Genomic DNA, 114,944 nt, shown 5'->3' on the forward strand with positions numbered 1-114,944 from the left:
GTTATATGGTGGAAAACAACGTGCTCCAGCTGGCGCTCTGGCAGGCGCTGGAGACGCATCCGAAGGTGACGCTGCGTTTTCCGGCCTCGATTAAGGCACTGCATCCTCACGAGAGCGGCTATCTACTGACGCTCGACAGCGGCGATGAACTGGCCGTGAAGCTGGTCGTTGGGGCGGACGGCGCTAACTCGCAGGTCAGACAGATGGCGGGTATCGGGGTTCATGCCTGGCAGTATGAGCAGTCCTGCATGCTGATTACCGTCGAGTGCGAGAATGCGCCGGGAGAGAGCACCTGGCAGCACTTTACGCCGAACGGCCCGCACGCCTTTTTACCGCTGTTTGATAACTGGGCGTCGCTGGTGTGGTACGACAAACCGGCGCGTATTCGCCAGCTGCAGGGGCTTTCAATGGAACAATTGCAGCGGGAAATCCGCCTGCACTTCCCGAGCCGCTTGGGCAACGTTACGCCCGTCGCCGCCGGGGCGTTCCCGCTCACGCGCCGTCACGCTTTGCAGTATGCCCGTGAAGGGCTGGCGCTGGTGGGCGATGCGGCACACACCATTCATCCGCTGGCCGGGCAGGGCGTGAACCTGGGGTATCGAGATGTCGATGCGTTACTGGATGTGCTGGGCAGCGCCCGCGGACACGCGGAAAACTGGGCCAGCCATCAGGTGCTAAAGCGTTACCAGACGCGGCGCATGGCGGACAATTTCATCATGCAGTCGGGGATGGATCTGTTCTATGCCGGGTTCAGCAATGACTTAGCCCCGGTGCGCATTCTGCGTAATATTGGCCTGATGGCAGCGGAACGCGCCGGTGGTCTTAAGCGTCAGGCCCTGAAGTACGCCCTCGGACTCTAAACTTTTTTCCCTCTCCCCGTGGGAGAGGGCCAGGGTGAGGGCATCAGGCCGCACAATTCTGTACAAAAACAAAAAAGCCCGCAGAGCGGGCTTTTTTGTTACTAAGTGGCTGGGGTGCAGGGATTCGAACCCCGGAATGCTGGTATCAGAAACCAGAGCCTTACCGCTTGGCGACACCCCAATTGCGTTAAACAAACTGCTTAACGACTTTTTAAATTGGCTGGGGTACGAGGATTCGAACCTCGGAATGCCGGAATCAGAATCCGGTGCCTTACCGCTTGGCGATACCCCAACAATTTTTTTTCATTACCGAACAACATCGATAATCTAAATTTGGTGGCTACGACGGGATTCGAACCTGTGACCCCATCATTATGAGTGATGTGCTCTAACCAACTGAGCTACGTAGCCAGTACTGCAATCTTCGATGGCTGGGGTACCTGGATTCGAACCAGGGAATGCCGGTATCAAAAACCGGTGCCTTACCGCTTGGCGATACCCCAATACCGCGGAGAACCGCAAAATCGAAGAAATATGGCTGGGGTACCTGGATTCGAACCAGGGAATGCCGGTATCAAAAACCGGTGCCTTACCGCTTGGCGATACCCCATCCGTGCAACGCTTACCCGGGAATGGTGCGGGAGGCGAGACTTGAACTCGCACACCTTGCGGCGCCAGAACCTAAATCTGGTGCGTCTACCAATTTCGCCACTCCCGCAAAAAAGATGGTGGCTACGACGGGATTCGAACCTGTGACCCCATCATTATGAGTGATGTGCTCTAACCAACTGAGCTACGTAGCCATCTTTTTTCGCGTTACCTTATCGGCGTTGCGGGGCGCATTATGCGTATAGACCCTTGCAGCGTCAACACCTTTTTCAACGAAAATAGCCGGAATGTGACTGTTTGGTTAGGTTGCGAACAGCGTGACCGAATATTCGGCAATTATTGGTTATTAATCGGTTTTAGCTGTGCAAAAGCGGGGCAAAAAAAATCAGGCCCCGCAGGGCCTGATGATGAAATACGCGATTATTTGTAGGCTGACTGGTGAACGCCTACCGCACGTCCTGACGGATCGTTCATGGATTTGAACGATTCATCCCATTCAATCGCTTTGGCAGACGAGCAGGCGACGGACGGGCCACCCGGCACACACTCCGCAGCGCTCGGTACCGGGAACAATTCTTCAAAAATTTCACGGTAGAGATATGCTTCTTTCGAACCCGGCGTGTTGTACGGGAAGCGGAAGCTTGCGGTTTCCAGCTGTTGGTCAGAAACCTGTTTCGCCGCGACCTCTTTCAGGGTGTCGATCCAGCTATAACCTACGCCATCAGAGAACTGCTCTTTCTGACGCCACGCCACGCTCGCCGGCAGGTAGGATTCAAAACATTCACGCAGGATATGTTTTTCCATTTTGCCGTTGCCGCACATCTTGTCCTGCGGGTTGATGCGCATCGCCACGTCGAGGAATTTCTTATCCAGGAACGGCACGCGCGCTTCCACGCCCCAGGCGGACATCGCTTTGTTGGCACGCGCACAGTCGAACATGTGCAGCGCCTGCAGTTTACGCACGGTCTCTTCGTGCAGCTCTTTGGCATTCGGCGCTTTGTGGAAGTACAGGTAGCCGCCAAACACTTCGTCAGAACCTTCACCGGAGAGCACCATCTTGATGCCCATCGCTTTGATCTTACGTGACATCAGGTACATCGGGGTCGAGGCGCGGATGGTGGTCACGTCATAGGTTTCAATGTGATAGATCACATCGCGGATCGCATCCAGACCTTCCTGCACGGTGAAATGAATTTCATGGTGCACGGTCCCCAGGTGGTTTGCCACTTCCTGCGCGGCTTTAAGGTCAGGTGCGCCTTCCAGGCCCACGGCAAAGGAGTGCAGCTGTGGCCACCAGGCTTCTGAGCGCTCCTGATCTTCCACGCGACGGGCCGCGAATTTCTTGGTGATCGCGGAGATCACGGAGGAGTCCAGACCGCCGGAGAGCAGCACGCCGTAAGGCACGTCGGACATCAGGTGGCTTTTCACGGAATCTTCCAGCGCCTGACGTAGCTCGGCTTTGTCCGTGACGTTGTCTTTTACCGCGTCGTAGTCGAACCAGTCACGCTGATAATATTGACGGATCTCGCCGTCTTTGCTCCACAGGTAGCTGCCTGCCGGGAACTCTTTGATGGTGCGGCAGACCGGTACCAGGGCTTTCATTTCAGAAGCAACGTAGAAGTTGCCATGCTCATCGTGGCCCATGTACAGCGGGATAATGCCGATATGGTCGCGGCCAATCAGGTAAGCGTCTTTTTCGCTGTCGTACAGCGCGAAGGCGAACATGCCCTGCAGGTCGTCCAGGAACTCAGGCCCTTTCTCCTGATACAGCGCCAGGATCACTTCACAGTCAGAACCGGTCTGGAACGCGTAGCGGTCGCCGTATTCGGCGCGCAGCGCCTGGTGGTTGTAGATCTCACCGTTGACAGCCAGCGCGTGCGTTTTTTTCTCGTTATACAGCGGCTGTGCACCGGCGTTGACGTCAACAATAGACAGACGTTCGTGAGCCAGAATCGCTTTGTCACTGGCGTAAACGCCTGACCAGTCCGGTCCGCGATGGCGCATCAGGCGGGACAGTTCGAGTGCCTTTTTACGCAGTTCGCCTGCGTCAGTTTTAATATCCAGTACGCCAAAAATTGAACACATAACCTTCTCCGTTAACCCTGTTGCTTTGTAATGTTGCTTGCTTATGAAAATGCCGCAAAGGGGCAGGGCGCGCAAGCGTTTTACGGGTGAAAACGGAAATAGTGCAATGGCGGTTGCCGATCTGTGAAAAATGCGTATGTCATGAGCGCTTTTATTGATGATTATGCAATGAAAGCGCTTTTCCGTTAGATGCAGTTGTGTTTTACAGGCGAGAAAATAAAAAACCACGCCCTGAGGCGTGGTTCGGAATCAGATAATGTCGATTTCGTCGACGGAGGGGTAAATCCAGCTTGGCCGGAACGGCATCGAATCAATGTCATCAAGCTGAGAGACGCCAGAGAGGACCAGAATCGTCTCCAGACCCGCCTGGAAACCGGCCAGAATATCGGTGCGCAGGTTGTCGCCGACAATCACGGTTTCTTCAGAGTGGGCCTGCATTTTGTTCAGTGCGGCACGAATGATCCACGGGCTCGGTTTCCCGACAACGAACGGCTGACGACCAGAGATTTTTTCGATACCGGCACACAGCGCGCCGCAGGCCGGATAAAAACCGCGGCCGTGGGTATCCGGGTTGGTGGCGATAAAGCGCGCACCGCTGGCGACAAAGTATGCAGCTTTATGCATCATCTCCCAGTTAAAGGATCGCGTTTCGCCAACAATCACAAAGTCCGGGTTGACGTCGGTGATGGTAAAGCCCGCTTTGTATAGTTCATGGATCAGCGCACCTTCACCCACCACGTAGGCTTTTTTCCCTTCCTGACGCTTCAGAAAATCCGCCGTGGCCATCGCCGAGGTATAAAACACGCTGTCCGGGACATCTACACCCGCCGTGGCAAAGCGGTTTGCCAGATCCTGACCGGTCTGAGAAGGGTAGTTCGTGAGAAGAACCAGAGGCATTCCTTTGTCGATGATGCGGTGAAGAAACTCCGCAGCACCCGGCACGGCAACGTTGTCGTGCATCAGCACGCCGTCGATATCACAAATTACATTCTTAATGGTCATGGACAGTCCGACATTAAAAAAAAGAAGGCGTTACTATAAGGTCCGATCAACTTTCCAGCAAATGCTGCAGCAGAATTCCGTTGAGCATGGCGCGTTTGACCAGCGCGAACGCGCCAATCGCCGAGCGATGGTCAAGCTTTGAACGAACCACCGGAAGATTCTGGCGGAATGCTTTCAGCGCCTGGGTGTTAATACAGCCTTCAATCGCGGGGAGCAGCACCTTTTCCGCTTCCACAATTTCACCGGCGATCACCACTTTTTGTGGGTTAAACAGGTTAATGGCGATGGCGATAGTTTTCCCCAGATGGCGCCCCACCTGCTCGATCACTTCACAGGCCAGCGCGTCGCCTTTATTAGCGGCTTTGCAGATGGTGCCTATTTTGCAGTCGTCCAGCGTGACGCGGCTTTGGTAACCCTGTTCAAGCAGATGGCGGACGCGCTGCTCGATGGCCGTGTTGGCGGCGATGGTTTCAAGACAGCCGAAATTGCCGCAGTGGCAGCGCTCCCCAAGGGGCTCAACCTGAATGTGGCCAATCTCACCGACGTTACCGTTGCGACCAATAAAAATACGGCCGTTAGAGATAATGCCCGCGCCCGTTCCGCGGTGAACGCGCACCAGAATAGAGTCTTCACAGTCCTGACTCGCACCAAAGTAGTGCTCCGCCAGCGCCAGCGAGCGAATATCGTGGCCCACAAAGCAGGTCACTTTAAAACGCTTTTCCAGCGCATCGACCAGCCCCCAGTTTTCAACCGGAATGTGCGGCATATAGCGGATCACGCCGCTTTCCGGGTCGACCAGGCCGGGCAGAATTACGGAGATAGCGATGAGTTCGCGGATCTTGCGCTGACAGCTTTCAATAAACTGCTCGATGGTATTCAGCAGCGCATGCTCCAGCGTCTCCTGGGTGCGCTCCGGAAGAGGGTAGTGCTCTTCCGCGATGGCTTTACTGCTCAGATCGTATAGCGTGAGCGTGGTGTCATGACGGCCCAGACGGACGCCAATTGCCTGAAAATTACGGGTTTCAGTAATAATGGAGATGGCGCGACGGCCTCCGGTGGAGGCCTGCTGATCGACTTCTTTGATCAGACCGCGCTCAATAAGCTGGCGGGTAATTTTTGTCACGCTGGCGGGTGCAAGCTGGCTTTGTTCGGCTATCTGAATTCGCGAGATGGGGCCGTGTTGGTCAATCAGGCGATATACCGCCGCACTGTTAAGTTGTTTAACGAGATCGACATTACCGATTTGAGCTTGTCCGCCAGGTGTCATACTTTTACTTACTCAGTGACGACCTCGTTACCATTAACGATGGTCTTAATAATTTTATAATCGTGTGTGAATGCCGTCAGGTTTGCAACCATACCTGGTGCAATTCCGCCTAGCTGTTTATCCACGCCCATTGCGCGAGCCGGATAAAGGGTTGCCATACGCAGGACTTCATCAAGCGCAATCCCGCAATGCTCAACCAGGTTACGCACCCCTTCAATCATGGTCAAAGAGGAACCACTCAGCGTACCGTTTTCATCAACACACAGTCCATTGCGGTAGTATATTGTTTTACCGGCAAAAATGAACTGCTCAATATTTGCACCTGCCGGTGCAGTGGCATCCGTCACCAGACAAAGCTTGTCACCTTTCAGCCGCTTAGCATTGCGAATGTTGGTGTAATCAACGTGTAAGCCGTCAGCAATAATACCGCAGTAGACGTCTGGCTCATCCAGAATCGCCCCGACCAGACCCGGTTCACGGCCTGTGATATACGGCATGGCGTTGTAAAGGTGCGTCGCGAAGGTAATGCCCGCGCGGAAACCGGCTTTCGCTTCTTTCAGCGTCGCGTTTGAGTGACCGGCTGAAACGATAATCCCGGCGGCAGCAAGTTTGCTGATGACATCCGTACCCGTCATTTCAGGTGCCAGCGTCACTTTGGTGATCACATCGGCGTTGGCACACATGTAGTCAACCAGCTCCGCATCAGGCTTACGCACGTAATTCGGGTTATGCGTTCCTTTCTTGACCATGTTCAACCATGGCCCTTCAAGGTGCAGACCCAGCGCCTGATTAGGATGTTTGGCCAGATATTCACGCATCACGCGGATACCCTGCTTCATGAGGTCATCACTGCTGGTGATGAGCGTTGGCAGATAGCTGGTGCAGCCCGATTTCTCATTGGCTTTTTGCATGATCTCCAGCGTTTCGACCGTTACCGCTTCGGCGGTATCATTGAATTGCACACCGCCGCAGCCGTTGAGCTGAACGTCGATGAAACCGGGGGAGATTACTGCTCCATTGAGTGAGCGCTGTTCAATCTCCGGCGGCAGTTCTGCCAGCGGGCAAACACGTTCAATCAGGCCATCAGCGATAACAATCGCATGGTCATCCAGAATTTCATGGCCGGTATAAATCCGACCGTGGGTTAAAGCGTACATAACGACCCCCGGTTAAAAAAAGCGGCCGCCTCCTGATGAAGAGGCGGTTATTCAATTACAGACCTTTAATATTCTCGGCTTCTAACTCGTTGAAGTATTTCAGCGTTTTTACCTTCAGCTCCATCGTGGACGGTTCGTCACAGACGATGACGGATTTCGGATGCAGCTGCAGGCAGCTGATGGTCCACATATGGTTAACGTTGCCTTCAACGGCAGCCTGGAGCGCCTGCGCTTTCACGCCGCCCAGCACCAGAATCATCACTTCTTCGGCATCCAGCAGGGTGCCTACGCCTACGGTCAGGGCGTATTTTGGAACCTGGTTAACATCGCCGTCAAAGAAGCGGGAGTTTGCCACGCGCGTGTCATGGGTCAGCGTTTTAATACGGGTGCGGGAAGCCAGAGATGACGCCGGTTCGTTAAACGCGATATGACCATCATTACCTACACCACCCATGAACAGGTGGATCTTACCGTAAGAACGGATTTTTTCTTCATACTGACGGCATTCTGCGTCAATATCCGGCGCGTTTCCATTCAGCAGGTTAATATTTTCAGATGGAATATCAACGTGATCAAAGAAATTGCGGTGCATAAAGCTATGGTAGCTTTCCGGGTGGTCTTTCGGTAAGCCAACGTATTCATCCATATTGAAGGTGACAACATGTTTGAAGCTAACCTGGCCTGCTTTATGCATTTCAACCAGCGCCTTATAGGCTGTCAGCGGCGTGCCGCCTGTTGGAAGTCCAAGAACGAAAGGACGATCGGCAGTCGGCTTGAATGCGTTAATGCGGTTTACGATATGGCGAGCGGCCCATTTACCAACTTGTTCAGCAGTTGCCAGGGGAATCAGTCTCATTGTTCACCTCGAGAGTTAAAGTAGAAGAGTGGGCGGATGGCTATCGGAACCTGATACTTAAGCGTAACCTGGAAACTTTCAGGCCGGATCAATCCGTCTTGATTTTTTGAATGATAAAATAAGTTTTCGCTGTTAGCCAGTATAAGGGAGGGTGAATAACGATATTTGGTGACAAAAATCACAAAAGGTACGCGTTTAATTTGCGATACGAATTAATTTTTCACACACTCACAATGCCAGTGAATCATCAACTGTATCTATAGTTCGTGACACAATAAAAAAACAGAGCTGAGAACATGCCTTAAACGGGGTCTCATAGGGGGAAGAAAGTGAGTATTCTAGGTTATTTACAAAAGGTTGGTCGCGCACTGATGGTGCCGGTCGCCACGCTGCCTGCCGCAGCCATCCTGATGGGTGTCGGCTACTGGATCGACCCCAACGGCTGGGGTAATACCAGCGCGCTGGCGGCGTTCTTTATCAAGTCGGGCTCTGCCATTATCGACAACATGTCCGTGTTGTTTGCTATTGGTGTGGCTTATGGTATGTCCAAAGACAAAGACGGTGCCGCTGCGCTGACCGGTTTTGTCGGTTTCCTTGTGTTAACCACTCTCTGCTCACCGGCAGCGGTGGCCATGATCCAAAAAATCCCGGCGGACCAGGTTCCGGCGGCATTTGGTAAGATCAGTAACCAGTTTGTCGGTATCCTTGTGGGTATCATCTCCGCTGAACTGTATAACCGCTTCAGCAGCGTAGAGCTGCCAAAAGCGCTCTCCTTCTTTAGCGGCCGCCGTCTGGTCCCCATCCTGACCTCGTTTGTGATGATCGTTGTTGCGTTCATCATGATGTACGTCTGGCCGATGATCTTCGACGGTCTGGTGAACTTCGGTGAGCACATCCAGAAACTGGGTTCTGTCGGTGCGGGCGTGTACGCGTTCTTTAACCGTCTGCTGATCCCGGTCGGTCTGCACCACGCGCTGAACTCTGTATTCTGGTTCGATGTTGCCGGTATTAACGATATTCCTAACTTCCTGGGTGGCGCACAGTCCATCGAAGCAGGTAAAGCGGTTGTCGGTATCACCGGTCGTTACCAGGCTGGCTTCTTCCCGATCATGATGTTTGGTCTGCCGGGAGCTGCGCTGGCTATCTACCACTGCGCACGTCCAGAGAACAAAGCGAAAGTGCTGGGTATCATGATGGCGGGGGCGTTCGCGGCCTTCTTCACCGGTATCACCGAGCCGCTGGAGTTCTCCTTCATGTTCGTGGCGCCAGTTCTGTATGTGATCCACGCTGTGCTGACCGGTATCTCCGTGTTCATCGCTGCCAGCATGCACTGGATTGCCGGTTTCGGCTTCAGTGCGGGTCTGGTGGATATGGTGCTTTCTTCCCGTAACCCGCTGGCAACACACTGGTGGATGCTGATTCCACAAGGTCTGGTGTTCTTCGCGATCTACTACATGGTGTTCCGTTTCACTATCACCAAATTCAACCTGATGACCCCGGGTCGTGAGCTGGCCGTGGCCGGTAGCGAAGCGGATGGTCAGGATGTGAACGTGAGCGGTGCTCAGGATCAGGACGTTTCAGGTCTGGCGCGTCAGTACATCGCCGCTGTTGGCGGTTCTGACAACCTGACTGGTATCGACGCCTGTATCACCCGTCTGCGTCTGAACGTGAAAGATTCTTCCCTGGTGAACGAAGCGCTGGCCAAACGTCTGGGTGCTTCCGGTGTTATCCGCCTGAACAAAACCAGCGTGCAGATTATCGTTGGCTTCGTGGCAGAGAAAATTGCTAACGCCATGAAAACCACCGGTCCGGTAGCCGCAGCAGAAGCTTCTGCCGCACCTGCCGCCGCGCCAGCGGCTGCAAAACCGCAGGCAGTACCTAACGCCAAAACGGTAGCCGCGCTGGTTTCACCGGTAACCGGTGAAGTCGTTGCGATTGAGCAAGTGCCTGACGAAGCCTTCGCCAGCAAAGCGGTCGGTGACGGTGTGGCGGTGAAACCAACGGAAAAAACCGTTGTGTCTCCGGCGGCTGGTACCATCGTGAAAATCTTCAACACCAACCACGCGTTCTGCCTCGAAACCGAAAATGGTGCGGAGATCGTTGTCCATATGGGTATCGATACCGTTGCGCTGAACGGTCAGGGCTTTACTCGCCTGGTGGAAGAGGGCGCTGAAGTGGTGGCAGGGCAGCCGATTCTGGAAATGGATCTGGACTTCCTGAACGCCAACGCGCGCTCCATGATAAGCCCGGTGGTTTGCAGCAACATTGACGACTTCAGCGGTCTGGTCATCCAGGCGAAAGGTCAGGTTGTTGCGGGTCAAACACCGCTATATGAGATTAAAGGCAAGTAATCGCTCCTGAGTAGAGTCATGCCTTAAGCGGCGGGGGATATCCTCCGCCGCTTTTTTTTGCAGCAAATGCCCCCATTATTTTCTTCAGAGACGTTTTAAGGGTTGTCACTACGTCCGGCTTATAAGATCATACGCCGTTATACGTTGTTTACGCTTTGAGGAATCCACGATGAGTGAGGCAGAAGCCCGCCCGAGTAACTTTATTCGTCAGATCATCGATGAAGATCTGGCCAGTGGTAAGCACACCACAATCCATACCCGTTTCCCGCCGGAGCCGAACGGCTACCTGCACATCGGGCATGCAAAATCTATCTGCCTGAACTTTGGCATTGCCCAGGACTACCAGGGCCAGTGCAACCTGCGTTTCGATGACACCAACCCAGTAAAAGAAGACATCGAATACGTTGAGTCCATTAAGAACGACGTGCAGTGGCTGGGCTTCAACTGGTCTGGCGACATCTGCTACTCCTCTGACTATTTCGATCAGCTGTACGCCTATGCGGTAGAGCTTATCAACAAAGGTCTGGCGTATGTCGACGAGCTGTCTGCTGACGAAATCCGCGAATACCGCGGTACGCTGACCGCGCCGGGCAAAAACAGCCCGTTCCGCGATCGCAGCGTGGAAGAGAACCTGGCGCTGTTTGAAAAAATGCGTGCCGGCGGCTTCGAAGAAGGCAAAGCGTGCCTGCGTGCCAAAATCGACATGGCGTCTCCGTTCATCGTGATGCGCGATCCGGTGCTGTACCGCATCAAGTTCGCAGAACACCACCAGACCGGTAACAAGTGGTGCATCTACCCGATGTACGACTTTACCCACTGCATCAGCGATGCGCTGGAAGGCATCACTCACTCGCTGTGTACGCTGGAGTTCCAGGATAACCGTCGTCTGTACGACTGGGTGCTGGATAACATCACCATTCCTGTGCACCCGCGCCAGTACGAGTTCTCTCGTCTGAATCTGGAATACACCGTGATGTCCAAGCGTAAGCTGAACCTGCTGGTGACCGACAAGCACGTTGAGGGCTGGGATGACCCGCGTATGCCGACCATCTCCGGTCTGCGCCGTCGTGGTTACACCGCGGCGTCAATCCGTGAATTCTGCAAGCGTATCGGCGTGACCAAGCAGGATAACACCATTGAGATGGCTTCCCTGGAATCCTGCATTCGTGAAGATCTCAACGAAAACGCCCCGCGCGCGATGGCGGTTATCGACCCGGTGAAACTGGTCATCGAAAACTATCCGCAGGGTGAAAGCGAGCTGGTCTCCATGCCTAACCATCCGAACAAACCGGAAATGGGAAGCCGTGACGTGCCGTTCAGCGGCGAGATCTGGATTGACCGCGCTGACTTCCGCGAAGAAGCCAACAAGCAGTACAAGCGTCTGGTGCTGGGTAAAGAAGTGCGTCTGCGTAATGCTTACGTCATCAAAGCCGAGCGCGTTGAAAAAGATGCGGAAGGGAATATCACCACCATCTTCTGTTCTTATGACGCTGAAACGCTGAGCAAAGATCCTGCTGACGGCCGTAAAGTGAAGGGCGTTATCCACTGGGTGAGCGCATCCCACGCGCTGCCGGTAGAAATTCGTCTGTACGATCGTCTGTTCAGCGTGCCTAACCCGGGTGCGGCGGAAGACTTCCTGGCGACCATCAACCCGGAATCGCTGGTGATCAAGCAGGGTTATGCGGAACCTTCTCTGAAAGCCGCTGAAGCGGGCAAAGCGTTCCAGTTCGAACGTGAAGGTTACTTCTGCCTGGACAGTCGTTACAGCACCGCGGAAAAACCAGTATTTAACCGTACTGTAGGTCTGCGTGATACCTGGACGAAGATCGGCGAATAATATTGCTGCTCTGGTCAATGAGAGACAAACGCCGCACTGTGCGGCGTTTTTTTATATAACGATCAGGGTATTAAGCCAGGGCCTAAAGAGGTGTCATGAAAATATCAGGTCAATGAGGTGCTACTTATTTTTTAAAAAAAAGTTTGTGCCATTGCGAAAATCAAAAATGTTACATAAAAGGAAAGAGATACCACGTCTACCCACTGAAATACCTGATAATTCCCCATCATTCCTCGCCTTCCCGTAAATGTTACAAAGCACTACCAATTATGTGCACTTCGTCATAATCCTGACTTTTGTCCGCTAAAAAGCATTGATAATTCGCGTCGCGAAAAATAACCTAAAGACGGTAGTTAATTCGAGGGTATTTAAAACTACCCCTGACCATTTGGTCTTTTTTATTTACGCCGTTTCAGGCGTTTTAATTCGTCAAAGAGGAATAATCTATGCGTACGTTCAGTGGCAAACGTAGTGCGCTGGCGCTGGCTATTGCCGGTGTGACAGCAATGTCGGGACTTGTGATTGCGCCAGAGGCAAAAGCAGCGGGTTTCATCGAAGATTCTACCCTCACGGGCGGTATTTATTACTGGCAGCGTGAGCGTGACCGTAAAGACGTCACTGAAGATAAATACAAAACCAACCTTTCTCACTCCACCTGGAACGCCAACCTGGACTTCCAGTCAGGCTATGCCGCGGATATGTTCGGTCTGGATATTGCTGCGTTTACCGCGATTGAAATGGCGGAAAACGGCGACAGCGGCCACCCGAACGAAATCGCCTTCTCCTCCAGCAACAAAGCCTATGATGAAGACTGGTCCGGGGATAAGAGCGGTATAAGCCTTTACAAAGCCGCGGCGAAATTTAAATACGGTCCGGTATGGGCGCGCGGCGGTTATATTCAGCCAACTGGCCAGACTCTGTTAGCGCCACACTGGAGCTTTATGCCGGGTACCTATCAGGGTGCGGAAGCGGGGGCTAACTTTGACTACGGTGATGCGGGTGCGTTGAGCTTCTCCTATATGTGGACCAACGAGTACAAAGCGCCTTGGCACATCGAGATGGACAAGTTCTACCAGAACGATAAAAAAACCAAAGTCGATTACCTGCACTCGCTGGGCGCGAAATACGACTTCAAAAACGATCTGGTGCTTGAAGCGGCATTTGGTCAGGCACAAGGCTATATCGATCAGTACTTTGCCAAGGCCAGCTATAAGTTTGATGTCGCGGGTAGCCCGCTGAGTACCAGCTACCAGTTCTACGGTACGCGCGATAAAGTCAGTAACGGTGGGGTCAATGACATTTATGACGGCACCGCGTGGCTGCAGGCACTCACCTTCGGCTACAAGGTTGGTCAGGTTGATTTGCGTCTGGAAGGCACATGGGTGAAGGCGGAAGGGCAGCAGGGCTACTTCCTGCAGCGTATGACTCCGACCTACGCCTCCTCCAACGGCCGTCTTGATATCTGGTGGGATAACCGCTCAGACTTCAACGCCGACGGCGAGAAAGCGGTCTTCTTCGGTGCAATGTACGACCTGAAAAACTGGAACCTGCCTGGCTGGGCGGTGGGCGCTTCTTACGCTTACGCCTGGGACGCAAAACCTGCCGATATGGCAACACCGGACGCATACTACGATCCCAACTATCGCCTGAAAGAGTCTTCCTACAGCCTGGATGCAATCTATACCCTGCAGGATGGCCGCGCGAAAGGCACGATGTTCAAACTGCACTTCACCCAGTATGACAACCACTCCGATATCCCGAGCTATGCGGGCGGTTACGGCAACATCTTCCAGGATGAACGTGACGTGAAATTCATGGTTATCGCCCCATTCACCATCTTCTGATAAACGCACTGGCGGGCTGAGTCCCGCCGGTATGGAGACTGTATATGATGAAAAAAATCGTAGTCGTCGCGTTGCTGGCATCAGGGCTGGTGGCGTGTGCGCAGACTCAGGCACCAAAAGAGGACTCCCGCCTGAAGGAGGCATATAGCGCCTGCATTAATACTGCGGAAGGTTCGCCGGAAAAAATTGAAGCCTGTCAGAGCGTGCTAAACGTGCTGAAGAAAGAGAAAGCGCATGAGCAGTTCGCGACGCAGGAAAATGTCCGCGTAATGGATTACCAGGCCTGTATCCAGGCGCGTAAAACCGGTAACGATCAGGAAGTGGCGAAGCGTTGCGACCAGATTTGGAAAGAAATTCGAAGCAATAACAGTAAGTAACTCGCTGTTATCATGCCCGGTGGCGCTGCGCCACCGGGCATTTTTTTAGGCAAAAAAAAGCCAACCTTACGGCTGGCTCAGAGTATGAACACTTGTTTATTTCGCGTCGTGCGCGTGGTCGTCTTCGCGGCAATCGCCTTCAGCACAATGACCGTAAAGGTACAGGCTGTGGTTGGTCAGGCGGATGCCATGACGCGCGGCGATTTCACGCTGGCGTGATTCGATGGAATCATCGCTGAATTCAATGACCTTGCCGCAATCGAGGCAGATCAGGTGATCGTGGTGCTGCTGCTGGGTCAGTTCGAAAACAGATTTACCGCCTTCGAAATTATGACGGGTAACAATGCCCGCGTCATCAAACTGGTTCAGCACGCGATAGACGGTAGCCAGCCCAATCTCTTCACCCATGTCGATAAGACGTTTATAAAGGTCTTCCGCACTGACATGGTGATTGTCTGGACCCTGAAGCACTTCAAGGATTTTTAACCGAGGAAGCGTAACTTTCAGGCCAGCCTTCTTTAATGCGGTATTGTTGTCAGTCATGCGGAATCTGTCCTGTTGCTAAACGATTCACTTCTGTAGGAAGTGACAGAAAATGCACCTGGGATAATGCGTCTCATTATAGAACTGCCATGGCTAAATGAAAACTGCAAGTCTCAGGCAAAATATGCTTATAAAAATGGGGTATCACCAACAAACTTGCTCAATGGAAAACCACATTTTATCAGGGAGACATTGTACAGGTCTGGGCGAAAAAGTTAAAAGATTGTAGCGATTAATTTAATCGGTTTGACCTGGGGCATGGGCGCAACCGCAGTTGCGCCGCGAAATAATCAGGCGTTCAGAATATCGTCCAGGTGCAGTTCTTCACGGATCTGCTTCACCCACTTCTCAACACGCTCGGCGGTCAGTTCTGGCTGACGGTCTTCGTCGATGGCCAGACCCACGAAGTGATCGTCATCGGCCAGGCCTTTAGACGCTTCGAAGTGGTAACCGGCGGTCGGCCAGTGGCCTACAATAACCGCGCCATTCGGCTCAATGATGTCGCGGATGGTGCCCAGCGCGTCACAGAAGTATTCGGCGTAGTCTTCCTGATCGCCACAGCCAAACAGGGCGACCAGCTTACCGTTGAAGTCGACTTCTTCCAGCGTCGGGAAGAAATCATCCCAGTCGCACTGGGCTTCACCGTAGTACCAGGTTGGGATACCCAGCAGCAAAATGTCATAGCCTTCCAGATCTTCTTTGCTGCTCTTGGCGATGTCATGCACATCAGCAACGTCTTTACCGAGCTGTTTTTGAATGTTTTTTGCGATATTTTCGGTATTGCCGGTATCACTGCCAAAGAAAATGCCGATGATTGCCATGAGTAAAATAACCTCTTGAAACTTAATAGTATGGTGGCGCAATTCGGCCACGGATAAGGGCAATAATAGCAGAACTGGCAACCCTGCGGAAACAGCTATCGCGCAGGACTGCACTCTGTGCTACATGAAAAGGGCGATAAAGGGGATTTTCAGACTTATGCCTGGCCGCGTAACGTTTCAAGCTGAGCGATCAACATCTCTTCAATGAGTTCACTGCGGCTGATATTTCGCGCGTCGGCCAGCTCGTTCAGCGCATCGACGGCGTCGGCGTTAAGCTTCAGTTCGACACGCTTAAGCCCACGATTTTTATCGCGTTTAAGCTGGTTGCGTTTATTGATACGCAGCTGTTCATCGCGCGAAAGCGGATTCGTCTTGGGTCGTCCCGGGCGACGCTCATTCGCGAACAGATCTAGTGTCGTACGGTCCGTTTGTTCTTTGGCCATGATTCTGAGACTTCGGGGGAAACACGCCGCCCTGCTAATGCCCGGGCGATAAGCGCGCCATCATACATCACCAAAAACGGCACGCCAACGACTGGACGCCTGCAGCCTTCCAGTCGCTCTCTTTTTAATCAATTTGCAGTATCAGCAAGATAGCGGCGAATGGCGCGCAGCACGGCGTCAGGTTTTTCCGCATGCACCCAGTGCCCGGCACCGGCAATAACGTGGGCGCGAGCCTGCGGGAACTGGGCCAGCAGCGTGTCGCGGTACGCGTCGGTTACGTAAGGTGAGTTTCCGCCGCGAATAAAGAGGGTAGGGTGCGGCCAGGCGGGGACGGTTTTCCAGCCCACGATGTTGTTGTACTGGTCCCAGAGCACCGGCACGTTAAAACGCCATTGCCCGTCAACAAACGACTTCAGCAGGAACTGCACGACGCCTTCTTCATCAAGATGCTCACGCATGACGGCAGCCGCCTGTTGGCGTGTCGCGACACCCGCTTCTGTGACCGCATTAATGGCGGCAAAAATCTCGTCGTGACGACGGACGTCATAATCCACGGGCGCGACGTCAATTACCACCAGGCCGCTAATACGGTCCGGGGCCAGTGCCGTCAGGGCCATCACCGCTTTACCACCCATTGAATGCCCGATCAGCGTTACCTTCTGCAGGCTATGTGCGTCCAGCGTATCCAGCAGATCCTGCGCCATCGCCGCGTAGGTCATCTCGTCGGAACGCCCGGAAAGACCGTGATTGCGCATATCGACCTGTAAAATATCGTGGTCGGTAACCAGATCGCGTGCCAGCACGCCCAGGTTATCCAGGCTGCCAAAAAGCCCGTGAACCAGTACGATGGGAGAATTATTGTTCGGCGATTGTGCAGTTTGCGCTCGGGTATTCAATTTCATGGCAAAGTTCTTTTTTTACGTATGTCAGGTTAGGGTATCATGTTGACCATTCTGCCGCCCGGCTGCAAGGTTCCAGTTTAATCTGACTTTTGCCGCCAACCTGGTTTGACGCTATCCGCTGTTGGGATTTGACCTTATAATCCCAATGACTTGTATTCAGATAAGATATCGCACTGGATTAAGATGAAAACAATCGAAGTTGATGACGAACTCTATCAGTATATTGCCAGCCAGACGCGGCATATCGGGGAGAGCGCGTCCGACATTTTACGGCGCATGCTTAAAATTTCCGCCGCTTCACAGCCTGCTACCCCAGTCACCAAAGATGTCGTGTCTCAGCCGAGCGTTGTTGCACAAGCAAAACCTGCCGTGACGCCGGCAAAAGATAAAGTGCGCGCGATGCGCGAGCTGCTGCTCTCCGATGAATATGCGGAACAGAAAAAGGCGGTTAACCGCTTTATGCTGGTGCTGTCTACACTTTATTCACTGGATAACAAAGCGTTTGCTGAAGCGACCGAGTCGCTGCACGGTCGTACTCGCGTCTATTTCGCGGGCGACGAGCAGACGCTGCTGCAAAATGGCAATCAAACCAAACCCAAACATGTTCCTGGCACCCCGTACTGGGTGATCACCAATACCAATACGGACCGCAAGTGCAGCATGATTGAACACATCATGCAGTCCATGCAGTTCCCGGCGGAATTGATTGAAAAGGTTTGCGGTACAATTTAACCCTTGCATCAGAAGGACCCGGTAATGGCAAATCACAGCCGTGCAGGCCAACCTGCACAACAAAGCGATTTGATTAACGTCGCTCAGCTGACCGCGCAGTATTACGTGCTGAAGCCGGTCGTGGGCAACGCAGAACACGCAGTGAAGTTTGGTACATCTGGTCACCGCGGCAGCGCGGCGCGCCACAGCTTTAACGAACCGCACATTCTGGCCATTGCTCAGGCCATTGCGGAAGAGCGCGCTAAAAACGGCGTTACCGGTCCGTGCTACGTGGGGAAAGATACCCATGCCCTGTCTGAACCGGCGTTCATCTCTGTTGTGGAAGTGCTGGCTGCAAACGGCGTCGATGTCATTGTTCAGGAGAACAATGGCTTCACCCCAACGCCTGCGGTCTCTAACGCTATCCTGGTACACAACAAAAAAGGTGGCGCGCTGGCTGACGGTATCGTTATCACGCCATCCCACAACCCGCCGGAAGACGGTGGCATCAAATACAACCCGCCTAACGGTGGCCCGGCCGACACCAACGTCACCAAAGTGGTGGAAGATCGTGCGAACGCGTTGCTGGCTGACGGCCTGAAAGGCGTGAAGCGCATCTCTCTGGATGCGGCCATGGCGTCCGGCCGCGTGAAAGAGCAGGATCTGGTTCAGCCGTTCGTGGAAGGGCTGGCGGATATCGTCGATATGGCGGCCATTCAGAAAGCTGGCCTGAAGCTGGGCGTGGATCCGTTGGGCGGCTCCGGTATCGAATACTGGAAGCGTATCGCCGAGCATTACAATCTGGATCTGACCATCGTGAACGATCACGTCGATCAGACCTTCCGTTTTATGCACCTGGATAAAGACGGCGCGATCCGTATGGACTGCTCTTCCGAGTGCGCAATGGCGGGCCTGCTGGCGCTGCGTGATAAATTCGATCTGGCGTTTGCTAACGACCCGGATTATGACCGTCACGGTATCGTCACCCCTGCCGGGCTGATGAACCCGAACCACTATCTGGCGGTTGCGATTAACTACCTGTTCCAGCACCGTCCGCAGTGGGGCAAAGAGGTGGCCGTCGGTAAAACGCTGGTTTCCTCGGCGATGATCGACCGCGTGGTCGAGGCGCTGGGCCGCAAGCTGGTGGAAGTGCCGGTGGGCTTCAAATGGTTCGTTGACGGTCTGCACGACGGCAGCTTTGGTTTCGGTGGTGAAGAGAGCGCGGGGGCCTCTTTCCTGCGTTTCGACGGCACGCCATGGTCAACCGATAAAGACGGCATCATCATGTGCCTGCTGGCGGCGGAAATCACCGCGGTCACCGGTAAAAACCCGCAGGAACATTACAATGATCTGGCGGCACGCTTTGGTGCACCAAGCTATAACCGTATTCAGGCTAGCGCGACGTCAGCTCAGAAAGCGGCCCTGTCCAAACTCTCTCCGGAGATGGTCAGCGCAAGCACCCTGGCAGGTGACCCGATCACCGCGCGTCTGACGGCGGCACCGGGCAACGGTGCCTCCATTGGTGGGCTGAAAGTGATGACCGAAAACGGCTGGTTCGCCGCGCGTCCATCCGGTACGGAAGATGCGTATAAAATCTATTGCGAAAGCTTCCTCGGCGCTGAGCACCGTCAGCAGATTGAGAAAGAAGCGGTAGAGATTGTCAGCGAAGTGCTAAAAAACGCGTAAGTGCGGTTTGTGTGCGGGCTGATGCCCTCACCCCGGCCCTCTCCCACAGGGAGAGGGAGAAAACAATAAAAACGGCAACCCTTGGGTTGCCGTTTTGCTTTTACCTAACTGTGCTTGTTCTTCAATTCAAACCGTGGTGACACCAGACCGTACAGCGTCCAGCCCATAAAGGTCACCATCGCGCCATACAGCATCGCTTCCTGGCCGGATGAGTAGAGCGCGTAGAAGCTGTAGATTGCCCCAATCAGCGCCACGATATTCGCCGCACGCGCTTTGCGCGGATCCACCTTCGCGACTTTCTGAATAATCACCAGCGCCGCCATCGACAGAATATACGGAATGATATTTGTCACGACCGCCAGGTTGACCAGCACGTTGAACTGGCTGTTTAGCGACGGGCTAATGGTCATCAGCGACAATCCGCTCTGGAAGATGACAATCGCCAGCATGCCCTGCACCGGCGCATCGGCTTTGGTCACGCGGGAGAAGATTTTTGGGAAGTAACCTTCATCAGCCGAAGATTTAAACACCTGTGCGATGGTGAACTGCCACCCAAGGAGTGAACCGCAGCAGGACATCACCATCAGACCCATGATCACTTTCCCGACTTCCGGAGTGAACATCTGCGCGAAGGCCAGCCCGAACGGCGCCGTGGAGTTGGCCAGATCCATATTCGGTACGATGCCCGCAATGACGTTAGTCGAGACGATATAGATCACCGCCGCGCCCAGCGTTCCGCCAAGGACCGCAATCGGCACGTTCTTTTCAGGATTCTCCACCACTTCCGCGTTCGCGCAGGCGGATTCCAGCCCCAGGAAAGCCCAGAGCGTCATAGCGATAGAAGAGCCCACAGCGGTAAAGAACGGCACATGGTGCGGGTTCCAGGAGTTGGCGTACAGCGTCGGGCTGAACCAGAACCAGCCGATGATGCACAGGCCGACAACCGGGATAATCACGCCCCAGACGGTGATGCTGGAGAGCTGTCCGGTGATACGCGCGCCGCCAAAGTTAGCCACGGTGCAGATCCACAGAACCCCGATGGTCGCCAGCCCAATTTGTACCGGGCTGAGCGTCGCGCCAAACAGCTCCGTACCGTAACCTACGGCGGAGATGGCAATCGCCACGTTGGCGATCAGCAGCGACACGCCGTAGGTGTAGTTGGCCATAAAGTTGCCCGACTTGCCAAAGGCGTATTCGGCATAGCCCCCCATCCCGCCTGACTTACGACTGAACATCCCGCACTTGGCGAACGCCCACGCCAGCGCCATTGAACCGACTGCCGTCACCAGCCAGGAGATGATAGAGATGGTACCCACCTCTGCAAGCTTGGTGGGCAGCATGATAATCCCGGAGCCCATCATGTTCACCATGGTGAGGATGGTCAGCTGCACCACGCCCATCTTATTGGACTTACTCATAATTTCTCTCCTTTCAGCAGCGCGGGCTGAGCGGCGGGTTGTTTGATGACATTGCAGCGAACCTGTTTGCGGCCCTCACACTCCTCGACGTAAACACCCTGCAGCTCCGGCGCGAAGCCCGGCAGAAGGTTGATGCCTTCTTCCAGGGCGGCAAAGTAGCGCAGCACGGAACCGCCCCAGACTTCCCCTGGGACAACACACAGCACCCCCGGCGGATAAGGAAGGGCGCCTTCGGCGGCGATGCGGCCTTCCGCGTCGCGCAGGGAGACCAGCTCAACTTCACCGCGCAGATAGGCGTAGTTCGCGTCCTGCGGGTTCATCATCACGCGTGGGAAGTGAGACTTGCGGAACATCTCTTTCTGCAGCTGTTTCACGTTGTGGCGGGCGTACAGGTCATGCATCTCCTGGCAGATCTGGCGCAGGGTGTAATCCGCGTAACGTTCCGGATGCTGTTTGTAGAGAGAAGGCAGGACCTCTTTCAGCGGAACATCGCTCTCGAGCAGTTTCTCGAAGCGCACCAGCTGGGCAACTAACTGTTGAAGTTTGCCCATATCTTCCGCAGGCGTGAGCAGGAACAGGATCGAGTTGAGATCGCATTTTTCCGGCACGATGCCGTTTTCACGCAGGAAGTTGGCGAGGATAGTGGCGGGCACGCCGAAGTCGTCATACTCCCCGGTGCGGGCGTTAATGCCCGGCGTGGTCAGCAGGAGCTTGCACGGGTCGATAAAATACTGATGCTCTGCGTAGCCTTCAAAAGCGTGCCAGTTTTCACCCGGTACGAAGTGGAAGAAGCGCAGATCGGTTGCAATCTCCGCCGTGTCCCAGCTTTCCCACGGACGGCCATCCACCGTCTCCGGCACGAAGGGACGCAGATACTGGCAGTTCTCCAGGATCAGCTTGCGCGCTTCGATACCGTTCACCACGCAGTCCATCCACATGTTGCGGCCGCTCTGGCCTTCATGCATACGGGCGTTAATGTCCAGCGCGGCAAACAGCGGATAGAACGGGCTGGTGGAGGCGTGCATCATAAAGGCATTATTCAGCCGCTTATGCGGGACATAGCGCTGCTGGCCTTTGATATGGCTGTCTTTCTTGTGAATTTGCGAGGTCTGGGAGAAGCCTGCCTGCTGTTTATGCACGGACTGGGTGACCAGGATCCCCGGATCGTTTTCGTTCAGCTCCAGCAGCAGCGGCGAGCAGTCGGCCATCATCGGAATAAACTGCTCGTAACCCACCCAGGCCGAGTCAAACAGGATGTAATCACACAGGTGCCCAATCTTATCCACCACCTGACGGGCGTTATAGATGGTGCCATCGTAGGTACCCAGCTGGATCACCGCCAGACGGAACGGACGCGCATCGCGTGCACGGCCCGGCGCCACCTCTGCCACCAGCTCTCGTAGATAACTCTCTTCAAAGCAGTGGGCGTCAATGCCACCAATGAAGCCGTACGGGTTACGCGCGGTTTCGAGATAGACCGGCGTTGCGCCTGCCTGGAGGAGGGCACCGTGATGGTTAGATTTGTGGTTGTTACGGTCGAAGAGTACCAGGTCGCCCGGGGTGAGCAGGGCGTTAAGCACCACTTTGTTGGATGACGAGGTGCCGTTCAGCACGAAGTAGGTCTTATCGGCATTAAAGACCTTCGCCGCATGTTGCTGCGCAATGCACGGCGCGCCCTCGTGAATCAGCAGATCGCCCATTGCGACGTCGGCGTTACACAGATCGGAGCGGAAAAGCGTCTCGCCAAAGAAATCAACGAACTGATTACCGGCAGGATGACGGCGGAAGAACTGGCCGCCCTGATGCCCCGGGCAGTCAAACGCACTGTTGCCCTGCTTCACGTAGTCGACCAGTGCGCGGAAAAACGGCGGGCGCAGCTGGGTTTCGTACTTCAGGGCCGCTGCTTCCAGCTGGCGTCCATAAAAGTCGTTGCTGGTGTCTGAATACTCAAATACGCCATGAATGCGCGATAAATAGTCTGCCGGAATGATCTCTTCTTTATGCGTCGCGACAAAAACAGGAATGCCAAAACCGGTGGCTTCTATTTCGTCCAGGATACCGCTGGCAATATCCGTTACCGCCAGAACAATGGCGGCAACATCAATATAATCAGAAGCGCGGACATCCACCAGTTCACGCTGGGTGGTAAAGCAATCCGGACAGGCACGGCTGGCTGCGATTTTTAAACTTTTCATCTTTCTCTCTTTATTTTAGGTAATAAACGTCCCTCGATTTCTTGCAAGAAAGAAATCGATAATTTTCCGGAAAAAAAGCAAAGGGTGGCCGCTGATTTAAATCAGTGAATTGCTTTTTTGATGATTGAAATTCAGTCCGCCCGGTGCGGATGAGTCTGAATCAAGATGAATGAGCGCACGGGTTCACAGGCAAAAGCCTGTAAAATAAGATGTTTCAGGATGACCTGTAAGCGAGTGCGCCAGAAGTCTAAGGACTACCGGGCATTAAAGAGATGAAAGTCAAAGCAGTTTCGGTGGGCAAACATCATGATATGTGTTGTCCGCCTTATATGGGGCATTAAGCGATTGTTGTTTTCCATGATTCATTTTCCTTTCAGTAATTGAAAGCATGGTCATTTTATCCAGGAAAAGGCGATTAACCGTGAGGTAGATCACCTATAATCGATCAAATCAGAAATAAATATTCGTTTTAGATGAATATCGCAGATCAAAATTCTGATTTGTTGATGATGCGTTAATGGGTTGTGTTATCAATGTTTTAAATGAGCAAAAATAACCCGTAAAAATAACGTATGGGTTATTTGTGAAATATTTTCTGAGGGATTGAGTTTTATTTAGAAATAAAATGAATAGTTATTCAAAGCATAAACCGATAACCGATACCGGTTTCAGTTAATAGATGGCGAGGGCGAGCGGGGTCGACTTCGAGTTTCTGACGAAGATGTCCCATATATATGCGTAAATAATGACTATGTTCCACAGCGTTGGGTCCCCACACCTGACTTAACAGCTGGCGTTGGGTGAGAACCTTACCGTGGTTGTTGAGCAGTACGGCGAGCAGGCGAAATTCTATCGGCGTGAGGTGAATCTCCTCATCGCCGCGCACAATGCGCCGCGCGGCCAGGTCAACCCGGATATCCCCAAACGTGTAGGTTGGGTCAGCAGGCGTGGTTGCGCTGTGGCGACGCAGCGCCACGCGAAGGCGGGCCTGTAGTTCGCCGATCCCAAAAGGTTTAATCAGATAGTCATCCGCCCCGGCATCCAGCGCCGCGATTTTATCCGTCTCTTCAGTACGGGCGGAGAGCACGAGGATCGGCATCTGGCTCCACTGACGGACTTCCCGGATAAAATCGATGCCGTCACCGTCCGGTAGGCCAAGATCGAGGATCACCAGGTCCGGCTTGCGGGTAGCGGCTTCAATTAAACCCCGCTGAAGCGTACCCGCATCATGAACGCGCAGACCGTCTCCTTCCAGCGCAGCGCGCAGAAAACGGCTAATGGCGATCTCATCTTCAACAATCAGAACGTTGATCACAAATCCTCTGGTAATTCATTAAGTTCTGGCGGGGTTTCCAGAGGAAGTGTAACACAAAACCGCGCGCCGCCTTCCGGACGATTCTCTGCGGAAATGGTCCCGCCATGGACGTCAATGATCGCCTGGCAAATCGCCAGCCCCAGCCCGACGCCTGGAATGGCCGACTCCTTATTGCCGCGTGCGAATTTTTCGAAAATAGCCAGCTCCTGCCCGGCAGGGATGCCGGGGCCGGTATCCCAGACGTCAAGACGAAGCGTACCATCGTCCACCGTCGCATCCACCCCAATCCGGGCGCTGGAGCCCGCATATTTGCCGGCGTTCTCCAGCAGGTTGATCAGCACCCGCTCAAACAGCGGACCGTCGACGTGAATTAACGTCAGAGGCTCGGGCATGTTCAGCGCGATATGTCTCCCACCCAGGCCGGGTTCGAGCATTTTCAGGGCGCTGCCCACCACCTCTTCCAGCGTGAGCCACTCTTTTTTGAGGTTAAAACCGCCTGACTGGATACGCGCCATATCGAGCAGGTTATTCACCAGGCGCGTGGTATTCAGCACATGCTGGCGGATCTCGCTGGCCTGAAGGGCGTGTTTAGAGCCTTCCGCCGCCAGGTCAAGCGTCAGGATTTCTGACTGACCAAACAGGACGGTGAGCGGGGTCCGCAGATCGTGAGAGAGCGCCGCCAGCAGCGAGTTACGAATGCTTTCACGCTCGCTCGCCAGACGGGCCTGTTCCTCGCTGGCGGTAAGGGCCAGTCGTTCCAGCGCGCTGGCAACCAGCAGCGTAAACGTCTCCAGTAAACGCTGCTGTTCGGGGATCATCAGCTGGCGCAGGTTGGAAGGCTCTACGATGACCAGCCCCTGATTTTTATCGGCACTGCGCAGCGGCAGAATTTGATAGGGCACGCCGGGGAGGGTGTCGGTCCCTGCGCCCGCCGGTAAGCCTTTGTCAAAGCTCCAGCGCGCGATGGCTTCGTCCCAGGGCGTCATGCCGCTGGCCGAGGTCAGCGGGCGCAGCTTACCGTGTTCGTCCGGGAGTAAAATCAGGTTGCTGGCATGAAACGTCGAGCGAATAAACTGCTCGCTGGTCTGCACGATATCCAGCGGCGTACGGCCCACCGCCAGCGATTTCGACATCTCATAGAGATGGCGCGTACGCTGTTCGCGGTAGCGGGCGATGCGCGCCTGGTAGCGCACGCCCGCCGTCAGATTCCCGATCACCAGCCCGACGGTGAGCATCACCGCAAAGGTGAGAATGTATTGTACGTCCGAGACGGCGAGCGTCCCGCGGGGAGCAATAAAGAACAGATCGAAGCTGATGACGTTGACAACCGTCGCCAGTACCGACGGCCAGCGCCCGTAAAAGAGCGCCACCACCACCACGCCAAGAAGGTAGATCATCACCAGGTTGGCGGCATCAAACGCAATCAGCCACTGGCTGGCAATGACGGTAATCAGGGCGCAGAGCACGACGGCGACAAGACAGCCGCGAAGCTGAATGCGCCATTTATCGCTGAAGGTGCGGCTGTCCGGCGCGCGATTCGGTAAGGGGGTAGGTTTGTCATCCAGCGCCACGATCACCAGATCCAGATCCGGCGCACGACGAGCCAGCTTGTCGGCAAAGGATTCGCGGCTAAACCAGCGGCGATGCTGGCGACGGCCAATGACGATTTTCCCCAGGTTGTGCTCGCGCGCGTAGCGCAGAATGGCTTTATCTTCCTGCGGATCGGAAAGGGTGGCGGTTTCGGCACCCAGCTCCTGCGCCAGGCGCAGCGAACTCAGGATCGCGCGGCGCTGGTTTTCGGGCAGCGCGTGCAGCTGCGGCGTTTCGACATACACCGCATGCCAGACGCTGCCAAATTTGGCAGCGAGGCGCGCGGCGGTGCGGACAAGCTTTTCGTTGCCGCTGCCGTGGCCGACGCACAGCAGGATGGCATCCCGCGTGTGCCAGACGCGTTCCTGGCCCTGCAGGTCGCGCCAGGCGCGCATCTGATCGTCCACCCGGTCGGCGGTTCGGCGCAGGGCCAGCTCGCGCAGGGCAATCAGGTTGCCTTTACGGAAGAAATGTTCGATGGCGCGCTCGGCCTGGCCGGCGATGTAGACTTTGCCTTCATGGAGGCGCTGGCGCAAATCATCGGGGGGCAGGTCGACCAGCACCACCTCGTCCGCGGAATCAAAGAAGGGGTCGGGCACCGTCTCGCGCACCTGAATGCCGGTCACGCCGCTGACCACGTCGTTCAGGCTTTCAAGATGCTGAACGTTAACCGTGGTGAACACATCGATGCCGGCTTCAAGTAGTTCTTCAACATCCTGCCAGCGTTTTGGGTGGCGTGAGCCAGGCGCATTGCTGTGCGCCAGCTCGTCCATCAGGATAAGCGCGGGACGGCGGGCGAGGGCGGCATCGAGATCGAATTCGGTGACTAACCGACCGCGATGGCTGATGCGGCGGGGCGGCTGGGTAGCCAGCCCCTTCAGCAGCGATGCCGTCTCTTTACGTCCGTGGGTTTCAACCACGCCGATCAAAATATCGAGCCCCTGCGCCCGAAGCCGCTGGGCTTCCGTCAGCATGGCGAAGGTTTTCCCGACGCCCGCGCAGGCGCCGAAGAAAATTTTCAGTTTGCCACGATGGGCTTCAGCCGTCTGTTCAAGCAGCCTGTCCGGATCCGGGCGCATGGGCTCGTCGGTCATTTAGTTTTTCCTTAGCGCGTCCAGCGCCAGATTCAGCTCAACAATATTTACCACGGGCATGCCGATGAAGCTGACCAGCGGCTTTTGCGTGTGCTCTGCAACCAGCTGGCTCACCTGTTCGACGCTCAGCTGGCGGGCGGCGGCGACGCGCGGGATCTGCCATGCCACGGCTGACGGCGTCAGGCTGTAGTCCAGCCCGCTGGCCGAGGCGGTCACCAGCTCCACGGGAACGTCACGGCTGGCCTGCGGATTCGCGGTGCGCAGGGCTGCCACGCGCTCAGCGACGGCTTTGTCCAGCTCCGGGTTGCTGCCCGCCAGGTTGCTGCCGCCGGATGCCATCGGATTATACGGGCTTTCGGCAGTGGCGGAAGGGCGTCCCTGGAAGTAGCGGGCATCCGTAAAGTTCTGACCAATCAGGCGAGAACCGCGGTTTTCACCGTTTTGCAGTATCAGCGAGCCGTTAGCCTGATCCTTAAACCACCACTGGCCCAGCGCGGTGGTCACCAGCGGGTACAGCCCGCCGGTAATGAGAGACAGCAGAATAAACAGAAGTATAGCGGGGCGTAACATGGTCATTTGATTCACCTTTTAAACCAGGCCGAACAGCGTCAACAGCAGGTCGATAACCTTGATACCGACGAAGGGCACCACTAGCCCGCCCAGGCCGTAAATCCACAGGTTACGGCGCAGCATGGCGGCCGCCGTGAGCGGCTTGTAGCTCACGCCTTTCAGCGCCAGCGGGATCAGGAAGACAATAATCAGGGCGTTAAAGATGACTGCGCTCAGAATGGCCGAGGCCGGAGAGTGCAGGTGCATCACGTTCAGGGCGTTTAACTGCGGATAGGTCGCGGCAAACGCGGCCGGAATGATGGCGAAATACTTCGCCACGTCGTTGGCGATGCTGAACGTGGTCAGCGACCCGCGCGTCATCAGCATCTGCTTGCCGATGTGTACCACTTCGATCAGCTTGGTCGGGTTAGAGTCGAGGTCGACCATATTGCCCGCCTCTTTTGCCGCCTGGGTACCGGAGTTCATTGCCACCGCCACGTCGGCCTGCGCCAGGGCAGGGGCATCGTTGGTACCGTCACCCGTCATCGCCACCAGACGGCCTTCCGCCTGATACTGACGAATCAGTGCCAGCTTGGCTTCCGGTGTGGCTTCGGAAAGGAAATCATCCACGCCCGCTTCGGCGGCAATCGCCGCGGCGGTAAGACGGTTATCCCCGGTGATCATTACCGTTTTGATCCCCATCTTACGCAGCTGGGCAAAGCGCTCCTTGATGCCGCCTTTGACGATATCCTTCAGCGCAATTACCCCCAGCACATGGGCCCCTTCGGCCACCACCAGCGGCGTCGCCCCCTGACGGGCCACGCTTTCGACCAGGCTGTCCACTTCCGGCGGGAAGTGACCGTTGTTAGCCTCGATGTGGCGGCGGATGGCGTCAACCGAGCCTTTACGGATCATGCGATCCTGAATGTTAATGCCGCTCATGCGGGTTTGCGCCGTAAAGGGCACGAACGTGGCGTGCAGGCTCTGAACGTCGCGCTGGCGCAGGTTAAAGCGCTGCTTGGCGAGGATCACGATACTGCGGCCTTCCGGGGTTTCATCGGCAAGCGAAGAGAGCTGTGCGGCATCTGCCAGCGTTTTTTCATCCACGCCCGGGGCGGGTAAGAAATCTGACGCCTGACGGTTACCGAGGGTGATGGTCCCGGTTTTATCCAGCAGCAAGACGTCCACGTCACCGGCGGCTTCCACCGCACGCCCGCTGGTGGCGATAACGTTGGCACCGAGCATACGGCTCATGCCGGCCACGCCGATGGCCGACAGCAGGCCGCCAATGGTGGTTGGGATCAGACAAACCAGCAGCGCCACCAGTACCGTGACGGTGACCGCGGTACCGCCATAGGCAGAGAATGGCCACAGCGTCGCGGTTGCCAGCAGGAAGACGATGGTCAGGGCCACCAGCAGGATGGTCAGGGCAATTTCGTTTGGCGTTTTACGACGCTGGGCGCCTTCTACCATGGCGATCATCCGGTCGAGGAAGGTTTCACCCGGGTTAACGCTGCACTGTATCACCAGCCAGTCGGAAAGAATGCGCGTCCCGCCCGTCACGGAGGCGAAATCGCCGCCGGACTCACGGATCACCGGCGCGGATTCGCCGGTGATGGCGCTTTCATCCACCGATGCTCCCCCTTCAATGACTTCGCCGTCGCAAGGGATGATGTCACCGGCTTCCACCAACACCACATCGCCTTTACGCAGTTCATCCGCCGGAACGTGGTCCATCTGCGCGCCGTATTTCGGTTCACGTAGCTTGCGCGCGAAGGCGGTTTTTTTCACCCCTTTCAGGCTGTTGGCCTGGGCTTTACTCCGGCCTTCCGCCAGCGCTTCCGCAAAATTGGCGAACAGCACGGTAAACCACAGCCACAGGCTGATGGCGCCGGTAAACATCGCATTCCCCGGCATGTGGCCCGTTCCCATGGCAATCGCCAGGCCGGTGGTCAGGACGCTTCCCGCCCAGACAATAAACATCACCGGGTTGTGCCACTGCACGCGCGGGCTCAGCTTTTTCACCGCATCCATGAGCGCCTGACGAACTAATGACGGTTCGAACAGGGCCAGTTGTTTACGACTCATGACAATTTCTCCGCAAAATCAGCGTAAAGAGAGGTATTCCGCGACCGGGCCTAACGCGAGGGCGGGGATAAAGGTCAGGGCGCCGACCAGTAACACGGTGCCCGTCAGCAGGCCGATAAACAGCGCGCCGTGGGTCGGTAACGTCCCGGTGGTGGTCGGTTGGATTTTTTTGTTCACCAGCGATCCGGCAATCGCCATAACCGGCACAATGATCCCGAAGCGACCCACGAACATGCAGAACGCCAGCAGGCAGTTCCAGAACGGTGAGTTGGCGCTTAAGCCTGCAAAGGCGCTGCCGTTGTTGTTGGCGGCAGAGGAGACGGCATACAGCACTTCACTAAAACCGTGAATGCCAGGGTTAAAGATGCCGCTGCGTCCGGCCTCGGTCATCAGCGCCAGCGCGGTGCCGAGCAGCACAAGCGCCGGGGTGACCAGAATCGCCAGCGCGGTTAATTTCATCTCGCGAACGTCGATTTTTTTACCCAAATATTCCGGGGTGCGGCCAATCATCAGACCGGCAATAAACACCGCCAGCAGCACGAACAGCAGCATGCCGTAAAGACCAGAGCCTACGCCGCCAAACACCACCTCGCCAATCTGCATCAGCCACATCGGGATCATGCCACCCAGCGCCGTAAAGGAATCGTGCATGGCGTTGACGGCCCCGCACGAGGCAGCCGTGGTGACCACCGCATACAGGCTGCTGGCGAGAATGCCAAAGCGGCTCTCTTTACCTTCCATGTTGATTGCGCTGTCGGCACCCAGTGAAAGGAAGTGCGGATTACCCTGCCATTCGGCCCACATCACCAGCGCAACACAGACCACGAAGATAAGCGACATGGTCCAGAGCAGGGTGCGCCCCTGACGGCGATCGTTGACCACGTCGCCAAAGGCAAAGCAGAGCGCGGCGGGGATCAGGAAAATCGCCAGCATCTGCACAAAATTGGTCAGGGCGGTAGGGTTTTCAAACGGATGCGAGGAGTTGGCGTTGAAGAAGCCCCCGCCGTTCGTCCCGAGCATTTTGATGGCTTCCTGCGACGCCACTGGCCCCATCGGCAGGAGCTGTTTTGCGCCTTCCAGCGAGGTATAAGGCGTGTAAGGCATCAGGTTTTGCAGGGTGCCCTGCTGAATAAAGAACAGCGCGATCAGCAGCGCAATCGGCAGCAGGATCCACAGCGTAATGCGCGTCAGGTCTACCCATGCGTTACCTAACGTACTCACTTTCTGACGTGCAAACGCACGCGTCAGCGCGAAGATCACCGCAATACCGCTCGCGGCAGAGAGGAAGTTCTGCACGGTTAATCCGACCATCTGGCTGAAGTAGCTGAGCGTGGTTTCACCGGAATAGGACTGCCAGTTGGTGTTGGTGACAAAACTGACTGCCGTGTTCAGCGCAAGATGCCACGACAGGCCCGGTAATTGTTGCGGATTCAGCGGCAGGATACCCTGCAACATCAGCATGGCAAAAAGCGCAATGAGTCCGACAATGTTCAGCAGCAGAATGGCGATCAGATAGTCACGCCAGTTCATCTCCCGATCGTCTACACCCAGTACGCGCCAGATCCCTTTTTCAACGCTTCCCGTGCCGGGCAGGGGAACGTTATTGATCAGCCGTGCCAGCCCCGAGCCCAGTGGCCTTGCCAGGACGAACAACACCACTAAGAAACTGGCAATAAGCAAAAACGCCTGAGCAGCCATCAGAATGCCTCCGCATTAATCAGGGCATAAACCAGATAACCCAATAACAGGAACACCAGCACGATGCCGGCAATAAGACCTGCACTCACAATCCACCTCCGGGTGACTTTTGTTGTTGTGCTAACGGTAGGATTTATGGCGCAAAGATTTCGCAAAAATGAGAAGGGCGGGTGTAAAAAAAGTATAAAAATGGCAAAGTCCACAATTTAACTATTGATAAGTAAATCGTTAACTTTTTTGTAACTTAATTACGGCGTGAATGTAAATTTTGGCTAAACGGACGAAAATAAGTGGTCGGATGAGTAGTAAAATTACAAGCAAAGCGATATTATTTTAGCCAGGTCACAGATTTTGAATTTTCCGGATGACGTTTCCGGCCAACTATAGGGGAGAAAAATATGGATCTTTATAAAGAGTTTCCGGCTCATATTGTGTTCATGCGCCGCGCTTTCGCCGTAGTGGCTGGCGTGCTGGCTCTGCCGGTGATGCTGTTCTGGAAAGATCGTGCACGTTTTTATAGCTATCTGCACCGCGTCTGGGCGAAAACCAGCGAGAAGCCGGTATGGATGGATCAGGCCGAGAAAGCGACCTGCGACTTCTACTAAGACTACACACAGCAATAAAAAAACCGCCAACAGCAATGTGGCGGTTTTTTTGTCCCTCCGGATTCGCGGTCCGTTGGGTGGTTTTCAAGCCCTCGTCAGAGGCTTAAAAGAATATCTCGGGTCCTTAAGTAATCAAACTGCAACTCCCTAAATATATTCTTAAAAACCTTTTCGGTGGATTACGTTTTACGCCAGGGCCAACTACTATGCAGCGTCCCTTTCCGCCATCTCGCACATGGGCACCGGTCCCGGGAAAGGCGTGACCTCAACCGTAAGTCAGGCTCTCGTCAGAGCTTGTGTCCACCGACTTATCACCGGTGGTGAACGGTGGAGCGGTTAGCAGCAGGGACCGCATAATGAAACGCTATTTTTGCATCGCGTTCATTGTCGCCAGCGTACTCGTTGTCAAAAGTGATGAACCGATCGGGTTTGTTGCATTTAGCACGATAGCGCAGGACAAGTAGCGTTAAGGCCGCCTCGGGCGGCCTTTTTTATTTCATCCCGTCTACACTTCATGGCAAAGTAGTTCAATGCATGCTTTTTCCTTTTACGGCATGCCCTTACGGACATAATGGATATTTGCCTGGAGTTTTATGCCCACCCATCTGGTTTGGTTTCGCGCGGACCTGCGCGTACATGACAACATCGCCCTGGCGGCGGCCTGCCGCGCCAAAGACGCTAACGTACTGGCTCTGTTTGTGGCTACGCCCGAGCAGTGGCGGCAGCATGATATGGCGCCACGCCAGGCGGCCTTGCTGCGTGCGTATCTGACCGATCTGCAGCATTCGCTTGCCGGAAAAGGCATACCACTGATTTATAAAGAGGTAAGTGATTTTGCCGCACAGCTGCAGACGGTGCAGGAGACCTGTAAGCAGCACAACGTCACGCATCTTTTTTACAACTATCAGTACGAATTCAACGAGCAGCAGCGCGACCGTCAGCTGGAGAAGATGCTGGAGGATGTGGTCTGTGAAGGATTTGATGACAGCGTGATGCTGGCACCGGGCAGCGTGATGACCGGCAACCGTGAGATGTATAAAGTTTTCACTCCGTTTAAAAATGCCTTTATCAAACGTCTGAAAGAGGCGTTGCCGGAGTGCGTTGCTGCGCCTGCCGCGAGGGGCGAAGCCATAAAGGACCTGCCTGAACTGACGTTCGATTATCCTCAGCAGCCGTTTGATAAAGCGCTGTTCCCCGCCGATGAGAAAGCTGCCATCGCCCAACTGCGCCAGTTCTGCAAACAGGATGCGGCCAACTACGACGCGCGTCGGGATTTTCCCGCCATCGAGGGCACCAGCCGCCTGTCGGCCTGTCTGGCTCTGGGCGCGATCTCTCCTCGCCAGTGTTTACATCGTCTGCTGGCGGAGCAGCCGCAGGCGCTGGAGGGCGGCGCTGGGTCCGTCTGGCTGAATGAACTGATCTGGCGTGAGTTTTATCGCCATCTGATGGCGTATCATCCCGATCTCTGTAAGCATCGTCCGTTCATTCCCTGGACCGACAACGTAAAATGGCAGCACGATGAGGCACTTTTACAGGCCTGGCAAACAGGGCAGACGGGCTATCCGATAGTCGATGCCGCGATGCGTCAGCTCAATGAGACGGGGTGGATGCACAACCGCCTGCGAATGATTACCGCCAGCTTTCTGGTGAAGGATCTGCTTATCGACTGGCGTATCGGAGAGCGCTATTTTATCTCTCAGCTGATCGATGGCGATCTTGCCGCGAATAACGGCGGCTGGCAGTGGGCAGCCTCAACGGGCACCGATGCGGCTCCCTATTTCCGGATTTTTAATCCAACCACTCAGGGACAAAAATTTGATGAGGACGGCGAGTTTATCCGCCGCTGGGTCCCTGAACTTAAAGAGATACCGGCTAAAGCGATCCACGAACCGTGGGCATGGGCGGATAAACAGCGTGTAAAACTGAATTATCCCCGTCCGATTGTCGATCATAAACAGGCGCGTGTCGCCACGCTGGCTGCGTACGAAGCGGCCCGCAAAGCATAAGAGAGTGATGATGAAAAACAGCGAACTGGAACGCCTGATTAACGAAAAACTGAATAGTGCCTCCTTCAGCGATTACGGCCCGAACGGGCTCCAGGTCGAAGGACGTGAAACGGTGCAAAAAATTATCACCGGCGTCACGGCAAGCCAGGCGCTGCTGGACGAGGCGGTCCGTCAGAACGCTGATGCGGTGATTGTCCATCACGGTTACTTCTGGAAAAACGAATCGCCGATTATTCGCGGCATGAAGCGCAACCGCCTGAAAACGCTGCTGGCAAATGACATTAACCTGTACGGTTACCACCTGCCGCTGGATGCGCACCCGGAGCTCGGCAACAACGTCCAGCTGGCGCAGCTACTGGGCATTACCGTGATGGGGGAGATTGAGCCGCTGGTGCCGTGGGGCGAACTGGCGATGCCGGTTCCGGGGCTGGAGCTGGCCTCGTGGATTGAAGCGCGCCTGGGGCGTCGTCCGCTATGGAGCGGTGATACCGGCCCGGATACGGTCAAGCGTGTGGCCTGGTGTACCGGTGGCGGGCAGGGCTTTATCGACAGCGCCGCGCGTTTTGGTGTCGATGCTTTTATCACCGGCGAGGTGTCCGAGCAGACGATTCATTCGGCGCGTGAGCAGGGGCTGCATTTTTACGCGGCAGGCCATCATGCCACCGAGCGCGGCGGCATTCGCGCCCTCAGCGAGTGGCTGACGGAAAACACCGATCTGGATGTGACTTTTATTGATATCCCTAACCCGGCCTGATGAGAGGTGCCTGAGTGCAGCGAGCGCGTTGTTATCTTCTGGGAGAAACGGCAGTGGTTCTGGAGCTCGAGCCGCCGGTGACCCTTGCCACGCAAAAGCGTATCTGGCGGCTAACCCAGCGTCTGGTCGATCTGCCGGAAGTGGTTGAAGCCATTCCGGGGATGAATAACATCACGGTGGTGCTGCGTAGCCCGCATACGCTGGCGCTGGATGCCATCGAACGTTTACAGCGCTGGTGGGAAGAGAGTGAGGCGCTGGAGCCGGAATCGCGTGCCATCGAGATCCCGGTCGTGTATGGCGGCACGGGGGGACCGGATCTCGACGTGGTGGCAGACCACTGTGGTTTAACAGCAAAGCAGGTTGTTGAGTTGCACAGCTCGGTTGACTACGTGGTCTGGTTCCTGGGGTTTCAGCCCGGATTCCCGTATCTGGGCGGATTATCCCCTCAGCTGCATACGCCACGTCGTGCCGAACCGCGCCTGAGCGTACCGGCGGGGACGGTGGCTATCGGCGGCGAGCAGACCGGCGTTTATCCGCTGACATCGCCCGGCGGCTGGCAGCTTATTGGGCATACCGCCACACCGTTATTTGACCCGGGGCTGGAGACGCCAATACTCCTGCGTCCCGGCGATACCCTTCGCTTTATCCCGCAGAAGGAGGGGGTATGTTAACGCTTATTCGCGCCGGGCTTTATACCTCCGTACAGGATGCGGGCCGCTTTGGTATGCGCCAGTCTGGCGTGAGCTATTGTGGCGCGCTGGACAGGCCTGCGCTGGAGATTGCTAACGTGCTGGTGGGCAACCCCGGCAATACGGCCGCGCTCGAAATTACGCTCGGCCAGTGCGTCATTGAGTTTAGTCAGGAGACCTGGTTTGCCTTAACTGGCGCAGGGTGTGACGCGACGCTGGATGGTAAAGCGGTCTGGACCGGCTGGCGGCTGCGGGCGAAAACCGGACAGCGTCTGACCTTAAAGCGTCCTTTGCACGGTGTACGTAGCTATCTCGCGGTGGCTGGCGGCATCGACGTGCCGGAGGTGCTGGGCTCATCCAGTACCGATCAGAAAGCCGGGATCGGCGGTCATGAAGGGCGTTTGCTGCGCGACGGCGATCGGCTGGCAATCAAGCCCTCGGCACGCCATTTCTCGACCGCGCAGGGCGTAAAACAGCTGCTGTGGGGAAACCAGATCCGCGCCTTACCGGGGCCGGAATATCATGAGTTTGACGAGGCTTCCAAAGAGTCCTTCTGGCGCTCACCGTGGAAGCTCAGTCCGCAGAGTAACCGCATGGGCTACCGTCTTCAGGGGCAACCGCTGACCCGCACGACGGACCGGGAACTGCTCTCCCACGGTTTACTGCCTGGGGTTATTCAGGTTCCAGGCAACGGGCAACCGATCGTGTTAATGAACGACGCGCAGACGACCGGCGGTTACCCGCGAATTGCCTGCATCATTGAAGCCGATCGCTACCATCTGGCACAAATTCCTCTCGGGCAGCCGATTCACTTCGTGCAGTGTTCACTGGAAGAGGCGCTGAAGGCGCGGCAGGATCAGCAGCGTTATCTCGAACAGCTGGCGTGGAGGCTTGATGGTAAAGATTGATTTGAATGCCGATCTGGGCGAGGGCAGCAGCGCCGATGCGGTGCTGATGACGCTGGTCACCTCGGTCAACATCGCCTGCGGCTTTCATGCGGGCGATGCGCAAACCATGCTGGAGAGCGTGCGTAATGCCATCAAAAACGGCGTCGCGATTGGCGCTCATCCGAGCTTCCCTGACCGGGAAAACTTTGGCCGCACGGCGATGGATCTGCCGCCGGATACGGTCTACGCTCAGGTGCTCTACCAGATCGGCGCGCTGGAGGCGATGGTACGCGCTGAGAACGGTGTCATGCGCCACGTGAAGCCGCACGGCATGCTCTATAACCAGGCGGCGAAAGATCCGGCGCTGGCGGAGGCGATTGCCCGCGCGGTGCGGGACTGTAATTCGCAGCTGATTCTGGTAGGCCTTGCGGGTAGCGAGCTTATTCGTGCCGGACAGCGGCTGGGCCTGACCACCCGTCAGGAAGTGTTTGCCGACCGGGGATACCTGCCGGACGGCAGCCTGGTTCCACGTACACAGGCCGGGGCGCTGATTACCGACGAAGCTAAAGCGCTGGCGCAGACGCTGGAGATGGTGCGCGCCGGGCGGGTGACCGCCGTGGATGGCACACAGGCAAACGTTCAGGCTGATACGGTATGTTTACACGGCGACGGCGAGCATGCGCTCCAGTTCGCGCGCCGCTTGCGGGCGGCGTTCTCTGAAGAGGGCATTCTGGTCAGCGCAGAATAATCATGAAAGGACAATAACATGCCAGAAGGTCCGGAGATCCGCCGCGCGGCGGATAGCCTGGAGGCGGCGATAAAGGGCAAACCGTTGACGCATGTCTGGTTTGCTTTTCCTCAGCTAAAACCGTTTGAATCACAGCTGGTGGGGCAGACGGTGACCCATATTGAAACGCGCGGCAAAGCGTTGCTCACGCATTTTTCCCATAACCTGACGTTATATAGCCATAACCAGCTTTACGGCGTCTGGCGCGTGGTGGAGGCGGACGAGCAGCCGCAAACCACCCGCGTGCTGCGCGTCAGGCTGCAAACGGCGGATAAAGCGATCCTGCTTTACAGCGCGTCGGATATCGAAATGTTAACGCCGGAGCAGCTGCTGACGCACCCGTTTCTGCAGCGTGTCGGGCCGGACGTGCTGGACATGCGCCTGACGGCGAGCGATGTGAAGGCCCGGCTGTTATCACCTAAATTCCGTAACCGGCAGTTTTCCGGCCTGTTCCTTGACCAGGCGTTTCTGGCCGGGCTCGGCAACTACCTGCGGGTGGAGATCCTCTGGGAAGTCGGGCTGGCGCCGCAGCACAAAGCGTCTCAGCTGAATGATGAACAGCTGGAGGCGTTATCCCACGCGCTGCTGGATATTCCGCGGCTGTCGTATAACACGCGCGGCGTGGTGGATGAGAACAAGCATCACGGGGCGCTGTTCCGGTTCAAGGTGTTTCATCGGGAGGGGAAAATGTGCGAGCGATGCGGCGGGATTATCGACAAGATTATGCTCTCTTCGAGACCCTTTTACTGGTGCCCGCACTGCCAGAAATAAAAGCAAAACGGCAACGAAAGTTGCCGTTTTTAATGTTTTCTCCCTCTCCCTGTGGGAGAGGGCCGGGGTGAAGGCATCAGGCCGCACCCAACGTCTGTTAGCGCTTAATATCAGACTTAAAATCACGCTGCTCGTAGCCGGTATACAGCTGACGAGGACGGGCGATTTTCATGCCTTCGCTGTGCATTTCGTTCCAGTGCGCAATCCAGCCTACGGTACGGGCCATGGCGAAGATGACGGTGAACATGGAAGACGGAATGCCCATCGCTTTCAGAATAATGCCAGAGTAGAAATCGACGTTCGGGTAGAGTTTCTTCTCGATGAAGTACGGGTCGTTCAGCGCGATGTGTTCCAGCTCCATCGCCACTTCCAGCAGGTCATCTTTGGTACCCAGCTCTTTCAGCACTTCGTGGCAGGTCTCACGCATGACGGTGGCGCGCGGGTCGTAGTTTTTGTAAACACGGTGACCGAAGCCCATCAGGCGGAAGGAGTCATTCTTGTCTTTCGCACGACGCACGAACTCAGGAATGTGCTCAACGGTGCTGATCTCTTCAAGCATCTTCAGTGCCGCTTCGTTCGCGCCGCCGTGTGCCGGTCCCCACAGGGAGGCGATACCCGCAGCGATACAGGCGAATGGGTTCGCGCCTGAAGAGCCCGCGGTACGGACGGTAGAGGTAGAGGCGTTCTGTTCGTGGTCAGCGTGCAGGATCAGAATACGGTCCATCGCACGTTCCAGTACCGGGTTCACTTCGTACTCTTCGCACGGCGTGGAGAACATCATGCGCAGGAAGTTACCCGCGTAGGAGAGGTCGTTGCGCGGATACACAAACGGCTGGCCGATGGAGTATTTGTAGCACATCGCCGCCATGGTAGGCATTTTGGACAGCAGGCGGAACGCCGCGATATCACGGTGACGCGGGTTATTCACGTCAAGGGAGTCGTGGTAGAACGCCGCCAGCGCACCGGTAATCCCGCACATCACCGCCATAGGGTGAGAGTCACGACGGAACGCATGGAACAGACGGGTAATCTGCTCATGGATCATGGTGTGACGGGTCACGGTGGTTTTGAATTCATCGTACTGTGCCTGCGTCGGTTTTTCGCCGTTCAGCAGGATGTAGCACACTTCCAGATAGTTGGATTCGGTGGCTAACTGATCGATGGGGAAGCCGCGATGGAGCAGGATACCTTCGTCACCGTCAATGTAGGTGATTTTGGATTCGCAAGATGCGGTAGAGGTAAATCCAGGGTCAAAGGTGAACACACCTTTAGAACCCAGCGTACGGATATCAATAACATCCTGACCGAGCGTGCCTTTTAGCACATCCAGTTCAATAGCAGTGTCACCATTTAGGGTGAGCGTTGCCTTTGTATCAGCCATTTACGGTCTCCTTAGCGCCTTATGCTTAAGACTGCGCTTCACCGGATTTGCTTTCAGCTGTAAATCACCGTTACCAGATTGTTATTTGGCTTACCGCTCAGCTCACGAGGACAAACCAGGGTACAGAGCTATGGCGCCTTGCAGGTAAACGAATGAAATATCAGTGAAACAACAGCAAATCAGCGTTTTTGCAGTCCGAATTATTCAAACCTGTATATCACTAATAACTGTCCTGATAACTTCGGTCAATACCATCACACTGTTACATAACTATTTGTCAGGTGAAAGTGAGACCTCATAACTTTTGCGCATTATATGCCTTTTCTGATGACGTTTGTAACAATATTGTTTAACATTTGTCAAATCAGATGATTAAAAATTAAAAAGATGTTGTTATCGTGACCCTGATCACTGTTCCAGAGAAAACCCGACAAACTGTATGTAGGTTAATTGTAATGATTTTGTGAACGGCCTATACTGCCGCCAGGTCTCCGGAACACCCTGCAATCCCGAGCCACCCAGCGTTGTAACGTGTCGTTTTAGCATCTGGAAGCAATGTTTTGCATGACGCGCAGTTATAGAAAAGGAACGCTGCTTGACCCGCATCGCAGTCCGGAGGAAGGAAACAATAAGAACAGCATGTGGGCGTTATTCATGATAAGAAATGTGAAAAAACAAAGACCTGTCAATCTGGATCTCAAAACGATCCGGTTCCCTGTAACAGCAATAGCGTCCATTCTGCACCGTGTTTCTGGTGTGATTACGTTTGTGGCGGTCGGTATTTTGCTGTGGTTACTGGGCACCAGCCTCTCTTCCCCTGAAGGATTCCTCCAGGCCTCTGCCATCATGAACAGCTTCTTCGTGAAATTCATCATGTGGGGCATTCTGACCGCGCTGGCGTACCACGTCGTCGTGGGTGTTCGCCATATGCTGATGGACTTTGGCTATCTGGAAGAGACTTTCGAAGCCGGGAAACGCTCCGCTAACATTTCATTTGTGATTACAGTCGTGCTTTCACTTCTCGCAGGAGTTCTCGTATGGTAAGCAACGCCTCCGCATTAGGACGCAACGGCGTACATGACTTCATCCTGGTCCGTGCTACCGCCATCGTTCTCACCCTTTACATCATCTATATGATCGGTTTCTTCGCGACCAGCGGCATGCTGACGTGGGAAATCTGGAGTGGGTTCTTCGGATCCGCCTTCACCAAAGTGTTCACCCTGCTGGCTCTGTTCTCCATCCTTATTCATGCCTGGATTGGTATGTGGCAGGTGTTGACCGATTACGTTAAACCGCTGGCGATTCGCCTCCCGCTGCAGCTGGCCATTGTGGTTGCACTGGTGGTTTACGTTATTTATGGATTCGTTGTGGTGTGGGGTGTGTAATGAAACTGCCAGTCAGAGAATTTGATGCTGTTGTGATTGGTGCCGGTGGCGCAGGTATGCGTGCCGCACTGCAAATTTCCCAGAGCGGCCAGACCTGTGCGCTGCTCTCTAAAGTTTTCCCGACCCGTTCCCACACCGTGTCTGCGCAGGGCGGTATCACCGTTGCGCTGGGTAACTCCCATGAAGACAACTGGGAATGGCACATGTATGACACGGTAAAAGGTTCCGACTACATCGGCGACCAGGATGCTATCGAATATATGTGTAAAACCGGCCCGGAAGCGATTCTGGAGCTGGACCATATGGGTCTGCCGTTCTCCCGTCTGGAAAACGGCACTATCTATCAGCGTCCGTTTGGCGGCCAGTCGAAAAACTTCGGCGGCGAGCAGGCGGCACGTACCGCGGCGGCGGCTGACCGTACCGGTCATGCGCTGCTGCACACCCTGTATCAGCAGAACCTGAAAAACCACACCACCATCTTCTCCGAGTGGTATGCGCTGGATCTGGTGAAAAACGCCGATGGCGCAATTGTTGGTTGTACCGCGCTGTGCATCGAAACCGGTGAAGTGGTTTACTTCAAAGCCCGCGCGACCGTGCTGGCGACCGGCGGCGCAGGCCGTATTTATCAGTCCACCACTAACGCCCACATTAACACCGGTGACGGTGTCGGTATGGCTATCCGCGCGGGCGTGCCGGTGCAGGATATGGAGATGTGGCAGTTCCACCCAACCGGTATCGCCGGTGCGGGCGTTCTGGTAACAGAAGGTTGCCGCGGTGAAGGTGGTTACCTGCTGAACAAACACGGCGAGCGCTTTATGGAGCGTTATGCCCCGAATGCGAAAGACCTGGCGGGTCGTGACGTGGTGGCGCGTTCCATCATGATCGAAATCCGTGAAGGCCGCGGCTGTGATGGCCCATGGGGTCCACACGCGAAGCTGAAACTCGACCATCTGGGTAAAGAAGTGCTGGAATCCCGTCTGCCGGGCATCCTGGAACTCTCCCGCACCTTTGCACACGTCGACCCGGTGAAAGAGCCGATTCCGGTTATCCCAACCTGCCACTACATGATGGGCGGTATTCCGACCAAAGTGACCGGTCAGGCGCTGACCGTGAACGAGCAGGGCGAAGACGTGGTTATTCCTGGCCTGTTCGCGGTAGGCGAAATTGCCTGCGTATCCGTACATGGCGCAAACCGTCTGGGCGGTAACTCCCTGCTGGACCTGGTAGTGTTTGGTCGCGCGGTGGGTCTGCATCTGCAGGAATCTATTGCCGAGCAGGGCGCGCTGCGTGACGCGACCGATGACGAAATTGATGCCTCTCTTGAGCGCCTCAACCGCTGGAACGGTAACCGTAACGGCGAAGATCCGGTGGAGATCCGTAAAGCGTTGCAGGAATGCATGCAGCACAACTTCTCGGTATTCCGTGAAGGCGATGCGATGGCCAAAGGCCTTGAGCAGCTGAAAGCTATCCGCGAGCGTCTGAAAAATGCCCGTCTGGACGACACCTCCAGCGAGTTCAACACCCAGCGCGTTGAGTGCCTGGAGCTGGATAACCTGATGGAAACCGCGTTCGCGACGGCGATGTCGGCAAACTTCCGTACCGAAAGCCGTGGCGCGCATAGCCGCTTCGACTTCCCGGAGCGTGATGACGAAAACTGGCTGTGCCATTCCCTGTATCTGCCAGAGTCGGAAACCATGACGCGTCGTAGCGTCAATATGGAACCGAAACTGCGTCCGGCGTTCCCGCCGAAGATTCGTACTTACTAATGCGGAGACAGGATAATGAAACTCGAATTCTCAGTTTATCGTTATAACCCGGATGTTGATGACGCTCCGCGCATGCAGGACTACACCCTGGAAGCGGAAGAAGGTCGCGACATGATGCTGCTGGATGCGTTAATCCAGCTGAAAGAAAAAGATCCAACGCTGTCGTTCCGCCGCTCCTGCCGTGAAGGGGTTTGTGGTTCTGACGGGGTGAACATGAACGGCAAAAATGGCCTGGCCTGCATCACGCCAATTTCAGCGTTGCAGCGTCCTGGTCAGAAAATTGTTATCCGTCCTCTGCCAGGCCTGCCGGTTGTGCGTGATTTGGTGGTAGACATGGGGCAATTCTATGCACAATATGAGAAGATTAAGCCTTACTTATTGAATAATGGGCAAAATCCACCCGCTCGCGAGCACTTACAGTCTCCAGAGCAGCGTGAAAAACTCGATGGGTTGTACGAGTGTATTCTCTGCGCATGCTGTTCAACGTCCTGCCCGTCGTTCTGGTGGAACCCGGACAAGTTTATCGGCCCGGCCGGTCTGCTGGCTGCCTATCGCTTCCTGATCGATAGCCGCGACACCGAAACCGACAGCCGTCTGGAAGGACTGAGTGACGCTTTCAGCGTATTCCGCTGCCATAGCATCATGAACTGCGTCAGTGTGTGTCCGAAGGGGCTGAACCCGACGCGCGCCATCGGCCATATTAAGTCGATGCTGCTGCAGCGCAGTGCGTAAGTAGTGAGAGGGGAGCGCTGTTCCCCTCACCCTGACCCTCTCCCAAAGGGAGAGGGAACAGATTGCAGAAACCTTTAAAAACTGCCCTGTACTACCCTGAAGTCCAGACAGTTTCTAAAGGTTCCTTCGCGGGCCAAATGAAAAGAGCTCGCAGGTGAACCCCGGCACGTACACGCGGTGTGCGTGGTAGTTTCTACGGCGAAAGTAAGCATAAAAATGCTTAAGGGATCACGATGCAGAACGGCGCAATGAAAGCCTGGCTGGACTCTTCTTACCTCTCTGGTGCGAACCAGAGCTGGATAGAACAGCTCTATGAAGACTTCTTAACCGATCCTGACTCAGTGGACGCAAACTGGCGTTCCATGTTCCAGCAGTTGCCTGGCACAGGGGTCAAACCGGATCAATTCCATTCCAAAACACGTGATTATTTCCGTCGTCTGGCGAAGGATGCCTCACGTTACTCTTCTGCGATTTCCGACCCTGACACCAATGCGAAGCAGGTTAAAGTCCTGCAGCTTATCAACGCTTATCGCTTCCGCGGTCACCAGCATGCGAATCTCGATCCGCTGGGACTGTGGAAACAAGACCGTGTGGCCGATCTCGATCCGGCGTATCACGATCTGACCGAGGCCGATTTCCAGGAAAGCTTTAACGTAGGTTCCTTTGCCATCGGCAAAGACACGATGAAGCTGGGCGATCTGATTGACGCGCTCAAGCAAACCTACTGCGGCTCCATCGGCGCGGAATACATGCACATTACCTCTACCGAAGAGAAACGCTGGATCCAGCAGCGCATCGAATCCGTAGCGGGCCACGCGACCTTCTCGGCTGACGAGAAAAAACGCTTCCTGAACGAACTGACCGCAGCGGAAGGGCTTGAGCGTTATCTGGGCGCGAAATTCCCGGGCGCAAAACGCTTCTCGCTGGAAGGCGGCGACGCGCTGGTGCCGATGCTGAAAGAGCTGATTCGTCACGCAGGCAAGAGCGGTACCCGTGAAGTGGTACTGGGTATGGCGCACCGCGGTCGTCTGAACGTACTGGTCAACGTGCTGGGTAAAAAACCACAGGACCTGTTCGACGAATTCGCGGGCAAACATAAAGAACACCTCGGCACCGGCGACGTGAAGTACCACATGGGCTTCTCGTCTGATATCGAAACCGAAGGCGGTCTGGTTCACCTGGCGCTGGCGTTTAACCCGTCACACCTGGAAATCGTCAGCCCGGTGGTTATCGGTTCCGTACGTGCGCGTCTGGATCGTCTGGACGAGCCAAGCAGCAATAAAGTGCTGCCAATCACCATCCACGGTGATGCGGCGGTAACAGGGCAGGGCGTGGTTCAGGAAACCCTGAACATGTCGAAAGCGCGTGGTTACGAAGTGGGCGGTACCGTTCGCATCGTGATTAACAACCAGGTGGGCTTCACCACCTCTAACCCGCTGGATGCGCGTTCTACCCCGTACTGCACCGACATCGGTAAGATGGTACAGGCGCCGATCTTCCACGTTAACGCGGATGACCCGGAAGCCGTTGCTTTCGTTACCCGTCTGGCGCTGGACTTCCGTAATACCTTTAAACGCGATGTGTTCATTGACCTCTTCTGCTACCGCCGTCACGGCCACAATGAAGCGGATGAGCCAAGTGCAACCCAGCCGCTGATGTACCAGAAAATCAAAAAACACCCAACCCCGCGCAAAATCTATGCTGACAAGCTGGAGAGCGACAAAGTGGCGACGCTGGAAGATGCGACCGAAATGGTCAACCTCTACCGCGACGCGCTGGATGCGGGTGAATGCGTGGTGAAAGAGCTGCGTCCGATGAACATGCACTCCTTTACCTGGTCGCCGTACCTCAACCACGAGTGGGATGAGAGCTACCCGAACAAGGTTGAGATGAAGCGCCTGCAGGAGCTGGCTAAACGCATCAGCACCGTACCGGACGCTATCGAGATGCAGTCTCGCGTGCAGAAAATCTACGCTGACCGTCAGTCCATGGCGGCAGGCGAGAAGCTGTTCGACTGGGGCGGCGCGGAAACGCTGGCTTACGCAACGCTGGTTGACGAAGGCATTCCTGTTCGTCTGTCCGGTGAAGATGCGGGCCGTGGGACCTTCTTCCACCGTCACGCGGTTGTTCACAACCAGTCCAACGGTTCAACCTACACCCCGCTGCAGCACGTGCACAACGGTCAGGGCCAGTTCAAGGTCTGGGACTCCGTGCTGTCTGAAGAAGCGGTACTGGCTTTCGAATACGGCTACGCCACCGCTGAACCACGCACCCTGACCATCTGGGAAGCGCAGTTTGGTGACTTCGCCAACGGCGCGCAGGTGGTTATCGACCAGTTCATCTCCTCCGGCGAGCAGAAGTGGGGCCGTATGTGTGGCCTGGTTATGCTGCTGCCGCACGGCTATGAAGGCCAGGGTCCTGAGCACTCCTCCGCGCGTCTGGAACGTTATCTGCAGCTCTGCGCCGAGCAGAACATGCAGGTCTGCGTGCCGTCTACTCCGGCTCAGGTGTACCACATGCTGCGTCGTCAGGCGCTGCGCGGTATGCGCCGTCCGCTGGTGGTGATGTCGCCAAAATCCCTGCTGCGTCATCCGCTGGCGGTGTCCAGCCTGGAAGAACTGGCGAACGGTACCTTCCAGCCGGCCATTGGTGAAATTGACGAGCTGGATCCGCAGGGCGTGAAGCGCGTGGTGATGTGTTCTGGTAAGGTTTATTACGACCTGCTGGAACAGCGCCGCAAGAACGATCAGAAAGATGTCGCCATCGTGCGTATCGAACAGCTTTATCCGTTCCCGCATCAGGCGATGCAGGAAGTGCTGAAACAATATGCTCACGTACATGATTTTGTCTGGTGCCAGGAAGAGCCGCTCAACCAGGGCGCATGGTACTGCAGCCAGCATCATTTCCGTGAAGTGATTCCATTTGGGTCAGCCCTGCGTTATGCAGGTCGCCCGGCCTCCGCCTCTCCGGCGGTAGGGTATATGTCCGTTCACCAGAAGCAGCAACAAGATCTGGTCAATGACGCGCTGAACGTCGATTAATTAAAGGATACAAAATGAGTAGCGTAGATATTCTTGTTCCCGACCTGCCTGAATCCGTAGCAGATGCGACCGTCGCTACCTGGCACAAAAAACCAGGCGATGCCGTTAAGCGCGATGAAGTGCTGGTAGAAATCGAAACTGACAAAGTGGTACTGGAAGTACCGGCTTCGGCGGATGGCGTTCTGGACGCGGTGCTGGAAGATGAAGGTACCACCGTCACCTCTCGTCAGATCCTGGGTCGCCTGCGTGAAGGCAACAGCGCGGGCAAAGAGTCCAGCGCGAAGTCTGAAGAGAAAGCCTCTACGCCGGCTCAGCGCCAGCAGGCTTCTCTGGAAGAACAGTCTAACGACGCCCTCAGCCCGGCGATCCGTCGCCTGCTGGCTGAACACAGCCTTGACCCGGCAGCCATCAAAGGCACCGGTGTGGGCGGACGTCTGACCCGCGAAGACATCGACAAACACCTGGCGAAAGCGCCTGCTCAGGCAGAAGCGAAAGCCCCTGCGGCAGCACCAGCAGCTCAGCCTGCTCTGGGCGCCCGCAGCGAAAAACGCGTGCCGATGACTCGCCTGCGTAAGCGCGTGGCCGAGCGTCTGCTGGAAGCGAAAAACTCCACCGCGATGCTGACCACCTTCAACGAAGTGAACATGAAGCCAATCATGGACCTGCGTAAGCAGTACGGTGACGCGTTTGAAAAACGTCACGGTATCCGTCTGGGCTTTATGTCCTTCTACGTGAAAGCGGTAGTTGAAGCGCTGAAACGCTACCCGGAAGTGAACGCGTCTATCGATGGCGATGACGTGGTTTACCACAACTATTTCGACGTCAGCATGGCGGTTTCTACCCCACGTGGCCTGGTAACGCCGGTTCTGCGTGATGTGGATACCCTGGGAATGGCTGACATCGAGAAAAACATTAAAGAGCTGGCTGTTAAAGGCCGCGACGGCAAGCTGACCGTAGACGATCTGACCGGCGGTAACTTCACCATTACCAACGGCGGCGTATTCGGCTCGCTGATGTCTACCCCGATCATTAACCCGCCGCAGAGCGCGATCCTGGGTATGCATGCCATTAAAGATCGCCCGATGGCGGTAGACGGTAAAGTTGAGATCCTGCCGATGATGTATCTGGCGCTCTCTTACGACCACCGCCTGATCGACGGCCGCGAGTCCGTGGGCTTCCTGGTAGCGATTAAAGAGCTGCTGGAAGATCCAACGCGTCTGCTGCTGGACGTCTAGTGACTATTTAGCATCACCTGCCCTGTAGGCCGGATAAGCGTAGCGCCATCCGGCACACAGACTGCGCCGGTCTACAGGTTTGAAGATAACGATTACCCTGAAGGATGGATAGAACACATGAACTTACATGAATATCAGGCCAAACAGCTGTTTGCCCGGTATGGCTTACCGGCTCCGGTGGGTTATGCCTGTACTACCCCGCGTGAAGCAGAAGAAGCTGCATCTAAAATCGGTTCCGGCCCGTGGGTAGTTAAGTGTCAGGTTCACGCTGGTGGCCGTGGTAAAGCGGGCGGTGTGAAGGTTGTTAAGAGTAAAGAAGAGATTCGTGCGTTTGCTGAACATTGGCTCGGCAAGCGTCTGGTGACCTACCAGACAGACGCGAACGGCCAGCCGGTTAACCAGATCCTGGTTGAAGCGGCGACCGACATCGCGAAAGAACTGTACCTGGGCGCGGTTGTTGACCGTAGCTCCCGTCGCGTGGTGTTCATGGCGTCTACCGAAGGCGGCGTGGAAATCGAAAAAGTGGCGGAAGAGACCCCGCACCTGATCCACAAAGTGGCTATCGATCCGCTGGCGGGCCCAATGCCTTACCAGGGTCGCGAGCTGGCGTTCAAACTGGGTCTGGAAGGTAAACTGGTTCAGCAGTTCACCAAGATCTTCATGGGTCTGGCAACCATCTTCCTGGAGCGCGATCTGGCGCTGATCGAAATTAACCCGCTGGTGATCACCACCCAGGGCGACCTGATCTGCCTCGACGGCAAGCTGGGCGCTGACGGCAACGCGCTGTTCCGCCAGCCGGATCTGCGCGAAATGCGCGATCAGTCTCAGGAAGATCCGCGTGAAGCGCAGGCTGCACAGTGGGAGCTGAACTACGTGGCGCTGGACGGCAACATCGGCTGCATGGTTAACGGTGCGGGCCTGGCGATGGGCACCATGGACATCGTTAAGCTGCACGGCGGTGAGCCAGCAAACTTCCTCGACGTGGGCGGTGGCGCAACCAAAGAGCGCGTAACCGAAGCGTTCAAAATCATTCTCTCTGATGACAACGTGAAGGCCGTTCTGGTTAACATCTTCGGCGGTATCGTCCGTTGCGACCTGATCGCCGACGGTATCATCGGTGCGGTAGAAGAAGTGGGTGTTAACGTTCCGGTTGTTGTGCGTCTGGAAGGTAACAACGCTGAACTCGGCGCGAAAAAACTGGCTGACAGCGGCCTGAATATTATTGCAGCGAAAAGTCTGACGGATGCAGCTCAGCAGGTTGTTGCCGCAGTGGAGGGGAAATAATGTCAGTTTTAATTAATAAAGATACCAAGGTTATCTGCCAGGGCTTCACCGGTAGCCAGGGGACTTTCCACTCCGAACAGGCGATTGCTTACGGCACGCAGATGGTTGGCGGCGTAACGCCAGGTAAAGGCGGCACCACCCACCTGGGCCTGCCGGTGTTCAATACCGTGCGTGAAGCCGTAGAAGCGACGGGCGCAACCGCGACCGTGATCTACGTTCCGGCGCCGTTCTGCAAAGACTCTATTCTGGAAGCGATCGACGCAGGCATCAAACTGATCATCACCATCACAGAAGGCATCCCGACGCTGGATATGCTGACCGTGAAGGTGAAGCTGGATGAAGCAGGAGTGCGCATGATCGGCCCGAACTGCCCTGGCGTTATCACCCCGGGCGAATGCAAAATCGGCATCATGCCGGGCCACATTCACAAGCCGGGCAAAGTGGGCATCGTGTCCCGTTCCGGTACCCTGACCTATGAAGCCGTTAAGCAAACCACCGACTACGGCTTCGGCCAGTCCACCTGCGTGGGCATCGGCGGTGACCCGATCCCGGGCTCTAACTTCATCGACATCCTGAAGCTGTTCCAGGAAGATCCACAGACCGAAGCGATCGTGATGATCGGTGAGATCGGTGGTAGCGCGGAAGAAGAAGCGGCTGCTTACATCAAAGAACACGTGACCAAGCCAGTTGTGGGTTACATCGCGGGTGTGACTGCGCCGAAAGGCAAGCGTATGGGTCACGCAGGCGCGATCATCGCCGGTGGTAAGGGTACGGCTGATGAGAAATTCGCAGCGCTGGAAGCCGCAGGCGTGAAAACCGTTCGCAGCCTGGCGGATATCGGCGAAGCACTGAAATCCATCATTAAGTAAGTCCTCTCTGCTCCCCGAAAGGGGAGCGTTGAAGTATAAAAATGTCCGTTTCGACATGGTTGGCCGCTGTAAAGCGGCCTTTTTTATTGCCTGCCGGGCGTCATGCAATAGTCACAAATAGGTGTTAATTAGAGAGGATGTAAAAGTAAAATAATTGTTATTTATTTGCCTTAAAGAGAGCAGATGGAAAAAAACGAAAAACCCACTAAAATTTATGTCCTGAATAAATCGGCATTCAGACTACTAAGTTAATAAAAATCACTTCTGTTTATATTCACCCGTCGATTCGATAACCTTAATTGTATTTTATATACATATCTTTAACATGGTCTTTACTATGTTCACCGCATCAAAACACAATTAACATAACAGATTGTTTTTGATTTAAATCAATGTTTAATGTTTGGAAAAACACACCAAAAGGCGCTAAATTGTCCCCGATCAAAATGGCCGAAAAGTGGTAATTTTGCTATAAATTGATCACCGTCGAAAAACGTAAATGTGATTCAATAAAAACCTGTTTATTGTAAGGGTTTTGCAGCGTATTATATTTGCGGGATCAATTTGAGTTTTTTATTAACGTATTTGTAACCTCACGTCATCGTTTTTATCCTCCTTTAGGGTAATAACGACGACAAGGATGCGAATAATTTGTATTGGGGCATGCGTGTGGATCTCTTTCTGACGGGGTTCACTCTCGGAGTCTTCATGCGATGAGCAAGGAGTCATGATGTTAGATATAGTCGAACTGTCGCGCTTACAGTTTGCCTTGACCGCGATGTACCACTTCCTTTTTGTGCCACTGACGCTCGGTATGGCGTTCCTGCTGGCCATCATGGAAACGGTATACGTTCTCTCCGGCAAACAGATTTATAAAGATATGACCAAGTTCTGGGGCAAGTTGTTTGGTATCAACTTCGCACTGGGCGTGGCAACCGGTCTGACTATGGAGTTCCAGTTCGGGACTAACTGGTCTTACTATTCCCACTATGTAGGGGATATCTTCGGTGCGCCGCTGGCCATTGAAGGTCTGATGGCATTCTTCCTCGAATCCACCTTTGTAGGTCTGTTCTTCTTCGGTTGGGACCGTCTGGGTAAAGTCCAGCATATGGCGGTGACCTGGCTGGTGGCATTAGGTTCGAACCTGTCCGCGCTGTGGATCCTGGTGGCGAACGGCTGGATGCAGAACCCGATCGCGTCTGATTTCAACTTCGAAACCATGCGTATGGAGATGGTCAGCTTTGCCGAGCTGGTCCTGAACCCGGTTGCGCAGGTTAAATTCGTTCACACCGTCGCTTCTGGCTATGTGTGCGGCGCAATGTTTATCCTGGGTATCAGTTCTTACTACATGCTGCGCGGTCGTGACTTCGCGTTTGCTAAGCGCTCCTTTGCTATCGCGGCAAGCTTCGGTATGGCTGCAATCCTCTCTGTTATCGTTCTGGGTGATGAATCCGGTTACGAAATGGGTGACGTGCAGAAAACCAAACTGGCCGCCATCGAAGCCGAATGGGAAACCCAACCGGCGCCTGCGGCCTTTACGCTGTTCGGTATTCCGGATCAGGACGCGCAGCAAAACCACTTCGCGATTCAGATCCCTTACGCGCTGGGTATCATCGCCACCCGTTCTGTTGATAAGCAGGTGACGGGGCTGAAAGAGCTGATGGTTCAGCACGAAGAGCGTATCCGTAACGGTATGAAAGCCTACTCGCTGCTGGAACAGCTGCGTGCCGGTTCTACCGACCAGGCCGTTCGCGACCAGTTCAATAACGTGAAGAAAGATCTGGGTTACGGTCTGCTGCTGAAGCGCTATACCCCGAACGTGTCTGATGCGACAGAAGCACAGATCCAGATGGCAACCAAAGACTCGATTCCACGCGTTGCGCCTCTGTACTTCGCATTCCGTATCATGGTGGGCTGCGGCATCATCATGCTGCTGATCATTGCGGCGTCCTTCTGGTCCGTGATTCGCAACCGCATCGGCGAGAAAAAATGGCTGCTGCGCACTGCGCTGTACGGTATTCCACTGCCGTGGATCGCAATCGAATCCGGCTGGTTTGTGGCGGAGTATGGCCGTCAGCCATGGGCGATTGGTGAGGTACTGCCAACGGCGGTAGCGAACTCCTCCCTGACAGCGGGCGACCTGATCTTCTCCATGCTGCTGATTTGTGGTCTGTACACCCTGTTCCTGGTAGCTGAACTGTTCCTGATGTTCAAGTTCGCGCGCCTTGGCCCAAGCAGCCTGAAAACCGGTCGCTATCACTACGAGCAGTCCACTGCGACTACTCAGCCGGCACGCTAAGACAGGAGTCATCAAATGATCGATTATGAAGTATTGCGTTTTATCTGGTGGCTGTTGATCGGCGTTCTGCTGATCGGTTTCGCCGTCACGGATGGTTTCGACATGGGGGTGGGGATGCTCACCCGTTTCCTCGGTCGTAATGACACCGAGCGTCGAATCATGATCAACTCCATCGCCCCACACTGGGACGGTAACCAGGTGTGGCTGATCACCGCAGGCGGCGCGCTGTTCGCTGCCTGGCCGATGGTCTACGCGGCTGCGTTCTCCGGCTTCTACGTGGCGATGATTCTGGTGCTGGCTTCTTTATTCTTCCGTCCGGTCGGTTTCGACTACCGTTCCAAGATTGAAGACACCCGCTGGCGCAACATGTGGGACTGGGGCATCTTCATCGGTAGCTTCGTTCCACCGCTGGTCATCGGCGTGGCGTTCGGTAACCTGCTGCAGGGCGTGCCGTTCCACCTGGACGAGTACATGCGTCTCTACTACACCGGTAACTTCTTCCAGCTGCTGAATCCGTTTGGTCTGCTGGCCGGCGTAGTGAGCGTGGCGATGATCATCACTCAGGGCGCAACCTACCTGCAGATGCGTACGGTTGGTGAACTGCACCTGCGTTCTCGCGTGACGGCTCAGGTCGCTGCGCTGGTCACGCTGGTCTGCTTCGCACTGGCTGGTGTGTGGGTGGTGTACGGCATTGATGGCTACGTGGTGACGTCTGCGATTAACCATACTGCGCCGTCTAATCCGCTGACCAAAGAAGTGGCGCGTCAGGCAGGTGCATGGCTGGTGAACTTTAACAATACCCCTGCGCTGTGGGCTATTCCGGCTCTGGGCGTATTGCTGCCGCTGCTGACCGTGTTGACGTCCCGTCTGGAGAAAGGCGCTCTGGCGTTCGTGTTCTCATCACTGACCCTGGCGTGCATCATCCTGACATCGGGTATTGCGATGTTCCCATTCGTCATGCCATCCAGCACCATGCTGAATGCTAGCCTGACCATGTGGGATGCAACGTCCAGCCATATGACGCTGAACCTGATGACATATGTTGCTTGCGTATTCGTTCCGATTGTTCTGGCCTACACCATCTGGTGTTACTGGAAAATGTTCGGTCGCATCACGAAAGAACATATCGAAAGCAACACCCACTCTATGTACTAAGTAAGGAGCTGAATATGTGGTATTTCGCATGGATTTTAGGGACGCTTCTTGCCTGTGCATTTGGTGTCATCACTGCCCTGGCGCTTGAGCACGTAGAAGCGACCAAAGCGGGTGAAGAAAAACACTGATGAATATTATCGCGAAACTTTACGCGGTAATGGACAAGCGCCCGTTACGGGCGCTTTCTTTAGTGATGGCATTACTGCTGGCAGGTTGTATCTTCTGGGACCCTTCGCGCTTTGCAGCGAAAACCAGCGAGCTTGAAATCTGGCACGGCTTCCTCATTATGTGGGCGGTGTGTGCAGGTGTGATCCACGGCGTGGGCTTTCGTCCGAAAGCCGTTCACTGGCAGGGAATTTTTTGCCCGCTGATTGCCGATCTGGTGCTTCTCGCCGGTTTGATTTTCTTCTTCTTCTGAATAAGAAATGTCCGTTAACGTTATGGGCTTACCCGAGCCCATAAAAATTTACTCTCCGTTTACTTTCCCCCATTCCCAACCCTCTTTCCCGCGCGTATAGTAGCGAAGTTTAAAAGCATTAACTTTTGTTGCATTACCGGGATGTAAAGTGAATACAACGCTGTTTCGATGGCCGGTTCGTGTCTATTACGAAGATACCGATGCCGGTGGTGTGGTTTACCACGCCAGCTACGTTGCTTTTTATGAACGGGCACGCACAGAGATGCTGCGCCATCATCACTTTAGTCAACAGGTACTGTTGGCTGAGCGAGTTGCCTTCGTGGTTCGCAAGATGACGCTTGAGTATTTTGCGCCTGCCAGACTCGACGATATGCTCGAAGTCCAAACTGAAATTACATCAATGCGCGGGACCTCACTGGTTTTCACGCAGCGGATAGTCAACGCAGAGAATACCGTACTGAACTCAGCTGAAGTACTGATTGTTTGTGTTGATCCAACCATAATGAAGCCTCGTGCGCTTCCTAAGTCTATTGTCGCGGAGTTTAAGCAGTGACTGACATGAATATCCTTGATTTGTTCCTGAAGGCAAGCCTTCTGGTTAAACTTATCATGTTGATTTTGATTGGTTTTTCAATCGCATCCTGGGCCATCATCATCCAGAGAACGCGTATCCTCAATGCCGCTGGCCGTGAAGCTGAAGCGTTTGAAGATAAGTTCTGGTCGGGTATTGAGCTTTCTCGTCTGTATCAGGAAAGCCAGGGACGCCGTGAAAACCTTACAGGCTCCGAGCAAATTTTTTATAGCGGTTTCAAAGAGTTTGCCCGTCTGCATCGTGCAAACAATCATGCGCCGGAAGCGGTGGTGGAAGGTGCCTCGCGTGCGATGCGCATCTCTATGAACCGCGAGCTGGAAAACCTTGAAACGCATATTCCTTTCCTCGGCACTGTCGGTTCCATCAGCCCGTATATCGGCCTGTTTGGTACCGTGTGGGGGATCATGCACGCCTTTATCGCGCTGGGCGCGGTGAAGCAGGCGACGTTGCAGATGGTTGCACCGGGTATCGCTGAAGCACTGATTGCGACCGCTATCGGTCTGTTTGCGGCAATTCCGGCGGTTATGGCATACAACCGTCTGAACCAGCGTGTGAACAAACTGGAACTGAACTACGACAACTTTATGGAAGAGTTCACTGCGATTCTGCACCGTCAGGCGTTTACCAGCACCGAGAGCAACAAGGGGTAAACCATGGCCAGATCGCGTGGACGAGGTCGTCGCGAGCTCAAGTCCGAAATCAATATCGTTCCACTGCTGGACGTCCTGTTGGTACTGCTGCTGATCTTCATGGCGACAGCGCCAATCATTACCCAGAGCGTGGAAGTGGATCTGCCGGATGCGACAGAATCACAGGCGGTGAGCACCAATGACGATCCTCCGGTTATCATTGAGGTTTCCGGCGTAGGGCAATACAGCGTCGTGGTAGAGAAAGATCGTATGGATCAGCTGCCGCCTGAGCAGGTGATTGCTGAAGCGCAGCGTCGCCTGGAGTCAAATCCGAAAACGGTCTTCTTAATCGGTGGCGCGAAAGACGTACCCTACGATGAAATTATTAAAGCGCTGAACTTGCTACATAGTGCGGGTGTTAAGTCAGTTGGCTTAATGACCCAACCTATTTGATCATCCGCGTAGTTTTTGGGAACCGATAGTGTCAAAGGCAACCGAACAGAACGACAAGCTTAAGCGAGCGATAATCGTCTCCGCAGTGCTGCACGTTATTCTCTTTGCAGCGCTGATCTGGAGTTCGTTCGACGAGCATATTGATGCATCAGCCGGCGGCGGTGGAGGCTCTTCCATTGACGCCGTGATGGTGGATCCCGGTGCGGTAGTACAGAACTATAATCGCGAACAACAGCAGAAGGCGAGTGCCAAACGGGCTGAAGAGCAGCGTGAAAAACAGTCGCAACAGCAGGCGGAAGAGCTGCGTGAAAAGCAGGCCGCAGAGCAGGAACGTCTGAAGCAGCTTGAGAAAGAACGTTTGCAGGCGCAGGAAGCTGCGAAAGAGCAGGCGGAACAGCAGAAACAAGCCGAAGAGGCCGCGAAGAAAGCACAGGAACAGCAAAAGCAGGCGGAAGAGGCGGCAGCAAAAGCCGCAGCGGACGCGAAAGCACAGGCTGATGCCCAGGCAAAATTAGCGGCAGAAGCGGCGAAGAAAGCCGCGGCTGATGCTCAGAAGAAAGCTGAAGCGGAAGCGGCGAAGAAAGCTGCTGCAGATGCTCAGAAGAAAGCTGAAGCGGAAGCCGCGAAGAAAGCCGCTGCTGATGCTCAGAAGAAAGCCGAAGCGGAAGCGGCGAAGAAAGCCGCTGCTGATGCTCAGAAGAAAGCTGAAGCGGAAGCCGCGAAGAAAGCCGCTCAGGACGCAGAGAAGAAAGCTGCTGCCGAGGCCGCTAAGAAAGCGGCTGCTGCTGAGAAAGCGGCAGCAGAAAAAGCAACTGCCGCGGAAAAAGCCGCTGCTGATAAAAAAGCTGCAGCTGAGAAGGCCGCTGCCGATAAGAAAGCCGCAGCTGAAAAAGCGGCTGCTAAAAAGGCTGCGGCAGCTGAAAAAGCCGCTGCCGCCGCAGGGGTTGACGATCTGCTGGGCGATTTGAGCTCCGGTAAGAATGCACCGAAAACGGGCGGTGGGGCGAAAGGAAACAACGCAGCGCCGACCGGAAGTGGTAACACTAAGAGTAACGGTGCGACCGGGGCTGAAATCAACGGTTATGCCGCGCAGATTAAATCCGCTATTGAAAGCCGATTCTATGATGCGTCTTCCTATACCGGTAAAACGTGTACGTTGCGTATAAAACTGGCTCCGGACGGCATGCTGCTGGATATCAAGTCGGAAGGTGGCGACCCGGCTTTATGTACTGCGGCCCTGGCTGCAGCGCGTCAGGCGAAGATGCCGAAACCGCCGTCTCAGGCAGTTTACGAAGTCTTCAAAAATGCGCCGCTGGACTTCAAACCTTAAGTTACATTTTCCCCGTGCAAACGGGGAAAAATAGACCAGGTTTAGTCACAGGGTTCGGGTAGTTTTGTCTATTTGAGTTTGTTAACATTCTGCTAAATTATCGTGGGTAAGGTTACCCGGATAAGGGAGATATGATGAAGCAGGCATTACGTGTAGCATTTGGTTTTTTAATGCTGTGGGCAGCAGTACTGCACGCAGAAGTACGTATCGAGATCACCCAGGGGGTGGACTCGGCACGCCCAATCGGTGTTGTTCCGTTCCAGTGGGCCGGTCCTGGCGCTGCACCTGAAGATGCCGGTGGCATCGTGGCGGCTGACCTGCGTAACAGCGGTAAATTCAACCCGTTAGATCGTTCTCGTCTGCCTCAGCAGCCGGGTAGCGCGCAGGAAGTACAGCCTGCAGCATGGTCTGCACTGGGTATTGATGCCGTGGTTGTGGGTCAGGTTACGCCTAACCCGGACGGCTCTTACAACGTGGCCTGGCAGCTGGTGGATACCGGCGGTGCACCGGGTACCGTTCTGGCTCAGAACTCTTACAAGGTCACTAAGCAGTACCTGCGCTACGCGGCTCACGCTGCCAGCGATGCGGTATTCGAAAAACTGACCGGCATTAAAGGTGCGTTCCGTACCCGTATTGCTTATGTGGTGCAGACCAACGGTGGTCAGTTCCCGTATGAGCTGCGCGTATCTGACTACGACGGCTACAACCAGTTCCTGGTGAAACGTTCTTCGCAGCCGCTGATGTCTCCAGCCTGGTCTCCGGACGGTTCTAAACTGGCGTATGTCACCTTCGAAAGTGGCCGTTCAGCGCTGGTTATCCAGACGCTGGCAAACGGTGCTGTTCGTCAGGTAGCATCTTTCCCACGTCACAACGGTGCGCCTTCGTTCTCTCCGGACGGTTCTAAACTGGCGTTTGCGCTGTCAAAAACCGGTAGCCTGAACCTGTACGTGATGGACATTGGCTCTGGCCAGATCCGTCAGGTGACCGACGGTCGCAGCAACAACACCGAACCTTCATGGTTCCCGGACAGTCAAAACCTGGCGTTTACCTCTGACCAGGCTGGCCGTCCACAAATCTATAAAGTCAACATCAACGGCGGTGCTCCGCAGCGTATTACCTGGGAAGGTTCGCAGAACCAGAACTCAGACGTGAGCAGCGACGGTAAATTTATGGTAATGGTGAGCTCCAACGGTGGGCAGCAGCACATTGCCAAACAAGATCTGGTAGCGGGTGGCGTTCAAGTTCTGTCGTCAACGTTCCTGGATGAAACGCCAAGTCTGGCACCTAACGGCACGATGGTAATCTACAGCTCTTCTCAGGGGATGGGATCTGTGCTGAATCTGGTTTCTACAGATGGGCGTTTCAAAGCGCGTATTCCGGCAACTGATGGACAGGTAAAATCTCCTGCCTGGTCGCCGTATCTGTAAATAATAATTAATTGATTACTAAAGGAATCATAGAAATGCAACTGAACAAAGTGCTGAAGGGGCTGATGATCGCTCTGCCTGTAATGGCAATCGCAGCGTGTTCTTCTAACAAGAACGCAAGCAATGACCAGAGCGGCGAAGGCATGATGGGTGCCGGCACCGGTATGGACGCGAACGGCAATGGCAACATGTCTTCTGAAGAGCAAGCGCGTCTTCAGATGCAGCAGCTGCAGCAGAACAACATCGTTTACTTCGATCTGGATAAATACGACATCCGTTCTGACTTCGCTGCGATGCTGGATGCGCACGCTAACTTCCTGCGTAGCAACCCATCTTACAAAGTCACCGTAGAAGGTCACGCGGACGAACGTGGTACTCCAGAGTACAACATCTCCCTGGGTGAACGTCGTGCTAACGCTGTTAAAATGTACCTGCAGGGTAAAGGCGTTTCTGCTGACCAGATCTCCATCGTTTCTTACGGTAAAGAAAAACCTGCAGTACTGGGTCACGACGAAGCGGCTTACTCCAAAAACCGTCGTGCCGTACTGGTTTACTAAGAGAATTGCATGAGCAGTAACTTCAGACATCATCTGTTGAGTCTGTCGTTACTGGTTGGAATAGCGGCCCCCTGGGCCGCTTTTGCTCAGGCACCAATCAGTAGTGTCGGCTCAGGCTCGGTAGAAGACCGGGTCACTCAACTCGAGCGTATTTCTAACGCTCACAGCCAGCTTTTAACCCAACTCCAGCAACAGCTCTCCGATAACCAGAATGATATTGACGCTCTCCGCGGTCAGATTCAGGAAAGCCAGTATCAGCTTAACCAGGTTGTGGAACGTCAGAAGCAGATTTTGCTGCAGATGGATAGCCTGAGCAGTGGTAGTGCAGCACAAGCACAGCCAGCCGCGGGCGATCAGAGCGGTGCAGCGACATCAGCTCCGGCTGCGGATGCTTCTGCTTCAACAGGTGCGCCTGTACAGAGCGGTGACGCGAATACGGACTACAACGCGGCCATTGCCCTGGTGCAGGATCAATCTCGTCAGGATGACGCGCTTGCTGCGTTTCAGAACTTTGTTAAGAAATACCCTGATTCCACTTATCAGCCAAATGCGAATTACTGGCTCGGTCAGCTGAATTACAACAAGGGTAAAAAGGACGATGCGGCGTTTTATTTTGCCTCCGTGGTAAAAAACTACCCGAAATCGCCAAAAGCGCCTGATGCGATGTACAAAGTGGGCGTCATCATGCAGGACAAAGGCGACACTGCGAAAGCCAAAGCGGTTTATCAGCAGGTGGTCTCTAAATTCCCGGGTACCGAAGGTGCTAAGCAGGCGCAAAAACGTCTGAATTCGATGGGATGATTATCGCATGACCAGAAATCGCGTTATTTCTGGTCGTGCAGCATGATTCGTAAGCAGTTAAGTGATCTTCATCGAAATTTTTGTTGCGCTGAATTCTTAAATCAGTAATATATGCCGCCGTTGCCACGGGATATCAAACAACGTGAAAACAGCGTAAAAGTGGGTCGTTAGCTCAGTTGGTAGAGCAGTTGACTTTTAATCAATTGGTCGCAGGTTCGAATCCTGCACGACCCACCACTTAACGCATACCGGCAGTACAGAGTGGGTGATTAGCTCAGTTGGTAGAGCATCTCCTTTACACGGAGGGGGTCGGCGGTTCGAGCCCGTCATCACCCACCACTCGGGTCGTTAGCTCAGTTGGTAGAGCAGTTGACTTTTAATCAATTGGTCGCAGGTTCGAATCCTGCACGACCCACCAATTTTAATATCTTACTCAGATATTAAACGTGAAGGATAACGTTGCTTTAGCAACGGCCCGAAGGGCGAGGCGAAGCCGAGTCATCCTGCACGACCCACCACTCTCCGGTGGTACCGAGTAAAAATCTTCGAAGTCAGCACCCGAATGGGTCGTTAGCTCAGTTGGTAGAGCAGTTGACTTTTAATCAATTGGTCGCAGGTTCGAATCCTGCACGACCCACCACTTCGAAGAAAAAAATCCCGCAAGGGGTCGTTAGCTCAGTTGGTAGAGCAGTTGACTTTTAATCAATTGGTCGCAGGTTCGAATCCTGCACGACCCACCAGTGTAGAAAGGCGCCCTAAAGGCGCCTTTTTGCTATCTGCGGTACAACAAATGCTCCGCCCATCTATTCCCGGTGACTTTTCAGTCCAGATTCGCTATCTTGTTTAGTATACAAAACACAATTGCCACGCGTTTTGCTATGTCAGGCAAAAGAAAGGCAATATTGTTAAGCCAGTAAAACGAGAAGCCATAATGAGTGTGATGTTTGATCCTGAAGCCGCAATCTATCCGTTTCCGCCAAAGCCTGTCCCGCTGAGCCAGGATGAAAAGCAATTCTACCGCGAGAAGATCAAACGTCTTCTTAAAGAGCGCGATGCGGTAATGGTGGCCCATTACTACACCGACCCGGAAATTCAGCAGCTGGCTGAAGAGACCGGAGGCTGCATTTCTGACTCACTGGAGATGGCACGCTTCGGTGCACGACACCCCGCTTCCACGCTACTGGTTGCTGGCGTGCGTTTTATGGGCGAAACGGCAAAGATCCTGAGCCCTGAAAAAACCATTCTGATGCCCACGCTTAACGCGGAGTGTTCGCTGGATCTGGGCTGTCCGATTGACGAATTCACGGCCTTCTGTGACGCCCACCCTGATCGGACCGTGGTGGTTTACGCCAACACCTCTGCGGCGGTAAAAGCGCGGGCCGACTGGGTAGTCACGTCGAGCATCGCCGTTGAGCTGATTGAACATCTGGACAGCCTGGGAGAGAAAATTATCTGGGCGCCAGATCGTCATCTTGGAAATTATGTCCAGAAGCAGACGGGGGCTGACGTTCTCTGCTGGCAGGGCGCCTGCATCGTGCATGATGAATTCAAAACCCAGGCGCTGGCGCGCATGAAGGCACTTTATCCTGACGCCGCCATTCTTGTTCACCCTGAGTCACCGCAGTCAATTGTCGACATGGCGGATGCCGTGGGCTCAACCAGCCAGCTTATCAACGCGGCAAGGACGTTGCCTCACAAGCAGCTCATCGTGGCGACCGATCGCGGTATCTTCTATAAGATGCAGCAGGCCGTGCCGGAGAAAGAGCTCCTTGAAGCGCCAACGGCGGGTGAGGGCGCAACGTGTCGCAGCTGTGCCCATTGCCCGTGGATGGCGATGAACGGCCTGAAGGCCATTGCCGAAGGGCTCGAGACAGGCGGTGCAGCACATGAAATCCATGTGGATGCCGCTCTGCGTGAAGGGGCGTTGATTCCGCTTAACCGCATGCTGGATTTTGCGGCTACACTACGTACTTAATTCAACACGCCGCGGAGAAAAGATGGATTTTTTTAGCACACATAACATTCTGGTTCATATACCGATTGGTGCAGGTGGCTATGACCTGTCATGGATTGAGGCCGTTGGCACGCTGGCGGGTTTACTCTGTATCTGGCTGGCAAGCCTGGAGAAGATCAGCAACTATGCGTTCGGGCTGATTAACGTCACGCTGTTTGCGATTATCTTCTTCCAGATCCAGCTTTACGCCAGCCTGCTTTTACAGCTGTTCTTCTTCGCCGCCAATATCTACGGCTGGTACGCGTGGTCGCGTCAGAACAGCCAGCAGGAGGCAGAGCTGCAGATCCGCTGGCTGCCCTTGCCGAAAGCCATCGCCTGGTTTGTCGCCTGCGTGGTGGCCATTGGCTTAATGACCGTCTACATCAACCCGGTGTTTGCGTTCCTGACCCGCGTCGCCGTTTCGGTCATGTCTGGCATCGGCCTGAACGTGACGATGCCAGAGCTGCAGCCGGATGCTTTCCCGTTCTGGGATTCCTGCATGATGGTGCTGTCGATTGCGGCGATGATCCTGATGACCCGTAAATATGTTGAGAACTGGCTGCTGTGGGTCATCATCAACGTGATCAGCGTGGCGATCTTCGCCCTGCAGGGCGTCTATGCGATGTCGCTGGAATATCTGCTGCTGACCTTCATTGCGCTGAACGGCAGCCGGATGTGGATTAACAGCGCGCGTGAGCGAGGCTCTCACGCGCTTTCCAGCTAGTGGTGATGATGATGTGAATGTCCGGACTGCGCCTCGTTAAGGTGGCAGTCCGGCCCGTTACAGGGCTGATACTCCATCTGGATGGTGGAGTGGCCAATTTCGTAGTGATGCTCAAGAAAATGCTGGATGCGTTCCAGCAGCGCATCGTGGTCGTGAGGCGGGATCACCTGGACGTGCAGCGTCATGACCGGTTTTTCCCCCACCAGCCAGACGTGCACATGATGAACATTGCGGACTTCCGGGACTGAACGGCGAAGGTTGCGCTTCAGCTCATCAATATCCATGGATGCCGGTGCCCCTTCAAGCAGTTCATTCACGCTCTCCTTCAACAGCCGCCAGGCACTGCGTAAGACCAGACACGACACCAGCACGGACAGAATCGGATCGACAGGCGTCCAGCCGGTATAGAGGATCACCAGCGCGGCGACAATTGCCCCGACTGAACCGAGCAAATCCCCCAGAACATGCAGCGCCGCCGCGCGCACGTTGAGGTTCTTTTCCCCGCTGCCGCGGTGCAGAATCCAGAAGGCCAGGATATTCGCCAGCAGCCCTGCCACGGCAATCACCATCATGGTCGCTCCGGCGATCGGCTGAGGATGCCGGAAGCGCTGTACGGCCTCCCAGACGATAAGCACGGTAATGACCACCAGCGCAATGGCGTTAACAAACGCGGCCAGGGTGGTCAGCCTCAGCCAGCCGAATGTGTGGCGGGCATTTGGTGGACGACGCGCGAACTGCACCGCCAGCAGGGCGAAGAGCAGCGCTGCGGCATCGGTCAGCATATGTCCGGCATCGGCCAGAAGCGCCAGAGAGCCGGAAACCAGGCCGCCAATGACCTCGATAACCATAAACGTTGCCGTGACGCCAAAGGCCAGCATCAGTCGTTTAGCGTTGTCGTTGCCGGGAGAATGCGAGTGGGAATGGGAGTGCGCCATGTCTGCTTTCCTGATGTGTTATTGTTTTTAGTGTAGCGTTTTTAATAGGTTACTCCAAAAAGAAAGGAGAGCCTGGGCTCTCCTTTTTTGACGGTTCATAACAAATTACTGGGTGGTGCCATCAGTTTTGGTATTGGCGTCGTTACCCACTTTGTCGTTAGGGTCCGGGCATTTGCCGTCCTTACACATCGAGTTCTTATGAACCTCATCCGAACTCATATTGTCATGATTCATGGTACCGGAACCGCTGCCGTTGGGATGCAGCATCGTGCCGCCGGTGTTGGTGTTCCCGGTATTGATCTGGTTGTTGTCGACATTATTCGGGGCGATATTCTGTTTCGCATCCGGGGCGGGCTGGCCTGCTGCCGCAGCCGCATTTGCATCCCCGTTGCTGTCTGATGTGCCCGTTTCCGCGGCCAGGACGCTGCCGCTGGCCAGAGTAAGTGTGGCGGTCAGGAAGAGGGTTGCCAGTTTTGTCATTTTCATCATGGTGCTCCTGTTCTTGTCGTTACGCTGGATAACATTCTCCAACAGTGCATCTTTTTCAGAGGCGAAAGATTCCGCCTTACGGACTTACGTCAGTAGGGAATCGCGTTTAAGCGTGTAAAATTGGTTGTTACAGTTAAAAAGCTTAGGTTAGATCTCATTTTTCGCTATTTTGTGGCGATTTTTAGGCGAATTCCAGGAATTATCTGCGTGAAGTGTAAAACCGTGTTTACACTTCCTGGTCGACAAGATAGATTGAAAGGATTGCTTTCATTACTAAAGATATGGCAGAGCTGGAAAGAAAATGAATTATCAGAACGACGATTTACGCATTAAAGAGATCAATGAGTTATTACCTCCTGTAGCGCTCCTTGAGAAATTCCCCGCCACTGAAAATGCCGCAAACACGGTTTCTCATGCTCGTAAAGCGATCCATAAGATCCTGAAAGGTAATGACGATCGTCTTCTGGTGGTGATTGGCCCGTGCTCCATTCACGATCCTGCAGCCGCGAAAGAATACGCTGCCCGTCTGCTCACCCTGCGTGAAGAGCTGAAGGACGAGCTTGAAATCGTCATGCGCGTCTATTTTGAAAAACCGCGCACCACCGTGGGCTGGAAAGGGCTGATTAACGACCCGCACATGGACAACAGCTTCCAGATCAACGACGGTCTGCGCATTGCGCGCAAGCTGCTGCTGGAGATCAACGACAGCGGCCTGCCTGCAGCCGGTGAATTCCTGGACATGATTACGCCACAATACCTGGCAGACCTGATGAGCTGGGGCGCAATTGGTGCCCGTACCACTGAATCTCAGGTGCACCGCGAGCTGGCGTCCGGTCTCTCTTGTCCGGTGGGCTTCAAAAACGGCACTGACGGCACCATCAAGGTCGCCATTGACGCTATCAATGCTGCAGGTGCACCGCACTGCTTCCTGTCGGTGACCAAATGGGGTCATTCCGCCATCGTTAACACCAGCGGAAACGGCGACTGTCATATCATTCTGCGCGGCGGCAAAGAGCCGAACTACAGCGCAAAACACGTGGCAGAAGTGAAGGTCGGGCTGGAAAAAGCCGGGCTGCCACCGCAGGTGATGATCGATTTCAGCCACGCCAACTCCAGCAAGCAGTTTAAAAAGCAGATGGAAGTGGGCGCAGACGTCTGTCAGCAGATTGCCGGCGGTGAGAAGGCGGTGATTGGGGTGATGATCGAAAGCCATCTGGTTGAAGGTAACCAGAATCTGGAAGGCAGCGAACCGCTGGTGTATGGCAAAAGCGTGACCGATGCCTGCATCGGCTGGGACGATACCGATACCATCCTGCGTCAGCTGGCGAATGCGGTAAAAGCGCGTCGCGGCTGAATTCTCAGGCACAAATAAAAAAGCGCGGAAGGCTCCGCGCTTTTTTTATGTCTGGCGAAAATTACTTCGCTTTACCCTGGTTCGCGACAGCCGCTGCTTTCGCCGCGATCTCTTCCGCGTTACCCAGATAGTAGTGTTTGATTGGCTTGAAGTTTTCGTCGAACTCATACACCAGCGGTACGCCAGTTGGGATGTTCAGTTCGAGGATTTCGTCTTCACCCATGTTGTCCAGGTATTTCACCAGCGCGCGCAGGGAGTTACCGTGAGCCGCGATGATCACGCGCTCGCCGCTTTTCAGGCGTGGCAGGATGGTTTCGTTCCAGTAAGGCACAACGCGGTCGATGGTCAGCGCCAGGCTCTCGGTGGTTGGCAGCTCAGCGTCGGTCAGCTTCGCGTAACGCGGGTCGTGGCCCGGGTAGCGCTCGTCATCTTTGGTCAGCTCTGGCGGGGTGATTGCGAAGCCGCGACGCCACTGTTTAACCTGCTCGTCGCCATATTTCTCAGCGGTTTCCGCTTTGTTCAGGCCCTGCAGCGCACCGTAATGACGTTCGTTCAGTTTCCAGGACTTCTCAACCGGCAGCCAGGCCTGATCCAGTTCGTCCAGCACGTTCCACAGGGTGTGGATGGCACGTTTCAGCACAGAGGTGTAAGCAAAATCAAAGCTGAAGCCTTCTTCCTTCAGCAGTTTACCTGCTGCTTTTGCTTCGCTTACGCCTTTCTCAGACAGATCAACGTCGTACCAACCGGTAAAGCGGTTTTCGTTGTTCCACTGGCTTTCGCCGTGACGCACCAGGACCAGCTTAGTTATAGCCATCTCTTACTCCTCAAGCATTTTTAGAATGATAACAATTCTCATTATATTGCCGTGGCCGTGCCACCAGCAACGCTTAACCCTAACCATAGCGAAAATAGTCTCTGAGTGTAAGATGCTTGTGAATCCAGGGTTATGATTTTGTCTGCGATCGGCGCTATTTTCAGCAAGGCGCGCAGAAAAAAGCCCTCCGATGGGAGGGCTGGAAATCAATGCGGAATGAAATGATACTCTGTGACGCTAACGTACTCTTCACCCGGGCGCAGCACGCAGTCCGGCTGCGGCCATTCCGGATGGTTCGGGCTGTCCGGCAGGAACTCGCTCTCCAGCGCCAGGCCTTGCCAGTCGCTATACTCTTCGTGTTCGCGCGCCGTCGTTCCGCCGAGATAGTTACCTGAGTAGAACTGCAGGGCAGGGGCAGTGGTATACACCGTCATCTGCAGCTTCTCATCCGCAGACCAGACCTGTGCGGCAGGTTGTTTCACATCACCTTTGGCCTGTAGCAGGAACGCGTGGTCGTAGCCTTTCACCTTGCGCTGATCGTCATCGCTCAGGAAATCCTGGGCGATCGTTTTCGCGCTGCGGAAGTCAAAGCTGGTGCCGCTCACGTCTTTGAGGCCCTGATGCGGAATGCCCATCTCGTCAACCGGCAGCCAGGCATCCGCCAGGATCTGCAGCCTGTGGTTACGCACGTCGCACTGGTTACCGTCCAGATTAAAGTACGCGTGATTGGTCAGGTTGACCGGACACGGCTTGTCGACCGTCGCACGGTATTCAATGGCGATACGGTTGTCGTCGGTCAGCGTAAAGCGCGCGGACGCGATAAGATTCCCCGGGAAGCCCTGATCGCCGTCAGGCGAATCCAGCGAGAACAGCACTTCCCCGTCGTTTTGACGAACAATCTTCCAGCGGCGTTTATCAAATCCGTCCGGTCCGCCGTGCAGCTGGTTCTCACCCTGGCTTGGAAGCAGGGCGTACTGCACGCCGTCGAGCTCAAAACGGCTCTTCGCGATGCGGTTCGCATAGCGCCCAACGGACGCGCCCAGATAGGCGGACTGATTGACGTACTGCTCAGGCGAGGCGCAGCCCAGCAGGGTTTCGCGTACGCTGCCGTCCGGCATCGGTACGCGGGCAGAAAGAAGGGTAGCACCCCAGTCCATCACCGTAACGACCATCCCCGCGCTGTTGCGCAGGGTTAACAGGCGATACGGCAGACCATCCGGTGCAAGGGTAGGTGTTTCGTTTAGCACTGTCCGGCTCCTTGTGATGCTTTGCAAACATAGAAGGTTTCTTTGATGCCTGTTTTTGCTTCGTACTGCTTCGCCACGGCATCCTGTACGGCAGGAACCAGCTCTTCAGGCACCAGCGCAACGACGCAGCCGCCAAAACCGCCGCCCGTCATGCGCACGCCACCTTTGTCGCCGATGGTGGCTTTGACGATGTCCACCAGGGTGTCGATCTGTGGAACGGTGATTTCAAAGTCATCGCGCATGGAGGCGTGAGATTCCGCCATCAGCTCACCCATACGTTTCAGGTCGCCTTTCGCCAGCGCGGAGGCGGCTTCAACGGTACGGGCATTTTCCGTCAGCACGTGACGAACGCGCCTGGCAACGACCGGATCCAGCTCGTGCGCCACTTTGTTAAATTCATTGAGCGTTACGTCGCGCAGGGCGGGCTGCTGGAAGAAGCGGGCACCGGTTTCGCACTGTTGGCGGCGGGTGTTGTACTCGCTGCCCACCAGCGTGCGCTTAAAGTTGCTGTTGATGATTACCACAGCCGCGCCTTTTGGCAGGGGAACGGCTTTAGTGCCCAGCGAGCGGCAGTCGATCAGCAGCGCGTGTTCTTTTTTGCCCAGCGCGGAGATCAGCTGGTCCATAATGCCGCAGTTACAGCCCACGAACTGGTTTTCCGCTTCCTGACCATTCAGGGCGATTTGCGCGCCGTCCAGCGGTAAATGATAAAGCTGCTGGAACACGGTACCCACCGCGACTTCCAGAGACGCAGAGGAGCTTAAGCCCGCGCCCTGCGGCACGTTGCCGCTGATCACTAAATCTGCGCCGCCAAAGTTTTTGTTACGCTTCTGTAGATGCTTCACCACGCCGCGCACGTAGTTTGACCACTGCTGGCTGTCGTGCGTCACGATTGGGGCATCGAGGGAAAACGCGTCCGTCTCATTACCGTAATCCGCTGCAATCACGCGAACCTGGCGGTCGTCGCGCTTCGCACAGCTGATCACCGTCTGGTAATCGATGGCGCACGGCAGGACGAAACCGTCGTTATAGTCGGTGTGTTCACCAATCAGGTTGACGCGGCCAGGGGCCTGGATAACGTGGGTGGCAGGGTAGCCAAATTTTTCAGCAAACAGGGATTGTGTTTTATCTTTCAGACTCATTTTTTTAGACTCCTGATTCGCGATAGTGGACGTCGCTAACGGCACGCAGACGTTCTGCCGCCTGTTCCGCCGTCAGGTCACGCTGGGTTTCCGCCAGCATTTCATAGCCCACCATAAATTTACGCACCGTCGCAGAGCGCAGCAGCGGCGGATAGAAATGGGCGTGCAGCTGCCAGTGTAGATTCTCTTCGCCGTTAAACGGGGCGCCGTGCCAGCCCATGGAGTACGGGAAGGAGCACTGGAACAGGTTGTCGTAACGACTGGTCAGCTTTTTCAGCGCCAGAGCAAGGTCGTCACGCTGCGCGTCGCTGAGATCGGTGATGCGCTGTACGTGCGCTTTCGGCAGCAGCAGCGTTTCAAACGGCCAGGCAGCCCAGTAAGGCACGACGGCCAGCCAGTGTTCGGTTTCCACCACGGTGCGGCTGCCGTCGGCCAGCTCACGGCGGGTGTAATCGACCAGCATTGGGGAACCGTTTTCCGCGTAATACGCTTTTTGCAGACGGTCTTCACGCTCGGCTTCGTTAGGCAGGAAGCTGTTCGCCCAGACCTGGCCGTGCGGATGTGGGTTAGAGCAGCCCATTGCCGCACCTTTGTTTTCGAACACCTGCACCCACGGGTAAGTTTGACCCAGCTCGGCGGTTTGCGCCTGCCAGGTGCTTACCACCTCTTTCAGCGCTTCCACGCTCAGCTCCGGCAGCGTTTTGCTGTGATCGGGGGAGAAGCAGATCACGCGGCTGGTTCCGCGCGCGCTTTCGCAGCGCATCAGCGGGTCGTGGCTTTCCGGCGCGTCCGGGGTGTCGGTCATCAGGGCGGCAAAATCGTTGGTGAAGACGAAGGTGCCTTTGTAGTCCGGGTTTTTATCCCCGGTGACGCGCGTGTTGCCCGGACAGAGGAAGCAGTCTGGGTCGTGCTGTGGCAGCGTTTGTTTCGCAGGCGTTTCCTGCGCCCCCTGCCAGGGGCGCTTGGCGCGATGCGGAGAAACCAAAATCCATTGCCCGCTTAACGGGTTAAAACGACGATGCGGATGATCGACGGGATTAAATTGCGTCATGACGGATCCTTAGTCCGGATAGCCCTGCGGGTGGCGTGACTGCCAGTGCCAGGTATCCTGTGCCATTTCATCAAGCGTGCGCGTGACACGCCAGTTAAGCTCTTTGTCGGCTTTGGTGGCATCGGCCCAGTAAGCAGGCAGGTCGCCATCACGACGCGGTGCGAAGTGGTAGCTCACCGGCTTACCGCAGGCTTTGCTGAAGGCGTTAACCACGTCCAGCACGCTGCTGCCGACCCCGGCGCCGAGGTTGTAAATATGCACGCCCGGCTTGTTGGCCAGCTGCTGCATCGCCGCCACGTGGCCGTCGGCCAGATCCATGACGTGGATGTAGTCACGCACGCCGGTGCCGTCTTGGGTAGGGTAGTCATTGCCAAAAATCGCCAGCGAGTCGCGGCGACCCACGGCAACCTGCGCGATATACGGCATCAGGTTGTTCGGGATGCCCTGCGGATCTTCACCCATATCGCCGGACGGATGGGCGCCGACCGGGTTGAAGTAGCGCAGCAGCGCGATGCTCCACTCCGGCTGCGCTTTTTGCAGGTCGGTCAGGATCTGCTCCACCATCAGTTTGCTTTTGCCGTACGGACTTTGCGGTGTCCCGGTTGGGAAGCTTTCAACGTAAGGGATTTTGGGCTGATCGCCGTAGACGGTAGCCGAAGAGCTAAAGATGAAGTTTTTGACGTTGGCCGCACGCATGGCGGAGATGAGACGCAGAGTACCGTTGACGTTGTTGTCGTAATACTCGAGCGGTTTCGCAACGGATTCACCGACCGCTTTCAGACCTGCGAAGTGGATCACCGCTTCGATGGCGTGGTCGTGAAGGATCTCGGTCATCAGCGCTTCGTTGCGGATGTCGCCTTCTACAAAAGTCGGTTGTTTACCGCCAAGACGTTCAATCACAGGCAGCACGCTGCGCTTACTGTTGCACAGGTTGTCGAGGATGATGACGTCGTGACCGTTTTGCAGCAGTTGCACGCAGGTATGACTACCTATGTAACCGCTACCACCTGTTACCAGAACTCGCATATTTCGCTCCATTGGGCTTATGGTATGTAATAACCATAGCATAACAGAGACGCGAAAAGTGTGACATGGGATAAAATAGTGGAATCGTTTACACTGTTTTTAAAGTCCGATTATCAGCCGCTGTGGGGCATTGTAGATCAACGGGATAGCAATGTCTTAGTGCAGGTTATCTGAAAAACGGAGGGCGGTGCCCTCCGGGGGTTAATCGATTTTGCTTTGCAGATAACGATACTGCTCACCGTCCGGAACAAACTCCAGCCGATGGGTGATGCAGGAGGGGGCATCTTCGGCATGGTGTGAAACGAAAAGCAGCTGCGTTTCACCTTCGCTAATCAGCACGTCCACAAAGCGGCGGATAAGCTGTCGGTTCAGCGGATCGAGTCCCTGCAGCGGTTCGTCGAGGATCAGCAGCGTAGGGTGTTTTACCAGCGCGCGAACGATCAGGGCCAGACGCTGCTGCCCCCACGACAGACTATGAAACGGTGCGTCAGCGACCCGGTTGTCCATGCCCAGGATATCCAGCCACTGCTGGGCCAGCTTGTGCTGTTTGTCCGACACCGCCTGATAAATACCGATGGAATCAAAATAGCCGGAGAGGATCACGTTGCGTACCGTGGTACTGACCCGGTAATCCAGATGCAGGCTGCTGCTGACATAGCCGATATGTTTTTTAATATCCCAGATGGTTTCGCCGCTGCCGCGACGCCGACCGAACAGCGTCAGATCGTTGCTATAGCCCTGCGGGTGATCGCCGGTGATCAGGCTAAGCAGCGTTGATTTTCCCGCGCCGTTAGGGCCGACAATCTGCCAGTGCTCGCCTGGATTGACCGTCCAGCTGAGGCGGTTAAGGATCGGGCGATCGTCATAAGAGACCATCCCATCCCGCAGCACGATGCGCGGCTGGTGGGGGTCAAGCGCATGGCGGGCCGACGGGGCGTCGGGTTCCGGAAGGGTAATACCATCAAGCTGTTCGCTGTGCGCGAGCTGGGCAATCAGCGCCTGCTTAAGCAGCGCGGTTTTTTCGCCGGTCTCGGTCAGGTTACAGTCGGCCAGTACGCCCGCGTGTTGGATAAAATCCGGAATTTCATCGAAGCGGTTAAGTACCAGCACCAGGGTATATCCCTGCTGATTAAGCGATGCCAGCAGGGACGCCAGCTGCGCACGGGACTGCACGTCAAGACCGTCGAAGGGTTCGTCCAGAATAAGAAGGTCAGGCTCGCTCATCAGCGCCTGACAAAGCAGCGTTTTCCGCGTCTCGCCGGTCGAAAGGTATTTAAAGCGCCGGTTCAGCAGGGCGGTGATACCGAACCGTTCTGCCAGGCGCTGACAGCGGGCGGGGTCTTTCACCTCATCCTGAATAATTTCTGCCGTCGTACGGCCGGTATCGTCTTCGCCAGGGCTGAGTAAATCGGTGTTGTTGCGCTGCCACTCGTCGCTGACCAGCTTTTGCAGTTGTTCAAACGACAGGCGCGTCAGGCGCGTAAAGGTGCTCTGGTATTCGCCCTTGAGGAGGTTGAGCTCGCCGGCCAGCGCGCGGGCCAGCGCAGATTTACCGCTGCCGTTAGTGCCGACAAACGCCCAGCTTTCACCCGCGCGTATCGTCAAATCAGCAATCGTCAGCGTTCGGGTATCGCTAAGACGAAACGTGCCTTGCGAAATATGCAATGATGACATGATTTATCCCTGTTTTTGCAGCAATAGATATCAGGGATACGCACTGTCGGCGCGATTGTCAATGTGCTCAGCACAATGTGGCGATAATCACCCGATCTGCATTGAACCAGGCGGTGACGACAGTACCTTCTTCTAAACCGTCCGCCTCGTTAAGCGGTATTGTCGCGCAAAGTCGTTGCCCGTCTGCCAGGGTCATCAGCACTTCGCACTGCGCCTGGCCGCGTTCGATATGGCTAATTGCGCCCTGCAGCTGGTTATCTGCTGCCTTTGCGGTGTCGGGATCGCGCGTGATATTGACCCACGGTGCTTTCAGCAGCACCAGCACCTCTTTCCCTTCGTCCAGCTCAAGGCGCTCTGCACTCTGCGCCGTTATGGCGGCTTTCAGACGGGTAGTCCCATCGGCAAGCAGGATTTCAATATGCTGCTGTACCTGGAGATTATCGCGCGCCGTCACCGTGCCAAACCACTGGTTACGGGCGCTGGTTTGTAACGAGAAGCGGGAAATGGCGGCCAGCAAACTGTCCAGCGGAACGTCGTCGTCGTCGCTCAACACATCAAACGCTTTTTGCTGGATCCGGGCCAGCAGATCGTAAAGCTGAATAAGGCGCTGGCCGTAACGCGTCACGATTGCACCGCCGCCGCCTTTGCCGCCCGTGGCTCTGTCTACCAGCGGCTGTTCGCTCAGGGTGTTCATCTCATTGATGGCGTCCCAGGCGCTTTTATAGCTGATGCCCGCGTTTTTCGCCCCCTGGCTAATCGAGCCTGTTTGTTCTATTTGTTTAAGCAGGGCGATACGTCGCGGATCGGCGAAAAGCTTTTGCTGAAGTCGGAGTGTGAGAAGAATTTCGGCCTGCATAACAGTGTCCTGGCAAAAAGAGTATTGTGACCTAAATGGTGCAGGGCGCAAAGGGTACCGCACAAAAGGGGATGTTTTTCTCACTTGAAAGGGTAGAATAAGCTATTCACAATATCTGGAGAAAACCATGTTAGAGTTGTTGAAAAGTCTGGTATTCGCCGTGATCATGGTACCAGTAGTGATGGCCATCATCCTCGGTGCCATCTACGGCCTGGGTGAAGTGTTCAACGTCTTTTCGAACATTGGTCACAGAGACCAGGCTAAAAAGCAGCATTGATTCCCCACAAAACGCCCGGCTTGTCCGGGCGTTTTGCTCTCAAGATTTTCCCGTTTTCGCCGATAATATTTAACGTATCACACCGGTTTACCTCTTCAGCGGTACGATTTAACGCTGGGATCTCCCTGACGTTACCGTTATATTAATATGTATATAACGCTACTCACAGGAGTTAAAAATGGCACGTACCTGGGTACGCCTTTTCGCAGGGGCAACGCTGACGCTTTCACTTACCGGCCACGCGCTGGCGGACGACGGTAAAATCACGGTCTTTGCGGCGGCGTCGCTGACCAACGCGCTGCAGGATATCGCGGCGACGTATAAAAAAGAGAAAAACGTCGAGGTGGTCTCCTCTTTTGCCTCTTCCTCGACGCTGGCGCGCCAGATAGAAGCGGGCGCACCGGCGGATCTGTTCATCTCTGCCGATCAGAAGTGGATGGATTACGCGGTGGAGAAGAAAGCGATTGATGCGGCAACCCGCGAAACGCTGCTGGGGAATAGCCTGGTTGTCGTGGCGCCAAAAGCCAGCGCCCAGGCGGATATTACCATCAACAAAGAGACCAACTGGACGAGCCTGCTGAACGGTGGCCGTCTGGCGGTGGGCGATCCGGAGCACGTTCCGGCCGGTATTTATGCCAAAGAAGCGCTGCAAAAGCTGGGCGCGTGGGAGACATTGTCGCCGAAGCTGGCTCCGGCGGAAGATGTCCGCGGCGCGCTGGCGCTGGTGGAACGCAACGAAGCCCCGCTGGGCATTGTGTATGGCTCTGATGCCGTTGCCAGTAAAGGTGTAAAAGTGGTCGCAACGTTCCCGGAAGACTCCCACAAGAAAGTGGAATATCCTGTTGCGATTGTTGATGGACATAAAAATGCGACCGTGACGGCCTTCCGCGATTACCTGAAGGGGCCGGAAGCGTCCGCAATCTTTAAACGTTACGGATTTACGACTCACTGATGATATTGACCGATCCTGAATGGCAGGCTGTTCTGCTGAGCCTTAAAGTCTCTTCCCTGGCGGTTGCGCTGAGTTTGCCCTTTGGGATCTTCTTTGCCTGGTTACTGGTTCGCTGTCAGTTTCCCGGCAAAACGCTGCTCGACAGCGTGCTTCATCTTCCGCTCGTGTTGCCGCCCGTGGTGGTCGGTTACCTGCTGCTGATTTCGATGGGGCGGCGCGGTTTTATCGGCGAGAAGCTCTACGACTGGTTTGGGCTGACGTTTGCGTTTAGCTGGCGCGGTGCGGTACTGGCGGCGGCGGTAATGTCATTTCCGCTGATGGTGAGGGCGATACGCCTCGCGCTGGAAGGCGTGGACATGAAGCTCGAACAGGCGGCCCGCACGCTGGGGGCAGGCCGCTGGCGCGTCTTTTTCACCATCACGCTACCCCTGACGTTACCCGGCATTATTGTTGGCACGGTGCTGGCCTTCGCCCGTTCGCTGGGCGAGTTTGGCGCGACCATCACGTTTGTGTCGAACATCCCCGGCGAGACGCGAACCATCCCGTCGGCGATGTATACCCTGATTCAAACGCCGGGCGGTGAAGGCGCGGCGGCGCGGCTGTGTATTATTTCAATTGTGCTGGCGCTGGCATCGCTAATGGTGTCTGAATGGCTGGCGCGCCTCAGCCGCGAGCGAATGGGGAAATAAGCATGCTGGAACTCCATTTCACCCAGACGCTGGGAAACCATACCCTGACGCTTAACGAGACGCTGCCGGCAAGCGGCATCACCGCCATCTTTGGCGTGTCGGGGGCGGGAAAAACGTCGCTGATTAATGCCATCAGCGGTCTGACCCGCCCGCAGTCAGGCCGTATTGTCCTGAATGACCGCGTCCTGAATGACGTGGAGAATAAGGTTTATCTCTCGCCGGATAAGCGCCGCATCGGCTATGTTTTCCAGGACGCGCGCTTATTCCCGCACTACAGCGTGCGCGGCAACCTGCGTTACGGCATGGCGAAGAGCATGGCCGGGCAGTTTGATAAGCTGGTGATGCTTTTAGGTATTGAACCTCTGCTCGACAGGCTGCCTTCCTCGCTTTCCGGCGGAGAAAAACAGCGCGTGGCGATTGGCCGCGCGTTGCTGACCGCACCCGAACTGCTGCTGCTCGACGAACCGCTGGCCTCGCTGGATATTCCGCGTAAACGCGAACTTCTGCCTTATCTACAGCGGCTGACGCGCGAGATTAATATTCCGATGCTCTACGTCAGCCATTCGCTGGATGAGATCCTCCACCTGGCCGATAAGGTGCTGGTGCTGGAAGAGGGTCGCGTCAAGGCCTTCGGCAACCTGGAAGAGGTGTGGGGCAGCAGCGTAATGCACCCGTGGTTACCCCGGGAACAGCAGAGCAGCATCCTGAAAGTGAGCGTGTTGGAACACCACCCGCACTATGCGATGACCGCCCTGGCGCTGGGTGACCAGCATCTTTGGGTCAATAAGATTGATAAACCGTTACAGTCCGTACTGCGAATTCGCATTCAGGCGTCGGACGTCTCGCTGGTGCTGCAACCGCCGCTGCAAACCAGTATTCGAAATATTCTGCGCGCCAAAGTCGCGGAGTGTTTTGATGATAACGGGCAGGTGGAAGTGAAGCTTGAAGTGGGAAGCAGAACGCTCTGGGCGCGCATCAGCCCGTGGGCCAGGGATGAGTTAGGGATCAAACCCGGCCTGTGGCTTTACGCGCAAATCAAGAGTGTCTCGATCACCGCCTGATTACAGCAGGTGGGTATAAATGTACTGCGCGATGCTGTCGGTGGTGTTGTCGCCGATCACCACGTTAGCACGCGCTTTGACCGCGTCGTCGGCATTGCCCATCGCCACGCCGGTACCGGCGGCTTCCAGCATGCTGATGTCGTTGTAGTTGTCACCGAAGGCGATCACGTCCTGCATTGACCCGCCCTGCGATTCCACGTACTGCGTCAGCCGTTTGCCTTTGCTGTTGCCTTTGCGGGCAATATCCACCTGATCGTGCCAGGACCATTCGCACTCCAGACCCAGCGTCTGTTCCACGTGTTTTGCGAAGGCATTCAGTTTGGTGGTGTCTTCATCCGTCAGGGCGAATTTCCAGATAGCCTCAACGTCCTGGGCCGCCTGACGCAGGGAGGAAACCTGGGTAAAGACCGGACGCTGCGCTTCAGGCAGGGACAACGCCCAGTTGCTGGTGCGCACCACATGGCCGGTAGGGCGCTCATACACCATCGCATTATCTACGTACATCAGACCGTGAACGGCATGCTCATCCAGCAGATCAATCAGTTGCAGCGCCTGGGGAACCGGCAGCGGGTCGGATGCTAAAACCTTTTTTGCCTGATAATCATACAAATAGGTGCCATTACAACAAATTGCAGGTGTATCTAACGCCAGTGCCTGATAAAAAGGGTGAATGGCAACGTGATGTCGACCCGTTACGATAAGGAGTTGATATCCCGCTTCCTGTGCGCGTTTAAGCGCTTCCAGAGAAGAGGGAAGAAGGGTTTTTTGCGGCGTCAGTAAGGTACCGTCTAAATCCAGAGCAATCACACGCGAGGTCATCTGTTTTCCCGGGTTAATATTGAATTTACGTTTTGATGGGATGGTACACCGAGAGGCGAATGCTTCAAAACTCCTGTCGACAATTCAGCATTCACCGTCAAAAGTTAACTACTTTCATGCGCAGTGAGGAGTGAATATTCATGAAACAAACCGTTTATACCGCCAGTCCTGAAAGCCAGCAGATCCACGTCTGGCGTTTAAATACCGAAGGGACACTCACGCTGGTGCAGGTTGTTGATGTGCCAGGCCAGGTGCAACCGATGGTCATCAGCCCGGATAAACGTTTCTTGTACGTGGGTGTGCGCCCGGAGTTCCGCGTGCTGGCCTATCGCATTTCTCCGGACGATGGCGCGCTGACGTACACTGCCGAAGCCCCGCTGCCGGGCAGCCCAACCCATATCTCTACCGATCGTAAAGGCAATTTTGTCTTCAGCGGCTCTTATAACGCGGGCTGCGTCAGCGTAACGCGTCTGGAAAATGGCATTCCGGTCGAAACCGTGGATGTGGTGGAAGGGCTTGAAGGCTGCCACTCGGCGAATATCACGCCGGATAACCGCACGCTGTGGGTGCCTGCGCTGAAGCAGGATCGTATCTGCCTGTTCACCCTGAGCGACGATGGTCACCTGGTGGCGCAGAATCCTGCCGAAGTGACTACCGTTGAAGGCGCGGGTCCGCGCCATATGGTCTTCCATCCGAACCAGCAATACGCCTACGTGGTTAATGAACTGAACAGCTCAGTGGACGTCTGGGAGCTGAAAGATCCTAACGGCCAGATTGAGTGCGTGCAGACGCTGGACATGATGCCGCCTGACTTCTCCGACACCCGCTGGGCGGCGGATATCCACATTACGCCAGATGGCCGCCATCTGTACGCCTGTGACCGTACCTCCAGCCTGATTACCGTGTTTAGCGTTTCTGAAGACGGCAGCGTGCTGGCGGTTGAAGGCTTCCAGCCAACGGAAACCCAGCCGCGCGGCTTTAATATCGATCACAGCGGTAAATACCTGATTGCAGCGGGGCAGAAATCCCACCACATCGCGCTGTATGAAATTAAAGGCGAGCAGGGTCTGCTGGAAGAGAAAGGACGTTACGCCGTCGGACAGGGGCCAATGTGGGTCGTGGTTAACGCTCACTAAGCGGCTTAAAACAAAAAACCTCGCGAACGCGAGGTTTTTTTATGCCCGGTGGTTGCCGGGTGAGCACATCAAAACGTAACCAACATGGTCATCATAATGTCGACTCAAGGTGAAGTAAACGCATCGTCAACGAAGGACAAAGAACACAGAATGATTATCGGTTGTTATTTTTAAAATAATCAGTTGTTTAGAGGCGTTTTCTTTATAAATTCCTAAACTGACCTTATCTGTTTTTATGTACAGTAGTGATTTGATATCATTCTGTCCGTTGGCTTGATGTGTTGCAGTTCCGCAATTCAGGATCCGTATTCAGTCCTGGCTGTCGGGTGGTGCCGACAGTGCCTAAACTGCGGAGCACATCAAAACATAACCAACACACCTCTGGTGACAGGCCGCGGAAAGGTAAATCAGGGGAGAAGTGCTCTATACCAAAGGAGTGGCGTATGAGCGGTGTGGAATGGGCAATTCTGTTCCTGCAACTCATGGTTGCGATTATGCAACTATTGGATGCGTATCTTAAGTTTGGAGCCTGACGCATTCAGTCGCAGTAAAAAGGGGGATTAAACTCCCCCTTTTACTCTCATCTTATTACTGCTTCGGCTCAGCAACCACTTTGCTACCCAGACCGCGGTTGTTGTATTCCCACATGCGGTTGAAGTTAGCGTCGTTCAGGTTGCGCTGCACGTTCCCTTTATCATCCATCGCACCGGTATTGCCGGAGAACGGACGTTTGGAGATTGCTGCATCAGCCCACGGCTTCGCCATGTTGAAGCCTTCGTTGATCACGCTGTCGCGGATCACGACCTGGCCGTTAGTGGCAGAGTCCACGTCCAGGGAACGTCCCAGCTGCGCCACGCCGTCACCGGCAGCATTAAAGCGGCTGTTCACGGCCAGGAAGCCGTAGAAGAGGTTAGACTGGGTTGCCGGAGCAAACACGTAACCTTCCTGCTGAGTACGTGAGTTCACCACGCGGAAATCGGTGTTATCAAACACCACCGCGCCGCGACCGGACACCAGATCCACGTCACCTTCAACGTAGCTGTTGGTCACCAGGGTACGGGTCAGGCGGTTATTCTGCAGGGCGTTCTGCACGCCGCTGTTGGTCACGAAGAAGGTGTTCTGACGGCCCAGAATGTTGACGTTGTTAATCTGCACCTGGTCACCATCGCTACGCAGCGCAACGGCCTGGTGGTTACCGGCATCAACGCTGTCGCCCAGGGTATTCTGGATGGTCAGGTTCTGCAGCTGCAGACCGTTATTCTGAGACCAGAACACCGCTGAGCACATCACGCCAATGGTGGCGGAACGCTTACTCTGGCAGTTATCAAACATGTACCACGCCGGTTTACCCGGCATATATTTACCGGCCGGGTTCACCAGGTGACGCCAGGTGTTGCTGTCGATTTCGGAATCAATCGCCAGGCCAATTTTTACGTCGATAGCTTTTTCGCCCAGACCGTAAAGCGTAATGCTGCCTGGTGCGGCCGGAACATACACGGTGCCTTCATATTCACCTGGCAGGATCGCGATGTACTGGCGAGACGCGCTGTGTTTAGTGATGGCAGCATCAACCGCAGCCTGAATAGAGGTATGCGTTACGCCCTGCGCACCCGCCGGGCCTACCACGAAGTCAGGCTGTTTAGGCAGGTTAATAGACGACGGTGTCCACGGTGCAGCGTTAGGATCCATCGCTGAGAAGTAGTGCGCACGATCGAAGTTCTTCGCTTCATCAGCGGACAAAATCGGGCGGGAGGCGGTACCGGGCGCAACCTGCTCAGAAGGTCGCTGATCCGGTGGGGTTGAACTGCATGCGGATAAGGTCACGCCAAAGGCGAGTGCTAACGCCAGACGGGAAATCCTGGAAATGTTCAAGGTGAAGCTCCTGGGTATGCAAGTCTTTACGGGATAGACGAAATAGCCTGCTTTTTTATACTAAGTTGAGCGAAACGGGAAGATAAAAAGGGTAAAAGTTGCATTTTTAGCCCCGAAGCCGCAGGTAAGTGATCACAAATAAATAACATTTTCCACAAAGTCGGTTGACAGCAGGCAACAGATGAAAATAAATGTCTATACAACCTATGACAAGTGGAATGCCCATGCAGCAGATTCATCCCGACGATGTAATATGGCGAAATGCGCGACTGGCTACGATGGTGCCGGACGTCTCTGCGCCCTATGGACTGAAAGAGCAACATGCCCTGGTCGTGCGCGGCCACACCCTTCTGGCCGTGATCCCTGAATCTGACATTCCTGCCGGACACCCTCACTGTGTCGATCTCCAGGGGCGTCTGGTCACGCCTGGCCTGATTGACTGCCATACCCACCTGGTGTTTGGCGGCGATCGCGCGGCGGAGTGGGAGCAGCGTCTGAATGGCGTCTCTTATCAAACCATCAGCGCCCAGGGGGGCGGGATTAACGCGACCGTGACGGCGACGCGCAGCAGCTCACCCGAAACCCTGCTTAAGCTGGCGCAGCAGCGGCTTCAGCGACTGATGAATGAAGGCGTCACTACGGTTGAAATCAAGTCGGGATACGGTCTAAACCCCGAGGCCGAAGAGAAGATGCTGCAGGTTGCCCGCCAGCTGAGCCTCAATAATCCGATCGATATCAGCCCAACGCTGCTGGCGGCCCATGCGGTTCCGTCGGAATACCGACAGGATCCAGATGCGTATCTCACGCTGGTCTGTGAGCAGATATTGCCCGCGCTGTGGCAAAAAGAGTTATATGAAGCAGTAGACGTGTTCTGCGAAAACGTCGGCTTTACCCCGTCGCAAACCGAGCGCCTCTTTCAGGCGGCAACCGCGCTCGGCATCCCGGTGAAAGGACATGTCGAACAGCTGTCGAATCAGGGCGGTGCGGCGCTGGTCAGCCGGTATAAGGGACTCTCCGCCGATCATATCGAATATCTTGACGACGCAGGCGTTCAGGCGATGGCGGAAAGCGGCACGGTTGCGGTCCTGTTGCCGGGGGCGTTCTATTTTCTGCAGGAGCGCCAGCGTCCGCCGGTTGAACAGCTCAGAAAACAGGGTGTCCCGATGGCGGTCGCCACCGACTACAACCCCGGCACCAGCCCGTTTGCCAGCCTGCACCTGGCGATGAACATGGCCTGCGTCCAGTTTGGCCTGACGCCGGAAGAGGCCTGGGCTGGCGTGACGCGACACGCGGCGCAGGCGCTGGGGCGTGGTGCAACCCACGGACAGCTGCGGGCCGGGTTTGTCGCCGATTTTATCGTCTGGGATGCTCACCATCCGGTTGAGATGGTCTACGAGCCGGGACGCAATCCGCTGTATCAACGTATTTTCCGTGGGGAGGCAGTATGAGGTTATGGCGGCCCGTAGCCGAAACGGTCTGGCAGGGGCGCGACGACAGCGCCGAGGCCAGCAATGCGACGCGCATTTTCCAGACGATACGGCAGCAGGGGCAGTTCACGCCGCTTTCATCCGGCATCGCGCTGATAGGCTTTGAATGTGATGCAGGCGTAAAACGCAATCAGGGCAGGCCCGGCGCCGTGCAGGCGCCGGATATGCTTCGAAAGGCGCTGGCGAATATGGCAAGCCATCAGGGACACGATCGGCTGGCGGATATGGGCTCGGTTTACGTTGAAGGCGACGAACTGGAAGCGGCACAGCAGGCGTTAAGCGATGCCGTCACGGCCTGTCAGCAGTCCGGAATGCGTACGCTGGTCTTTGGCGGTGGGCACGAAACCGCCTGGGCGCACGGTCGGGGCGTTCTTGACGCGTTCCCTAACGAGCGCGTGGCGGTGATCAACCTTGATGCGCATCTTGACCTGCGCAAGGCTGACCGGGCGACGTCCGGCACCCCGTTTCGTCAGCTGGCGCACTATTGCGATGAGCGCGGGCGGGAATTTCAGTACGCCTGCTTTGGCGTGAGCCGGGCGGCGAACACGCAGGCGCTGTGGGATGAGGCTGAACGCCTGAACGTCACGCTGGTGGAAGATCTCCATTTCAGGCGCGATGCGCTATCTTCGCTGGAAAAAGTGCTGGCGCAGGCTGACCGTATCTACCTGACGATCGATCTGGACGTCCTGCCCGCCAGCGAAATGCCTGCCGTTTCCGCTCCGGCTGCGTTAGGCATACCGGCACTGGATCTTCTGCCGGTTATCGAACAAATCTGCCGTAGCGGTAAGCTACAGGCCGCCGATCTGGTAGAGTTTAACCCGCAGTACGATCGGGACGGACAGGGCGCAAAGCTTGCCGCCCGTCTGGCCTGGCAAATTGCTCACTGGTGGGCATAACACTATTCAAGGAGTTACGATGTTTTCACGCTCACCTCTGCCGCAGTCGAGCTCTCCCGCGCCTTTCTACGAAAAGGTGAAGCAGGCGATCAGCGAAAAAATCGCCACCGGCGTCTGGCGGCCGCACGATCGCATTCCCTCGGAGGCCGAGCTGGTGGCGCAGTTTGGTTTTAGCCGGATGACCGTCAACCGGGCGCTGCGCGAGTTGACCGACGAAGGGCTTCTGGTGCGCCTGCAGGGCGTGGGGACATTTGTGGCGGAACCGAAAGGGCAATCCGCCCTGTTTGAAATCCGCAGTATTGCCGATGAGATAACCTCGCGTAATCACCAGCACCGCTGTGAGGTACTGGTGCTCGAAGAGACCCAGGCCAGCGCCGAGCAGGCGGTAGAGCTGAATGTCAAAGAAGGCAGCCGGATCTTCCACTCGGTTATGGTGCATTTTGAGAACGACATTCCGGTGCAGATTGAAGATCGCTGCGTGAACGCTGAACGGATACCGGACTATCTGAACCAGGATTACACCCAGACCACCCCGCACGCCTATCTCTCGCTCGTCGCACCGTTGACGGAAGGGGAGCACATTGTGGAGGCCGTGCGCGCCACGCCGCAGGAGTGCGAGCGGCTGCGCATTAAAGAGCACGATCCGTGCCTGCTAATTCGCCGTCGGACCTGGTCCTCGTCGCACATCGTGTCGCATGCCCGACTGCTTTTCCCGGGGAACCGTTACCGGCTGCAGGGCCACTTTATGTCATAAGTTTTAAAAGCGTGATAGCTAACGCAATATAACAAAATTGTATCTTTTTTGTTAAAACTGACCTTGTGTGTGCTTGTCTATACAAGTATATCTAAATGCATCACTGTCCCGTATGAGGAGCACACAATGTCGTCAGGTAAATACCGCCAGCAGGATGTCCGCGCCGCGCGCGGCACCACTCTCACCGCCAAAAGCTGGCTTACCGAAGCCCCGCTGCGTATGTTGATGAACAACCTTGATCCTGAGGTAGCGGAGAACCCCCACGAGCTGGTGGTCTACGGCGGCATAGGCCGCGCCGCGCGCAACTGGGAATGCTATGACGCAATTGTAAAATCCCTGACCGAACTCGAACACGACGAAACCCTGCTGGTGCAGTCCGGCAAGCCGGTGGGCGTGTTCAAAACGCACAAAAACGCGCCGCGCGTGCTGATCGCCAACTCTAACCTCGTGCCGCACTGGGCCACCTGGGAACACTTCAACGAACTGGACGCGAAAGGGTTGGCGATGTATGGCCAGATGACCGCGGGTAGCTGGATCTACATCGGCAGTCAGGGGATTGTGCAGGGCACCTACGAAACCTTCGTGGAAGCCGGTCGCCAGCACTATAACGGTTTGCTGAAAGGCCGCTGGGTACTGACCGCGGGTCTCGGTGGGATGGGCGGCGCGCAGCCGCTGGCCGCCACGCTTGCCGGCGCGTGCTCGCTGAACATTGAATGCCAGCAGAGCCGCATTGATTTCCGCCTGCGTACCCGTTACGTCGACGAACAGGCAACCGATCTGGACGATGCGCTGGCGCGCATCAAAAAATACACGTCTGAAGGTAAAGCGGTGTCGATTGCCCTGTGCGGCAACGCGGCAGACATTCTCCCGCAGCTCGTCGCCCGCGGCGTACGCCCGGATCTCGTGACCGACCAGACCAGCGCCCATGACCCGCTGCACGGTTACCTGCCAAAAGGCTGGACGTGGGAAGCCTATCAGCAAAAAGCGGAAACCGATCCGGAAGGCACGGTGCTTGCCGCGAAACGCTCCATGGCGGAACACGTCTCCGCGATGCTGGCCTTCAGCAAGATGGGCATTCCGACCTTTGATTACGGCAACAACATTCGCCAGATGGCGAAAGAGATGGGCGTGAATAACGCCTTCGACTTCCCGGGCTTCGTTCCGGCCTATATCCGCCCGCTGTTCTGCCGCGGCATCGGTCCGTTCCGCTGGGTTGCCCTGTCCGGTGACCCGGAGGATATCTACAAAACCGACGCCAAAGTGAAGGAGATCGTCGCCGATGACGAACACCTGCACCGCTGGCTGGACATGGCCCGCGAGCGCATTAACTTCCAGGGGCTGCCGGCGCGTATCTGCTGGGTAGGGCTGGAGTGGCGGCAAAAACTCGGTCTGGCCTTCAACGAAATGGTGCGCAGCGGTGAAGTTTCCGCGCCGATCGTCATTGGCCGCGACCACCTGGACTCCGGCTCCGTCGCCAGCCCGAACCGCGAAACCGAAGCCATGCGCGACGGCTCGGATGCGGTCTCCGACTGGCCGCTGCTGAACGCCCTGCTGAATACCGCCAGCGGCGCAACCTGGGTATCGCTGCACCACGGCGGCGGCGTGGGGATGGGCTTCTCCCAGCATTCCGGGATGGTCATCGTCTGCGACGGAACCGATGAAGCCGCCGCGCGTATCGCTCGCGTGCTGCACAACGACCCGGCAACCGGCGTGATGCGTCACGCGGATGCGGGTTACGAGATTGCCATTGACTGTGCCAAAGAGCAGGGCCTTAACCTGCCGATGATCCCTGCCACACAAGGAAAGCATGAATGAACGCATTAACACTCACTCCCGGCTCGCTGACGCTCAAACAGCTGCGTAACGTCTGGCGTAAACCGGTCACCCTTTCGCTTGATGAAAGCGCGCACGCGGCCATTAATGACAGCGTTGCCTGTGTGGAAGCCATTGTGGCCGAAGGGCGCACGGCTTACGGGATTAACACCGGCTTTGGGCTGCTGGCACAGACCCGCATCGCGACGCACGATCTGGAAAACTTACAGCGTTCGCTGGTGCTGTCGCACGCGGCGGGCGTCGGCCAGCCGCTTGACGATGAGATTGTCCGTCTGATGATGGTGCTCAAAATCAACAGCCTGGCGCGCGGCTTTTCCGGCATTCGCCTGAGCGTGATTCAGGCGCTGATGGCGCTGGTCAATGCGGAAGTCTATCCGTGGATCCCGGCAAAAGGCTCTGTTGGGGCATCCGGCGATCTTGCCCCGCTGGCGCACATGTCGCTGCTGCTGCTGGGCGAAGGCAAAGCGCGCTGGCAGGGCGAGTGGCTGCCTGCGAAAGAGGCGCTGAAAAAAGCCGGCTTAACGCCCATTACGCTGGCGGCGAAAGAGGGGCTGGCGCTGCTGAACGGCACGCAGGCATCGACCGCCTTCGCGCTGCGCGGCCTGTTTGAAGCGGAAGATCTGTTTGCCTCTGCGGTGGTGTGCGGCGCGCTGACCACCGAAGCCGTGCTGGGCTCGCGTCGCCCGTTCGATGCCCGCATCCACGAGGTGCGCGGTCAGCGTGGGCAGATTGATGCCGCCGCGATGTACCGTCACGTGCTTACCGACACCAGCGAAATTGCCGATTCACACCATAACTGCGAAAAGGTGCAGGATCCGTATTCCCTGCGCTGCCAGCCGCAGGTGATGGGCGCGTGCCTGACGCAGCTGCGCCAGGCGGCGGAGGTGCTGCTGGTGGAGGCCAACGCGGTGTCCGATAACCCGCTGGTGTTCGCTCAGGAAAACGAGGTGGTCTCCGGCGGTAACTTCCACGCCGAGCCGGTAGCGATGGCGGCGGATAATATCGCCCTGGCGATTGCCGAAGTCGGCGCGTTGTCCGAGCGCCGTATCGCGCTGATGATGGATAAACATATGTCCCAGCTGCCACCGTTCCTGGTGCGTAACGGCGGGGTCAACTCGGGCTTTATGATTGCCCAGGTGACGGCCGCAGCGCTGGCAAGCGAGAACAAAGCCCTGTCGCACCCGCACAGCGTGGACAGCCTGCCAACGTCTGCAAACCAGGAAGATCACGTTTCGATGGCACCGGCTGCCGGGCGTCGTCTCTGGGAAATGGCCTCCAACACCCGCGGCGTGCTGGCGGTGGAATGGCTGGCGGCAAGTCAGGGGATCGATCTGCGTGAAGGGCTAAAATCCAGTCCGCTGCTGGAGCAGGCGCGTCATGCGCTGCGCGAGCATGTATCGCATTACGATGACGACCGCTTCTTTGCGCCGGATATTGATAAGGCGATGCAGCTTCTGGAAGAGGGGCGGCTGGTGGGGCTGTTACCTTCGGTGCTGTGATTTTTCCCCTCACCCTAACCCTCTCCCAAAGGGAGAGGGAATTGCCAGGTTTTCTCCCTCTCCCTGTGGGAGAGGGCCGGGGTGAGGGCATCAGCCCGCACTATTACGAATACATCGCCGTAATCGACGCGCTGCCCAGCGTATGGAAATGCACGTTAAACCCGACCATCGCGCCGCTCGCCCCTTCATCGACCTCAATCTTATCCACATCCAGCGCGTGCACCGTGAAGATATAGCGGTGGGTTTCCCCTTTTGGCGGCGCCGCGCCGCCGTAGCCCGCTTTACCGAAGTCAGTGCGCGTCTGAATGGCACCTTCAGGCAGGGCAACCAGGTCTGAACCGGAACCCTGCGGCAGGACGCGCGTGTCGGCAGGCAGGTTCGCCACAATCCAGTGCCACCAGCCGGAGCCAGTAGGCGCATCCGGGTCGTAGCAGGTCACGACAAAGCTTTTGGTGCCTGCCGGAACCTCATCCCATGCCAGGTGTGGGGAGATATTGTCTCCCTGATACCCCATGCCGTTGAAAACGTGACGCTCCGGCAGTTTTTCACCGTCGCGCAGATCTTTGCTGATGATTTTCATACGGTTTACCCTCGTTGATCGCTCGTTCAGCAAGTGTAATGCATAGGGTTAAATCGTGAAATGCGCGGGAATGTTAACGGCTGTTACAACCGCGTCGGTTAATTTACGCAGCTGCTCCGACGTAATGCTGTACGGCGGCATCAGGTAGATAAGCTTGCCGAAAGGCCGTACCCACACGCCCTGGTCCACGAAGAAGCGCTGTAGCGCCGCCATATTCACCGGATGGGTGGTTTCAATCACCCCGATGGCGCCCAGCACCCGCACGTCCGCCACGAAATTCGCCCCCGAGGCGGCGCTCAGCTCCGCTTTCAGCTCCGCTTTCAGCTGCGCTTCAATCGCCGCAACCTGCGTCTGCCACTCGCCGCTCTCCAGAATGGCGAGGCTTTCGCTTGCGACGGCGCAGGCGAGAGGGTTACCCATAAACGTCGGGCCGTGCATAAAGCAGCCCGCTTCGCCGTCGCTGATGGTGTCGGCGACCTGGCGGGTCGTGAGCGTGGCGGAGAGCGTCATGGTGCCGCCGGTCAGCGCTTTGCCGAGGCACAGAATATCCGGGGCGATACCCGCATGTTCGCAGGCAAACAGCTTGCCGGTGCGGCCAAAGCCGGTGGCGATCTCATCGGCAATCAGCAGAATGCCCTCGCGGTCGCACATCCTGCGAATACGCTTCAGCCATTCCGGGTGGTACATCCGCATCCCGCCCGCACCCTGCACAATCGGCTCAAGTATCACGGCGGCGATTTCATGGCGATGCGCCGCCATCAGCCGCGCGAAGCCGACCATGTCCATTTCGTTCCACTCGCCGTCGAAGCGGCTCTGGGGGGCCGGGGCAAACAGGTTTTCCGGCAGATAGCCCTTCCACAGGCTATGCATGGAGTTGTCCGGATCGCATACCGACATCGCCCCGAAGGTATCCCCGTGATAGCCGTTGCGGAAGGTGAGGAACCGCTGGCGCGTTTCGCCCTTCGCGTGCCAGTACTGCAGCGCCATTTTCATCGCCACTTCCACCGCCACGGAGCCGGAATCCGCCAGGAACACGCACTCCAGCGAGTCAGGCGTCATCGCCACCAGGCGACGGCATAAATCCACCGCGGGCTGATGGGTGATCCCGCCGAACATCACGTGCGACATCTGGTCAATCTGCGCCTTCATTGCCGCATTCAGGCGCGGGTGGTTGTACCCGTGAATGGCCGCCCACCAGGAGGACATCCCGTCAACGAGCTGTTCGCCGCTGGCGAGATGCAGCTCGCAGCCGTGGGCGGAGGCCACCGGATAGACGGGAAGGGGGCGGGTCGTGGAGGTGTAAGGGTGCCAGATATGCTGCTTGTCGAAGGCGAGATCGTCCTGGGTCATAATCGACTTGTAAACCATTTTGAAAAGTTTTAGGTTTACGAGTATAAACCGAACCGAAAATTAACAAAACCCTTTGGAGAAGCCCCATGGCTCACCACGCACGCTGGACGATGTCGCAAGTTACTGAATTATTCAATAAACCTTTCCTTGAGCTGATGTTCGAAGCCCAACAGGTGCATCGTCAGCACTTCGATCCTCGCCATGTTCAGGTCAGCACGCTGCTGTCGATCAAAACCGGTGCCTGCCCTGAAGACTGCAAATATTGCCCGCAGAGCGCGCGCTACAAAACCGGCCTGGAATCCGAACGGCTGATGGAAGTGGAGCAGGTACTCGACTCGGCGCGCAAGGCGAAAAACGCCGGCTCGACCCGCTTCTGCATGGGCGCGGCGTGGAAGAACCCGCACGATCGCGACATGCCTTACCTGGAGCAGATGGTAAAAGGCGTGAAGGAGATGGGCCTAGAGGCCTGTATGACGCTCGGCACGCTGAACGACGAGCAGGCGCAGCGCCTTTCGGCGGCGGGGCTGGACTATTACAACCACAACCTCGACACCTCGCCGGAGTTTTACGGCAACATCATCACCACGCGTACCTACCAGGAGCGTCTGGATACGCTGGATAAAGTGCGTGACGCGGGGATCAAGGTCTGCTCCGGCGGCATCGTGGGCTTAGGCGAAACCGTGAAAGACCGTGCGGGCCTGCTGCTGCAGCTGGCGAACCTGCCGACCCCGCCGGAAAGCGTGCCGATCAACATGCTGGTGAAGGTCAAGGGCACGCCGCTGGCGGACAACGACGACGTGGATGCGTTTGATTTTATTCGCACCATCGCGGTGGCGCGCATCATGATGCCGACCTCTTTCGTGCGCCTCTCTGCCGGTCGCGAGCAGATGAACGAGCAGACCCAGGCCATGTGCTTTATGGCCGGAGCCAACTCTATCTTCTACGGCTGCAAGCTGCTGACCACGCCGAACCCGGAAGAGGACAAAGACGTTCAGCTGTTCCGCAAGCTGGGGCTTAACCCGCATCAGACCGAGGTGCTGACGGGCGATAACGAGCAACAGCAGCAGCTGGAGCAGCAGATTTTCAACGCTGACACCGACCAGTTCTACAACGCGGCAGCCGTATGACCTGGCAGGCACGTATCAACTCTGCGCTTGACGACCGTCGGGCGGCAGAGGCATTTCGCGTTCGCAGGGTGGTGGAAAACGGCGCGGGCCGTTTTCTTACCCGCGACGGGCGGCAGTTTTGTAATTTCTCCAGCAACGACTATCTCGGGCTGAGCCAGCATCCGGCCATTATCCGCGCCTGGCAGCAGGGCGCTGAGCGGTTTGGCGTGGGCAGCGGCGGCTCGGGACACGTCAGCGGATACACCACAGCGCATCATGCGCTGGAAGAGGAACTGGCTGACTGGCTCGGCTACCCGCGCGCGCTGCTGTTTATCTCCGGCTTTGCCGCCAACCAGGCGGTGATTACGGCCCTGATGGAAAAAGAGGACCGCATTGTCGCCGACCGCTTAAGTCACGCCTCCCTGCTGGAGGCGGCACATTTAAGCCCGGCGCAGCTGCGCCGCTTTGCTCATAACGATGCGGGACAGCTAGCTGCGCTGCTGGATAAACCCTGCGACGGACAACAGCTGGCGGTCACGGAAGGGGTATTCAGCATGGACGGCGACAGCGCGCCGCTTGCCGCGCTGCACGATACCGCCAAACGGCAAAACGCCTGGCTGCTGGTGGACGATGCCCACGGCATTGGCGTAATGGGCGACGAAGGGCGCGGGAGCGCGTATCAGCAAAACGTGAAGCCGGAGCTGCTGATTGTCACTTTCGGCAAAGGTTTTGGCGTCAGCGGCGCCGCCGTGCTGTGCAGCGAATCCGTCGCCGACTATCTGCTGCAGTTTGCCCGACACCTAATCTATAGCACCAGCATGCCCCCGGCGCAGGCCGTGGCGCTGTCTGCATCGCTGGCGGTGATCCGCAGCGCAGAAGGGGATGAACGTCGCCAGCGGCTGGCAGAGCATATCGCCCGCTTCCGCCAAGGGCTAGCGGCGCTGCCCTTCCGCAGTCCCGATTCGCAGAGCGCTATCCAGCCGGTGATTGTCGGTGAAAATGCCCGCGCGCTGGCGCTGGCACAGGCGCTGCGCCAGTGCGGCATGTGGGTGACCGCCATCCGCCCGCCAACGGTCCCGCCAGGTACCGCGCGGCTGCGTTTAACCCTGACGGCGGCGCATGAAGCACAGGATATTGAGACGTTGCTGGAGGCGCTCCATGATGCCGGTGAATAAGCAGGCCATCGCGGCGGCATTTGGTCGCGCCGCGCAGAGCTATTCGCAGCACGATGAGCTGCAGCGTCTGAGCGCGCAGGGGCTTCTGACCGCGCTTGGCGAGAGCCGTTTTCCGCAGGTGCTGGACGCCGGCTGTGGTCCGGGCAGCAACAGCCACTACTGGCGCGGGACGGGAAGCCAGGTCACGGCTATCGACCTCTCAGAGCAGATGCTCGACGAGGCGCGTCAAAGGCAGGCAGCGGATCGCTATCTGCTGGCCGATATCGAGGCGATCCCGCTGGCGGACGCGCAGTTTGATCTGGTCTGGAGCCATCTGGCGGTCCAGTGGTGCAGCAGCCTGCCGCAGGCCTTGCGCGAGCTTTATCGCATGGCGCGACCGGGCGGGAAGGTGGCCTTTACTACCTTGCTGGAGAGTTCGCTGCCGGAGCTGAATCAGGCGTGGAAAGCGGTGGATGAGCAGCCGCACGCTAACCGTTTTTTATCGCATGACCAGGTGACGCAGGCGCTGGCAGGCTGGCGCTATCGCAGCACGGTACAGACCATCACCCTCAATTTTAGCGATGCGTTCAGCGCCATGCGCTCGCTGAAGGGCATCGGCGCCACGCACCTGCATGCCGGACGGGAGAAAAAACCGCTCACCCGGGGCCAATTGCAGCGTCTGGAGCTGGCCTGGCCGCAGCAGCGGGGTCATTTCCCGCTCTCTTATCAACTTTTTCATGGGATTATCGAACGTGACTGAACGTTATTTTGTTACCGGAACGGATACGGAAGTGGGCAAAACGGTGGCCAGCTCTGCGCTGCTGCAGGCGGCACGAAAGCTCGGAAAAAACACCGCCGGATATAAGCCCGTTGCTTCCGGCAGCGAGATGACGGCGGATGGCTTACGCAACACCGACGCGCTGGCGCTCCAGCGTAACAGCACGCGTGAACTCGCCTATTCAGCGGTCAATCCGTACACCTTTGCCGAGCCGACCTCGCCGCACATCATCAGCGCTGACGAAGGTCGTCCGATTGATTTCGCCGTGCTTTCAGCCGGGTTACGGGCGCTGGAAAGCCAGGCCGACTGGGTGCTGGTGGAAGGGGCTGGCGGCTGGTTTACGCCGCTTTCGGACGCGCAGACGTTTGCTGACTGGGTGCAGGCCGAGCAGCTTCCGGTCATTCTGGTCGTCGGCGTTAAGCTGGGCTGTATCAATCACGCCATGCTGACCGCGCAGGCCATACGGCAGGCCGGGCTGCGTCTGGCGGGCTGGATAGCCAACGACGTGGTTGCGCCGGGGAAACGACACCAGGATTATCTGGCGACGCTCAGGCGCGTTCTTCCCGCCCCGTGCCTCGGGGAAATTCCCTGGCTTGCTGACGGCGCGGAAAATGCCGAAACCGGGCGTTATCTCGATCTCAGCGTCTTGCTTCCCGCGACATCCAGTGCGCGATAAGCTCGTCATCCAGTTCGTTAACGTGGCCCTGCGCCACGTTACGCCCGCGATAGAGCATACAGAAACGGTCCGCAACCCGGCGGATAAACGACAGCTGCTGCTCCGCTAACAGCACCGTCATACCTAACTCCCGGTTTAAGCGCACCAGCAGCTGCCCCAGCTTCTGGGCGAAGCTGTGTCCTGCGCCTTGCAGGGGCTCATCGAGGATCAGCAGGTGAGGACGGTTCACCAGCGCATTAGCCAGCGCCAGCTGGTACTGGTCGTCCGGAGAGAGCGTGTTGGCGCGGGTCTGTCGCAATGCGTAGAGCGCCGGAAACAGGTCGTAAACATCATTTTTCGCTTCCGGGTTGGGTTTCCCCATCGCCCGCATGGCGATATGCAGATTCTCCTCAATCGTTAACTGGGAGAAGATCCGCCTGTCCTGCGGGACATAGCCTATCTCCGTTCCTGAACGCTGTTCTGGCGGCAGGTTAAGCAAATCGCGCGGCGGCGCGCCTGCCTCATGCCAGATGATGCTGCCGCTTTCGACGGGCACTCTCCCGGCGATGCAATTCATGAGGGTGGTTTTCCCCATTCCCGGCAGGCCAACGACGCCTGTACACATCCCTTGCGGAAAATCCAAATTCACGTTCCATAGCGTATGTTGGCTTCCGTAAAACTGATTCACAGCACGCAGACTCAACATCTTTCTCTCCTTAAAAATGTGTGTAGGTGAGGCTCGGGTTTGAATCTGCAAAACCCCTGCCAGAAACCGAAAAGCGTTTAAAAAACCGGCTTTTTTAGGAATAAGTCATCGGAGAGGGGCCGAGAAAAAACGGGATTGCACATCGACGGTGCTGGCGGTGTTGAGTTGTGGTGCAGAACCCGAAATGCTGAAAATGTGAGCAAGATCGCATCGGTTGGTTATGAATGACGCAACTGTTAATCAGCAAAAAATAGCTATAAAAATTTTTTACCGCCGTCTCGTGGGAAAATCCGGGAATTTGCCGAGCGCCAGTCTGCATGGGCTGGAAGCAGTTATCCACTATTCCTGTGGATAACCATGTGCATTAGAGTTAGAAAACACGCGATAAGCGAGAGAAGACGCGGCTTACGCCCAAATTGACGCGAAACGCGGCTTTAGAAAATATCGTTTATTATTTAATTGCTTAGATAAAAGCAATTCCCGTCATGAAAGTGTCACTCGTTGCCACAAAACTATCATTACCTGGCTTGACAAATGTTAAAAAAGAAAAAGTTCTGGGGATAACCTGACCTGACTGGTGTTTTATATTGTCACAGTCCAAATTTTGGTCGCTATCGCGCTAATCATTCAGGCGCTACTCTAAATATCCTGACACGCTACTGGTTTTTCATCCAGTGTTTTTTGCTGGCATTCCTGGCAACAAGGAGTAAAATTACTCACCTGCCGCTTATAACGTCATCAGGTTGTCGCCCATGAGTAAACCGTTCAAATTGAATTCTGCTTTCCGTCCATCTGGCGATCAGCCTGAGGCGATCCGTCGTCTGGAAGAAGGGCTGGAAGATGGGCTGGCGCACCAGACGCTGCTGGGGGTAACCGGCTCGGGTAAAACGTTCACCATCGCCAACGTGATTGCGGATCTCCAGCGCCCCACGATGGTGCTGGCACCCAATAAAACCCTGGCCGCACAGCTTTACGGCGAGATGAAAGAGTTCTTCCCGGAAAACGCCGTGGAGTATTTCGTCTCCTACTACGATTACTACCAGCCTGAAGCCTATGTACCGAGCTCTGACACCTTCATTGAGAAAGATGCCTCGGTGAACGAACACATCGAGCAGATGCGTCTGTCGGCCACTAAGGCGCTTCTGGAGCGTCGCGATGTGGTCGTTGTCGCATCGGTTTCCGCGATCTACGGTCTCGGCGATCCGGATCTCTATCTCAAGATGATGCTGCACCTGACGCAGGGGATGATCATCGACCAGCGCGCCATCGTCCGTCGTCTGGCGGAGCTGCAGTATGCCCGTAACGATCAGGCGTTCCAGCGCGGCACCTTCCGCGTACGCGGTGAGGTGATCGACATCTTCCCGGCGGAATCGGACGATATGGCGCTGCGCGTCGAGCTGTTCGACGAAGAGGTTGAACGCCTGTCGCTCTTCGACCCGCTGACCGGACACGTTGAGTCGGTGATCCAGCGCTTCACCATCTACCCAAAAACGCACTACGTGACGCCGCGCGAGCGTATCGTGCAGGCGATGGAAGAGATCAAAGTGGAGCTGGCCGAGCGCCGTAAGGTGCTGCTGGCCAACAATAAGCTGCTGGAGGAGCAGCGCCTGAGCCAGCGCACCCAGTTTGACCTTGAGATGATGAACGAGCTGGGCTACTGCTCCGGCATCGAAAACTACTCCCGCTTCCTCTCCGGGCGCGGGCCGGGCGAGCCGCCGCCGACGCTGTTTGACTACCTTCCGGCAGACGGTTTGCTGGTGATCGACGAATCCCACGTTACGATCCCGCAGATCGGCGGGATGTACCGCGGCGACCGGGCGCGTAAAGAGACGCTGGTAGAGTACGGCTTCCGCCTGCCGTCGGCGCTGGATAACCGTCCGATGAAATTTGAAGAGTTTGAGGCGCTCGCGCCGCAAACCATCTACGTTTCGGCCACGCCGGGCAACTACGAGCTGGAAAAATCGGGCGATGAGGTGGTTGACCAGGTGGTGCGTCCGACCGGGCTGTTGGATCCGGTTATCGAGGTGCGTCCGGTGGCCACCCAGGTGGACGACCTGCTCTCTGAGATCCGCGCCCGTTCCGCCATCAACGAGCGCGTGCTGGTGACCACGCTCACCAAGCGTATGGCGGAAGACCTGACCGAGTATCTCGAAGAGCACGGCGAGAAGGTGCGTTATCTGCACTCGGATATCGATACCGTGGAGCGCATGGAGATTATCCGCGACCTGCGTCTGGGCGAGTTTGACGTGCTGGTAGGGATTAACCTGCTGCGAGAAGGTCTCGATATGCCGGAGGTCTCGCTGGTGGCGATTCTCGATGCGGACAAAGAGGGCTTCCTGCGTTCTGAACGCTCCCTGATCCAGACCATCGGTCGTGCGGCGCGTAACGTCAACGGTAAAGCGATTCTGTACGGTGACAAAATTACCCCGTCGATGGCGAAAGCGATTGGTGAGACGGAACGCCGCCGCGAGAAACAGCAGCGCTACAACGAAGAACACGGCATTACGCCGCAGGGTCTGAACAAGAAGGTGGTGGATATTCTGGCGCTGGGTCAGAACATTGCCAAAACCAAAGCGAAAGGCCGCGGCAAGGCGCGTTCAGTGGTGGAAGAAGATACCGTCGTGCTGACGCCGAAAGCGCTGCAGCAGAAAATCCACGAGCTGGAAGGGCAGATGATGCAGCACGCGCAGAACCTTGAGTTCGAAGAGGCGGCGCAGATCCGCGACCAGCTTCATCAACTGCGGGATCTGTTTATCGCGGCATCATAGGTTAAAGCAGCGTATTTCTCCCTCTCCCCGTGGGAGAGGGCCGGGGTGAGGGCATCAGGCCGCAAAAAACGAACCTAACCCAGCGCCTGAATCGCCTTCTCCAGCGCCTCGCGCAGCAGGTGACGGTCGTGGCGATACTTGATGTCTGAGGCCTCCAGTGGCTCCTGCACCACCAGACGATCGCCAATCCCTGACACATCCACTTTTGGTCCCACGACTACGCCGTCAATGATTTTCTTGCCGACGTAATGCTCCATTAATTCAAGCTTGTCCGCCAGCGACAGGCTCGCCGCCGCCGGGCTCAGTTCACGTCCCAGATTACCGATGTAAACCATCGGCGCCGGGGTGCGGCGCAGCGCCTGCGCCAGCTCTTTCACCAGCAGAATGGGCATCAGGCTGGTATAAAAACTGCCTGGACCGATCAGGATAAGATCCGCTTCCCCGATTGCCTCTACCGCTTCACGCGTGGCGGGCACGCTCGGATAGGTCATCAACTCCGTTGGCGGCAGAAGGAGCTGGTCAATATTCACCTCGCCGTAAACTTCATGCCCTTCGGCGTCGATAGCCATCAAGTCAACCGGTTGTTCAGACATGGGGATCAGGAATGCGTCCACTTTGAGCAGATTACGGATCAGATTGATGGCTTCGAGAGGCCGTACGCTCAGGTGATCCAGCGCCTTTAACATCAGATTTCCGAGGTTATGCCCGGAAAGTTCGCCATTACCGCCAAAACGGTACTCAAACATCGCCGACGCGACGCTCGGCTCGGTAATTAACTGGTTCAGGCAGTTGCGCATATCTCCCCAGGCAATGCCGCCTTCGGCACGACGAATGCGCCCGGTTGAGCCGCCGTTATCGGTGGTGGTCACTATCCCTGTCAGCCTTGAGCCCAGTGACGACAAAGAGGACATAACCCGGCCTAAGCCGTGTCCTCCGCCAAGAGCGACCACTCGGTCAAGATCCGCAAAAGTGCGATTGCGCATACGTATTCCTTATTACGTTCGATCGCGTAACAGTAACCTAACTACCCCTAAAAGACGATGCTTCACCCGATGCAAAATGACGTATATCAATGTGAAAATGCGGTTTTTAGGTATTCTGTAGCGAAAATGGACGAATGACTCGCTATATACTTAATTATATAGCGAAAAGCGATAATGGCGCCGTCAGAATTTCCGCGCTACTATCGCCCTAACCACGTTTTCAAAATTGAAAACATACACTCTAGCCCTTGCGCCTGTGTCGAAAGATATGGCGCTCTGGCCGTGGCGAATTTGCCACCAGGGTACAGAAAGAAATGACTGTGCCTCCCGATCTGGAAAGGTGTACATGGCTTCACAACTTACTGATGCTTTCGCGCGTAAGTTTTATTACTTACGTCTGTCGATTACCGATGTGTGCAACTTCCGTTGCACCTACTGCCTGCCCGATGGCTACAAACCGGGCAGCATCACCAATAACGGCTTTCTCTCCGTGGATGAAGTGCGCCGCGTTACGCGCGCCTTCTCTGAGCTCGGCACCGAAAAAGTGCGCCTTACCGGCGGTGAACCCTCGCTGCGCCGCGATTTCCCCGACATCATTGCCGCCGTACGTGAAAACGAACGTATCCGCCAGATTGCGGTGACCACCAACGGTTACCGCATGGCGCGCGACGTGGCGACCTGGCGCAATGCGGGGCTGACGGCGATCAACGTCAGCGTCGATAGCCTGGACGCCCGCCAGTTCCACGCCATTACCGGCCAGGATAAATTCCAGCAGGTCATGGACGGTATCGATGCGGCATTTGCGGCCGGCTTCGAAAAAGTCAAAGTCAACACGGTGCTGATGCGTGATGTAAACCATCACCAGCTTGATACCTTCCTGGCGTGGATTAAATCCCGCCCCATTCAGCTGCGTTTTATTGAGCTGATGGAAACCGGCGAGGGTAGCGAGCTGTTCCGCCGCCATCACATCTCCGGCATGGTGCTGCGCGACGAGCTGCTAAAACGCGGCTGGCTCCATCAGATCCGCCAGCGCAGCGACGGCCCGGCGCAGGTCTTCTGCCACCCGGATTACGAAGGCGAGATCGGGCTTATCATGCCTTACGAGAAAGATTTCTGCGCCAGCTGCAACCGCCTGCGCGTCTCCTCCGTGGGCAAGCTCCATCTTTGCCTGTTTGGTGACGGCGGCGTAGACCTTCGCGATCTGCTGGAAGACGATGCGCAGCAGGACGCGCTTGAAGCACGCATTTCTGAAGCGCTGACGCATAAAAAACAGACCCACTTCCTGCATCAGGGCAATACCGGCATTACTCAGAACCTGTCCTACATCGGCGGGTAATCAGGCTTAAGAAGGAAACAGAAAATGAGTCAGGTAAGCGCAGAATTTATCCCGACACGCATTGCTATCCTTACCGTTTCCGATCGCCGTGGCGAAGAGGATGATACCTCCGGCCACTGGCTGCGCGAGGCGGCCCATGACGCGGGGCATCACATTGTTGATAAAGCGATCGTGAAGGAGAACCGCTACGCCATTCGCGCGCAGGTCTCTCAGTGGATCGCCAGCGATGAGGTGCAGGTGGTGCTGATCACCGGCGGCACCGGCTTTACCGCAGGCGATCAGGCCCCCGAAGCGCTTATCCCGCTGTTCGACCGCGAGGTGGAAGGCTTCGGCGAGGTGTTCCGCATGCTCTCCTTTGAAGAGATTGGTACCTCCACGCTGCAGTCGCGCGCCGTTGCCGGGGTGGCTAACAAAACCCTGATTTTCGCCATGCCGGGCTCGACCAAAGCCTGCCGCACCGCGTGGGAAAACATCATCGCCCCGCAGCTGGATGCCCGTACCCGTCCGTGTAATTTCCATCCCCATTTAAAGAAATAAGCTATGTCACAACTGACCCACATTAACGCCGCAGGCGAAGCGCATATGGTGGACGTCTCCGCCAAAGCGGAAACGGTGCGCGAGGCGCGCGCCGAAGCGTTCGTCACCATGCTGCCGGAGACGCTGGCGATGATTATCGACGGCAGCCATCACAAGGGCGATGTCTTTGCCACCGCGCGCATCGCGGGGATTCAGGCCGCCAAGCGCACCTGGGATCTCATCCCGCTGTGCCATCCGCTGATGCTGAGCAAGGTGGAGGTGAACCTGCAGGCCCAGCCGGAGCAGAGCCGGGTGCGCATTGAGTCACTCTGCCGCTTAACCGGCAAAACCGGCGTGGAGATGGAAGCGCTGACGGCGGCCTCCGTTGCCGCGCTGACCATCTACGACATGTGCAAAGCGGTGCAGAAAGATATGGTGATTGGCCCGGTTCGCCTGCTGGCAAAAAGCGGCGGCAAATCCGGAGATTTTAAGGTGGACAGTCATGATTAAGGTGCTCTTTTTTGCGCAGGTGCGCGAGCTGGTGAATACCGACAGCCTGACGCTGGATGCGTCTTTTGAAAACGTTGCTGCCCTGCGCGCGCATCTGGCGGCACAAAGCGACCGCTGGGCGCTGGCGCTGGACGAAGGCAAGCTGCTGGCCGCCGTTAACCAGACGCTGGTGGAATTCACCCACCCGCTGGCCGAAGGGGATGAAGTGGCCTTCTTCCCGCCGGTAACGGGGGGCTAAGATGGCTGAAACCCGAATTCTGGTGAGCCCCGGGCGTTTTAACGTGGGGACCGAATACAGCTGGCTGGCGGAACGCGATGAAGACGGCGCAGTTGTCACCTTCACTGGCAAAGTGCGCAACCACAACCTCGGCGACAGCGTGAAGGCGCTGACGCTGGAGCATTATCCCGGCATGACGGAGAAGTCGCTGGCGGAGATTGTTGGCGAGGCGCGGGGCCGCTGGCCGCTCGGCCGCGTCACGGTGATTCACCGCATCGGCGAGATGTGGCCCGGCGAGGAGATTGTCTTCGTCGGGGTGACCAGCGCGCACCGCGGCAGCGCGTTTGCCGCCGGGGAGTTCATTATGGATTACCTCAAAACCAGGGCGCCGTTCTGGAAGCGCGAAGCCACGCCGGAGGGTGACCGCTGGGTAGAATCTCGCGACAGCGATAAACAAGCCGCCAGCCGTTGGTAGTCGGTTTACGCGGATGTGTTAATCTTAACGTGTGTGTCTACTTAAACTTAATCAGGAGTGAATCATGGACCGATTTCCGCGTTCCGATTCAATAGTACAGCAGACCCGTAGCGGCCTGCAGACGTATATGGCTCAGGTGTACGGCTGGATGACGGTTGGCCTGCTGCTTACCGCGTTTATCGCGTGGTATGCGGCGAACACGCCGGAGCTGATGATGTTTATCTTCTCCAGTAAGATCACCTTCTTTGGGCTGATTATCGCGCAGCTGGCGCTGGTGTTTGTGCTTTCGGGTCTGGTGCAAAAGCTGAGTGCCGGAATGGCGACCACGCTGTTTATGCTCTATTCGGCGCTGACCGGGCTGACGCTCTCCAGTATTTTCATCGTCTACACCTACTCCTCCATCGCCAGCACTTTTGTGGTCACCGGCGGGATGTTTGGCGCGATGAGCCTGTACGGTTACACCACGAAGCGCGATCTGAGCGGCTTCGGCAGCATGCTGTTTATGGGGCTGATCGGGATTGTGCTGGCGTCGCTGGTGAACCTGTGGCTGAAGAGCGAAGCGCTGATGTGGGCCGTGACCTACATCGGGGTGGTGATCTTCGTTGGATTGACGGCGTATGACACCCAGAAGCTGAAAAACATCGGCGAGCAGATTGACGTGCGCGACAGCTCGAACCTGCGCAAATACGCGATCCTGGGCGCCCTGACGCTGTATCTGGACTTCATCAACCTGTTCCTGATGCTGCTGCGTATTTTCGGCAACCGTCGTTAAGGTTGCTTTGCCGGGTGGCGGCTTCGCCTTACCCGGCCTACGAAGCGCGAACCGTAGGTCGGGTAAGGCGAAGCCGCCACCCGACTTATTCACTTCGCTAGCATCCTCTCATTCTTCGCCCGCAGCTTTTTCGCCCGACTTTCCAGCACCAGATAGCAGATCGTTGCCAGCGCCAGCGGCAGGAAGTAATACAGCATGCGGTACGCCAGCAGGGCGGCGATAATCGTTCCCTGAGAAACATGCTCCCCGGCCAGCAGGGCAATAAACACCGCCTCCAGCACGCCGATCCCCGCCGGAATATGCACAATCACGCCCGCAATACTGCTCACCAGCAGCACGCCCAGCACGAAGAAGTAGTTTACGTCCTCGCCAATCAGCAGCCAGATGATGGCTCCCATCGCCATCCAGTTAGCGCTGGAAACCGCCATCTGCAGCACCGCAAACTTCCACGAGGGCAGGACCAGCTTTTGCCCTTTAATGGTCATATGACGGCGTCTGGCAAAGGCGCAGGCCCAGAGATAAACGGCGATAATCAGCAGCAGTACGATGCCCAGAATGCGCAGCGTAGCCTCATCGATATACCAGTGCGCGGGCAACTGCACCACGCCGATGGTGAAGATCACCCCGCCGAGCAGAATATAGCCCAGCCAGTTAGTGGTGATGCTTAACGAGAAAATGCGCGTGATGGTTCCGCCCGGCAGGCCAAGGCGCGAATAAAGGCGATAGCGCATGCCAATGCCGCCGACCCAGGTACTCAGCGTCAGGTTAAAGGCGTAGCAGATAAACGACACCAGCATTACCTGACGTTTGGCCAGCTTGTGGCCGCAGTAAGCGCGGCCCAGCAGGTCATAGCAGCCGTACATCAGGTAGCTCACGATAACCAGCCCCACAGCGCCCAGCAGCACCATCCGGTTATAGTTGCGGATGACCTTCCACACCTCTTCCCAGTCAACTTTCTGCGCGTAGACCACCAGCAGAACCGCGACCGCAATAAAAAACAGCCAGGTGAGGATCTTTTTTGCCAGCCGCCAGCGTGGATGCGATTTCGACATCAGGGTTTGCCTCCGTCTTCCGCTTCTATGCGGTCCTGGGTTTCCATTTCGGGTTGTACCGGCGGGTCCACCTGCGCCAGCTTCGGCGTATGCGCCGGCAGCCAGCCGACCATCGCCGGGAAATGCCGCAGAAAGTGGAACACCACCACGCTGATGCCCAGGTTCCACCAGGTGCGTTTGGGAACCATGGACTCATCCACGCGCACGCAGTCGTTAACGATCAACGCCTGCAGGTTATCCCGCAAGGTCTGATTAAACTGGCGATCGTGAATGATCAGGTTGGCTTCAAGGTTGAGCGATAAGCTCAGCGGATCGAGGTTGCTGGAGCCCACGGTGGCCCAGTGATCGTCCATCAGCGCGACTTTGCCGTGCAGCGGTCGGCGGCGATATTCGTAGATCTGGACGCCGCCCTTCACCAGATAGTTATACAGCAGCCGTGCCCCGACTTTGACGATCGGCATGTCCGGCTCGCCCTGCACAATCAGCTTCACGCGCACGCCGCGTCGGGCGGCATTGCGCATGGCATGCAGCAGACGATAGCCCGGGAAAAAGTAGGCGTTAGCGATGATCACTTCACGCTTCGCGTTGGCCAGCATCTTGAGATAATGACGTTCAATATCGTCCCGGTGCTCGCCGTTGTCGCGCCAGACGAAAAGCGCCTGCGCTTCGCCGGGCTTCCGATTCTCTTCCGGGCGATGACGGCGTTTCCACCAGCGGCGAACGGCCTCTTTCCCCGGCAGGTTCTCCAGCTCAAACAGCAAGATGTCCTGCACCACCGGGCCTTCAATGCGAATCGCGTAATCCTGCTTCGCTTCCGGGCCGTAGTCGGACATATGCTCAGCGGAGTAGTTAATGCCGCCGACAAACGCCACCGTCTCATCCACCACCACAATTTTGCGATGCATCCGGCGGAAAAGGTTGGTACGCATACCGAACAGGCGAGGGCCGGGATCGTAGTAGCGGAACACCACCCCCGCGGCGGTCAGTTCATTGACGAATGCATCGCTGAGGTCCGGCGAGCCGTAGCCATCCAGCAGCACTTCAATTTTCACCCCGCGCTGGGCGGCGCGCAGCAGCACGCTGTGCAGCTGCTTGCCAACGTTGTCTTCGAACCAGATAAAGGTTTCGAGGATCACCTTCTGCTGAGCGTGATCAATCGCCTTAAACACGGCCGGGTAATACTCGTCCCCGTTGACCAGCAGCGTGATCCGGTTGCCTTCCTGCCAGGAACATTTCATAGGTGGATCTCCGCGCTGAGCGGGGCATGGTCGGAAAGATGCCGCCAGTTGAGGAGCGCCAGGGCGGTCGGGCTGCTGGCATGGGCATTTTTTACGTAGATGCGGTCAAGCCGCAGCAGCGGGAAACGGACCGGAAAGGTGCGCGCAGGCCTGCCGTTCGCCCGGGTGAAAATTTCCTCCAGTCCGGCCTCTACCTTTAACGGATGGTTTGCCCGCTGTCGCCAGTCGTTGAAATCGCCAGCCACTACCACCGGTTCACCTTCGGGAAGCGCGTTGGCCCATTCGGCCAGCATTTTCAGCTGCGCCTGACGATGGGCTTCGCGCAGGCCCAGATGAACACAGCCGACATGGATGGGCAGTTCAAGATCGGGCGGGGTAACGCGGCAGTATAGCAGGCCGCGTTTTTCGCTCTCCCCGACGGAAACGTCGCGGTTTTCGTAATGTTCTATGGGATAACGGGACAGCACCGCGTTGCCGTGATGCCCTTCCGGATAGACCGCATTGCGGCCGTAGGCGTAATCACTCCACATGGTGTCGGCCAGAAATTCATAGTGCGGCGTGTCGGGCCAGTTCTCAAAGTGAAGCGGATGCACTTCGTGTGCGCCCATCACCTCCTGCAGGCAGACAATATCCGCGCTGACGGTGCGAACCGCGTCGCGCAGCTCCGGTAAAATGAAGCGGCGATTAAATGCTGTGAAGCCTTTATGAATGTTTATCGTCAGCACTTTAAGCGAGAAAGGCTGCATTTTTTTCGTCATAAGCTCCTTCCTGAGTGACTATCCCAATGAAAATAAAGTGTAGTCGGCGTCACAAAAAGATGCGGCGTTACGGAATTTTCCGTAAAGTGCGGTAGTCTGATTAAGCAGAGAAAAATCCTTCAGGAGAGAAGCCATGAAGTGGCAACAACGTGTTCGTGTCGCAACTGGCCTGAGTTGCTGGCAGATAATGTTGCATTTACTGGTCGTGGCCGTACTGGTGATGGGCTGGATGAGCGGCACGCTGGTGCATGTTGGCCTGGGGCTATGCGTCCTTTACGGCGTCACCGTGCTGTCGATGCTGTTCTTACAGCGCCACCATGAAGCACGCTGGCGCGAGGTGGGTGATGTGCTCGAAGAGCTCACCACCACCTGGTATTTTGGTGCGGCGATGATCGTCCTGTGGCTGCTGTCACGCGTGCTGCAAAACAACCTGCTGCTGGCCCTGGCGGGTATGGCTATCCTCGCAGGGCCTGCGGTCGTCTCATTGCTGACCAAAGAGAAAAAGCTACGCAATGTTGCGTCTAAACATCGCGTACGCCACTGAGCCCGTCGTGGCCGCAATCACCAGTAGCGGCCACAAACTTCCCCAGACAATATCCAGACTCGCATCCTTCAGATAGATTTGTTTGGTGATGTCCGTAAAGTGCCGAATCGGATTTACCCACGTCAGATCCTGTAGCCATACCGGCATATTCTCGACGGGCGAAACATACCCCGAGAGCAAAATCGCGGGCATCATAAAGACGAATACCCCGATAAACGCCTGCTGCTGCGTCGAGCAGAGCGCCGAGATCAGCAGCCCGAACCCCACCAGCGACAGCCCGTAAATCACCATCGTGAAGTAAAACAGTGCCAGCGAACCGGCGAACGGGATCTGATAAGCAAATATTCCCACGCCCAGCACGATGGTGGCCTGGAAGGTCGCGACGATCAGCGCCGGAACCGCTTTGCCGACGAAAATCTGCCAGGTAGCAAGCGGGGAGACCAGCAGCTGATCCAGCGTGCCCTGTTCGCGCTCGCGGGCGACGGAGAGGGAAGTGACGATCATCACCCCGATGGTGGTGATCATGGCGATCAGCGACGGCACCACAAACCACTTGTAGTCCAGATTCGGGTTGTACCAGTTGCGCACCACCAGTTCGCTGTTGTTAGGCTTCGGTTTGCCGTCCATCAGCTCCTGCTGGTAATCCTTCACCACCTGCTGCAGATAGTTGGCCGCTATCTGGGCGCTGTTGGAGTTACGTCCGTCGAGGATCAGCTGCATCGGCGCGGTCTGGAAGGTATCCAGATTGCGGGAGAAATCCGCCGGGAACCGTACCAGCAGCAGCGCTTTTTGCGTGTCGATAGTGGGCTGGATCTCCTGCGGGCTTTTTAGCAGCAGGATGTGGGTAAAGGCTTTCGCGCGGGCAAAGCGCTGCGTCAGCTCAACAGCGTGTTTGCCGTTGTCTTCGTTGTAAATGGCGATGGTGGCGTTGGTCACCTCCAGCGTGGCGGCAAACGGGAACAGTAAAACCTGGATCAGCACCGGCAACACCAGAATGGCGCGGGTTTGCGGCTCGCGCAGCAGGGATTGCAGCTCTTTGCGTATTAATGTCCATAAACGGTGAAACATGCGCGCTCCTTAATCTAACCGCCGTTTGGTTTTCATCCACGTTAACCCGATAAACATCGCCGCAGACGCCAGTAAAAACAGCGTGTTGACGATCAGCACCACCGGAATATTCCCTGCCAGGAACAGGCTCTGCAGCGTGCTCACAAAGTAGCGCGCCGGAATCACGTAGGTCACGGCGCGGATCACGGCAGGCATGCTGTCTATCTGGAAGATAAAGCCGGACAGCATAATCGACGGCAAAAAGGCGGCGTTGAGGGCCACCTGGGCCGCGTTAAACTGGTTGCGGGTGATGGTGGAGATGAGTAGCCCCATCCCCAGCGTGCTGAGTAAAAACAGGCTGGTGATAAAGAACAGCACCACCAGCGAGCCGCGATACGGCACGCCGAGGATAAAGACGGACACCAGCATGCAGAGCAGCATCGCCAGCATGCCGAGGAAGTAGTAGGGAATAAGCTTGCACAGTAGCAGCTCGACGCGCGTCACTTCGGTTGAAAGCAGCGCCTCCATAGTGCCGCGCTCCCACTCGCGGGCGATCACCAGCGAGGTCAGAATCGCGCCAATGACCGTCATGATAATCGTCACCGCACCCGGAATAATAAAATGCTGGCTGATGGCGGCGGGGTTAAACCAGTAGCGCGTCTGCACGTCGATGAGTGGTTTAAATTCTTCACCCCGATCTTCCGCCCGCTGCATCTGCCAGAGCTGCCAGATCCCCTCCGCGTAGCCCTGCACGAAGTTCGCGGTGTTCGGCTCGCTGCCGTCGGTGATCACCTGGATCGGCGCATCGGTATTCGCCCGCGCCATATTGGCGGCAAAATCCACCGGAATGACGATCAGACCGCGAATTTTCCCGGCCTGCATCTTCTGGATCAGTTCCTGACGGCTGTCGCTGATGGTGGCGTCAATGTAGGGCGAGCCGGTCATGGCGTGGGTGAAGTCCAGCGCCTCCTCGCTCTGCTGCTCCAGCAAAATCCCGACCCGCAGCTTGCTGGAGTCCAGGTTAATGCCGTAGCCAAAGATAAACAGCAGCAGCAGGGGGATCACCACCGCAATCAGCCAGCTGCTGGGATCGCGCACGATCTGCCGCGTCTCTTTAACGCACAGCGCGCGCACCCGGCGCCAGGAAAGGGCGTTACTGCGCATGGGCATTCTCCTTATCCCAGTCGTGGATGAGGGTGATAAACGCCTGCTCCATGGTCGGGTCCGGGACCTCCTCGTCGGCGGCCTGGTTTTTCAGGTCGTCCGGTGTACCGTGGGCAATCAGCTTGCCGCGATACACCAGCCCGATGCGATCGCAGTACTCCGCCTCGTCCATGAAGTGGGTGGTCACCATCACGGTCACCCCTTTTTCCACCATGCTGTTGATATGCAGCCAGAACTCGCGGCGGGTGAGGGGATCAACGCCGGAGGTCGGCTCATCCAGAAACAGAATATCCGGCTCGTGCATCAGCGAGCAGGCCAGCGCCAGCCGCTGCTTAAAGCCGAGCGGCAGTTCGTCGGTGGCGTGGGAAGCAATCGTCGTTAACCCGAAGGCGTCGCTCATGCGGCGGATCTTCTCGTTCTGCGCCCGTCCGCGCAGGCCGTACACGCCAGAGAAAAAGCGCAGATTCTGCTCGACCGTCAGGTTGCCATACAGCGAGAACTTCTGCGCCATATAGCCCAGATGCTGGCGCGCCTTGCCGGAGCTGACCTTCAGATCCATATCCAGCACCAGCGCTTTGCCGGACGTCGGCACCAGCAGGCCGCACATCATCTTAAAGGTGGTCGATTTTCCCGCGCCGTTCGGTCCAAGCAGGCCAAAAATCTCGCCGCGTTTTACCGCGAAATTGACGTTATCGGTGGCGGCGAAATCCCCGAACTTTTTGGTGAGGGATTTGGCTTCGATCACCGTTTCGCCCGGCGTGCCGTCCACCGTGTGCAGGATTGCGCCAAGCGGCGACTCGGACGTCCCCGCGCCGCCCAGCAGGTCGATAAACGCATCTTCGAAGCGCGGCGCCGTCTCTTCCATGTCGATCTCAGGCATGCCGGGCGCATGGCGAATATCGTCGACGGTGGCCTCTTTTTTGAGGATTACCCTCACCGAGCGGCCCTGAATCATTCCGTCGCTGACCTGTGGCAGCTTGAGCACCCGCTGTAGCAGCGAGCGGTTGGACGCCTGCGGGCTGTGCAGCAGGAAGCTGCGCCCGGCCATGCTCTGCGTCAGCGTCGTCGGCTCGCCCTGATAAAGCAGTTCGCCTTCGTTCATCAGCAGCACGTCCCGGCACTGTTCCGCTTCATCGAGGTAGGAGGTGCTCCAGAGGATCAGCATCCCGTCGCCCGCCAGCTCGTGCACCATCTGCCACAGCTCGCGGCGCGATATCGGGTCGACGCCCACGCCGGGCTCGTCCAGCAGCAGCACTTTTGGCTCGCCCACCAGCGTGCAGGCCAGACCCAGCTTCTGCTTCATCCCACCGGAAAGCTTGCCCGCCAGCCGGTCGGTGAACGGGCCGAGGGAGGTAAATTCCAGCAGGCGGGCGAAGGTCTTCTGTCGGGCTTCGCCGGTAACGCTGCGCAGGTCGGCGTACAGGTTCAGGTTTTCCATCACCGTCAGGTCTTCATACAGGCCAAACTTCTGCGGCATATAGCCGAGCATGGCGTGGAGCGCGCCGTCATCTTTTATCGGGTCAAGGCCCAGCACGCTGGCCGATCCTTTATCCGGCTTCAGCAACCCCGCCAGCATGCGCATCAGCGTGGTCTTTCCCGCACCGTCCGGGCCGACCAGGCCGGTGACATAGCCTTTCTGGATGGTGCAGTTCAGCGGCGCGACCGCCGGTTTGTCCATCCCTGCGAAGCGTTTGACCAGATTGTTGAGCTGGATAACCGTATCATTCATGTCGTTCCCCGCTGTTCACTTTTACGGTGACGGGCATGCCCTGGCGCAGGGCGTCATCCGCATCAGTCACGATGATGCGCAGGCGATACACCAGGTCGGTACGCAGGTCCGGCGTTTCTACTGTTTTCGGTGTGAATTCGGCGGTAGGGGAGACAAAGCCCACCTTGCCGTGATACGGCTTGTCCGGGCGACCGTCGGTATAGAGCAGCAGCTCGCGGCCCGGCTGCATCTGGCCGAGGTTGGGCTCATCAATGTAGGCGCGTACCCAGACCGGGCGGGTCAGGGAGAGGGTTAACACGGTGCTGCCCGCGCTGAGCATGCTGCCCGGCTCCACGGCGCGGGTCATCAGCGTGCCGTCAGACGGTGCGATGAGCGTGGTGTCGTGCAGATCCAGCTCCGCCTGGGCCAGCTGCGCCTGCGCCTGTTCAAGGCTGGCTTTCGCCTGGGCGATATCCTGCGGGCGGTTACCGGTGTGGTATTGGCTTAATTTATCCTGCGCGGATTTCAGCGTTGCCTGCGCCTGGTCGCGGGACGAACGCGCATTTTCCAGATCGTTAGCGGAAATGGTGCGGCTTTTCCACAGCCCCTGCTGACGGGCGTAGAAATTCTGCGCGTAGTCATAGGCGGCCTGCGCCTGTTTAACGGCGGCGGCGGCCTGGGCGATCTCTTCGTCGCGATAGCCTGCCAGCATCAGGTCATATTGTGCCTGGGCGACGGACACGCCCGCCTTGGCCTGCAGCAGCGCATTTTCATAGGGCGCTTTGTCCAGCATCCCCAGCGTCTGCCCGGTTTTAATGGCATCGCCTTCGTCAACGCTCAGCGCGGCGAGACGTCCGCCGACGCGGAAGCTCATGTTCACCGTGCGAATATCCACGTTACCGTACAGCGTCAGGCCTTTATCCTGATGGCTCTGGTACCACAGCCATCCACCGACTCCGGCGGCAAGCAAAACAACAACCACCAGAATGATGGCGACAGGTTTTTTCATGACTTCAGGCTCCTTTGCGTTAAGCCTTGCAGGATCAGATCGAGATGACAGGCGATCACCTCACCGATCTGCGCGGCTTTATCCTCATCAAATTGTGTCCACCCGGTGCGTAACAGGATGGTTTCCCGGCCCAGACGGAAGGCAAGGATTTCACCCAGCAGGGCGTGGGTATGCAAAATTGTCGCGGTATCGTTGGCATCCCGCCCGGTATAGGCGGCGATCAGCCGGGTCAGGTGGGTATGCATCGGGGCAATGACCCGATCGTGTACCCGCTGATAGGCGGCAGTGGGGGAGAGCTGCTCGCGGGAGATAAACTTGCTCAGGTTGAGCGTATCGTCGTGGGTCAGCACGCGGATCATGTTGTGGCAGGCATTGAGGATCAGCTGGCGGATGACCTCGCGATCGGGCGACGGCTGGCTGAGCAGCGCGGTGGCCTCCTCGACGTGAGGGTGAAACTGCGTGCCGATAAAATCGGCAATCCACTCGGCGCAGGCGAGATATAAATCCTCTTTCGAGCCAAAATAGTAGGTAATCGCCGCAATGTTTTGCCCGGCCAGCGCGGCGATATCGCGCGTGGTCGCATGCAGCCCATACTCACCAAACTGCGCCAGCGCGGCGGCAATAAGCTGGTTTTTGGCCTGTTCACCTTTGGTTGTTGTGGGTGTTGTATTCATGGCGGCATTAAAAATTAATCAATCGATTGATTAAGATTATGCCTGATTCACGCTTACGTCGAGGGAACGCGGAGGGATATTTTATGCGCCACGTCACAAAAGCTGCTACACTCCGCCCCTTCGCGACATTGTGGTTTTTGTCCTCCTAATTGTTATATCTCCCTGAAAACTACACCTGTGATGGTCGGGGCGGTTCGGAGTTTTTATGTCTTTTGATTCCCTTGGCCTGAACCCGGAAATTCTGCGCGCGATCGCAGAGCAGGGCTACGTTGAGCCAACCCCAATCCAGCAGCAGGCTATTCCTGCCGTTCTTCAGGGCCGTGACCTGATGGCCAGCGCCCAGACCGGCACCGGTAAAACCGCGGGCTTTACGCTGCCGCTGTTAGAGCTGCTGGTAAAAAACCAGCCGCACGCCAAAGGCCGCCGTCCGGTTCGAGCGCTGATCCTCACCCCAACTCGCGAGCTGGCGGCGCAGATTGGCGAGAACGTGCGTGACTATAGCCGCTATCTCAACATTCGCTCGCTGGTGGTGTTCGGCGGCGTCAGCATCAACCCGCAGATGATGAAGCTGCGCGGCGGCGTGGACGTGCTGGTGGCAACGCCGGGTCGTCTGCTGGATCTGGAACACCAGAACGCGGTGAAGCTCGATAGCATTGAAATTCTGGTGCTGGACGAAGCCGACCGCATGCTCGACATGGGCTTTATTCACGATATTCGCCGCGTGCTGGCCAAGCTGCCGCCGCGTCGTCAGAACCTGCTCTTCTCCGCGACCTTCTCCGACGAGATCAAGGCGCTGGCGGAAAAGCTGCTGCATAACCCGCTGGAAGTGGAAGTGGCGCGTCGCAACACCGCCTCTGAGCAGGTGACCCAGCACGTTCACTTTGTTGATAAAAAGCGCAAGCGCGAACTGCTCTCCCAGATGATCGGTCAGGGGAACTGGCAGCAGGTGCTGGTCTTTACCCGCACCAAGCACGGCGCCAACCACCTGGCGGAACAGCTGAATAAAGACGGCATCCGCAGCGCCGCCATTCACGGTAACAAGAGCCAGGGCGCGCGTACCCGTGCGCTGGCGGACTTCAAATCTGGCGACATCCGCGTGCTGGTGGCGACCGACATCGCCGCCCGTGGCCTCGACATTGAAGAGCTGCCGCACGTGGTGAACTACGAGCTGCCAAACGTGCCGGAAGACTACGTTCACCGTATCGGCCGTACCGGCCGTGCGGCGGCAACCGGTGAAGCGCTTTCGCTGGTCTGCGTGGACGAGCACAAGCTGTTGCGTGACATCGAACGTCTGCTGAAGAAAGAGATCCCGCGCATCGAAACCCCGGGCTACGAAGTGGATCCGTCGATCAAAGCCGAGCCGATTCAGAACGGTCGTCAGGGCGGTGGTGGACGTGGCCAGGGTGGCGGCGGTCGCGGTCAGCAGCCGCGTCGTGCCGAAGGCGGCGCACCGAAATCATCCGGCAAACCGCCGCGTCGCAACAACGACAGCAAACCGGCGGGTGAAAACCCGTGGCGCAGCGGCGAAGGGAAACCGGCAGGGGAAGGGCAGCGTCGACGCCGCCCGCGTAAACCTGCTAACCCGCAGTAATCTGGAAGCCCGGTCGTAAAGCCGGGCTTTTCTTTTTGCGGCAGCGAAGAGAAAGTGCCACAATAGTGGCTGTTTATACAGTGTTTCAGGTTTTCCGATGGCTTTAACCGCGGCGCTGAAAGCGCAAATTGGCGCCTGGTATAAGGCGCTACAGCAGCAGATCCCCGACTTTATCCCCCGAGCGCCGCAGCGGCAGATGATTGCTGACGTGGCAAAAACGCTCGCCGGGGACGACGGGCGACATCTGGCGATTGAAGCCCCGACCGGCGTCGGGAAAACCTTGTCGTATCTCATTCCCGGCATTGCCATTGCACGGGAAGAGGACAAAACGCTGGTGGTCAGCACCGCCAACGTGGCGCTGCAGGATCAGATCTTCAGCAAAGACCTGCCGCTGCTGCGCAAAATTATCCCCGACCTGCGGTTTACGGCCGCCTTTGGGCGCGGGCGTTACGTGTGCCCGCGTAACCTGGCGGCGCTGGCCAGCAGCGAGCCGAATCAACAGGATCTGCTCGCGTTTCTGGATGACGAGCTGACGCCAAACAATAAGGCCGAGCAGGAGCAGTGTGCAAAACTCAAAGCCGAGCTGGACGGCTATAAGTGGGACGGCCTGCGGGATCACACCAGCCAGGCCATCAGCGACGACTTATGGAGAAGGCTCAGCACCGACAAAGCCAGCTGCCTGAACCGTAACTGTCACTACTACCGCGAGTGCCCGTTCTTTGTCGCCCGGCGCGAAATTCAGGAAGCCGAAGTGGTTGTGGCTAACCACGCGCTGGTGATGGCGGCGCTGGAGAGCGAAGCGGTGCTGCCGGAGCCGAAAAACCTGCTGCTGGTGCTAGACGAAGGCCACCACCTGCCGGACGTGGCGCGGGACGCGCTGGAGATGAGCGCCGAAATTACCGCCCCGTGGTTCCGCCTGCAGCTCGATCTGTTCTGTAAGCTTGTCGCCACCTGCATGGAGCAGTTCCGCCCGAAAACCACGCCGCCGCTGGCGGTACCCGAGCGGCTGAGCGACCACTGCGAAGAGGTTTACAGCCTTATCTCGTCGCTGAACAACATCCTGAATCTTTATCTTCCTGCAACTCAGGAGGCGGAACACCGCTTTGCGATGGGGGAGCTGCCGGACGAGGTGATGGAGATCTGCCAGCAGCTGGCGAAGCATCTGGAAAAGCTGCGCGGGCTGGCGGAGATGTTCTTAAACGATCTGAGCGAGAAAACCGGCTCGCATGACGTGGTGCGTCTGCACCGCATCCTGCTGCAGATGAACCGCGCTCTGGGCATGTTCGAAGCGCAGAGCAAGCTCTGGCGGCTCGCCTCGATGGCGCAGGCGTCCGGCGCGCCGGTCACCAAATGGGCCACCCGCGAAGTGCGGGACGGGCAGGTGCACCTCTTTTTCCACTGCGTGGGCATCCGCGTGGCCGATCAGCTGGAAAAGCTGATCTGGCGCAGCGTGCCGCACGTGGTGGTCACCTCTGCCACGCTGCGTTCTCTGAACAGTTTCTCAAGGCTGCAGGAGATGAGCGGGCTTAAAGAGAAAGCGGGCGACCGTTTTGTAGCGCTGGACTCGCCGTTTAACCACTGCGAGCAGGGCAAGCTGGTCATTCCGCGCATGAAATTCGAGCCGCTGATCGACAACGAGGAGCAGCACATTGCGGAGATGGCGGCCTACTTCCGCGAACAGGTCGAGAGTAAAAAGTACCCCGGCATGCTGGTGCTGTTTGCCAGCGGGCGCGCGATGCAGCGCTTCCTGGAGCACGTCACCGATCTGCGTTTATTGCTGCTGGTGCAGGGCGTTCAGCCGCGCTACAGGCTGGTGGAAACGCACCGCAAACGCATCGATAACGGCGAGCGCAGCGTGCTGGTGGGATTGCAGTCCTTCGCGGAAGGTCTGGATCTGAAAGGGGACTACCTGACGCAGGTGCATATCCATAAAATCGCCTTCCCTCCTATCGACAGCCCGGTCGTCATCACCGAAGGCGAGTGGCTGAAAAGCCTCAACCGCTATCCGTTTGAGGTGCAGAGTTTACCTGCGGCGTCGTTTAACCTGATTCAGCAGGTGGGGCGTCTGATTCGTAGCCACGGCTGCTGGGGCGAAGTGGTGATTTATGACAAGCGTCTGCTCACCAAAAATTACGGCCAACGTTTGTTAAACGCGCTGCCGATCTTTCCGATTGAACAGCCAGAGGTGCCCGAGGTAAAAAAACGCCCGGCAACACTGACCGCCGGGCGCAGGAAAAGCCTCCGTGCTAAGGGGCGCGGTCCTACTGGTAAGTGAAGGTCACCTGCACCACGCTGCTGAACGTCCCCGCGCTCACCGGCATGGAGGTGGCGTAGTAGCGTGCGGCAAGTGGGAAATCGACGGTATGATCGCTTTGATTAACCAGGGCGCTGAAGCTCGCCTGCGGGGCAATCGTAATGCGATCCAGGCGGTCTGCCAGCTCCAGAGCCAGCCCGCCGGCGCTGCCCGTGCTGGCAAATTTCGTCGGGTGTGCGCTGTCTGCCTGGCCGTTAAAGGTCGCGGTGGCGAGCGTGGTGGTGGACGGGCATTTTGACAGCGTAAGGTCAAAATTCTTCCACTCCCCGGTATCCCCCACATCCTTAAAATCGCTGGAGGCGGCTTGTCCCAGGTTAACGGTCAAATTCTGGCTGGCGCTGTCTACCGAGCAGGTATTGGCGATGATATTGCCTCTCATCTGGATCGCGATCTCATCGGCATTCGCCTGCGTGAGAAGGCCTGCCAGTAGCAGTAAGGTGATTTTTTTCATTTATATCCCAACGTAATCGTGGCAATGCTGTTTGCTGTGCCGGGGGTGACGCTGGCTGCCGTTTGTTGATATGCGACCTCAAACGGGATCGCCAGCGGAACGTTCGCTTGTGCAACTGCCGCCGTATTCTTGTAAGTATCAAAGTTGGCAATTTCCCCGTCGAACATCATGCGCACTCCTACGCCGGTTGCTACGCCACTCTCCTGAGTCAGTTTTACGACGCCAGGGAAATCTGTTTCATAGCCGTTTGCACTGTTGATCATCACTTGAGGCTGTACGGTGTTATTGCAGTTAACGGTAATGTCGAACGTCTGAGGCGACGTCAGAGTTCCTGTCCCGGTGAAGTCGCTGACAGGGAAATTGCCCAGCGTCACGGTGAGGCTTTTCGGCGAAACTGAGCAGGTGACTTCGTTAAACGTGATATTTCCTGAATAGGAAAGGGTGTTCGGACTGCCTAAACCTTCGTGATTGTAAACGCCAAGCCCAAACTCCGTCTGAGCCTGAGAAAGCGAACCTGAGGACACCGTGGAGCTGGTTTTCACCAGCTCCAGAGTCACGTCAAAATTGAACGAGAGCTGTCCATCTGAAGAGAGATATCCCACCGGCGTATTCCGGGAATCACAGTGGACGCCACCGGCCCCCTGGATGCGTTGCCCCTGATCGTTCATCAGGGCGATACCAATCCCGGCGACACCAGAGTCGTACACGCCCGGCAGGCCCGCTATTTCTGAACCGGAACCATAATAGCAAGCCACTATTTCCATCCCCGGGCTGTAGGTACTGGAGCAATTCCCAGCAACGTGCACCGTCTGCTCTGAACCCGGAATGGTCGCGCCAACGGCCAGCGAGGTGGGTACCGATATGGAGGCCACATCAATCATCTTTGGCATATCCGGAGACGTGCATGACGCTTTCGCGTGCGGCATAAAAAATGCGGATATTCCCAGCACTAACAATAAAAAACTCTGTTTAACGATTTGCATCATCTTTCGTCTCAACCAGTGCATTACTGACATGTTGCGGCAGCGGTAATAATGCCGGATTCATCTCTCTCTTCAGCCAGCGCGTACTGCGCGATGCATTGTTCGCTGGCATTGTCACCCCACGCAACGGAGAGTTTTCCGCGTGCGGGGAGGCCGGAGAGGTACGTTTGGCCATCTGAGCCAACGATAAATTCGTTGTCCTTATCCTCAGTGGTCACCGTCGCGCCGAAGGGCAGCGGTTTACCGTTGTGCGTGAGCGGCATCAGCACGCGATTGCCCACGCGGGTAGTAAAGCTGGCGCGAACTACGGCGCCGCGTGTAGGGGTCACTACCTGCGCCGCGTGCGTCACGTCGGCATCATCCGGCAGCGTTTCGGTATCCAGCGCAATGGTGTTATGGCGATACGCGGTGACGAATGGTACGACGGTGTAGCCGCGGAAATCGGTCTCAACGCCCGTCTGGTTGGTGATATGCGTCCCGTGCGTTCCCGGCGCCTTCACCAGCGCGATGGTCTCACCGAGCGGCTGGCTCAGGGTGATGCCGTTGGCATGGGCAACCACGCCGCCCTGCAAACCGACGTTCACGGTCTGCTGGTATTTATCCTGACTGACGCCTGCGCTCACTTCGCCATAGGTCGCTTTGTAATCGGCGTTCATGCTGGTGGAGTTACTGCTGCCGGTACTGCTCACCCCTTCCTGAATATTCCAGTTCAGGTTGTCTTCCTTCAGCGCCGTGCCGTTCAGGCCGATATTCTGCGTGGTACCGTCTTTGGTA

106 protein-coding genes, 12 tRNA genes and 1 riboswitch (2 of these 119 running past the window's edge) are annotated in these 114,944 nt (G+C 56.4%); of the genes, 66 read left to right on the plus strand and 52 right to left on the minus strand.

Annotated elements, in window-relative coordinates; genetic code table 11:
* Positions 1–860, plus strand: the 3' portion of a protein-coding gene (gene ubiF / locus OTG14_RS01920; RefSeq protein WP_061715753.1) for a 3-demethoxyubiquinol 3-hydroxylase. Its footprint begins 316 nt before the window's first position; the window shows 860 of its 1,176 coding nt (coding positions 317–1,176); its start codon lies off the left edge, out of view; the stop codon is at positions 858–860.
* A gap of 106 nt (positions 861–966) precedes the next feature.
* Here the strand turns inward: ubiF and OTG14_RS01925 are convergent.
* The 12 genes from OTG14_RS01925 to nagB form a co-directional block, all read right to left on the minus strand.
* Positions 967–1,041, minus strand: a tRNA-Gln gene (locus tag OTG14_RS01925).
* Positions 1,042–1,077: 36 nt separating this feature from the next.
* Positions 1,078–1,152: transfer RNA gene (locus OTG14_RS01930), tRNA-Gln, on the minus strand.
* Positions 1,153–1,194: 42 nt separating this feature from the next.
* A tRNA-Met gene (locus OTG14_RS01935) sits at positions 1,195–1,271 on the minus strand.
* A 17-nt stretch (positions 1,272–1,288) separates the two neighbouring features.
* Positions 1,289–1,363: transfer RNA gene (locus OTG14_RS01940), tRNA-Gln, on the minus strand.
* Positions 1,364–1,395: 32 nt separating this feature from the next.
* Positions 1,396–1,470: transfer RNA gene (locus tag OTG14_RS01945), tRNA-Gln, on the minus strand.
* A gap of 23 nt (positions 1,471–1,493) precedes the next feature.
* Positions 1,494–1,578: transfer RNA gene (locus OTG14_RS01950), tRNA-Leu, on the minus strand.
* An 8-nt stretch (positions 1,579–1,586) separates the two neighbouring features.
* Positions 1,587–1,663, minus strand: a tRNA-Met gene (locus OTG14_RS01955).
* Positions 1,664–1,889: 226 nt separating this feature from the next.
* A complete protein-coding gene (gene asnB / locus OTG14_RS01960) occupies positions 1,890–3,554 on the minus strand; it encodes an asparagine synthase B (protein WP_010428626.1) in 1,665 nt (554 codons plus the stop codon).
* Positions 3,555–3,803: 249 nt separating this feature from the next.
* Positions 3,804–4,556, minus strand: coding sequence for a ribonucleotide monophosphatase NagD (gene nagD, locus OTG14_RS01965; protein ID WP_023310763.1), 753 nt, complete (start codon positions 4,554–4,556; stop codon positions 3,804–3,806).
* A 46-nt stretch (positions 4,557–4,602) separates the two neighbouring features.
* Entirely contained in the window at positions 4,603–5,823 is a 1,221-nt protein-coding gene (gene nagC, locus OTG14_RS01970) for a DNA-binding transcriptional regulator NagC (RefSeq protein ID WP_157188775.1), read from the minus strand.
* A gap of 8 nt (positions 5,824–5,831) precedes the next feature.
* Complete coding sequence (gene nagA / locus OTG14_RS01975; RefSeq protein ID WP_024907026.1) at positions 5,832–6,980, minus strand: N-acetylglucosamine-6-phosphate deacetylase; 1,149 nt, start codon at positions 6,978–6,980, stop codon at positions 5,832–5,834.
* A 55-nt stretch (positions 6,981–7,035) separates the two neighbouring features.
* Positions 7,036–7,836 (minus strand): glucosamine-6-phosphate deaminase, encoded by an 801-nt coding sequence (gene nagB / locus OTG14_RS01980; RefSeq protein WP_023310765.1) that lies wholly within the window; start codon positions 7,834–7,836, stop codon positions 7,036–7,038.
* Between the two features lie 329 nt (positions 7,837–8,165).
* Here nagB and nagE point away from each other — a divergent pair, with 329 nt between their 5' ends.
* From nagE to chiQ, 4 genes are all read left to right on the plus strand, one after another.
* Entirely contained in the window at positions 8,166–10,187 is a 2,022-nt protein-coding gene (gene nagE / locus OTG14_RS01985; RefSeq protein WP_024907027.1) for an N-acetylglucosamine-specific PTS transporter subunit IIBC, read from the plus strand.
* Positions 10,188–10,356: 169 nt separating this feature from the next.
* Positions 10,357–12,024, plus strand: a complete 1,668-nt coding sequence (gene glnS / locus OTG14_RS01990) for a glutamine--tRNA ligase (RefSeq protein ID WP_032649541.1) — start codon at positions 10,357–10,359, stop codon at positions 12,022–12,024.
* A 446-nt stretch (positions 12,025–12,470) separates the two neighbouring features.
* Positions 12,471–13,868, plus strand: a complete 1,398-nt coding sequence (chiP, locus tag OTG14_RS01995; RefSeq protein ID WP_032649540.1) for a chitoporin ChiP — start codon at positions 12,471–12,473, stop codon at positions 13,866–13,868.
* Between the two features lie 47 nt (positions 13,869–13,915).
* Positions 13,916–14,245, plus strand: a complete 330-nt coding sequence (gene chiQ, locus OTG14_RS02000) for a ChiQ/YbfN family lipoprotein (protein ID WP_024908817.1) — start codon at positions 13,916–13,918, stop codon at positions 14,243–14,245.
* 96 nt (positions 14,246–14,341) lie between these two features.
* Here the strand turns inward: chiQ and fur are convergent, their stop codons facing one another.
* From fur to ybfF, 4 genes are all read right to left on the minus strand, one after another.
* Positions 14,342–14,788, minus strand: coding sequence for a ferric iron uptake transcriptional regulator (gene fur, locus OTG14_RS02005; protein ID WP_023310771.1), 447 nt, complete (start codon positions 14,786–14,788; stop codon positions 14,342–14,344).
* Positions 14,789–15,078: 290 nt separating this feature from the next.
* On the minus strand, positions 15,079–15,609 hold the full coding sequence (gene fldA / locus OTG14_RS02010) for a flavodoxin FldA (protein WP_008501067.1): 531 nt from the start codon (positions 15,607–15,609) through the stop codon (positions 15,079–15,081).
* Positions 15,610–15,764: 155 nt separating this feature from the next.
* Entirely contained in the window at positions 15,765–16,052 is a 288-nt protein-coding gene (gene ybfE / locus OTG14_RS02015) for a LexA regulated protein (RefSeq protein WP_024908816.1), read from the minus strand.
* A 128-nt stretch (positions 16,053–16,180) separates the two neighbouring features.
* Positions 16,181–16,954: an esterase gene (gene ybfF, locus OTG14_RS02020; RefSeq protein ID WP_024908815.1), complete on the minus strand. Its 774-nt coding sequence runs from the start codon at positions 16,952–16,954 to the stop codon at positions 16,181–16,183.
* A gap of 183 nt (positions 16,955–17,137) precedes the next feature.
* Between ybfF and seqA the strand changes: the two genes are divergently transcribed.
* Both seqA and pgm read left to right on the plus strand, forming a co-directional pair.
* Positions 17,138–17,686, plus strand: coding sequence for a replication initiation negative regulator SeqA (gene seqA, locus OTG14_RS02025; RefSeq protein WP_267214509.1), 549 nt, complete (start codon positions 17,138–17,140; stop codon positions 17,684–17,686).
* A gap of 24 nt (positions 17,687–17,710) precedes the next feature.
* Positions 17,711–19,351 carry a phosphoglucomutase (alpha-D-glucose-1,6-bisphosphate-dependent) gene (gene pgm / locus OTG14_RS02030; RefSeq protein WP_267214510.1) on the plus strand — a complete coding sequence of 547 codons (1,641 nt, stop codon included), beginning with the start codon at positions 17,711–17,713 and terminating at the stop codon, positions 19,349–19,351.
* Between the two features lie 104 nt (positions 19,352–19,455).
* Here the strand turns inward: pgm and potE are convergent, their stop codons facing one another.
* The 9 genes from potE to kdpF all read right to left on the minus strand — a co-directional run bounded on the left by potE (position 19,456) and on the right by kdpF (position 31,387).
* Entirely contained in the window at positions 19,456–20,769 is a 1,314-nt protein-coding gene (potE, locus tag OTG14_RS02035) for a putrescine-ornithine antiporter (protein WP_014831099.1), read from the minus strand.
* A complete protein-coding gene (gene speF, locus OTG14_RS02040) occupies positions 20,766–22,964 on the minus strand; it encodes an ornithine decarboxylase SpeF (protein ID WP_032649529.1) in 2,199 nt (732 codons plus the stop codon). The genes potE and speF overlap by 4 nt, the downstream gene beginning before the upstream one ends.
* Positions 22,965–23,218: 254 nt before the next feature.
* A complete protein-coding gene (speFL, locus tag OTG14_RS02045) occupies positions 23,219–23,323 on the minus strand; it encodes a leader peptide SpeFL (protein WP_003858645.1) in 105 nt (34 codons plus the stop codon).
* Positions 23,324–23,601: 278 nt separating this feature from the next.
* Positions 23,602–24,279 (minus strand): two-component system response regulator KdpE, encoded by a 678-nt coding sequence (gene kdpE, locus OTG14_RS02050; RefSeq protein WP_024908812.1) that lies wholly within the window; start codon positions 24,277–24,279, stop codon positions 23,602–23,604.
* The gene (kdpD, locus tag OTG14_RS02055) at positions 24,276–26,963 is read right to left on the minus strand and encodes a two-component system sensor histidine kinase KdpD (RefSeq protein WP_024908811.1); all 2,688 of its coding nucleotides are present in this window, start codon (positions 26,961–26,963) and stop codon (positions 24,276–24,278) included. Before kdpD ends, kdpE begins: the two co-directional genes overlap by 4 nt.
* Entirely contained in the window at positions 26,964–27,539 is a 576-nt protein-coding gene (gene kdpC, locus OTG14_RS02060) for a potassium-transporting ATPase subunit KdpC (protein ID WP_267214511.1), read from the minus strand.
* 12 nt (positions 27,540–27,551) lie between these two features.
* Positions 27,552–29,600, minus strand: a complete 2,049-nt coding sequence (kdpB, locus tag OTG14_RS02065; protein WP_024908809.1) for a potassium-transporting ATPase subunit KdpB — start codon at positions 29,598–29,600, stop codon at positions 27,552–27,554.
* Between the two features lie 18 nt (positions 29,601–29,618).
* The gene (gene kdpA, locus OTG14_RS02070; RefSeq protein ID WP_248272870.1) at positions 29,619–31,298 is read right to left on the minus strand and encodes a potassium-transporting ATPase subunit KdpA; all 1,680 of its coding nucleotides are present in this window, start codon (positions 31,296–31,298) and stop codon (positions 29,619–29,621) included.
* Complete coding sequence (gene kdpF / locus OTG14_RS02075) at positions 31,298–31,387, minus strand: K(+)-transporting ATPase subunit F (RefSeq protein ID WP_014069365.1); 90 nt, start codon at positions 31,385–31,387, stop codon at positions 31,298–31,300. Before kdpF ends, kdpA begins: the two co-directional genes overlap by 1 nt.
* A 309-nt stretch (positions 31,388–31,696) precedes the next feature.
* Between kdpF and OTG14_RS02080 the strand changes: the two genes are divergently transcribed.
* The 7 genes from OTG14_RS02080 to nei all read left to right on the plus strand — a co-directional run bounded on the left by OTG14_RS02080 (position 31,697) and on the right by nei (position 37,797).
* Positions 31,697–31,903, plus strand: coding sequence for a YbfA family protein (locus OTG14_RS02080; RefSeq protein ID WP_008501079.1), 207 nt, complete (start codon positions 31,697–31,699; stop codon positions 31,901–31,903).
* 593 nt (positions 31,904–32,496) lie between these two features.
* Positions 32,497–33,909 carry a deoxyribodipyrimidine photo-lyase gene (gene phrB, locus OTG14_RS02085; RefSeq protein WP_248272869.1) on the plus strand — a complete coding sequence of 471 codons (1,413 nt, stop codon included), beginning with the start codon at positions 32,497–32,499 and terminating at the stop codon, positions 33,907–33,909.
* A gap of 10 nt (positions 33,910–33,919) precedes the next feature.
* Positions 33,920–34,663: a type 2 GTP cyclohydrolase I gene (locus tag OTG14_RS02090; protein WP_024908806.1), complete on the plus strand. Its 744-nt coding sequence runs from the start codon at positions 33,920–33,922 to the stop codon at positions 34,661–34,663.
* 14 nt (positions 34,664–34,677) lie between these two features.
* Positions 34,678–35,334: a 5-oxoprolinase subunit PxpB gene (gene pxpB, locus OTG14_RS02095; RefSeq protein ID WP_248272868.1), complete on the plus strand. Its 657-nt coding sequence runs from the start codon at positions 34,678–34,680 to the stop codon at positions 35,332–35,334.
* Positions 35,328–36,260 carry a 5-oxoprolinase subunit PxpC gene (pxpC, locus tag OTG14_RS02100; RefSeq protein WP_267214512.1) on the plus strand — a complete coding sequence of 311 codons (933 nt, stop codon included), beginning with the start codon at positions 35,328–35,330 and terminating at the stop codon, positions 36,258–36,260. Before pxpB ends, pxpC begins: the two co-directional genes overlap by 7 nt.
* Entirely contained in the window at positions 36,247–36,987 is a 741-nt protein-coding gene (gene pxpA, locus OTG14_RS02105) for a 5-oxoprolinase subunit PxpA (RefSeq protein WP_267214513.1), read from the plus strand. Before pxpC ends, pxpA begins: the two co-directional genes overlap by 14 nt.
* Positions 36,988–37,005: 18 nt before the next feature.
* Positions 37,006–37,797: an endonuclease VIII gene (nei, locus tag OTG14_RS02110; RefSeq protein ID WP_267214514.1), complete on the plus strand. Its 792-nt coding sequence runs from the start codon at positions 37,006–37,008 to the stop codon at positions 37,795–37,797.
* A gap of 97 nt (positions 37,798–37,894) precedes the next feature.
* Here nei and OTG14_RS02115 read toward each other — a convergent pair whose 3' ends face one another.
* Positions 37,895–39,178: a citrate synthase gene (locus OTG14_RS02115; RefSeq protein ID WP_023334930.1), complete on the minus strand. Its 1,284-nt coding sequence runs from the start codon at positions 39,176–39,178 to the stop codon at positions 37,895–37,897.
* Between the two features lie 639 nt (positions 39,179–39,817).
* Here OTG14_RS02115 and sdhC point away from each other — a divergent pair.
* From sdhC to pnuC, 26 genes are all read left to right on the plus strand, one after another.
* Positions 39,818–40,222, plus strand: a complete 405-nt coding sequence (gene sdhC, locus OTG14_RS02120) for a succinate dehydrogenase cytochrome b556 subunit (protein WP_020684965.1) — start codon at positions 39,818–39,820, stop codon at positions 40,220–40,222.
* Positions 40,216–40,563 (plus strand): succinate dehydrogenase membrane anchor subunit, encoded by a 348-nt coding sequence (gene sdhD, locus OTG14_RS02125; protein WP_248163604.1) that lies wholly within the window; start codon positions 40,216–40,218, stop codon positions 40,561–40,563. Before sdhC ends, sdhD begins: the two co-directional genes overlap by 7 nt.
* On the plus strand, positions 40,563–42,329 hold the full coding sequence (sdhA, locus tag OTG14_RS02130) for a succinate dehydrogenase flavoprotein subunit (protein WP_024908800.1): 1,767 nt from the start codon (positions 40,563–40,565) through the stop codon (positions 42,327–42,329). Before sdhD ends, sdhA begins: the two co-directional genes overlap by 1 nt.
* A gap of 15 nt (positions 42,330–42,344) precedes the next feature.
* Positions 42,345–43,061 carry a succinate dehydrogenase iron-sulfur subunit SdhB gene (gene sdhB / locus OTG14_RS02135; protein ID WP_008501090.1) on the plus strand — a complete coding sequence of 239 codons (717 nt, stop codon included), beginning with the start codon at positions 42,345–42,347 and terminating at the stop codon, positions 43,059–43,061.
* Positions 43,062–43,294: 233 nt separating this feature from the next.
* Positions 43,295–46,102, plus strand: a complete 2,808-nt coding sequence (gene sucA / locus OTG14_RS02140) for a 2-oxoglutarate dehydrogenase E1 component (protein WP_032649515.1) — start codon at positions 43,295–43,297, stop codon at positions 46,100–46,102.
* A 14-nt stretch (positions 46,103–46,116) separates the two neighbouring features.
* On the plus strand, positions 46,117–47,337 hold the full coding sequence (gene odhB / locus OTG14_RS02145) for a 2-oxoglutarate dehydrogenase complex dihydrolipoyllysine-residue succinyltransferase (RefSeq protein ID WP_008501093.1): 1,221 nt from the start codon (positions 46,117–46,119) through the stop codon (positions 47,335–47,337).
* 117 nt (positions 47,338–47,454) lie between these two features.
* The gene (gene sucC, locus OTG14_RS02150) at positions 47,455–48,621 is read left to right on the plus strand and encodes an ADP-forming succinate--CoA ligase subunit beta (RefSeq protein WP_006809579.1); all 1,167 of its coding nucleotides are present in this window, start codon (positions 47,455–47,457) and stop codon (positions 48,619–48,621) included.
* Positions 48,621–49,490: a succinate--CoA ligase subunit alpha gene (gene sucD, locus OTG14_RS02155; protein ID WP_008501094.1), complete on the plus strand. Its 870-nt coding sequence runs from the start codon at positions 48,621–48,623 to the stop codon at positions 49,488–49,490. The genes sucC and sucD overlap by 1 nt, the downstream gene beginning before the upstream one ends.
* 730 nt (positions 49,491–50,220) lie before the next feature.
* Positions 50,221–51,789: a cytochrome ubiquinol oxidase subunit I gene (cydA, locus tag OTG14_RS02160; protein WP_048990050.1), complete on the plus strand. Its 1,569-nt coding sequence runs from the start codon at positions 50,221–50,223 to the stop codon at positions 51,787–51,789.
* 15 nt (positions 51,790–51,804) lie between these two features.
* Complete coding sequence (cydB, locus tag OTG14_RS02165) at positions 51,805–52,944, plus strand: cytochrome d ubiquinol oxidase subunit II (protein WP_267214515.1); 1,140 nt, start codon at positions 51,805–51,807, stop codon at positions 52,942–52,944.
* 14 nt (positions 52,945–52,958) lie between these two features.
* Entirely contained in the window at positions 52,959–53,072 is a 114-nt protein-coding gene (cydX, locus tag OTG14_RS02170) for a cytochrome bd-I oxidase subunit CydX (RefSeq protein ID WP_003858598.1), read from the plus strand.
* Positions 53,072–53,362, plus strand: coding sequence for a cyd operon protein YbgE (gene ybgE / locus OTG14_RS02175; protein WP_008501100.1), 291 nt, complete (start codon positions 53,072–53,074; stop codon positions 53,360–53,362). Before cydX ends, ybgE begins: the two co-directional genes overlap by 1 nt.
* Before the next feature lie 148 nt (positions 53,363–53,510).
* Positions 53,511–53,915 (plus strand): tol-pal system-associated acyl-CoA thioesterase, encoded by a 405-nt coding sequence (gene ybgC, locus OTG14_RS02180; RefSeq protein WP_003858593.1) that lies wholly within the window; start codon positions 53,511–53,513, stop codon positions 53,913–53,915.
* Positions 53,912–54,604 (plus strand): Tol-Pal system protein TolQ, encoded by a 693-nt coding sequence (gene tolQ, locus OTG14_RS02185; protein ID WP_008501101.1) that lies wholly within the window; start codon positions 53,912–53,914, stop codon positions 54,602–54,604. Before ybgC ends, tolQ begins: the two co-directional genes overlap by 4 nt.
* A gap of 3 nt (positions 54,605–54,607) precedes the next feature.
* The gene (gene tolR, locus OTG14_RS02190) at positions 54,608–55,036 is read left to right on the plus strand and encodes a colicin uptake protein TolR (protein WP_003858589.1); all 429 of its coding nucleotides are present in this window, start codon (positions 54,608–54,610) and stop codon (positions 55,034–55,036) included.
* A gap of 28 nt (positions 55,037–55,064) precedes the next feature.
* Entirely contained in the window at positions 55,065–56,366 is a 1,302-nt protein-coding gene (tolA, locus tag OTG14_RS02195) for a cell envelope integrity protein TolA (protein WP_267214516.1), read from the plus strand.
* 134 nt (positions 56,367–56,500) lie between these two features.
* Positions 56,501–57,793: a Tol-Pal system beta propeller repeat protein TolB gene (gene tolB, locus OTG14_RS02200; protein WP_032649508.1), complete on the plus strand. Its 1,293-nt coding sequence runs from the start codon at positions 56,501–56,503 to the stop codon at positions 57,791–57,793.
* Positions 57,794–57,828: 35 nt separating this feature from the next.
* Positions 57,829–58,350, plus strand: a complete 522-nt coding sequence (pal, locus tag OTG14_RS02205; protein ID WP_003858578.1) for a peptidoglycan-associated lipoprotein Pal — start codon at positions 57,829–57,831, stop codon at positions 58,348–58,350.
* Positions 58,351–58,359: 9 nt separating this feature from the next.
* Complete coding sequence (cpoB, locus tag OTG14_RS02210; protein ID WP_024908792.1) at positions 58,360–59,151, plus strand: cell division protein CpoB; 792 nt, start codon at positions 58,360–58,362, stop codon at positions 59,149–59,151.
* A 161-nt stretch (positions 59,152–59,312) separates the two neighbouring features.
* Positions 59,313–59,388 (plus strand) — tRNA-Lys (locus tag OTG14_RS02215).
* Between the two features lie 26 nt (positions 59,389–59,414).
* Positions 59,415–59,490: transfer RNA gene (locus OTG14_RS02220), tRNA-Val, on the plus strand.
* 3 nt (positions 59,491–59,493) lie between these two features.
* Positions 59,494–59,569, plus strand: a tRNA-Lys gene (locus OTG14_RS02225).
* A 146-nt stretch (positions 59,570–59,715) separates the two neighbouring features.
* A tRNA-Lys gene (locus OTG14_RS02230) sits at positions 59,716–59,791 on the plus strand.
* Positions 59,792–59,815: 24 nt separating this feature from the next.
* Positions 59,816–59,891 (plus strand) — tRNA-Lys (locus OTG14_RS02235).
* A gap of 191 nt (positions 59,892–60,082) precedes the next feature.
* Positions 60,083–61,126, plus strand: a complete 1,044-nt coding sequence (nadA, locus tag OTG14_RS02240; protein ID WP_008501105.1) for a quinolinate synthase NadA — start codon at positions 60,083–60,085, stop codon at positions 61,124–61,126.
* Positions 61,127–61,148: 22 nt separating this feature from the next.
* Entirely contained in the window at positions 61,149–61,868 is a 720-nt protein-coding gene (gene pnuC, locus OTG14_RS02245; RefSeq protein ID WP_024908791.1) for a nicotinamide riboside transporter PnuC, read from the plus strand.
* On the opposite strand, the gene zitB is transcribed toward pnuC, so the two are convergent.
* Both zitB and OTG14_RS02255 read right to left on the minus strand, forming a co-directional pair.
* Positions 61,865–62,803 (minus strand): CDF family zinc transporter ZitB, encoded by a 939-nt coding sequence (gene zitB, locus OTG14_RS02250; protein ID WP_024908790.1) that lies wholly within the window; start codon positions 62,801–62,803, stop codon positions 61,865–61,867. The two genes, pnuC and zitB, sit on opposite strands and share 4 nt — an antisense overlap.
* Before the next feature lie 105 nt (positions 62,804–62,908).
* Entirely contained in the window at positions 62,909–63,289 is a 381-nt protein-coding gene (locus OTG14_RS02255; RefSeq protein WP_024908789.1) for a protein YbgS, read from the minus strand.
* Positions 63,290–63,593: 304 nt separating this feature from the next.
* Here OTG14_RS02255 and aroG point away from each other — a divergent pair, with 304 nt between their 5' ends.
* A complete protein-coding gene (gene aroG / locus OTG14_RS02260; RefSeq protein WP_024908788.1) occupies positions 63,594–64,646 on the plus strand; it encodes a 3-deoxy-7-phosphoheptulonate synthase AroG in 1,053 nt (350 codons plus the stop codon).
* A 61-nt stretch (positions 64,647–64,707) separates the two neighbouring features.
* Here aroG and gpmA read toward each other — a convergent pair whose 3' ends face one another.
* The 7 genes from gpmA to modE all read right to left on the minus strand — a co-directional run bounded on the left by gpmA (position 64,708) and on the right by modE (position 72,456).
* Positions 64,708–65,460 (minus strand): 2,3-diphosphoglycerate-dependent phosphoglycerate mutase, encoded by a 753-nt coding sequence (gene gpmA, locus OTG14_RS02265; RefSeq protein WP_023310804.1) that lies wholly within the window; start codon positions 65,458–65,460, stop codon positions 64,708–64,710.
* A gap of 206 nt (positions 65,461–65,666) precedes the next feature.
* Positions 65,667–66,707 (minus strand): galactose-1-epimerase, encoded by a 1,041-nt coding sequence (gene galM / locus OTG14_RS02270; protein WP_048992120.1) that lies wholly within the window; start codon positions 66,705–66,707, stop codon positions 65,667–65,669.
* Entirely contained in the window at positions 66,701–67,849 is a 1,149-nt protein-coding gene (gene galK / locus OTG14_RS02275) for a galactokinase (RefSeq protein ID WP_032649494.1), read from the minus strand. Before galK ends, galM begins: the two co-directional genes overlap by 7 nt.
* Before the next feature lie 4 nt (positions 67,850–67,853).
* Positions 67,854–68,900 carry a galactose-1-phosphate uridylyltransferase gene (gene galT, locus OTG14_RS02280; protein WP_061715735.1) on the minus strand — a complete coding sequence of 349 codons (1,047 nt, stop codon included), beginning with the start codon at positions 68,898–68,900 and terminating at the stop codon, positions 67,854–67,856.
* Positions 68,901–68,909: 9 nt separating this feature from the next.
* The gene (galE, locus tag OTG14_RS02285) at positions 68,910–69,926 is read right to left on the minus strand and encodes a UDP-glucose 4-epimerase GalE (RefSeq protein WP_048992115.1); all 1,017 of its coding nucleotides are present in this window, start codon (positions 69,924–69,926) and stop codon (positions 68,910–68,912) included.
* 201 nt (positions 69,927–70,127) lie between these two features.
* The gene (gene modF, locus OTG14_RS02290; protein WP_048992113.1) at positions 70,128–71,600 is read right to left on the minus strand and encodes a molybdate ABC transporter ATP-binding protein ModF; all 1,473 of its coding nucleotides are present in this window, start codon (positions 71,598–71,600) and stop codon (positions 70,128–70,130) included.
* Between the two features lie 67 nt (positions 71,601–71,667).
* Entirely contained in the window at positions 71,668–72,456 is a 789-nt protein-coding gene (gene modE, locus OTG14_RS02295; RefSeq protein ID WP_248273166.1) for a molybdenum-dependent transcriptional regulator, read from the minus strand.
* A 127-nt stretch (positions 72,457–72,583) separates the two neighbouring features.
* Between modE and OTG14_RS02300 the strand changes: the two genes are divergently transcribed.
* The 4 genes from OTG14_RS02300 (at position 72,584) to modC (ending at position 75,435) form a co-directional block, all read left to right on the plus strand.
* A complete protein-coding gene (locus tag OTG14_RS02300; RefSeq protein ID WP_008501118.1) occupies positions 72,584–72,733 on the plus strand; it encodes an AcrZ family multidrug efflux pump-associated protein in 150 nt (49 codons plus the stop codon).
* A 178-nt stretch (positions 72,734–72,911) separates the two neighbouring features.
* On the plus strand, positions 72,912–73,685 hold the full coding sequence (gene modA / locus OTG14_RS02305) for a molybdate ABC transporter substrate-binding protein (protein ID WP_048992111.1): 774 nt from the start codon (positions 72,912–72,914) through the stop codon (positions 73,683–73,685).
* Positions 73,685–74,374, plus strand: coding sequence for a molybdate ABC transporter permease subunit (modB, locus tag OTG14_RS02310; protein WP_032641645.1), 690 nt, complete (start codon positions 73,685–73,687; stop codon positions 74,372–74,374). Before modA ends, modB begins: the two co-directional genes overlap by 1 nt.
* A gap of 2 nt (positions 74,375–74,376) precedes the next feature.
* Complete coding sequence (modC, locus tag OTG14_RS02315; RefSeq protein WP_267214517.1) at positions 74,377–75,435, plus strand: molybdenum ABC transporter ATP-binding protein ModC; 1,059 nt, start codon at positions 74,377–74,379, stop codon at positions 75,433–75,435.
* On the opposite strand, the gene OTG14_RS02320 is transcribed toward modC, so the two are convergent.
* Entirely contained in the window at positions 75,436–76,254 is an 819-nt protein-coding gene (locus OTG14_RS02320; protein ID WP_048992107.1) for a pyridoxal phosphatase, read from the minus strand.
* 140 nt (positions 76,255–76,394) lie between these two features.
* On the opposite strand from OTG14_RS02320, the gene pgl reads away from it, so the two are divergent.
* Complete coding sequence (pgl, locus tag OTG14_RS02325) at positions 76,395–77,390, plus strand: 6-phosphogluconolactonase (protein WP_048992106.1); 996 nt, start codon at positions 76,395–76,397, stop codon at positions 77,388–77,390.
* 443 nt (positions 77,391–77,833) lie between these two features.
* The gene (gene tisB / locus OTG14_RS02330) at positions 77,834–77,923 is read left to right on the plus strand and encodes a type I toxin-antitoxin system toxin TisB (protein ID WP_023332440.1); all 90 of its coding nucleotides are present in this window, start codon (positions 77,834–77,836) and stop codon (positions 77,921–77,923) included.
* Positions 77,924–77,978: 55 nt separating this feature from the next.
* Here the strand turns inward: tisB and OTG14_RS02335 are convergent, their stop codons facing one another.
* On the minus strand, positions 77,979–79,262 hold the full coding sequence (locus tag OTG14_RS02335; RefSeq protein ID WP_024908776.1) for a putative acyl-CoA thioester hydrolase: 1,284 nt from the start codon (positions 79,260–79,262) through the stop codon (positions 77,979–77,981).
* A gap of 224 nt (positions 79,263–79,486) precedes the next feature.
* On the opposite strand from OTG14_RS02335, the gene hutI reads away from it, so the two are divergent.
* The 5 genes from hutI (at position 79,487) to hutH (ending at position 85,731) form a co-directional block, all read left to right on the plus strand.
* The gene (gene hutI / locus OTG14_RS02340; protein ID WP_248163615.1) at positions 79,487–80,710 is read left to right on the plus strand and encodes an imidazolonepropionase; all 1,224 of its coding nucleotides are present in this window, start codon (positions 79,487–79,489) and stop codon (positions 80,708–80,710) included.
* Positions 80,707–81,645 carry a formimidoylglutamase gene (gene hutG / locus OTG14_RS02345; protein ID WP_267214518.1) on the plus strand — a complete coding sequence of 313 codons (939 nt, stop codon included), beginning with the start codon at positions 80,707–80,709 and terminating at the stop codon, positions 81,643–81,645. Before hutI ends, hutG begins: the two co-directional genes overlap by 4 nt.
* Positions 81,646–81,664: 19 nt before the next feature.
* Positions 81,665–82,399, plus strand: coding sequence for a histidine utilization repressor (locus tag OTG14_RS02350; RefSeq protein WP_048992100.1), 735 nt, complete (start codon positions 81,665–81,667; stop codon positions 82,397–82,399).
* 126 nt (positions 82,400–82,525) lie between these two features.
* Positions 82,526–84,214, plus strand: coding sequence for a urocanate hydratase (gene hutU / locus OTG14_RS02355; protein WP_267214519.1), 1,689 nt, complete (start codon positions 82,526–82,528; stop codon positions 84,212–84,214).
* Entirely contained in the window at positions 84,211–85,731 is a 1,521-nt protein-coding gene (hutH, locus tag OTG14_RS02360; RefSeq protein ID WP_061715729.1) for a histidine ammonia-lyase, read from the plus strand. The genes hutU and hutH overlap by 4 nt, the downstream gene beginning before the upstream one ends.
* 103 nt (positions 85,732–85,834) lie before the next feature.
* Here hutH and OTG14_RS02365 read toward each other — a convergent pair whose 3' ends face one another.
* Complete coding sequence (locus OTG14_RS02365) at positions 85,835–86,311, minus strand: kinase inhibitor (RefSeq protein ID WP_059310929.1); 477 nt, start codon at positions 86,309–86,311, stop codon at positions 85,835–85,837.
* A 48-nt stretch (positions 86,312–86,359) separates the two neighbouring features.
* Positions 86,360–87,661: an adenosylmethionine--8-amino-7-oxononanoate transaminase gene (gene bioA, locus OTG14_RS02370; protein WP_425340233.1), complete on the minus strand. Its 1,302-nt coding sequence runs from the start codon at positions 87,659–87,661 to the stop codon at positions 86,360–86,362.
* A gap of 86 nt (positions 87,662–87,747) precedes the next feature.
* Here bioA and bioB point away from each other — a divergent pair, with 86 nt between their 5' ends.
* The 4 genes from bioB to bioD are packed head-to-tail and all read left to right on the plus strand — an operon-like array spanning position 87,748 to position 91,375.
* Positions 87,748–88,788, plus strand: coding sequence for a biotin synthase BioB (gene bioB, locus OTG14_RS02375; protein WP_032641628.1), 1,041 nt, complete (start codon positions 87,748–87,750; stop codon positions 88,786–88,788).
* Positions 88,785–89,942 (plus strand): 8-amino-7-oxononanoate synthase, encoded by a 1,158-nt coding sequence (gene bioF, locus OTG14_RS02380; RefSeq protein ID WP_267214521.1) that lies wholly within the window; start codon positions 88,785–88,787, stop codon positions 89,940–89,942. The genes bioB and bioF overlap by 4 nt, the downstream gene beginning before the upstream one ends.
* On the plus strand, positions 89,926–90,681 hold the full coding sequence (bioC, locus tag OTG14_RS02385) for a malonyl-ACP O-methyltransferase BioC (RefSeq protein ID WP_267214522.1): 756 nt from the start codon (positions 89,926–89,928) through the stop codon (positions 90,679–90,681). The genes bioF and bioC overlap by 17 nt, the downstream gene beginning before the upstream one ends.
* A complete protein-coding gene (bioD, locus tag OTG14_RS02390; RefSeq protein WP_267214523.1) occupies positions 90,674–91,375 on the plus strand; it encodes a dethiobiotin synthase in 702 nt (233 codons plus the stop codon). Before bioC ends, bioD begins: the two co-directional genes overlap by 8 nt.
* Here the strand turns inward: bioD and OTG14_RS02395 are convergent.
* Positions 91,338–92,060: an ABC transporter ATP-binding protein gene (locus OTG14_RS02395; protein WP_048992974.1), complete on the minus strand. Its 723-nt coding sequence runs from the start codon at positions 92,058–92,060 to the stop codon at positions 91,338–91,340. The two genes, bioD and OTG14_RS02395, sit on opposite strands and share 38 nt — an antisense overlap.
* Positions 92,061–92,812: 752 nt before the next feature.
* Here OTG14_RS02395 and uvrB point away from each other — a divergent pair.
* Positions 92,813–94,828 (plus strand): excinuclease ABC subunit UvrB, encoded by a 2,016-nt coding sequence (uvrB, locus tag OTG14_RS02400; protein ID WP_024908763.1) that lies wholly within the window; start codon positions 92,813–92,815, stop codon positions 94,826–94,828.
* Between the two features lie 74 nt (positions 94,829–94,902).
* Here uvrB and yvcK read toward each other — a convergent pair whose 3' ends face one another.
* On the minus strand, positions 94,903–95,811 hold the full coding sequence (yvcK, locus tag OTG14_RS02405) for a uridine diphosphate-N-acetylglucosamine-binding protein YvcK (RefSeq protein ID WP_048992088.1): 909 nt from the start codon (positions 95,809–95,811) through the stop codon (positions 94,903–94,905).
* Positions 95,812–96,036: 225 nt separating this feature from the next.
* Positions 96,037–96,170: riboswitch (molybdenum cofactor riboswitch) on the plus strand.
* Between yvcK and moaA the strand changes: the two genes are divergently transcribed.
* The 6 genes from moaA (at position 96,158) to OTG14_RS02435 (ending at position 99,637) form a co-directional block, all read left to right on the plus strand.
* Positions 96,158–97,147 (plus strand): GTP 3',8-cyclase MoaA, encoded by a 990-nt coding sequence (moaA, locus tag OTG14_RS02410; RefSeq protein ID WP_048992089.1) that lies wholly within the window; start codon positions 96,158–96,160, stop codon positions 97,145–97,147. It overlaps the preceding riboswitch by 13 nt.
* 24 nt (positions 97,148–97,171) lie before the next feature.
* Positions 97,172–97,684: a molybdenum cofactor biosynthesis protein B gene (moaB, locus tag OTG14_RS02415; protein WP_024908761.1), complete on the plus strand. Its 513-nt coding sequence runs from the start codon at positions 97,172–97,174 to the stop codon at positions 97,682–97,684.
* Between the two features lie 3 nt (positions 97,685–97,687).
* Entirely contained in the window at positions 97,688–98,173 is a 486-nt protein-coding gene (gene moaC / locus OTG14_RS02420; protein WP_023292962.1) for a cyclic pyranopterin monophosphate synthase MoaC, read from the plus strand.
* Positions 98,166–98,411 (plus strand): molybdopterin synthase sulfur carrier subunit, encoded by a 246-nt coding sequence (gene moaD, locus OTG14_RS02425; RefSeq protein WP_032649449.1) that lies wholly within the window; start codon positions 98,166–98,168, stop codon positions 98,409–98,411. Before moaC ends, moaD begins: the two co-directional genes overlap by 8 nt.
* 1 nt (position 98,412) lies before the next feature.
* Positions 98,413–98,865, plus strand: a complete 453-nt coding sequence (moaE, locus tag OTG14_RS02430; protein ID WP_148769799.1) for a molybdopterin synthase catalytic subunit MoaE — start codon at positions 98,413–98,415, stop codon at positions 98,863–98,865.
* Between the two features lie 64 nt (positions 98,866–98,929).
* Positions 98,930–99,637 (plus strand): Bax inhibitor-1/YccA family protein, encoded by a 708-nt coding sequence (locus tag OTG14_RS02435; RefSeq protein WP_024908758.1) that lies wholly within the window; start codon positions 98,930–98,932, stop codon positions 99,635–99,637.
* A gap of 89 nt (positions 99,638–99,726) precedes the next feature.
* Here OTG14_RS02435 and OTG14_RS02440 read toward each other — a convergent pair whose 3' ends face one another.
* From OTG14_RS02440 to OTG14_RS02450, 3 genes are read right to left on the minus strand one after another with little or no spacing between them, the layout of a single operon-like run.
* Entirely contained in the window at positions 99,727–100,689 is a 963-nt protein-coding gene (locus OTG14_RS02440; protein ID WP_048991527.1) for a lysylphosphatidylglycerol synthase domain-containing protein, read from the minus strand.
* The gene (gene clsB, locus OTG14_RS02445) at positions 100,689–101,927 is read right to left on the minus strand and encodes a cardiolipin synthase ClsB (RefSeq protein WP_048991526.1); all 1,239 of its coding nucleotides are present in this window, start codon (positions 101,925–101,927) and stop codon (positions 100,689–100,691) included. The genes OTG14_RS02440 and clsB overlap by 1 nt, the downstream gene beginning before the upstream one ends.
* Entirely contained in the window at positions 101,924–102,685 is a 762-nt protein-coding gene (locus OTG14_RS02450; protein WP_048991525.1) for an endonuclease/exonuclease/phosphatase family protein, read from the minus strand. The genes clsB and OTG14_RS02450 overlap by 4 nt, the downstream gene beginning before the upstream one ends.
* Before the next feature lie 133 nt (positions 102,686–102,818).
* Here OTG14_RS02450 and OTG14_RS02455 point away from each other — a divergent pair, with 133 nt between their 5' ends.
* On the plus strand, positions 102,819–103,229 hold the full coding sequence (locus tag OTG14_RS02455) for a YbhQ family protein (RefSeq protein WP_032649440.1): 411 nt from the start codon (positions 102,819–102,821) through the stop codon (positions 103,227–103,229).
* On the opposite strand, the gene OTG14_RS02460 is transcribed toward OTG14_RS02455, so the two are convergent.
* From OTG14_RS02460 to cecR, 5 genes are read right to left on the minus strand one after another with little or no spacing between them, the layout of a single operon-like run.
* The gene (locus OTG14_RS02460; RefSeq protein ID WP_267214524.1) at positions 103,191–104,297 is read right to left on the minus strand and encodes an ABC transporter permease; all 1,107 of its coding nucleotides are present in this window, start codon (positions 104,295–104,297) and stop codon (positions 103,191–103,193) included. The genes OTG14_RS02455 and OTG14_RS02460 overlap by 39 nt on opposite strands.
* A 9-nt stretch (positions 104,298–104,306) precedes the next feature.
* Entirely contained in the window at positions 104,307–105,440 is a 1,134-nt protein-coding gene (locus OTG14_RS02465) for an ABC transporter permease (RefSeq protein WP_267214525.1), read from the minus strand.
* On the minus strand, positions 105,430–107,169 hold the full coding sequence (locus OTG14_RS02470) for an ATP-binding cassette domain-containing protein (RefSeq protein ID WP_267214526.1): 1,740 nt from the start codon (positions 107,167–107,169) through the stop codon (positions 105,430–105,432). Before OTG14_RS02470 ends, OTG14_RS02465 begins: the two co-directional genes overlap by 11 nt.
* Positions 107,162–108,157, minus strand: coding sequence for a secretion protein HlyD (gene hlyD / locus OTG14_RS02475; protein ID WP_024908726.1), 996 nt, complete (start codon positions 108,155–108,157; stop codon positions 107,162–107,164). Before hlyD ends, OTG14_RS02470 begins: the two co-directional genes overlap by 8 nt.
* Positions 108,154–108,831, minus strand: coding sequence for a transcriptional regulator CecR (gene cecR, locus OTG14_RS02480; RefSeq protein WP_148769793.1), 678 nt, complete (start codon positions 108,829–108,831; stop codon positions 108,154–108,156). The genes hlyD and cecR overlap by 4 nt, the downstream gene beginning before the upstream one ends.
* A 205-nt stretch (positions 108,832–109,036) precedes the next feature.
* Here cecR and rhlE point away from each other — a divergent pair, with 205 nt between their 5' ends.
* Together rhlE and dinG are read left to right on the plus strand one after the other, a co-directional pair.
* Positions 109,037–110,422, plus strand: a complete 1,386-nt coding sequence (gene rhlE / locus OTG14_RS02485; protein WP_032649426.1) for an ATP-dependent RNA helicase RhlE — start codon at positions 109,037–109,039, stop codon at positions 110,420–110,422.
* Between the two features lie 97 nt (positions 110,423–110,519).
* Complete coding sequence (gene dinG / locus OTG14_RS02490) at positions 110,520–112,697, plus strand: ATP-dependent DNA helicase DinG (RefSeq protein ID WP_267214527.1); 2,178 nt, start codon at positions 110,520–110,522, stop codon at positions 112,695–112,697.
* Here dinG and OTG14_RS02495 read toward each other — a convergent pair.
* The 3 genes in view from OTG14_RS02495 to OTG14_RS02505 are tightly spaced (at most 23 nt apart) and all read right to left on the minus strand, a layout consistent with a single transcriptional unit that may run on beyond the window.
* Complete coding sequence (locus OTG14_RS02495; protein WP_048991519.1) at positions 112,684–113,187, minus strand: fimbrial protein; 504 nt, start codon at positions 113,185–113,187, stop codon at positions 112,684–112,686. The genes dinG and OTG14_RS02495 overlap by 14 nt on opposite strands.
* The gene (locus OTG14_RS02500) at positions 113,184–114,170 is read right to left on the minus strand and encodes a fimbrial protein (protein WP_267215186.1); all 987 of its coding nucleotides are present in this window, start codon (positions 114,168–114,170) and stop codon (positions 113,184–113,186) included. The genes OTG14_RS02495 and OTG14_RS02500 overlap by 4 nt, the downstream gene beginning before the upstream one ends.
* A gap of 23 nt (positions 114,171–114,193) precedes the next feature.
* Positions 114,194–114,944: the end of a fimbria/pilus outer membrane usher protein gene (locus tag OTG14_RS02505; protein ID WP_267214528.1), read on the minus strand. The gene runs 1,793 nt beyond the window's last position; the window shows 751 of its 2,544 coding nt (coding positions 1,794–2,544); its start codon lies off the right edge, out of view; its stop codon occupies positions 114,194–114,196.

The organism is Enterobacter pseudoroggenkampii (assembly GCF_026420145.1).
GTDB classification, from domain to species: Bacteria; Pseudomonadota; Gammaproteobacteria; order Enterobacterales; family Enterobacteriaceae; genus Enterobacter; species Enterobacter pseudoroggenkampii.

Excerpts from the sequence above, each read along its gene's own strand:
- asnB (WP_010428626.1), bottom strand. The coding sequence starts at position 3,554 with ATGTGTTCAATTTTTGGCGTACTGGATATTAAAACTGACGCAGGCGAA.
- nagD (WP_023310763.1), bottom strand. The coding sequence starts at position 4,556 with ATGACCATTAAGAATGTAATTTGTGATATCGACGGCGTGCTGATGCAC.
- nagC (WP_157188775.1), bottom strand. The coding sequence starts at position 5,823 with ATGACACCTGGCGGACAAGCTCAAATCGGTAATGTCGATCTCGTTAAA.
- nagA (WP_024907026.1), bottom strand. The coding sequence starts at position 6,980 with ATGTACGCTTTAACCCACGGTCGGATTTATACCGGCCATGAAATTCTG.
- nagB (WP_023310765.1), bottom strand. The coding sequence starts at position 7,836 with ATGAGACTGATTCCCCTGGCAACTGCTGAACAAGTTGGTAAATGGGCC.
- glnS (WP_032649541.1), top strand. The coding sequence starts at position 10,357 with ATGAGTGAGGCAGAAGCCCGCCCGAGTAACTTTATTCGTCAGATCATC.
- chiP (WP_032649540.1), top strand. The coding sequence starts at position 12,471 with ATGCGTACGTTCAGTGGCAAACGTAGTGCGCTGGCGCTGGCTATTGCC.
- chiQ (WP_024908817.1), top strand. The coding sequence starts at position 13,916 with ATGAAAAAAATCGTAGTCGTCGCGTTGCTGGCATCAGGGCTGGTGGCG.
- fur (WP_023310771.1), bottom strand. The coding sequence starts at position 14,788 with ATGACTGACAACAATACCGCATTAAAGAAGGCTGGCCTGAAAGTTACG.
- fldA (WP_008501067.1), bottom strand. The coding sequence starts at position 15,609 with ATGGCAATCATCGGCATTTTCTTTGGCAGTGATACCGGCAATACCGAA.
- ybfE (WP_024908816.1), bottom strand. The coding sequence starts at position 16,052 with ATGGCCAAAGAACAAACGGACCGTACGACACTAGATCTGTTCGCGAAT.
- ybfF (WP_024908815.1), bottom strand. The coding sequence starts at position 16,954 with ATGAAATTGAATACCCGAGCGCAAACTGCACAATCGCCGAACAATAAT.
- seqA (WP_267214509.1), top strand. The coding sequence starts at position 17,138 with ATGAAAACAATCGAAGTTGATGACGAACTCTATCAGTATATTGCCAGC.
- pgm (WP_267214510.1), top strand. The coding sequence starts at position 17,711 with ATGGCAAATCACAGCCGTGCAGGCCAACCTGCACAACAAAGCGATTTG.
- potE (WP_014831099.1), bottom strand. The coding sequence starts at position 20,769 with ATGAGTAAGTCCAATAAGATGGGCGTGGTGCAGCTGACCATCCTCACC.
- speF (WP_032649529.1), bottom strand. The coding sequence starts at position 22,964 with ATGAAAAGTTTAAAAATCGCAGCCAGCCGTGCCTGTCCGGATTGCTTT.
- speFL (WP_003858645.1), bottom strand. The coding sequence starts at position 23,323 with ATGGAAAACAACAATCGCTTAATGCCCCATATAAGGCGGACAACACAT.
- kdpD (WP_024908811.1), bottom strand. The coding sequence starts at position 26,963 with ATGACCGACGAGCCCATGCGCCCGGATCCGGACAGGCTGCTTGAACAG.
- kdpC (WP_267214511.1), bottom strand. The coding sequence starts at position 27,539 with ATGACCATGTTACGCCCCGCTATACTTCTGTTTATTCTGCTGTCTCTC.
- kdpB (WP_024908809.1), bottom strand. The coding sequence starts at position 29,600 with ATGAGTCGTAAACAACTGGCCCTGTTCGAACCGTCATTAGTTCGTCAG.
- kdpA (WP_248272870.1), bottom strand. The coding sequence starts at position 31,298 with ATGGCTGCTCAGGCGTTTTTGCTTATTGCCAGTTTCTTAGTGGTGTTG.
- OTG14_RS02080 (WP_008501079.1), top strand. The coding sequence starts at position 31,697 with ATGGATCTTTATAAAGAGTTTCCGGCTCATATTGTGTTCATGCGCCGC.
- phrB (WP_248272869.1), top strand. The coding sequence starts at position 32,497 with ATGCCCACCCATCTGGTTTGGTTTCGCGCGGACCTGCGCGTACATGAC.
- OTG14_RS02090 (WP_024908806.1), top strand. The coding sequence starts at position 33,920 with ATGAAAAACAGCGAACTGGAACGCCTGATTAACGAAAAACTGAATAGT.
- pxpC (WP_267214512.1), top strand. The coding sequence starts at position 35,328 with ATGTTAACGCTTATTCGCGCCGGGCTTTATACCTCCGTACAGGATGCG.
- pxpA (WP_267214513.1), top strand. The coding sequence starts at position 36,247 with ATGGTAAAGATTGATTTGAATGCCGATCTGGGCGAGGGCAGCAGCGCC.
- nei (WP_267214514.1), top strand. The coding sequence starts at position 37,006 with ATGCCAGAAGGTCCGGAGATCCGCCGCGCGGCGGATAGCCTGGAGGCG.
- OTG14_RS02115 (WP_023334930.1), bottom strand. The coding sequence starts at position 39,178 with ATGGCTGATACAAAGGCAACGCTCACCCTAAATGGTGACACTGCTATT.
- sdhC (WP_020684965.1), top strand. The coding sequence starts at position 39,818 with ATGTGGGCGTTATTCATGATAAGAAATGTGAAAAAACAAAGACCTGTC.
- sdhD (WP_248163604.1), top strand. The coding sequence starts at position 40,216 with ATGGTAAGCAACGCCTCCGCATTAGGACGCAACGGCGTACATGACTTC.
- sdhA (WP_024908800.1), top strand. The coding sequence starts at position 40,563 with ATGAAACTGCCAGTCAGAGAATTTGATGCTGTTGTGATTGGTGCCGGT.
- sdhB (WP_008501090.1), top strand. The coding sequence starts at position 42,345 with ATGAAACTCGAATTCTCAGTTTATCGTTATAACCCGGATGTTGATGAC.
- sucA (WP_032649515.1), top strand. The coding sequence starts at position 43,295 with ATGCAGAACGGCGCAATGAAAGCCTGGCTGGACTCTTCTTACCTCTCT.
- odhB (WP_008501093.1), top strand. The coding sequence starts at position 46,117 with ATGAGTAGCGTAGATATTCTTGTTCCCGACCTGCCTGAATCCGTAGCA.
- sucC (WP_006809579.1), top strand. The coding sequence starts at position 47,455 with ATGAACTTACATGAATATCAGGCCAAACAGCTGTTTGCCCGGTATGGC.
- sucD (WP_008501094.1), top strand. The coding sequence starts at position 48,621 with ATGTCAGTTTTAATTAATAAAGATACCAAGGTTATCTGCCAGGGCTTC.
- cydA (WP_048990050.1), top strand. The coding sequence starts at position 50,221 with ATGTTAGATATAGTCGAACTGTCGCGCTTACAGTTTGCCTTGACCGCG.
- cydB (WP_267214515.1), top strand. The coding sequence starts at position 51,805 with ATGATCGATTATGAAGTATTGCGTTTTATCTGGTGGCTGTTGATCGGC.
- cydX (WP_003858598.1), top strand. The coding sequence starts at position 52,959 with ATGTGGTATTTCGCATGGATTTTAGGGACGCTTCTTGCCTGTGCATTT.
- ybgE (WP_008501100.1), top strand. The coding sequence starts at position 53,072 with ATGAATATTATCGCGAAACTTTACGCGGTAATGGACAAGCGCCCGTTA.
- tolR (WP_003858589.1), top strand. The coding sequence starts at position 54,608 with ATGGCCAGATCGCGTGGACGAGGTCGTCGCGAGCTCAAGTCCGAAATC.
- tolB (WP_032649508.1), top strand. The coding sequence starts at position 56,501 with ATGAAGCAGGCATTACGTGTAGCATTTGGTTTTTTAATGCTGTGGGCA.
- pal (WP_003858578.1), top strand. The coding sequence starts at position 57,829 with ATGCAACTGAACAAAGTGCTGAAGGGGCTGATGATCGCTCTGCCTGTA.
- cpoB (WP_024908792.1), top strand. The coding sequence starts at position 58,360 with ATGAGCAGTAACTTCAGACATCATCTGTTGAGTCTGTCGTTACTGGTT.
- nadA (WP_008501105.1), top strand. The coding sequence starts at position 60,083 with ATGAGTGTGATGTTTGATCCTGAAGCCGCAATCTATCCGTTTCCGCCA.
- pnuC (WP_024908791.1), top strand. The coding sequence starts at position 61,149 with ATGGATTTTTTTAGCACACATAACATTCTGGTTCATATACCGATTGGT.
- zitB (WP_024908790.1), bottom strand. The coding sequence starts at position 62,803 with ATGGCGCACTCCCATTCCCACTCGCATTCTCCCGGCAACGACAACGCT.
- OTG14_RS02255 (WP_024908789.1), bottom strand. The coding sequence starts at position 63,289 with ATGAAAATGACAAAACTGGCAACCCTCTTCCTGACCGCCACACTTACT.
- aroG (WP_024908788.1), top strand. The coding sequence starts at position 63,594 with ATGAATTATCAGAACGACGATTTACGCATTAAAGAGATCAATGAGTTA.
- gpmA (WP_023310804.1), bottom strand. The coding sequence starts at position 65,460 with ATGGCTATAACTAAGCTGGTCCTGGTGCGTCACGGCGAAAGCCAGTGG.
- galK (WP_032649494.1), bottom strand. The coding sequence starts at position 67,849 with ATGAGTCTGAAAGATAAAACACAATCCCTGTTTGCTGAAAAATTTGGC.
- galT (WP_061715735.1), bottom strand. The coding sequence starts at position 68,900 with ATGACGCAATTTAATCCCGTCGATCATCCGCATCGTCGTTTTAACCCG.
- galE (WP_048992115.1), bottom strand. The coding sequence starts at position 69,926 with ATGCGAGTTCTGGTAACAGGTGGTAGCGGTTACATAGGTAGTCATACC.
- modF (WP_048992113.1), bottom strand. The coding sequence starts at position 71,600 with ATGTCATCATTGCATATTTCGCAAGGCACGTTTCGTCTTAGCGATACC.
- modE (WP_248273166.1), bottom strand. The coding sequence starts at position 72,456 with ATGCAGGCCGAAATTCTTCTCACACTCCGACTTCAGCAAAAGCTTTTC.
- OTG14_RS02300 (WP_008501118.1), top strand. The coding sequence starts at position 72,584 with ATGTTAGAGTTGTTGAAAAGTCTGGTATTCGCCGTGATCATGGTACCA.
- modA (WP_048992111.1), top strand. The coding sequence starts at position 72,912 with ATGGCACGTACCTGGGTACGCCTTTTCGCAGGGGCAACGCTGACGCTT.
- modB (WP_032641645.1), top strand. The coding sequence starts at position 73,685 with ATGATATTGACCGATCCTGAATGGCAGGCTGTTCTGCTGAGCCTTAAA.
- modC (WP_267214517.1), top strand. The coding sequence starts at position 74,377 with ATGCTGGAACTCCATTTCACCCAGACGCTGGGAAACCATACCCTGACG.
- OTG14_RS02320 (WP_048992107.1), bottom strand. The coding sequence starts at position 76,254 with ATGACCTCGCGTGTGATTGCTCTGGATTTAGACGGTACCTTACTGACG.
- pgl (WP_048992106.1), top strand. The coding sequence starts at position 76,395 with ATGAAACAAACCGTTTATACCGCCAGTCCTGAAAGCCAGCAGATCCAC.
- tisB (WP_023332440.1), top strand. The coding sequence starts at position 77,834 with ATGAGCGGTGTGGAATGGGCAATTCTGTTCCTGCAACTCATGGTTGCG.
- hutI (WP_248163615.1), top strand. The coding sequence starts at position 79,487 with ATGCAGCAGATTCATCCCGACGATGTAATATGGCGAAATGCGCGACTG.
- hutG (WP_267214518.1), top strand. The coding sequence starts at position 80,707 with ATGAGGTTATGGCGGCCCGTAGCCGAAACGGTCTGGCAGGGGCGCGAC.
- OTG14_RS02350 (WP_048992100.1), top strand. The coding sequence starts at position 81,665 with ATGTTTTCACGCTCACCTCTGCCGCAGTCGAGCTCTCCCGCGCCTTTC.
- hutU (WP_267214519.1), top strand. The coding sequence starts at position 82,526 with ATGTCGTCAGGTAAATACCGCCAGCAGGATGTCCGCGCCGCGCGCGGC.
- hutH (WP_061715729.1), top strand. The coding sequence starts at position 84,211 with ATGAACGCATTAACACTCACTCCCGGCTCGCTGACGCTCAAACAGCTG.
- OTG14_RS02365 (WP_059310929.1), bottom strand. The coding sequence starts at position 86,311 with ATGAAAATCATCAGCAAAGATCTGCGCGACGGTGAAAAACTGCCGGAG.
- bioA (WP_425340233.1), bottom strand. The coding sequence starts at position 87,661 with ATGACCCAGGACGATCTCGCCTTCGACAAGCAGCATATCTGGCACCCT.
- bioB (WP_032641628.1), top strand. The coding sequence starts at position 87,748 with ATGGCTCACCACGCACGCTGGACGATGTCGCAAGTTACTGAATTATTC.
- bioF (WP_267214521.1), top strand. The coding sequence starts at position 88,785 with ATGACCTGGCAGGCACGTATCAACTCTGCGCTTGACGACCGTCGGGCG.
- bioC (WP_267214522.1), top strand. The coding sequence starts at position 89,926 with ATGATGCCGGTGAATAAGCAGGCCATCGCGGCGGCATTTGGTCGCGCC.
- OTG14_RS02395 (WP_048992974.1), bottom strand. The coding sequence starts at position 92,060 with ATGTTGAGTCTGCGTGCTGTGAATCAGTTTTACGGAAGCCAACATACG.
- uvrB (WP_024908763.1), top strand. The coding sequence starts at position 92,813 with ATGAGTAAACCGTTCAAATTGAATTCTGCTTTCCGTCCATCTGGCGAT.
- yvcK (WP_048992088.1), bottom strand. The coding sequence starts at position 95,811 with ATGCGCAATCGCACTTTTGCGGATCTTGACCGAGTGGTCGCTCTTGGC.
- moaA (WP_048992089.1), top strand. The coding sequence starts at position 96,158 with ATGGCTTCACAACTTACTGATGCTTTCGCGCGTAAGTTTTATTACTTA.
- moaB (WP_024908761.1), top strand. The coding sequence starts at position 97,172 with ATGAGTCAGGTAAGCGCAGAATTTATCCCGACACGCATTGCTATCCTT.
- moaC (WP_023292962.1), top strand. The coding sequence starts at position 97,688 with ATGTCACAACTGACCCACATTAACGCCGCAGGCGAAGCGCATATGGTG.
- moaD (WP_032649449.1), top strand. The coding sequence starts at position 98,166 with ATGATTAAGGTGCTCTTTTTTGCGCAGGTGCGCGAGCTGGTGAATACC.
- moaE (WP_148769799.1), top strand. The coding sequence starts at position 98,413 with ATGGCTGAAACCCGAATTCTGGTGAGCCCCGGGCGTTTTAACGTGGGG.
- OTG14_RS02435 (WP_024908758.1), top strand. The coding sequence starts at position 98,930 with ATGGACCGATTTCCGCGTTCCGATTCAATAGTACAGCAGACCCGTAGC.
- OTG14_RS02440 (WP_048991527.1), bottom strand. The coding sequence starts at position 100,689 with ATGTCGAAATCGCATCCACGCTGGCGGCTGGCAAAAAAGATCCTCACC.
- clsB (WP_048991526.1), bottom strand. The coding sequence starts at position 101,927 with ATGAAATGTTCCTGGCAGGAAGGCAACCGGATCACGCTGCTGGTCAAC.
- OTG14_RS02450 (WP_048991525.1), bottom strand. The coding sequence starts at position 102,685 with ATGACGAAAAAAATGCAGCCTTTCTCGCTTAAAGTGCTGACGATAAAC.
- OTG14_RS02455 (WP_032649440.1), top strand. The coding sequence starts at position 102,819 with ATGAAGTGGCAACAACGTGTTCGTGTCGCAACTGGCCTGAGTTGCTGG.
- OTG14_RS02460 (WP_267214524.1), bottom strand. The coding sequence starts at position 104,297 with ATGTTTCACCGTTTATGGACATTAATACGCAAAGAGCTGCAATCCCTG.
- OTG14_RS02465 (WP_267214525.1), bottom strand. The coding sequence starts at position 105,440 with ATGCGCAGTAACGCCCTTTCCTGGCGCCGGGTGCGCGCGCTGTGCGTT.
- OTG14_RS02470 (WP_267214526.1), bottom strand. The coding sequence starts at position 107,169 with ATGAATGATACGGTTATCCAGCTCAACAATCTGGTCAAACGCTTCGCA.
- hlyD (WP_024908726.1), bottom strand. The coding sequence starts at position 108,157 with ATGAAAAAACCTGTCGCCATCATTCTGGTGGTTGTTGTTTTGCTTGCC.
- cecR (WP_148769793.1), bottom strand. The coding sequence starts at position 108,831 with ATGAATACAACACCCACAACAACCAAAGGTGAACAGGCCAAAAACCAG.
- rhlE (WP_032649426.1), top strand. The coding sequence starts at position 109,037 with ATGTCTTTTGATTCCCTTGGCCTGAACCCGGAAATTCTGCGCGCGATC.
- dinG (WP_267214527.1), top strand. The coding sequence starts at position 110,520 with ATGGCTTTAACCGCGGCGCTGAAAGCGCAAATTGGCGCCTGGTATAAG.
- OTG14_RS02495 (WP_048991519.1), bottom strand. The coding sequence starts at position 113,187 with ATGAAAAAAATCACCTTACTGCTACTGGCAGGCCTTCTCACGCAGGCG.
- OTG14_RS02500 (WP_267215186.1), bottom strand. The coding sequence starts at position 114,170 with ATGCAAATCGTTAAACAGAGTTTTTTATTGTTAGTGCTGGGAATATCC.